This window comes from Chromohalobacter sp. 296-RDG, from assembly GCF_029889885.1.
In the GTDB taxonomy this organism is placed as follows: domain Bacteria; phylum Pseudomonadota; class Gammaproteobacteria; order Pseudomonadales; family Halomonadaceae; genus Chromohalobacter.
In genome coordinates, this window is the sequence record NZ_JARANY010000006.1 from 1 (window position 1) to 115,343 (window position 115,343).

The following is a 115,343-nucleotide window of genomic DNA, read 5'->3' on the forward strand; positions in this document are numbered from 1 at the left end:
AGGTTTTTCGAACCATGCTGGTACTCATTTGGTACTCGCAGTGCTTTCGATTCGGTACCTGGGAGGTTTACTTTGGCGACGATCAGGAAGCGCCGACGAAGGGAGAGCAGCGTCTCATATCTTGCTCAGGTCCGCATCGCTTGGGTCCGGATCGCCGACCTGACCAGCGAATAGCACATGGGTCCCGACATCTAATTGCCTTATTGACGTTTGCCTGCCTGCATGTCCGTTTTAATATCCATGGGGCCGCCGATTTCAGCTTGCTGAGTCTGCTTATCGTAGGCGCATAATATTTGTAAGCGCTTCTTGGTGCCGCGCTCATGTCCGGTCAGGCGGGCAAGGCCGAAGTGTTTGGAGCCAAAGGGATCCACTGCAATCGTTTCGACATTGAAGCTGTCAGCTGCGGCGGCACGACATGTTTTTTCGACGTTGGCACGGAAGTCGCTCCAAGCTTCTTCGCTGGAGGCTGAGGCCATTGTCGACAAAAGGGGAATACCCACAGTTATGATCGCTAAAGCTACACGGCCATATTTTGCATACTGCATGATGTTCTCCAATATATAGGGTGCTTATGATTTCATAGTCTCTACTGTCAGGCTAGGGCTTAGACTGTCGAGGATAGCGATGCGCTGCATGGGGGATCGACGGCGAGAGTCAAGGCGATGCCTGTTCTAGCCTTACTGGCGTATTGATACTTGAAGAGCAGGAGATCTTGTATTGATACTCTCTTACTTTCCGAGACATAACATTAAATTGGGGTTGTTTAATTCAGGTTATTTTGACTACTGAAATTCTTCTGCCATGGTGATTGTGTACGCCACGGAAGGGCGGAAAGCAAGGAAGCTAGGTAAAAAGGACACCTAGGTAAGCACGGAGGCACGGACAGGAAGTCCGTCATGACTGCAAGGAAATGCAGATTTGTACGGAAGCCCGGCCGGGATTGGTCGGGCTTTTTTGTATCAGGGCGATTGGTTGCGCTGATCTCTAAGCTCGCGTTGCGAGTCTTCCAAACGGCGCTGAGAGCGCTTGAGTTGACGCTCTTGCTGCTGGCGCTCGTCGAAACGCTCATCGCGGTGTTCGCTGCGGTTCAGCGACTGGCGACGTTCGATCGTGGTGGCGCGGTCGCTGCTGACGTCACGTTGCAGTTGATTGCGCTGTCGACTGTCGTTGAGCGAGTCGTGCTGGCCAGGGTCATCGGCCAGTACCGACCATGCCAGGGCGAACAGTGTCACCAGCAGAATGGCTTTTATCATGCGGCCTCCCGTTGATGAGGTATGCATTTAGTATGGACCAAGATGTGATCCATTAAATCTCTGAGACGGTCAGAAAAGTCTGCCGGGTGGCGTCAATCGCTGTCGTCACGTTGTTTCCAGCGAGCCTGAAGGCGCCCCGCGATATGAAAGGGGAAGGGCTGGTTTGGATCGACGGTAGTGTGGTGCGCAGGATCGGCGATGCGCAACGTCTCGGGTTCAGGCTGGCTCAGATGCTGGATCGTGAGTGCATGCCGCCAGTCGAGCAGGTAAAGCCCTTCCTGCCGGAATTGCGAGGTGGGAAGAATGGCAGCGATATCGCCTTCCTCGAGATAGGCGAATGTCTCGCCTGCGCCCGGCGTCACTAGGTAACATCCCCGAACGAGGGTATCGATGGCGGTGCCCGAGGTCGGGAGAGGGACCGCGAGCGTGTGAGCTTTCCACGGCACTGGAGGCATGGCATGTAGTGCCAATAGGGGGGCACTGCTGAGTGCGTCCTCGGTGATACGTTGAGAGGCCGTGGGTGTGGCGACGGCATTGCCATCTTCGAGTAGTCGTTCGAGTGAGCAATGCAGCGAGTTGGCCAGCGCGATGAGTCGCTCATGTCCGACCTGCTTGATGGTGCCGGATTCCCAATAGGAAATCGTGACGTCCGATACGCCGACACGTCTGGCCAAGGCGGCCTTGCTCAAGCCGGCGTATATCCTTAGCTGCTTGATTCGGGGTCCCAGTGCGTCCATGTAGACATCTCGCCATGAGGTTAACGCTTTAGCATATCCAGCCAATACCAAAGTATGTTTCGGGTTGGGGGTTATGACCAGAATGCAGTGCGCATGCCGGAGCCGTGTTGCAGCATGGGGAAGGATAGAATGAGGAAGAAAAGAGCGCCGGCCGTTCCGGAGAACAGCCTGGTGGCGCAAAGAAAAGCTCGTTTCACTGAAGATGCCACACGGCACAGGACAGCCGAAGCTGCCTGACGCCGTTAGCGTGCGCGTGGCACTTTCGCTGAGAAAAGACCACGCGTGTCGGGAGCGAAACATCGCCTGCCCGAGCGCTGCCATTATAGGCAGTCGGCCTTTGCGTAATAAGAGGGTACAATCGAAAACTAGTGTTTCTAAATTGGAAACTGGTAGTCGGGGTATCTTCAACATGACGACACTGGATGCATTGCGTGTCTTCGTCGAGGTCGTTCGTGCGGGCAGTTTTACCGCCGCGGCGCGGCGTCTGAGCATCTCCAAGTCGTTGGCTTCCAAGCGTGTGGCTGCACTCGAGGATGAGTTAAGCGTCAGTCTACTCAATCGCTCGACGCGTTCGCTGCGCCTTACGGAAGCTGGACAGATCTATTACGAGCATGGGTTGCGGGTCATCGAGGAGTTGCAGACGGCGGAGGCGCAGGTCCAGTCGGTGACGTCGCAACCTCGGGGGCAACTCAAGGTCAGTGCCCAGGTGAGCTTCGGCTTTATGTACCTGGCAGAGCCGACCACCGCCTTCATGCGCCGCTATCCCGAGATGTCGGTGGAAATCCTGCTCGAGGATCAGCGATTCGAGCCCATCGACGACTCGGTGGACCTGGCCATTCGCATGGGACCGATGCCGCCATCGAGCCTGGTGTCGCGCCCGCTGTGCAAAGTGGTCTATGGTCTGTACGCAGCGCCGGATTATCTGGCCCGTGTCGGACGTCCGCTGCATCCCAAGGACATCGCCGAGTTCGATACAGTGTTCTACGGCAATTACGACCTAGGTGCTCACTGGCGCTTTTCGCTCAATGGACAGCCGCTGGATATAGAGCCTAATTCGCGTCTGGTAATCAATAATCTGCTGGGGGTGGTCGAAGCGGCAAAGGCGGGGTTTGGCTTGGCCTATCTGCCTACATTCGCGGCGCGCGCGGCAGTGGAGGAGGGGCAGCTGACCCCACTCTTGCAGCCGTATTGGAATGAGCACGGCAGCATGTTGGTGTTGTTTCGTTCGCGCAAATACCTGCCTGACAAGACTCGCGCCTACCTGGATTTCATTACGGAGTGGTTTCGCGAGCACCTGGCCTTGTGAAGAAGACGTCGACGGTGCTGATGCCGGGGAGGTGCATGCGTATAATGTCCCCCATCGTCAGTCACCAATGATCGGGAACTTCATGACCGTACGTACACGTATTGCGCCGTCGCCGACCGGCGATCCCCATGTCGGCACGGCCTATATCGCGCTGTTCAACCTATGTTTCGCGCGTCAGCACGGCGGGCAGTTCATCCTCCGTATCGAGGATACGGACCGGATGCGTTCGACGGCCGAGTCGGAGCAGATGATCCTCGACTCTCTGCGCTGGCTGGGGCTCGAATGGGATGAAGGTCCGGATATCGGTGGCCCTCATGGCCCGTATCGGCAGAGCGAGCGTGTCGACATCTATACGCAATATGCGCAGCAGTTGCTCGACACCGGGCATGCGTTCAAGTGCTATCGGACCAGCGAGGAACTCGATGAGCTGCGTGAGACACGCAAGGCGGCGGGGCTGCACCTGGCGCTCAAGCCCGCCGACCTGGCGCTTAGCGATGGAGAAGTCGCGCGTCGCGAGCGCGAACAGTGGCCTTACGTGGTGCGCATGAAGGTACCCAGCGAGGGCAGTTGCATCGTCAGCGACATGCTGCGGGGTGAGATCGAAGTCGATTGGGCGCAGGTCGATGCCCAGATCCTGCTCAAGTCTGATGGCATGCCAACGTATCACCTTGCCAATGTCGTCGACGACCATCTGATGGGCATCACGCATGTCATGCGCGGTGAGGAGTGGATCAACTCGGCACCCAAGCACAAGCTGCTGTATGAGTACTTCGGTTGGTCGATGCCGACGCTGTGCCATATGCCATTGCTGCGCAACCCGGACAAGTCGAAGCTGTCCAAGCGCAAGAACCCGACCTCGATCAATTATTATCGGCACATGGGCTTTTTGCCGCAGGCGGTGACCAACTATTTGGGCCGCATGGGGTGGTCCATGCCCAACGACCGCGAGAAATTCACCCTCGAAGAGATGATGGCAAACTTCGATATCCAGCGCGTGTCGCTGGGGGGGCCGGTGTTCGATCTAGAGAAGCTCACTTGGCTTAATGGCGTCTATATCCGCGAGGATCTGGACGATGCTGCCTTGCTGCAGGCCCTGAGAGAGTGGGCCTTCAATGAAGAGTACGTCAGTCAAATTCTGCCGCAGGTACGTCCGCGAATCTCGACACTCTCCGATGTCATGCCGTTGGCCGGGCATTTCTTTTCGGGGGTGCCGCCGCTCGAGGCGTCCAGTTTCGAGGGCATTAAGCTCGAGAATGAGGACTTGCTCAAGTTACTGCAGTTTTTGACCTGGCGACTGGAAGGCGTTTCCAGTTGGCACAAGGAAGCCTTGCTCGACGAGGTCAAGTTCCTGGCCGAGGCGTTCAATATGAAGATGAAAGCGTTTCTGGCACCGGTCTTCATCGCCGTTACGGGGAGCGCGACTTCTACCTCGGTGCTGGATGCCATGGCGATTCTCGGTTCGGACATGACACGGGCACGCTTGCGCCATGCCATCGAGGTGCTGGGGGGTATCTCCAAGAAGCAGACCAAACGCTTCGAGAAGGAATATCGGGAGCTGTAAGCTCCCGGGCTTCGCCCTGAGCTGGAAGAGCGGCGCTGCGCGCCTGGAAGAAGGAAGGACGCTGCTATGCAGCTTGAAGAGGGAAGAAAACTCCAGATACTGTCTTCCTTCTTCCTTCTCAACAGCTATTGACGAATCTCGGCGTTATCAGTATTCTACGCACCGTCTTGAAGCGCGGGGCCTTAGCTCAGATGGGAGAGCGCAACACTGGCAGTGTTGAGGTCAGCGGTTCGATCCCGCTAGGCTCCACCAAGCATCAAGACAATGCGTCCCATTCGTCTAGTGGTCCAGGACACCGCCCTTTCACGGCGGTAACAGGGGTTCAAACCCCCTATGGGACGCCACCCTTGCCCACAGTAGTGGCGATATCAGAGACGCTGAAGCGTCTTTTTTTGTGTCTGCTTCTCGTTCGCCATTAGACGTTTTTATACGTTTTTCCCCTTGACACCTCCGGAATTTTGTCCACTGCCGTGTCGTAACCCTTTTCGTGTTGTGTATAACGCCGGATGAGGCCCCTCATGCTGCGCGCTATTGAAAAATATTCGATTTTTCAATCACTTATAGAAGGTTAAAAATTAACCGATTTGAGCGTAACCGCCTTGTCATGGTGTTCCTGGCGAACTACCGAAAGGTTTTGAACAGGTTTATCCACAGAAAGTGTGGAAAACGCCCAGCGGCGTCAGGGGCAGAAGAACAAGGCTGTGGGAGCGGGAGGTTTTAGGGGCGGGAAGACGCGGAGTCAAACGCAACGGACCGCCCTGAAGGCGGTCCGTGATGCTTGCGTGCAGTAACCTGTCCGGGAGTATTTCGGTTGGGTTGTGGCTAGCAAGTTACTTGGTTGGATAGTCCCGCTGGGAATGACCTATATAGAGCTGACGCGGGCGGCTGATGCGATAGCTGCCGCTGATCATCTCGTTCCAGTGAGACGTCCAGCCAATCGTACGGGCCATGGCGAAGATGACGGTAAACATGTTGGTCGGAATGCCGATCGCCTTGAGGATGATGCCCGAATAGAAGTCGACGTTTGGATAGAGCTTACGTTCGATGAAATAGCCGTCTTCCAATGCGATCTGCTCGAGCCGCTTGGCGATCTTGAGCTGCGGGTCGTCAGCCATGCCGAGTTCGCCCAGCACCTCGTCGCAGGTTTCCTTCATGACTTTGGCGCGCGGGTCGAAATTGCGATAGACGCGGTGGCCAAAGCCCATCAGCTTGAACGGATCATCCTTGTCCTTGGCGCGGTCGATGAAACGCTGGATGTTCTCCTCGGACTCATCACCGATCTCATCGAGCATGTTGAGCACGGCTTCGTTGGCACCACCGTGAGCCGGACCCCATAGTGCGGCGATGCCGGCACTGATGCAGGCGAAGGGGTTGGCGCCGGTCGAACCTGCTAGACGAACCGTCGAGGTGGAGGCGTTCTGTTCATGGTCGGCATGCAGCATGAAGATCCGGTCCATGGCCTTGGCGAAAACCGGGTTGACCACGTAGCTTTCACACGGGTTGCCGAACATCATGTAGAGGAAGTTCTCCGCGTAATCCAGGTCATTGCGCGGATAATTGAATGGCTGGCCTATGTTGTATTTGTGGCACATCGCGGCCAGGGTCGGCATCTTGGCGATCAGGCGAATCGCGCTGACGCGGCGCTCTTCTTCTTTGGTGATGTCCAGATTGTCGTGGTAGAAGGCGGCCAGGCCACCGACGACGCCGCACAGGATCGCCATCGGATGAGCGTCGCGACGGAAGCCCTTGAAGAAGTTGACGAGTTGTTCGTGGACCATGGTGTGATTTCTCACGGTGGCCGCGAAGTCGTCGTATTGTGCCTTGCTGGGGAGCTCTCCGAACAACAGTAGATAACAGAGTTCGACGTAATTGGAGTGCTCGGCGAGTTGGCCGATGGGGTAGCCGCGATGGAGAAGAACGCCTGCAGCACCATCGATGTAGGTGATGCCTGATTCGCAGGAGGCGGTGGCGACGAAGCCCGGGTCGTATGTGAACAGACCTTCACTGGTCAGGCCGCGGACGTCGATCACATCAGGCCCGACGGTGCCGGAGTAGACAGGGAACTCGATCGTCTTGTCCAACCCTTCTACCGTCAACTGCGCTTTCCTGTCAGCCATTATGGCCTCCTCTTTATACCTAAGTCTTTGTCTTGCTTGCCATGCCAGCGAAAATAATGCGCCTACTATAGAACCACGCGGTGGATTGTCAATTGGGCCTAGGGCGCCTGTGACCATGGCGCCGCCGCGCATGGTGTGTCCTGACGTGGCGATAGAAAGGGGGCGAGCAAGGTTTTCACCCGGAAGTGTTACCCTATTTGACGCGTCCATGCGGATGGCTGCAAGGGCTATCTCATTTGTCATGACATCCCCCGGTCCTTATAATCTTAACCCGCGCGACTGGCAGGAGCATGGCTTGGTCATGTAAGCCCTCGACCAAGGCCTCCCCCTCAAACCACCGCCCGCACCGGGTACAGCCCTAGCCGCTGGCGGGCCAAGAGAGTGTGATGAGCCGTGAATAGCAAAAGACCCGTAAACTTAGACCTGACGACTATAAAATTTCCACTTCCCGCATTGACCTCCATTGCCCACCGCATTACCGGTGTCATCCTCTTCGTGGGATTGATCTTCGGTTTCTGGGCCCTCGACGCGTCACTGTCGTCTCCCGAAGGATTCGAAGCAGTGCGTGACACCCTCGCCAACAACGTACTCGCCAAACTGATTGCTTGGGGATTGCTCTCGGCGCTGGGCTTCCACTTCGTGGCCGGCATCAAGCACCTGCTGATGGATGCAGGTATTGGCGTGGATCTCGAGGGCGGATATCGCAAGGCGCAGATCACGGTCGTGATCAGTGCCATCTTGGTGGTTCTGGCAGGAGTCTGGGTATGGTAACCAATATCACGAACCTCGGTCGTAGCGGCCTGTCCGATTGGCTGATCCAGCGAGTCTCGGCCATCATTCTGGCAGTCTATGCCGTATTCATGGTCCTGTATCTACTGTTCCATCCGGGGCTTGATTACGCCACGTGGAGCGGTCTCTTCTCGCAGACCTGGATGCGCATCTTTTCCCTGCTGGCCTTTATTTCCATCGCGGCGCACGCATGGGTCGGCTTGTGGACGGTGTCCACCGACTATCTCAAGCAGGCGGGTGCACGCTTTGCATTTCAAGCGGTCGTCATGCTGGCCATCTTTGTTTTTCTGGTGTGGGGCGTTCAAGTCCTTTGGGGAGCCTAATCCATGTCCAATATGCGTAGCCTGACATTCGACGCAATCATCATCGGTGGCGGTGGCTCTGGCCTGCGTACCGCGCTCGAGCTGGCCAAGTCCGGCAAGAAGACCGCGGTGCTTTCCAAGGTCTTTCCGACGCGCTCGCACACCGTCTCCGCCCAAGGCGGCATCACCTGCGCCATCGCCAGCGCCGATCCCAATGACGATTGGCGCTGGCACATGTACGACACCGTCAAGGGCGGTGACTATATCGCCGACCAGGATGCCACTGAGTACTTGTGTTCCGAAGGCCCCAAGGCGGTTTTCGAGCTAGAACACATGGGGTTGCCGTTCTCGCGTTTCGATAACGGCCGCATCTATCAGCGCCCCTTCGGCGGTCAGTCCAAAGACTTCGGCAAGGGCGGCCAGGCCGCGCGTACATGTGCCGCTGCCGACCGTACCGGCCATGCGCTGCTACATACGCTGTATCAGAACAACCTGAAAAATAACACCGTGTTTCTGAATGAATGGTATGCGGTGGACCTGGTGAAAAATGCCGATGGCGATGTAGTGGGCTGTATCGCCATGTGCATCGAAACCGGTGAACTCGTGCATATCAAGTCCAAGGCCACGGTGCTGGCGACCGGTGGCTCGGGCCGCATCTACGCGTCAACGACCAATGCGCTGACCAATACCGGCGATGGTATCGGCATGGCGCTTCGCGCTGGCTTCTCCATGCAGGATATGGAGATGTGGCAGTTCCACCCCACCGGTATTTACGGGGCCGGAGTCCTGGTCACCGAAGGCTGTCGTGGCGAGGGCGGCTATCTGATCAACAAGGATGGCGAGCGCTTCATGGAGCGCTACGCGCCGAACGCCAAGGATCTGGCCGGCCGCGATGTCGTGGCTCGCGCTATGGTCATGGAAATCCTTGAAGGGCGTGGTTGTGGCGAAAACGGTGACCACGTCATGCTCAAGCTCGATCACTTGGGTGAGGAGGTTCTGGGGAAGCGTCTGCCGGGTATCGTCGAGCTATCCAAGACCTTCGCCCATGTCGATCCCGCCACAGACCCGATTCCGGTCGTGCCGACGTGCCATTACATGATGGGTGGCGTGCCGACCAACGTCCACGGCCAGGCGATCATGCAGGACGCCGATGGCAACGATCAGATCGTCAACGGGCTGTTCGCCTGTGGCGAGGCGGCATGTGTGTCCGTGCACGGTGCCAACCGTCTGGGCGGCAATTCACTGCTAGACTTGGTGGTCTTCGGACGTGCCGCCGGCATGTTCATCGAAGAAGCGCTCAATGAAGGGGTCGATTACCTCGAGGCGGCTCAGTCCGATATCGACAGTGCCATGGCCCGCCTCAACCGTTGGGATGAATCGAGCGGTGGCGAGGCAATTCCTGAGCTGCGTGCAGAACTTCAGGAGGTCATGCAGAACGATTTCGGTGTTTTTCGCCAGGAAGACACCATGCAGGAGGGCGTCAAGAAACTGGCCGATCTCCGCGAGCGTATCGGTAATGCGCATCTGGCCGATAAATCCAATGCCTTCAACACCGCGCGTGTCGAAGCATTGGAGCTCGACAATCTGCTCGAGGTGGCGGAAGCCACGGCAATCTCCGCTTTGGACCGCAAGGAAAGCCGCGGCGCGCATTCGCGCTACGACTATCCGGATCGCGACGACGCCAATTGGCTCAAGCACTCCATGTACTTCCCGGTCGAGAAGCGGCTTGGGCAGCGTGACGTGAACTTTGCGCCGAAGACCGTCGAGACCTTCGAGCCGAAAATTCGCACCTACTAAGGGGTTGTCCAAGATGTCTATGCTTCAGATATCCATTTATCGCTACAACCCGGAAACCGACTCCGTGCCCTATATGCAGGAGTTCGAGCTGGACACGCAGGGCCGCGACATCATGGTTCTCAATGCACTTGAAATGATCAAGCAGCAGGATAGTTCCATGGCGTACCGGCGTAGCTGCCGCGAAGGGGTTTGCGGTTCCGATGGCATGAACATGAACGGCAAGAATGGCTTGGCTTGCGTCACGCCGTTGTCCGAGGTGATCAAGGACAACAAGCTGGTGCTGCGTCCACTGCCCGGTTTGCCGGTTATCCGTGATCTGGTGGTCGATATGGGGATGTTCTACAAGCAGTACGAGAGCATCCAGCCTTATCTGCAAAACGATACCGCTGCGCCGGCCACCGAGCGCTTGCAGTCACCGGAAGAGCGCGAAAAACTCGATGGGCTTTATGAGTGCATCCTGTGCGCCTGCTGCTCTACGGCTTGCCCCTCTTTCTGGTGGAATCCGGACAAGTTCGTGGGTCCAGCGGGCTTGCTACAGGCTTATCGCTTCCTTGCCGATTCGCGTGATACCGCAACGAGCGAGCGCCTGGCGCGGCTTGAGGATCCGTTTAGCCTGTTCCGGTGCCGTGGCATCATGAATTGCGTGGCGGTGTGTCCTAAAGGGCTCAATCCGACGCGTGCGATTGGCAAGATTCGTGAGATGTTACTGTCTAATGCCACTTAAATCGCGCCGCGTGGCTTGTTATCATTGGCAACAAGCTTCTTCCTGCGACATGCCGTCGCAGGAGGCCGGTCCAACGATCGCCGTTAGCCGGTGCCCTGCGCACCGGCTTTTGACGATAAGTGGACCCTAGCATCGCGTGTGACGCCAACCTGTTCCCGCAGGTCCCAAGTGACGCCGGCACGTCCGGGCGTGCCAGCGCCAAGAACACCCATCAGTGCATAGGGTGATTAAGAAATGCAAGAAGGCATAATGGAGTTGATGTGGCGCACTTCCCATGTCAGCGGCGGCAACGCCCACTACGTGGAAGCGCTCTACGAGCAATATCTCGTCGAGCCCTCTGAGGTTCCCGACGAATGGCGTAACTATTTCGATCAGTTACCTCGTCCGGAAGGCGCCCCCTCTCACGACGTTCCTCTCAGTCCGATTCGTGATCAGTTCTATCAGTTGGCGCAAAACCAGCGTGGCAAACCCGCCGCCGGTGTCGCCGACAGCAGCGAGAACAAGAAGCAGGTCAAGGTTCTCCAGCTGATCAACGCATACCGCTTTCGCGGCCATCAGCGTGCCGATATCGACCCGCTGGGGCTGCGCAGCCCGACGCCAATTCCTGATCTGGATCTTTCCTTCCATCAGCTGACCGACGCTGACATGGAGACGTCCTTCCAGACCGGCTCGCTGTTCCTGGGCAAGGATCAAGCCTCGCTCAAGGAAATCGTCGACGTCCTGGAGAAGACGTACTGCCGCAGCATTGGCTGCGAGTTCATGCATATCGTTGACACCGACGAAAAGCGTTGGCTGCAGCAACGCTTCGAATCGGTGCGTTCCAAGCCGGACTACAGCATCGATGTGCGCAAGCACATCCTCGAGCGTTTGACGGCTGCCGAGGGATTGGAAACTTATCTCGCGTCCAAGTACCCAGGCACCAAACGCTTCGGGCTGGAAGGCGGCGAGACGTTTATCCCGATGGTTGACGAAATCATCCAGCGCACTGGTAACTATGGCACCAAGGAAGTCGTTATCGGCATGGCGCACCGGGGTCGCCTCAACCTGCTGGTCAACTTGCTGGGCAAGAGTCCGTCGGAACTGATCGACGAGTTCGACGGCAAGAAAGTCATCCAGCAAGGCTCGGGGGATGTGAAGTACCACCAGGGCTTCAGTTCCAACGTCATGACCGAGGGTGGCGAGGTCCACTTGGCCTTGGCGTTCAACCCCTCGCATCTCGAGATCGTCACGCCGGTGGTCGAAGGGTCCGTGCGTGCCCGCCAGGACCGCCGCGAAGACGGCGAGGGTGCCAAGGTACTGCCGATCGTCGTTCATGGTGATGCCGCTCTCGCCGGCCAAGGCGTGGTCATGGAGACATTCCAGATGTCCCAGCTCCGTGGCTACAAGACCGGCGGTACCGTGCATATCGTCATTAACAACCAGGTCGGCTTCACCACATCACGAGCCGATGACGCACGTTCCACGGAATACTGCACCGATATCGCCAAGATGGTCCAGGCACCGATCTTCCACGTGAACGGCGACGATCCCGAGGCGGTGGTGCATGCCACCCAGGTGGCCGTCGATTATCGTTACCAGTTCAACAAGGACGTGGTGATCGATCTCGTCTGCTATCGCAAGCGCGGCCACAACGAAGCTGACGAGCCTTCCGGCACCCAGCCGCTGATGTACCAGAAGATCAAGTCGCACAAGAGTTCGCGTGAGCTTTATGTGGCGCGCTTGGTGCAAGAGGGCATGATCAGCGACGACGAAGCGGCCGCCATGGTTGAGAAGTATCGCGATGATCTTGTGGCAGGCAACCACGTTGCCAACGCGCTGGTCAAGGAGCCCAATACCGAGCTATTCGTCGACTGGACGCCTTATCTAGGGCACACGTGGACTGGTGATGCCGATACGTCGATCGACATGACGCGTATGCAGGCGCTTGCCGACAAAATGTGCGCAGTCCCCGAGGAAGTCGAGGTACAGCGCCAGGTGGCCAAGATCTACGAGGATCGCCGCAAGATGGCCGCTGGTGATCTGGCTATCAACTGGGGCTTCGGCGAGACGCTGGCGTATGCCACCTTGCTGGATGAAGGCCATCCGATACGTCTGACGGGCCAAGATACAGGACGCGGCACTTTCTCTCATCGTCATGCCGTCGTGCATAACCAGAAAGACGGTTCGACTTATGTGCCGCTGGAGTACATCAAGGAAGACCAGCCAAATTTCACCATCCGCGATTCTTTCCTTTCCGAGGAAGCGGCACTCGCGTTTGAGTACGGGTATTCCACGACCACACCCAAGGCCTTGATCATTTGGGAAGCCCAGTTCGGTGACTTCACCAATGGGGCACAGGTGGTGATCGACCAGTTCATTTCCTCCGGTGAGACCAAGTGGGGACGGCTTTGCGGGCTTACCATGCTGCTGCCGCACGGCTATGAAGGGCAGGGACCCGAGCACTCCTCGGCGCGTCTCGAGCGCTTCCTGCAACTGTGCGCCGAGCACAACATGCAGGTCTGCATGCCGACCACGCCGGCCCAGATATTCCACCTTCTGCGCCGACAGGTGATTCGTCCGCTGCGCAAGCCGCTGGTGATCATGTCACCGAAGAGCCTGCTGCGTCACAAGGAAGCAACCTCGACGCTGGAAGATCTGGCCAATGGCCGCTTCGAAATGGTGCTGCCGGATCAAGGCAAGCTCGACACGGAGAGTGTCAAGCGCGTGGTGTTGTGCTCGGGCAAGGTCTACTACGATCTGGTGAGCTATCGTGCCGAGAATGGCAACGACGATGTTGCGATCGTGCGTTTGGAACAGGTCTATCCTTTCCCCAAGGAAGAGCTGTACGAGGTCTTCAAGACCTATTCGAACCTCGAACAGGTCGTTTGGTGTCAGGAAGAACCGCTCAACCAGGGCGCCTGGTATCAAAGCCAGCATCATATGCGTCTGGTGGCCGATATGGTTCAAGAAGGCTTGGGGCGCGATCTGAAATTCGCAGGGCGTCCGGCATCCGCCGCACCGGCATCCGGCTACATGTCCGTCCATGTTGAACAGCAGCGTCAGCTGGTGGAAGACGCCATTACTGGCTGAGGCGTTCCATCGGGATCGAGAGAAAACACTAAGGAAACGACATGGCTACTGAGATCAAAGCGCCGAATTTCCCGGAATCCGTTGCCGAGGGCACCATCGCCACTTGGCACAAGAAGGTCGGTGATAGCGTTGAACGTGATGAGCTGATTGTCGAGATCGAGACGGACAAGGTCGTTCTCGAAGTCGTGGCACCGGACGCCGGTACCGTGACCGAAATCAAGGTAGAAGAAGGCGATACGTGCGATTCTGAGCAGGTGCTCGGAATGCTGGGCGCCGCGAGTGAAAGTGGCGGCGAAAAGCCTGCCGAGGACTCGAAAAAAGAGAAAAAAGAAGAGACCAGCGAGAAGCAGGACGCGGCAGCAGCCAAGTCCGATGATGCCAAGTCGACGGCGTCTGGCAACCAGTATGACGTCAAGGCGCCGAGCTTCCCGGAGTCCGTCCAGGAAGGGACCGTGGCCACCTGGCACAAGCAGGTCGGTGAAGCGGTGAAGCGTGACGATATCCTTGCGGACATCGAGACCGACAAGGTAGTGCTCGAAGTCGTCGCCCCGGCCAATGGCGCCCTCAGCGAGATCAAGGTGCAAGAAGGCGAGCAGGTCGAGTCCGAAGCGGTGCTCGCATTGTTCGCCGAAGGCGCCGGCGGTGATGCCGCGGGCGGTGAGGCTTCCGCATCTGGCGATACGGCGAGCGAGTCGAAAGACACCGGCAGTGATGAGAAGGTCGGTGACAAGATCCTTGCGCCGGCAGCACGCAAACTGGTCGCCGAGCATGACCTGGATGCCAGCAAGATCGAAGGCACCGGCAAGGGCGGTCGCATCCTCAAGGAAGATGTCCAGAAGGCCGTCAAGGACAGTTCCGCCAAGAAGAGCGCCAAACCCGAGGGCGGCAAACCCGAGGGCGGCGACGTCAAGGCTGCCGCAGCGCCGGCACCCGCCGTCGAGGGTGATCGTCCAGAGCAACGCGTGCCGATGAGCCGTTTGCGCCAGACCATCGCCAAGCGTCTGGTGCAGGCACAGCAGACCGCCGCCATGCTGACCACCTATAACGAGGTGGACATGAGTGCGGTGATGAATCTGCGCAGTCAGTACAAGGAAACCTTCCTCAAGGCGCACGATACCAAGCTCGGTTTCATGGGCTTCTTCGTCAAGGCGTGTACCGAGGCGCTCAAGCGTTTCCCCGACGTGAACGCGTCGATCGATGGCAGCGATATCGTCTATCACGGCTATCAGGACATCGGTGTCGCCGTGTCCACGCCGCGTGGCCTGGTCGTACCGGTGCTGCGTGATACCGACAGCATGAAACTTGCCGATGTCGAGAAGAGCATCGTCGACTTCGGCGAGCGCGGTCGTGACGGCAAGATCGGCATCGAAGACATGCAGGGTGGCACCTTTACCATCACCAACGGCGGTATCTTCGGGTCGCTGCTGTCGACACCGATCATCAATCCGCCGCAGACAGCGATTCTGGGTATGCACAAGATCCAGGAGCGTCCGATGGCCGTCGACGGCAAGGTCGAGATTCGTCCGATGATGTATCTCGCTATCTCCTATGACCACCGCATGATTGACGGCAAGGACGCGGTGCAATTCCTGGTCACGATCAAGGAACTGCTCGAAGATCCCGCACGTTTCTTGCTCGACGTGTGATGGCTGTCGCCGAACAATGCGTTGCGACTAATTAACTGAATTCGAACAGGATGATTTCATGGCCGATAAATTCGATGTGATCGTTATTGGTGCCGGGCCTGGCGGGTACGTGGCGGCCATTCGCGCTGCTCAAATGGGCTTGAAGACCGCGTGCGTCGAGAAGTGGGTCAACAAGGAAGGCAAGACCGTTCACGGCGGCACTTGCCTGAACGTGGGCTGCATTCCTTCCAAGGCTTTGCTGGAAACCTCTCACAAGTTTGTCGAAGCCCGCGATCATTACGCGGAGATCGGCATCGAGGTGGGCGAGCCGACCCCCAACATTGCCAAGATGCAGGAGTTCAAGGAAAGCGTCATCGCCAAGAACGTGGGCGGCATCAGCGCGCTGTTCAAGGCCAACGGCGTCACGGCGCTGGAAGGCGCCGGTAAGGTCGTCTCCGACAAGCAGGTCGAAGTCACCGGTCAAGATGGCGAGACGGCCACCTATGATGCCGAGAACATCGTGATTGCTTCCGGCTCTGTGCCGGTCGATATCCCGCCGACGCCTTTGACCGAGGGCTTGATCGTCGATTCCAGCGGTGCGCTCGAGTTCGACGAGGTGCCCAAGCGTCTCGGTGTGATCGGTGCCGGTGTCATCGGCCTCGAATTGGGCAGTGTCTGGAATCGCCTGGGCAGTGAAGTCACGGTCCTCGAGGCGATGGACGCCTTCCTGCCGATGGTCGACCAGGACATTGCCAAGGAAGGCCAGAAGCTGTTCAAGAAGCAGGGCATGGACATCAAGATGGGGGCTCGCGTGACGGGCTCCGAGATCAAGGACAAGGAAGTCGTGGTCAAGTATTCCGACGCTAACGGCGAGCAGGAGCAGACCTTCGACAAGCTGATCGTGTGTGTGGGACGTCGTCCCTACACCGAGGGCATTCTCAGCGATGATGTCGGTATCAAGCTCGACGAGCATGGTTTCGTGTTCGTCGATGATCAGTGCCGCACCAACGTACCGGGTGTCTACGCCGTCGGTGACGTGGTACGTGGTCCAATGCTGGCGCACAAGGGGTCCGAAGAGGGGGTGATGGTCGCCGATATCATCGCCGGGCACAAAGCCGAGATGAATTACGACGCTATCCCCAGCGTGATCTATACCGCCCCGGAAATCGCCTGGGTTGGCATGAGCGAGCAGGACGCGAAAGACGCCGGCATCGAGGTCAAGACGGGCTCCTTCCCGTTCTCGGCCAACGGACGCGCGCTGGCCAACAATGCGTCGGAAGGCATGGCCAAGGTCATTGCCGATGCCGAAACCGACCGCGTTCTGGGATTGCATATCATCAGTCAACATGCCGGGGAGCTCATCGCGCAAGGCGTCATCGCCATGGAATTCGGCTCCAGCGCTGAAGACCTGGCATTGACTTGCTACGCGCATCCGAGCACCTCGGAAGCCGTGCACGAAGCGGCGTTGGCGGTGGATGGCCACGCCATTCATATGGCCAACCGCAAGAAGCGCAAATAAGCGTTTCGACGAGCGTTTCAGTGTAGAGACGCGTCGCTCCCGCTTAGGCGGGAGCGAACAGGGGTAGCGGTGGCCTGAGGCTGTAAAAGCTCGAGGCCATCGCTACCATTCGAGTCACATGCAACCAATGGCATGACACGATGAACCTTCACGAGTATCAGAGCAAACAGTTGTTTGCCGATTATGGTCTACCGGTGTCCAAGGGTTTCGCCGTGGATACCCCCGAAGAAGCTGCCGATGCGTGCAAGAAGATTGGCGGTGATAAGTGGGTCGTCAAGGCCCAGGTTCACGCAGGTGGCCGTGGCAAGGCGGGCGGCGTCAAGCTGGTCGAAAGCGTCGAGGATGCCAAGGCGTTCGCTGAAAAATGGCTGGGCGAGAACCTGGTGACCTTCCAGACCGATGAGAAGGGCCAACCGGTCACCAAGATCCTGGTCGAAGACTGCACCGATATCGCCAACGAGCTTTATCTGGGCGCCGTCGTCGATCGCGGCACGCGGCGTATCGTTTTCATGGCCTCCACCGAAGGCGGCGTGGAAATCGAGAAGGTCGCCGAAGAAACGCCCGAGAAGATTCTCAAGGCCGAAGTCGATCCGCTGGTCGGTGCTCAGCCGTACCAGGCGCGTGAACTGGCGTTCGACCTGGGTCTGGAAGGCGCACAGATCAAGCAGTTCACCAAGATCTTCCTGGGCCTGGCCAAGCTGTTCGAAGAAAAAGACCTCGCGCTGCTCGAGATCAACCCGCTGGTGATCAACAACAGCGGCGACCTGCACTGCCTGGATGCCAAGATCGGCCTCGATGGCAATGCGCTGTATCGTCATCCCGATCTGCAAGCCATGCGCGACCCGTCTCAGGAAGACGAACGTGAGGCGCACGCTCAGGCGTGGGAACTCAACTACGTCGCTCTGGAAGGCAATATCGGTTGCATGGTCAATGGCGCCGGCCTGGCCATGGGGACCATGGACATTATCAAGCTCAACGGCGGGCAGCCGGCCAACTTCCTGGACGTTGGCGGTGGTGCCACCGAAGAGCGCGTGGGCGAAGCCTTCAAGATCATCCTCTCCGACGATTCCGTGAAAGCCGTTCTGGTCAATATCTTCGGCGGCATCGTGCGTTGCGACATGATCGCCGAGGGCATCATCGGTGCCGTCGAGCAGGTCGGTGTCAACGTGCCGGTCGTGGTGCGTCTCGAAGGCAACAACGCCGAGCTGGGTGCCGAGAAATTGGCCTCCAGCGGACTGAACATCATCGCTGCTACCAGCTTGACCGACGCGGCCCAGCAGGTCGTCAAAGCAGCGGAGGGCAAGTAATGAGTATCCTGATCGACAAAAGCACCAAGGTCATCTGCCAAGGCTTCACCGGTGGCCAGGGGACCTTCCACTCCGAGCAGGCGATTGCCTACGGCACTCAGATGGTGGGTGGCGTGACGCCAGGCAAGGGTGGCCAGACGCACCTCGGCCTGCCGGTGTTCAACACTGTCAAGGAAGCCGTCGACACGACCGGTGCCGAAGCCTCCGTGATCTACGTGCCCGCGCCGTTCTGCAAGGATTCCATCCTTGAGGCCGCCAATGCCGGCATCAAGCTGATCGTGTGCATCACCGAGGGAATTCCGACCCTCGATATGCTCGACGTCAAGGCCAAGTGCGACGAGTTGGGCGTGTGCCTGATCGGGCCGAACTGCCCGGGGGTGATCACGCCGGGCGAGACCAAGATCGGCATCATGCCGGGGCATATCCACAAGTCCGGCAAGGTCGGCATCGTATCGCGCTCCGGCACCTTGACCTACGAAGCCGTCAAGCAGACCACCGATCATGGATTCGGCCAGTCCACTTGCGTGGGCATCGGCGGCGACCCGATCCCGGGATCCACCTTCATCGACATGCTCGAGATGTTCGAGAAGGACCCGCAGACCGAAGCCATCGTGATGATCGGCGAGATCGGCGGCACGGCGGAAGAAGAAGCCGCAGCATACGTCAAGGAGCATGTCTCAAAGCCGGTGGTCTCCTATATCGCCGGTGTAACGGCGCCTCCGGGCAAGCGCATGGGCCACGCCGGTGCCATCATCGCTGGTGGCAAGGGTACGGCGGACGAGAAGTTCACCGCGCTCGAGTCTGCAGGCGTCAAGACCGTGCGTTCGCTCGCCGAGATCGGCGATGCGCTGAAGGCAGCGACGGGTTGGTAAGTCGCCTCTAGGCCCGGCGGGTCATGGGTCGCCGGCCAGTGAGCATGACGAAGGGCATCCCTACGGGGATGCCCTTCGTCGTTTCAAGTGCTTTATGCAAACGGCCTGCGCTCGCTGCCTTTCTTGAAAACGCGACCGTTCGTAAAAACGTGCAAGTGACTACCGACGCCGGGATAGCAGTTTGACGAAAGCACGTCCCGCCAACGCCAAGAAGACCGGCGCGCCAGCGATGAGGTAGAAGTAGTAGGTCACGAAGCGCCAGATGAGCACCGCTGCAGCGGCGCTTTGCTTGCCGATTAACGGCGCCAGCAAGGCAGTGGAGGTCAGTTCGGCACCGCCTGCGCCCCCAGGCAGAAAACTCAACTGTCCTGCCGCCATGGAGAGCATTTGTACCAGGAAGGTCCAAGCCCAATCGACATGGGCATCCAGGCCCTGCACGGCCAGATACAGGACGCTGTAACGCAGCATCCAGTGGGTGCAGCACAGGGCGAAGACCGACAACAAGGTCAGACGAGGCAGGCGTAGCGTCTCGATCAAGGCGTTACGGAAATGCAGCAGGCGGCGAGCGAACCCGAAGCGTGCCTTGCGGCGCACCTTGAACCGCTCGAGCCAGTTGCCGGTGACCTGGAGCAGGCGTCCATAGTGGCGTATGACCAGCCACAGCAGGATGAAGCCGCACACCAGCAGCAACGATGGCAAGCCCACCAGCCAGCCGAGGTTGAGATCGATGGCCTCGATGAGGACATAGAGCGCGACGCCTATCAGCGCGGAAAGAAAGAAGAGCAGGTCAGTCAACTGATCGACGGCGAAGATCGCCGAAGCCTGCGCGGGCCGAACGCCGCGTCGTGCCAGCAAGCCTAGGAGCGTCAGTAAGCCCCCGGTGCCGCCGGGGGTGGCGCAGATGGCAAACTCGGTAGACATCACGATGCCCACTGCGCGCGTCTGACCGAGGTGTCCGGCGCGTCCCGCCAGCAGCAAGCGAAGCCGCAAGGCATTGACGTTCCAGCAGATGACGATCAGCAGCAGCATAAACGCCAGTTGCTGCAAGGGAAATGAGGCGAGTTCACCGAAAAGTGCGCGCCCGCCGAATAACAGTGGGATACTGATGGCCGCCACCAACCCGATAAAAAGCAATATCACCAGGCGCTTCATGCGGCGTGCTGCTCCCTCCGGCGTTGCCCCGTCACCCAATCGTACTTGGTGATAGGGCGACGTCCTTCGTGGATCAGGCGCTCCAGAACCGCGAGCCAGTATGCCTGAACGCTGGCGTGGCGCATGTCCACGGGATGTAGTCCCAGGCGCAGCAGCGGTGCCTGGCGGCTACGCCAGCGCTGCGTTTCGCTGGCCAGGCGTGATAGGCCACGACGCCAGGCGCTACGGGCACTCCATACCAGCCCCGGCGCCTCGAGGCGCATGAAGCTGGGCAGCGTATACAGATGTTGCGGGTCGCTAGTGTAGCAAAAGTCGCGCTGGGCCAGTGCTCGCCGCGCCCCTTGGCTCATGAGCCAGGCTGGCGCCACGAAGCCGGTGAGTGGCCAGCCCTGTGATCGAAAGAGGTCGATGCCTTTGTCCAGGCGCTGTGCCGCCTCATCTTCGTCGAGAGCGTAGAACTCGCCTTCCCAGGTGTAAAAGCGCCGCATGAACCAGTCGCGAGGCGTGCGCGGCGCGGGCGCGTCGTCGCAATGATAATAACCGTGCAAGGCCAATTCATCGCCCATGGCTCGGCGGCGTTGCAAGTGCTCGAGGAAGACGCCGTCGCGGCGGCAGTCGCTGCGATGGTGAAAATCGGGCACCACCAGCCAGGTGATCGGGATCGGACCGTGTCGATGTGCCAGGGCGTCGACCTTGGCCAAGAAGTTGGTGTAGTCGGGCCAGGTTTCCGGCGCGACATCGTGCAGGACGAGGGAAAGGTGACGATCAGCCATGCTGAAGGCCCTCCGTGTTGACGCGTTGTCCGGTCAATTCACGATAATGCTTCATCAGGCTGGAGACCACGATATCCCAATCGTGATGGCGTTCGACATGCAGGCGGGCACGACGCCCTTGTTCCTCGGGCGCATTGGCGCAGAGTTCGCGCACGGCGCGTGCCATATCGTCCGCCGAGTGGGGTTCACAAAGCAGTCCGCAGCCCAGGGGCACATTCTCGGCTAGGGCGCCGGCGCGTGCCGCGACGACTGGAATGCCACTTGCCATGGCTTCCAGGGCGATCAGACCGAACGTTTCTTGAGTACCGGCATGCAGCAGCATGTCGCTGCTGGCCAACCACTCGGCGACATCGGCGGTGGCCGTGTAGCGGCCGATGACGCTGACGTTGTCAGGAACGCGTTGCGGCATCTGCGGCCCGATCAACAGCAGGTGGTAGCCTTTTCCGAGGCGCCGTGCGGTTTCCAACAGAACCGGCAGGTTCTTCTCGCGCGAACCGCGCCCTACGAAGATCAGCAGGCGCGTATTGTCGTCGAGGCCCAAGCGCTGGCGACAGGTATCTTGGCGGTGCTGGGGCGAGAAGGTCTGCAAGTCGACCCCCAACGATTGCAGGGCGACATTGTCGAGGCCAAGGCCATTAAGTCTATCGGCGATGACGCGACTCGGCGCGAGGACACGGTTGCAATGCCGGTAGAGGTTTTCGACATAGCGTTTGAGGGCAATGCGCGTCCAGTTCCCGAGACGGTTGCCGATCAGGCGAGGTAGGTCGGAGTGGTAAAATCCCACTATGGGGACGTCCAAGGTCCGGCCGGCATCAAGCGCGGCCCAAGCGGTGACGTAAGGATCGCCGGCCTCGATGAGGTCCGGCGCCATCTGAATCAGTTCGCGCCGCCAGCCTTCTCGCCTCAGGGGAAAGCGATACCCTTGGCTGAAGGGGAGCGGTGGCGCGGGAATTTCATGGATGGACTCACTGACTACATGGCGGGTACCGGGAATCACTAGGCTGGACGTCACGCCAGGCAGTGTCGCCAAGCGGTTGCGTTTGGCCTCGAGGTAGGTTCGCACTCCACCGCTGGCAGGTGCGTAAAACATCGTGATATCGGTGATATGCAAAGCGTGACTCCTTGAAACCTTCCCGGTTGGTTACGGAGTGACCGCTCGGGCCCTGACGGGCTTGTCGTAGGAATGTCACCGCGCTGTCATGAGATTACGCTGGCACATGCCATGCCTTGCGTCCACTTCTGGTGACGCAAGACATGGCCAGCTTCATGCGGCGGGACGTGCGACCAACGAGCGTGTCGCCTCGACGGCTTCGGCCAGTGCGACCTGAACGCTGTCGCCGAGCTTGTAGCGCGGCTGGCCCTCGATCTGGATACGGCCTTCCTTGTCGTCGATGGCGACCTTGTCGCGTTCACTGTGCATGAATGGTGCCGGAACGAACGCCGTGGCACCATTGGCGGAGAGCCGAACCCGCATGCCGCCACGGTTGATGGCGATGATCTCGGCGTCGAAAACTTCGCCTTTTTCGGCGGAGGGGCCGAGATAGCGCACGTAGAGCCAATCCTTGACGTCACGTTCCGCCATGCGATTCAGGCGCCGCCGCTCGGTGAGCTGCTCGGTCAATGCCTGGCTGGCCTCGGCGGGTGCGCTTTCGCCCTTGAGCACGCGCTTGATCAGGCGGTGATTGACCATGTCACCGTACTTGCGGATGGGCGATGTCCAGGTGGCGTATGCCGGCAGTCCCAACCCGAAGTGCGGGCCAGGCTGGGCGGACATGTTGGTATAGCCCTGGAAACGGCGCAGGCGTGCGTCGAGCCAGGCGTCCTCGCGTGCTTCCAGGGCGCGGCGCAGCTCGCGGTAGCGCGAGAGTTCCAGCAACTGTTCGCGTTCCACGTTGATGTCCTGGGTGGCCAGGAACTCGATCGCCTGATCGGCCTTTTCAGGTTCGAACGCCTGATGCACGTTGAAGATGCCATGGCCCACGTGCGAAGCCAGCAGATCGGCGCAGCAGGCGTTGGCTGCGATCATCGACTCCTCGATCATGCGCTGAGCGGTGCGACGTTCCTCGATACGCACCGCCAGCACGTTGCCCGCGTCATCGACGTCGAAGGCATAATCGGGACGGTCCTTGAACACCAGCGTGTGTTCCTCGCGCCATGCGTTGCGGGCCTCGGTCATCGCGGCCAAGGCCTTGAGCTGCGTGGCCATGGCCTCGTCGGCAGGGGCCCAATCGCCTTGGCCTTCCAGCCAGTCGGAGATCTGGTCATACACTAGACGCGCATGCGAACGGACATTGGCGGCAAAGAAGCGATAGTCGCCGAGAGTGCCGTCGCGCTGGATATCCAATGTGCAGACCAGGGTCGGGCGCTCCTCGCCTTCCTTCAGCGAACACAGCTCGTTGGCCAGTGTTTCCGGCAACATGGTGACGTTCTGGCCCGGCAGATACACCGTGAAGGCGCGGGTTTGCGCTTCCATGTCGACCGGGTCGCCCTCGCGGACGTATGCCGTGGGATCGGCGATCGCCACGCTGAGACGCCAGCCATCTTCGCGTGTCTCGATATGCAGAGCGTCGTCCATGTCGCGGGTCTTTTCACCGTCGATGGTGAAAAAGGGCGTCGCGGTCCAGTCCTCGCGCTCGAGACCTTCATCGTGCAGCGGCCACTGCTCGCCGAATTGCGGCGATGCTTGTTCCAGCGCGTGGCGCGCCAGGGTCACGCGCCACGGCACGGCGGGATTGTCGGCCTTGACCACGAGCTCGTCGACTTGGGCGAAGAACCCGCGGTCGTCGGGCTTGAGCGGGTGGCGCACCAAGTGTGCCACGACCCAGTCGCCGTCACCGAGCGTACTTTCGTCGAGCGAGTTCTTGAGGCGTGCGCGCAACTGGTTGCTGATCAACGGATGGTCGGGAACGACACTGAGGCGCCCATCGCGCTTGACCAGTCGCGCCACGAAACGCTCGAGTCCCGCTTCGAGGAGCGTATCGGGCTCGGCGGAGGTCTTGTCTCCCTCCTGCTTGACCAGCGCATCGACGCGGTCGCCATGCAGTACCTGCTTCATGGCGGGGGGCGGAACGAAATAGGAGGTGCCGTCCTCGGTTTCGATAAAGCCGAAACCGCGATCAGTGGCCTTGATCACCCCTTGAACACGCGGGGTGGTTTCACGAATCTGTTGCTTGAGCTGGGCAAGCGCGGAGTTGTTCTGCAGCATCGAGACACATTCGGTTGGGGGGAGTAAGTCGATACTATACGGGTTCGTGTATCCCTCGCCAACCAACGCCTGGCGGGGAAAAGCGGGGGATAAGCGCGATGTCCTGCCGAGCGCTGGATCAGCACAGCGCCTCATCAATCGCCGTATTGCCATCGAGCAGGGAAAACTCATGTTGGCGCAATTCTCGGTTGCGCATTACCTCGAGCAACGCATGCGCGACATTGGCACGTGAAATACGGTTGTCGTCGGCGTTGGCGATGTCGGTGGTGACGCGTTGCGTTGCGGTCTCATTGGTCAGTCGGCCCGGCTTGAGGATCACGTAAGGCACGCGCGACGCACGTAGATGCGCATCGGCGGCATGCTTGGCAGCCATGTAAGGGCGCAGCTTGGCCGGGGCCTCGAGCACCTTGTCGGCACGCATGGCGCTGAGCATGATGAAACGCCCGATCCCCAGCGATGCAGCCAGGTCGACCGCGCTCAGCGCGCCATTTAGATCGATCATCAGCGTCTTGTCGGGGCCGGTATGGGGTCCCGATCCCGCCGCGAACACCACCTGATCGCAGCCATAGAAAGCATGGCGGAAATTGCTTTCCAGATCGGCAAGCACCGTTTCGATGCCTCGCGCCTGGAACCACGCCTGCTGCGACGTATCGCGAATCATCGCTCGAATCGGCACGTCGGCCTCATGCGCGAGTTCACAGAACTGGCGGCCGATCTGGCCGTTGGCACCGATCACTAGCGTCTTCATGGGGCTCTCCTCAGTATTGTCGATGACTATTGTATGCGGCTCTCGGTGCCGGTAATCAAGCCCGAGCGATGCTGTCGTCGACCAGCCTTGCCCTCTATTGCTCCATTCTTTTCCCTCTCTTCTCTCTTCCTTCTTATCTCTTCCGCCTCCCTCTTCATATTCTTCTTAGGCATAGATACCACTATAAGACCAATTGGTATTTGACTGGTATTAAAGAGGCTCTATATTGGTTACTCAGAATCCGAAATGAGAGACCGTTTTCATGGACCCACGCTTTGTTGAGATGACGCTGGATCCCGACTTGGCGACGCCGCTTTATCATCAGCTGGCGCGGCAATTGGGCGATGCCATCGAGGCGGGGGCCTGGCAGGCCGGTGAGGCTTTACCCTCAGAGCGCGCATTGGCCGAAATGCTGGAGGTTTCGCGTATCACCGCGCGCAAGGCCTTGGAACGACTCGCCGAGCAGGGGCTGATTCGGCGCACGCACGGTTCAGGTACGTTCATCGCGCCACGCTTCAATCAGCCACTGACGCGTCTGACGAGTTTTTCCGAGTTGCTGACGCAGCGTGGCTTTACGCCCCGCTCGCGATGGCTATCCCGCCAGTTGGGTATGCCGAGTACCGAAGAGGCCTTGCGTCTCGGGCTGCATGGTGGCACTCAGGTGGCGCGCCTCAAGCGTCTGCGCCTGGCCGACGACGTGGTGATGGCGGTCGAGGAAAGCTGCTTGCCCGAATCGATACTGTCCGATCCGGAAGGCGTCGGGCAGTCGCTCTACGCGACGCTGGAAGCGCGCGGCAAGACGGTGGAGCGCGCCCTGCAACATTTGACGGCCGTCAATGCCGACGCCGAACTCGCCACCTTGGCCGAAGTGCCCGAAGGCCATGCACTGCTCAAGGTCACTCGCCTTGGCTACCTCACCGACGGCACACCGGCGGAACTCACCATCACTTACTGCCGCACCGACTATTACGACTTCATGGTCGAGCTTCATCGGGCTCGATAATGCGAACGCGCGGCTGCGGGCGCGTTAAATAAATAAGGTAAGCCAATGCATTACGGTAACATTCTGACCCCAGAGGGCTGGCGCCTCGGCGAGATCCACTGGCGCGACGGACGTATCGCACGCATTGACGGTGCGCCGGTCGATCCGGCCGACAACGATGCGCCCTATATAGTGCCCGGCTTTATCGACCTGCACGTGCATGGCGGTGGCGGCGCCGACACCATGGAAGGTAGCGAGGCCGTGGCCATCCTGGCACGTACGCATGCGCGCTTCGGCACCACTAGCCTGCTGGCGACGACCATGACCGATATCGATGCCACGGTGCGCAGAGTGCTCGGCGAGATCGGTACTTTGATGGAACAGTCACTCGGTGAGGGTGCTCGGGTACTCGGCGTGCATCTTGAAGGTCCGTATCTCAATCCTGGCAAGCTCGGTGCCCAGCCGCCTTACGCACGGCCGGGTGATATCGCCGAGGTTGACGCGCTGTGCGCGTTGGCGCCGATTCGGCTGGTGACCCTGGCACCGGAACTCTCCGGGCATTACGCCTTGATTCGGCATTTGAGCGAGCGCGGCGTGCGCGTGCAACTCGGTCATACCCTGGGCACCTACGAACAGGGCGTGGCAGCGATGGAGCATGGCGCCTGCGGGTTTACGCATCTCTACAATGCCATGACCGGCCTGCATCACCGCCACCCTGGCATGGCGGGCGCCGCCTTGGCGCATGCCGATTTCGCTGAGCTGATCCCCGACTTGTTGCACGTCCATCCCGGGGCGATTCGCGTCGCGCTGAGAAGCATTCCTCGCCTCTATGCGGTTACCGACTCGACCGCTGCCGCCGGCATGCCCGACGGTGAGTACCGGCTCGGCGAGCAGGCCGTGACTAAGTGTCTGGGCGGGGTGCGCCTCGCCGACGGCACGCTTGCCGGCAGCACCCTGACCATGGATCAGGCGCTGCGCAACTTGGTTGATATCGGCCTGTCGCTTGCCGAGGCCAGCGAACGCGTATCGCGCCATCCTGCCGATTTTCTTGGCCTGCATGATCGCGGCCGGCTGGCCGATGGTTGTCATGCCGACCTGGTCGTGCTCGACCGCGACCTGGGCGTCGACTGTGTCTATGTCGAGGGCCAGCACGTGGCCGGCGAGGATCCCGAAGACGCCCCAACGACGCGCCCAGGAGTTGAAACATGAGTTCGATGATGCTCAGCGAATCGCGCGATGCCCCTGAGCGTGTCGCCGCTCAATTGACCCACAACGCCCATCCGCTGATCGAACTCGGCGAGTGGCTGCGGCAATGCGATCCGCACGGTGTAGTCACCGTGGCGCGGGGTAGCTCCGACCATGCCGCCAGTTACTTCGCCTATCTATGCATGCAGAGCCGAGGGGTTCCGGTGGCTTCGTTGCCGCCATCGCTCACCACCTTGGCGCGGGCGCCGTGGAAGCTCGATGGCCAACTGGCGCTGGCGATCTCGCAGTCCGGCCAGAGCCCCGATTTGATCGAGACCCAAAAAGCGCTGGCCGCTGGCGGGGCGCAGACGCTGGCGCTGGTCAATACGCCGCGTTCGCCGCTGGGCGAAGTCAGCGATCGTGAGATTGCGCTGCATGCTGGTGAGGAGCGCAGCGTCGCCGCGACCAAGAGCTACCTGGCGACGCTATCCGCGTGTGCGCAATTGCTGGGTCACTGGCGTCAGGACCGCGCATTGCTCGCTGCTCTTGAAACGCTTCCCGAACGGTTGCGTGCCGCAGCAGCGCAAGATTGGTCACCAGCCATCGAGGCGCTGCGCGATGTCGACCAGTTGATGGTGGTCGGGCGCGGCGCCGGGTTGGCCGTCGCTCAGGAAGCGGCGCTCAAGTTCAAGGAAACCTGCGCCCTTCAGGCCGAACCGTTCAGCGGTGCCGAGGTCAAGCATGGCCCGATGGCGTTGATTGGCCCTGGTTATCCAGTGCTGGTGTTCGCCCCGCCAGGACCCGAGCAGGCTGGTCTGCTCGAACTCGCCGAATGGCTTGAAAGCGTCGGCGCACGAGTGCTGCTGGCCGCCGACGAAGGCGTCGCCCAGCGTGAACTGACACTCGTCGATGCCGGTCATGCGGCGCTGCAGCCGCTGTCGGTCATCCAGAGTTTCTACGTCATGGCCGCCCAACTGGCGGTGGCGCGTGGCAGCGACCCCGATCAACCACGTCATCTCAAGAAGGTGACCCGTACCCGCTGAGCGCTTTGCGATTCCTTTTCCATTAACAGCTTTCTCGACAACAGCTTTCTCCACAAAAACAACGCCGGAGGCAACATGGCTTCATCCTTAGACATCCAGGCACCGGTGGACGGCGTCCTCGTCACCCTCGATACGGTGCCCGACCCGGTCTTCGCCGAAGGCACACTCGGCGACGGCCTGGCCATCGATCCGCTGGGCGATACCTTGTGCGCGCCCTGCGACGGCGAGATCGTACACTGCGCACGTACCGCCCACGCGGTCACGCTGCGCAGTGCGGGCGGCGTCGAACTGCTCATTCATCTGGGGCTCGATACCGTCAATCTCGACGGCGCGGGGCTCGAACTGCTGGTCGAGGTAGGCCAGCGAGTCGAGGCCGGCGCGCCGTTGCTGCGTTTCGATGCTGACCGGATCGCCCAGCAGGCGATGAGCCTGATCACACCATTGATTATCGCCGAGCCGGCCGGTTGGCACCTGACACCTCCCGGCGCACAGCACAGCGACGAAGCGGTGCGCCAGGGCGAGGCGATCATGCGTCTTGAGGTGCCGACAGAGACGACCGGCGTGAATACACCCGCGGCATCGGGTCCTCAGGCCACCCGCGAGGTGACCATAGGCCTGGCGGCCGGTTTGCACGCGCGGCCTGCGGCCCGGTTGCGCGCTATCGCCCACGAACAGAATGTCGATCTCGAACTCGTCCACGACGAGACGCACGTCGATGCGCGGAGCCTGAGCCGGTTGATGAACATGGAATTGATGGATGGCGACCGTGTGACGCTGATCGCGCGTGGCGAACGCACCACGGCGGCGCTGGATGCCGCGGAACGTCTGCTGAGCGAAGCCGAGGCCGATGATCCCGCGCCCCGTGCTGCCGACGAGCCTGTTGCCGAGGTCGGAGCAGGGCAGTTGGCCGGGCTCGTCGCCAGCCAAGGGCTCGCGGTTGGGCCGCTGCATCATTATGTGGCGGCATTACCCACGGTACCGCAAGCCAGCGATGATCCGGCGCAAGAGCGAGCGGCGTTGGACGAGGCATTACAGAATGTCGGTCATTCGCTCAAGGCGGCGCTGGAGCAAGCCAAGCGCAGCGTACGACGCAGCGAGGCCGAGATCCTCGAGGCGCATCTGGCCTGGCTCGACGATCCGGCGCTGTATGATGCCGCCGAAGGCTACATCGACAACGGGCGCAGCGCCGGGCAGGCCTGGAGGGAGGCTCTCGATGACGAAGCGGCGCGCCTGCAGGCGACCGGCAATAAACTGCTGGCGGCGCGAGTTGCCGATCTGCGCGATCTACAGCGCCAAGTAATGGCGTGCTTGGGTTCGGCGCCGAGCGTCCCACAGGTGCCGGCCGACGCCATCGTCATCGCCGACGATCTGACGCCTTCGGAATTGACGGCCTTGGCCGCTCAGCGACCGGCGAGTATCTGTCTGGTGGCGGGTGGTACTACGTCGCACGTGGCGATTCTCGCCCGTGCCCGGGGCCTGCCGTGCCTGGTGGCGATGGGCACTGCTCTGGAATCGGCTGAAGGGGCAATGGCGATTCTCGATGCCGAACGCGGCCTGCTCGAACCGCAGCCAGATAGCGCGAGCCTGGAGGCCATGCGCGAGCGTATCTCTGAGCGCGAGCAAGCCCAAGACGTCGCCCGCGAGGCGGCAAAAGAGGCGGCGACGACCCGCGATGGTCGCACTATCGAGGTCTGCGCCAACGTCGCCAGTGGTGCCGAGGCGCTTATCGCCGCTGAGGAGGGCGCCGACGGTATCGGCCTGCTGCGCAGTGAATTCCTGTTCCTCGATCGTGATAGCGCGCCGAGCGTCGACGAACAGCGTGATGAATATCAGGCCGCGCTCGATGCGCTGGGCGGCAAGCCAGTGATCGTACGTACGCTGGATATCGGCGCCGACAAGCAACTCAGCTACCTACCGCTGCCCAGCGTGGCTAATCCGGCGCTAGGCGTGCGCGGCATTCGTTTGTGGGTTAGTCAGGCCGACCTGTTGGACAGCCAACTGCGTGCCTTGCTGGCGCTCGAACCACTCGAGTCGCTGCGCATCATGCTGCCGATGGTCAGCGGCGTCGGAGAGTTGCGGGCGTTGCGCCAACGGCTTGAAACGCTGGCCGAGGAACTGGGCGTGAGTCGACTGCCGCAGCTCGGAGTGATGATCGAGGTGCCGTCAGCCGCATTATGTGCGGCCAGCCTCGCCGCCGAAGCCGATTTCCTATCGATCGGCACCAACGACCTGACGCAATACACGCTGGCCATGGATCGCGAGGACCCGGACCTGGCGGCGCAGCTCGACGTGCTTCATCCGGCGGTACTGCGACTGATCAAGACGACTATCGAAGGCGCTGCCGGACGCTGTCCGGTGGGAGTGTGCGGCGCTGCTGCCGGCGATCCTATGGCATTGGCCGTGCTGGTGGCGCTGGGAATCGATGAACTCTCGGTGGAGCCAAGCCGCGTGCCGGCGGTCAAGGTTGCATTGCGCGACATCGACGCTGGTGCGCTCAACGAACAATTACTGGCATGGCTGGAACTGGACGATGGCACTGCGCTACGCGAGCGCGTCGAGGCGTGGCTGAATGCGCCGGTCGTGGCCTGACACCGCCGCCATTCATGTAACGACATTCTGAACAACGACGTTCTGGCCAACAACAAGAGTGGGAGAAACGATCATGCGACTCGATATCATGGGCGGCCTGCAGAAGCTGGGGCGCTCGCTCATGCTGCCCATCGCGGTACTACCGGTTGCCGGTCTCTTACTGCGCCTGGGGCAGCCGGATCTGCTCGACATCGCCTTTCTCGCCAATGCCGGGGATGCGATCTTCGCCAATCTGGCGTTGATCTTCGCCATCGGCCTGGCGGTGGGCTTCGCCAACGACAGCAATGGCGCTGCCGGGTTGGCGGGCGTCGTCGGTTACCTGGTGCTCGATGCGGTCCTGCATACGCTCAACGAAGACATCAACATGGGCGTGTTGTCGGGCATCATCATCGGTACCGTGGCAGGCCTGCTTTATAACCGTTTCAAGGACATCAAGCTTCCCGACTACTTGGCATTCTTCGGCGGGCGGCGCTTCATTCCGATCGTCACCGGGCTTGCTGCGGTCATCCTGGGGATGATTTTCGGGGTGATCTGGCCGACGGTGCAGACCGGCATCGATACCCTCGGCCAGTGGCTGATCGAGGCCGGCGACCTGGGCCTGTTCGTCTACGGTGTGCTCAACCGCTTGCTGATCGTCACTGGACTGCACCATGTCCTCAACAGCTTCGTGTGGTTCGTGTTCGGCAGCTTCGATGGCGCGACCGGCGACCTCAACCGCTTCTTCGCCGGCGACCCCAGCGCGGGCAGTTTCATGGCGGGCTTTTTCCCGGTGATGATGTTCGGTCTACCGGCGGCGGCGCTGGCGATGTATCACGCGGCGCCCAAAGGGCGGCGTGCCCAGGTCGGCGGTTTGTTGCTGTCGCTGGCGTTGACCGCGTTTCTGACCGGGGTGACCGAGCCGATCGAGTTTACCTTCATGTTCCTGGCGCCGTTTTTGTACGTGCTGCATGCGATGCTCACCGGGCTTTCGATGGTGCTCATGGAGTTGCTCAACGTTAAGCTGGGTTTCACCTTTTCGGCCGGTGCTTTCGACTATGCGCTTTCCTATGGGCTTTCGACCAACGGCTGGCTGATGGTCCCCGTAGGGCTTTGCTACTTCGCGTTGTATTACGGGGTTTTCCGCTGGGCGATTGCACGCTTCGATCTACCAACGCCGGGGCGCGAGTCGGAAACCGCAGGTGCCACCAGCGCCCCGGCCGATCTCGGGGAGCGAGGCCCAGCGTTCGTGCATGCACTAGGCGGAGCCGCCAACCTGACCAGCGTGGGTGCGTGCACCACCCGTTTGCGACTGGTGCTTGACGATGACAACGCCATCGACGAACCGGCACTCAAGCAGCTCGGCGCACGCGGCGTGCTGCACCTCCGTGGTGGCGGCTTGCAAGTGATCCTGGGGCCGATAGCCGATGGCGTCGCCGATGAGATTCGCGCTGCCATGGTTGCCGAAGGCGCCGCGCCCAGTGAAGCGCCAGTGGCCGGCGAGGGCAATGGCTCGGATGCAACCAGTGTGGCGCGGCTGAGTGCCGAACAGCTCGACCACTGGCTGGCCGCGCTCGGCGGACATGGCAACGTACAGGAAGCCACCGCCGTGGCCATGACCCGACTACGACTACGCCTCGCCGATGCTGCGAATCTCGACGAAGCCGCGCTCAAGACACTCGGCGCGCAAGGCATTCAACGCATCGACGGCGGCCTGGTTCACGTACTGCTCGGCGAACGCGCCCCCGGCGTCGCCGCCAGCCTCGGGGATCGCTGAATCACTACGACGCGAACGTTTATCATGCTTGGTTGGGCAGTATGGTCCGTAGTAAAAGAATTAAGGTTCCAGAGAATTGGCGTTTCAAGCCGCGACGCAGACAAGAGATGCCCAACGAAATGCTGTAGTTGACCGTCCCAAGCGGGGCGGCAACTAAGTTGTAGCACTAAGCCACAGGAGTAAGACATGCCGCAGGCGTTGATTCTTTCCATGGCAGCACACGTCGCCCTTTCTGCCTTCCTGTATGTGCTGCTGACGGCTGCACGGGCTCCCGCCGTTTGGGGGATTGGGCGCAGGTCAGACGGCACTAATCCATGGGCGGCTGTCGAGCCACGCATCAGTGCCAACTTGTCCAATCAATTCGAGTGGCCACTGGCGTTCCATGCCGCTTGCCTCATCTTGCTATATCTTCAGGTTAGCCCGGCCGCGTTTGCGCTTGCCTGGGTCTTCGTCGCGGGTCGTCTGCTGCATAGTGCAGTTCAAATTCTTACCCACAACGTCCGTCTCAGGGGAATCGTCTTCACCATCAACTTTCTGGCTGTGCTCGGCTTGTGGATCTTGGTGGTCATGGCCGCTGGCCGCTCGCCAGTGGCCTAATTTAGACGTCACAGCGTTTCTTCCAGAAGAGTGGTTAGTCGCTTGTGATGCAGGTCATCGGCGGCGGCATCGTAGGAGGGGGCGTCCTTGGCGGTGAAGCCGTGGGCGGCGTCTTTGTAGAGTTCGGTGGTGAAGTGCACGCCGGCGGCGGCTAACGCTTCGTCCATGCAGGCGATCTGCTCGGGGGGTAGCAGTTCATCCTTGTCGGCGTGACCGAAATAGACGCGCCCTTGGATATTGCCGACCACATGCCTGGGGCTGTTCGGGTCGTCTGCCTCCGCGAGCCGGGCTGAGTGGAATCCGGCTGCAGCCGCGACACGACCGGCGTGTTCGGCCGCCATGCGCAGTGCGAAGGCGCCGGTCATGCAATAGCCGATCACGCCTATCTTGCCGTCCGCGAACTCGGCCTCGTTGTCGATGCAGTCCAGTAGGGCGATGAAGTCGCGGGATTGTGCCTCGGGCGTGAGGTGGCCGGCATACTCGACCAGGGTTGGGCGTACATCCGGATCGCGGAAGGACTTGCCCTCCGGCACGAGAGACCCGCTCGCATCGCGGTAGTACACGTTGGGCATCAACACGGCATAGCCGTGATCGGCGATTCGCTGGGCTTTCTCGTGATAGCAGGGGCGCAGGCCACCGATATCGGTGAACAGCACCACGGCCGGTAGAGGGCCGTCGGCGTTCCCGGGTGTGAAGATATGCGCGTCGATGGTGCCGTCGGCGGCGGGGACTTCGATAGTACGAGACATGAATAAGCTCCGGGTTGTCGATGGAGAATGTATGCCACCAGAGGCGAGTGTGATGATCAATTGGGCGACTGTAACGAAATTCGGTATCCAAGGTGGAGAGGATACGCTGTTCTTCACCAAGTCTAATCCAGACGGGGAGTCATCATGACGCTACGCGCTGTTTTAAGCGGTTTTGCCGGAGGAGTGGGGCTGGCAATGGCGGTCGGTTGGAGCGGTGGCGCGGCGCTCGCCGCGTCGTTTCCGGATGAGAAGTCACTGGACGGGAGTGAGGTCGTCTTGCAAGGGGCAGGCACCGCCAGTTATATGCTCTGGGATGTATATGACGCGGCGCTTTACGCACCGGCGGACGCTAGCCAGGATGCCATCATCAACGCCGAGATGCCGATGAGTCTGCTCCTCGAGTATCGGCGTGATGTGGACGTTGCGGATATCCGTAAGGCGACCTGGGCCACTCTGGAGGAGCAGTTTCAGGATAGTGCCCTCGAGGCGCTTCGTCCCAAGGTCGAGGCGATCCAGAATGCCATGATCAGTGTCACTGACGGTGATCGCTATAGGCTTGACTGGAACCCGGACGTGCCACGACTGAGTCTGAGCCTGAACGGTGATACGCTCTTCGAGTCGGACGACGGCGAGCTGGCTCGGGCTTATTTCGGCATCTGGCTGGCCGAACCACCGCTTTCGGACGAGCTGCGCGCCGCGTTGCTTTCGCGAACGGACTGACGAATCGGGGGCCTGGAGCCTACCGGACACGTAGGCGCCCACGCCCATGACGCCGCAGCGCCGCGCAGAGCATCGTTATGTTTGGCTTCAGTTAGTGGCCTGAAATCTGCCAGACTAGTCTTCTATAGACACTGACTTCACAAAGAGTGAGCGCAATGAGCGAGAAGAAGCAACCCTGGAACCGGCCAATGCAGGAACAGCAGTTCAAGCTAATGCGCGAGATCCTCGATGCACCCAGCCCGGTGGGGCTGGAGGGCGCAATGACCTATGGCGTGCTCAAGCCGCAGTTCGAGTCGTTCGCGCCCAGCGATTGGCATCTGCACCAGTATCAGGGCCATGCCGGCGTGGTGCTGGATACCCATCCTGGTCGCGACGACATGTTCAAGGTGATGCTGATTGGGCATGCCGACAAGATTCGCATGCAGGTGCGCTCGATCGGCGACGACGGCAAGATCTGGATCAATAGCGATTCCTTCCTGCCCACCGTGCTGATCGGCCACGAGGTCAAGCTGTTCAGCGAGGATCCGGAAAGTCCCGGCAACTACCGGGTGATCCAGGGCGGTACGGTGGAGGCGCTGGGCGCCATCCATTTCGCCGACCCGGCGGTGCGCTCGGGCGAACGGGGCATCAAGAAGGAGCAGCTCTATCTGGATCTGCAGATCCACGGCGAGAACAAGAAGCAGCAGGTCTTGAATCTCGGCGTGCGCCCCGGCGACTCGATCATCATGGATCGCCCCATCCGTCCCGGCTTCAGCCCCGACACCTTCTATGGCGCCTACCTGGACAACGGCCTGGGCTGCTTTGTCACCAGCGAGGTCGCACGGCTGATCGCCGAGGCGGGCGGCACTCGGCAGGTGCGTGTGCTGTTCGCCATCGCCAGCTACGAGGAGATCGGCCGCTTAGGTAGCCGGGTGCTGGCCGGGGAGCTCGAGCCGGACGTGCTGATCGGCGTCGACGTCAATCACGACTATGTGGCGGCGCCCGGCATCGGCGACCGACGCATGCAGCCGTTGGAAATGGGCAAGGGCTTCACCATGGCGGTGGGCGCGATCGCCAGCGAGCAGCTCAATCGGATCATCGAGAGCACCGCCAAGCAGCACGACATTCCCATGCAGCGAGACATGGTCGGCGCCGACACCGGCACCGACGGTATGGCCGGGGTGCTGGCGGCGGTGGATTGCGCTGCCACCTCGATCGGTTTTCCGATCCGCAACATGCACACCATCTCCGAGACCGGCAATACTCAGGACGTGCTCGCGGCGATCCATGCGCTGACCTACACCATTCAAGCGCTAGATGCCCTCGACGATCCGCATCAGGAGTTCCGTAATAACCATCCGCGTCTCGACCGAGCCACGCCGCTGGAACACCAGGGCTCGGCGAAGCCTGATGAAGATGACGAGAATAGCGCTCTCTAGGCATGGAACTGTTCAGCATCTATCCGCCATGCGCAGCACGACGAAAATGTTGAACAGTTGGGCGACTCAAGGAAAAAGTACGTAATGATCGATCACACTGGCGTTGGAGTCGTCGATATCGCTCGTTCTGCTATGGGTCTGTCCTGCTGTGAGATGCACCTTGACCAACAGACATGGCGCTAACGCCAGTCCCCAACTCTAGACTGATATGCGGTAACCTTGGGAGGTCGCGAACCAACCGGGAAGCCGCATGCAGCCTCATCTGATTGTTACGGATCTGGATAACACCCTGCTCAATGCCGAGCACGATCTCGATGAGATGACCATCGAGACCTTTCAGGCACTGGCCGCCGAGGGCCATCATCTGGCACTAGCCTCGGGGCGTCACTTTCACGATATCACCGCGTTTCGCCGTCGATTGGGCGTGCCCGCCTATATTTTGAGTACCAACGGCGCGCATCTTTATGCACCCGACGATCGCCTGATCGCTGAGCAGTGGGTGCCGGCCGAATTGGTACGGACGTTGATAGCGATGCCGCGCGATGCCGATATCCGGCTCAATCTTTATACCGGCGACGAGTGGTTGATCGATGCGTCGGCCCCCGAGTTGAAGGCCTTGCATGCGCATACGGGTTTTCATTATCGAGTCGCCAATCTCGAGGCCCATGATGGCAATGGGGTGGGCAAGGTGTTGTGCATCGGCGACCCTACGGCGCTGGCGTCGTTGGAGCAGAGCATCAACGAAGCGCTAGGGACGCGGCTGCACATAACCTATTCGATGTCCCATTCACTAGAGATCATGGCGGAAGGCGTCAACAAGGGCGCCACGCTGGAGCGTCTTTTGACGCATCTCGAGCTACCTGCAGCGCGCTGCCTGGCGTTCGGCGATAACCTCAATGACGCCGAGATGCTGGCATTGGCTGGCCATGGCTTCATCGTGGAAAACGCTCACCCCGAATTGGTGCGGCGCGTGCCTGACGCCGCACGCATCGGCCACCACCATCCTTATGGCGTTGCCTGTCAGTTGCGAGAGTTCTTCGCGCTAACGTGATGCGTCGTCCTTTGTTTCCAACTGACGCAGGCGTTGCCAGAGTTCGCGGCGCAGATCGGCGAGATGTGGGGCTTCGCCCTCGTCGAAGGGGATCGGGCGTGTCATGCGCAGCGTGCGCAGACCGAGCCGCGCGGTGAGAAGACCAGCGCCGAGCCCTTGGCCGGCGCGGGTGGAAAGCTTGCCGGCCACGTTCATCGAGAGCAGGTCCATCCCGGCATCCGTGGCGATCTCGCTGGCGCCGGCGAAGGCCATGTTGTAGAGCACCGCGCGGAACAGGCGCAGGCGGCTGGCGTAGCCCAGTTCCAGACCGTAGAGCGCGGCAAGACGGTCGATCAGGCCGATATTACGCCACGCCATCAAGGCCATGTCGATAAAGGTGACCGGGCTGACGGCGACCATGACGGCCGTTTCGCCGGACATGCGCGCGATCAGTCGGCGTGCTTGACGGTCGCGCGGGGCTAGAAGGTGGTGCGCTAGCAGGGTACGTGTTTCCTGGGCGTCGTGGTGCGACTGATGCGCCGCTTGAAAAGCGCGCCAGTTGGGATCGTCGTCGCCTAGCTTCATCTGGCGTCGCAAGCGCTCGGCGAGTGTCTGCATGTCCTGGGGCGTGGCCTCTTCGGGGGCGTCGAGTTGGTCACGCAATTGGGTGTGCCGCTTCAGACGCCGCAGACGCCATAGCTCGCGCAAGAGCGCCACGCCACCCAAGCCCAGCGCCAATAGCCCCAGCGCGCTCCAGGCGCCTGCCAGCCAGTCTCCGCCCAGGGTGGCGGTATATAGATGACGCGCCACCTCCACACTGCCTAGCGCTATGGAACCGCCGAGCAGCGTCATCAGCCCCCAGCGGCGCTTGCGGGGTTTGCCCAGGCTGGCTTCGAGTGGTATGTCCGGCGCGCTGTCCTGGACTGCGAGCGGTTGAGAAACGCTGTCCGGGTGAAAGCGCTCCCCCGGTTCGGGGGCGGCGGTAAAGTGGGGTGGCGGCTCAGGGTCGACGCGAAAACGTTGTCCGGGGCGCGGCTCGCTCATTTCAATTTATCTCCAATCAGCCAGTCGAGCGCTGCATCCATGCGCACATGCGGCAATTCGGGTGTGTCGCGATGTGGGGGCCGAAACGCCGTGAAATCGAATCCCTGGCGGGCCCAGAAGTCGCGCTCAGGCAAGCGGGGCGGCACGTCGCCGGGGAACAGCAGTACGTCTTCGCCTTCCAGGGTGGTACCACGTAGAGCGGCGCGGCGTTGACCGTCATTATCCACTTCGCGTGGCTTGGTGGCACGCACCGCCGCCAAGGACAGCGCTTTCACCGGTACGTCGGCATAGCGCAGGTCCTTGAGCGGCTCGGCGAGCAGTGCTTCGAGCAGCGCGACGACGTTGGGATGCTGTTCGGGCGTCACGTGGTCGGCCTTGGTCGCGGCGATGGCAAGACGATCGATGCGCGGCGAGAACAGTCGGCTCATCAGGGTGCGCTTGCCGTAGTCGAAGCTCCGCATCAGGGTGCTCAGCGCCCGGGAGAGATCCTCGAAGCGCTCTGGGCCGGCGTTGAGCGCGCCCAGCACATCGACCAGCACGATCTGACGGTCGAAGTGTCGGAAATGCTCGCGGTAGAACGGTTTGACCACGTGACGGCGGTAATGGTCGAAGCGCCGCGCCAGCGTCTTGTAGACGCTCGTCTCGGGCAAAGCCTCAAGCTCGGCACGATTGGCTTCGCTCACGCCGGGAAGCGGGAAAAACTGCAGTACCGGCGCATCTTCCAGGTCGCCCGGGAGCAGAAAGCGGCCCGGCTGCAGGTCGGCGAAACCGGCCTCGCGAGAGGCGCGCAACGCGTCGGCGTAATGCGCGGCGATCTCGGCGAGTTGGCTTTCGTCGGCGTCGTCGTCCGGGGCCAGAGCCTCGACAGCACGCAGCCAGGTCGCGGCGAGGCGTTGGCGCTCACTGCCCATGGCGGCTTGCTGCGCCTCGCTCCAACTCAGGAAGTCGTGCTCGAGCAGGGGCAGGTCGAGCAGCCATTCACCGGGGTAGTCGATCAAGTCGAGGGTGAGCGTCGCCGTATCACCCAGCAGCCCCCGAGCGCGGCGCGTGCGATGCTTGATGGTCAGACGTAGTTCACTGATACCTCGGGTGGGCGCCGGCCAGTGCGGTGGTGTGCCGTCGAGGGAGGTCATGGCGGCGTCGTAAGGAAAGCGGGGCACGCCGAGATCAGGCTGAGCGACTCGCTGGGCGCCCAAGAGGCGCCCCTCGCGGGCGGCGCGCAGCAAATCGAGACGTGCTTCCAGTCCCGCATGGCGCAACTGATGCACCAGCGAAGTCAGAAAGGCGGTCTTGCCGGCTTGGGAAAGTCCGGTGACGGCGAGACGCAATTGGCGGTCGCGGCCCCGCTCGATGAAATTGTGCAGTTCCTGGCTCAGGTGACGTCGCATGACGGTATCCGACTGAAGTTCTGTCTCGAATGTGCGGGTGAATCGTGCCCAAGGCAAGAGGCGATAGTCTTCTCAAATGCTAACAATTGTCATTATTGATGCGAATGGTCGTTATCGTGACGCCAAGATGGCGCTCGAAGGCGCGAAGTGATTGGTTCCCTTCACATCGAATCGATAGGGGACTAAAATGGTCCTCAATAGATGAATCGTGGAGTGAAGGCATGTTGAAGCTTTCCAGGCTAACCGACTACGCCGCCGTGGTGATGGCGCAGATCGCGCGTTATCCGGAACAGGCACATGCCGCTACCGAATTGGCGGATGCGGTGCAGTTGCCACACCCCACCGTCAGTAAGACGTTGAAAATGTTGGTGAGAGCCGGGCTTTTGGAATCGCGGCGTGGTTCGTTGGGCGGTTATCGGTTGGCGCGACCGGCGACCTCGATCACCACTTCCGACATCATCGGCGCCATTGAAGGGCCGGTGGCGATGACTGAGTGCAGCCACGCCGATGGTGACTGCGATCTAGTCGATACCTGTGGCGTCGCCGATAACTGGCAGCGTGTCTCGCTGGCGATTCGTACCTTGCTCGACAGCGTGACTCTGGCGCATCTGGCCCAGGAATCGCCGCTGAAACTGCCCGTCCAATTGCCCATACAGAGCGTGACCTTGGCGAGTCGCGCCGAGGTTTGATCACACGATATCGGGGCCGTGGCGCTGGCCACGAGCCGAGAGCATACCGCTCGGGAGGAGAGACACCATGGCAAGTCAGGAAATGGAAGAGCTTGTCAGTCGCGAATATACTCAAGGATTCGTGACCGACATCGAAAGCGATACCGTACCGCCGGGGTTGGATGAAAACACCATCGCCTTCATCTCGAACAAGAAGGGCGAGCCCGAGTGGATGCTCGAATGGCGCCTGGAGGCTTATCGTCAATGGTTGCAAATGACTACGCCTTCCTGGGCGCATCTTGACTATCCGCCTATCGATTATCAGGCGATCTCCTATTACAGCGCGCCCAAAAAGCAGGAAGACAAGCCGCAGAGCCTCGACGAGGTCGATCCCAAGCTCCTGGAAACCTACGAGAAGTTGGGGATTCCGCTGCACGAGCGTGCGGCGCTGGCCGGGGTCGCGGTGGATGCGGTGTTCGACTCCGTTTCCGTGACGACCACCTTCAAGGAGAAGCTGGCGGAAGCGGGTGTCATCTTCTGCTCGATTTCCGAGGCGATTCGTGAATATCCCGAGCTGGTGCGCCAGTACCTGGGAAGCGTCGTGCCTCAGGGTGATAACTACTTCGCCGCGCTCAACTCGGCGGTGTTTACCGACGGTTCCTTCGTCTATGTGCCCGAAGGCGTCGAGTGCCCCATGGAGCTGTCCACCTATTTCCGCATCAACGCGGCGAATACCGGCCAGTTCGAGCGCACGCTGATCGTCTGCGACAAGCGCGCCCAGGTCTCCTATCTGGAAGGCTGCACGGCGCCGCAGCGTGACGAGAACCAGCTGCATGCGGCGGTGGTCGAGCTAGTGGCGCTGGAAGATGCCAACATCAAGTACTCGACGGTCCAGAACTGGTATCCCGGCGACGAGGACGGCAAGGGCGGCATCTACAACTTTGTCACCAAGCGCGGCGATTGCCGGGGCGACCGCTCCAAGATCAGTTGGACGCAGGTCGAGACCGGCTCGGCGATCACCTGGAAGTATCCGTCCTGCATGCTGCGTGGCAAGGATAGTGTTGGCGAGTTCTATTCCGTGGCGGTGACCAACGGCCGTCAGCAGGCCGATACCGGCACCAAGATGATTCATATCGGCGAAGGCACGCGCTCGACCATTATCTCCAAGGGTATCGCCGCCGGACGCAGCGATCAGGCGTATCGTGGCCTGGTCAAGGTCGGTCCGCGCGCCAAGAACGCGCGCAACTTCACGCAGTGCGATTCACTGTTGATCGGTGACCGCTGCGGCGCGCATACCTTCCCGTATCAAGAAATCGGCAACAACTCGGCGACCGTGGAGCATGAGGCGACCACCTCGAAGATCGGCGAGGATCAGTTGTTCTATTGCCAGGCGCGCGGCATTTCCGAAGAAGATGCCGTCAACATGATCGTCAACGGCTTCTGCAAGGACGTCTTCCAGGAGCTGCCGATGGAATTCGCAGTGGAAGCCGAGGCGCTTCTCAATGTGACGCTGGAAGGGGCAGTCGGGTAACGCGCCCGATATACCGTCAGACGCACAGACAAGGTCTCAACCCATGTATCGGAGTCGCCGGGCGACTCGAACGCAAGCAAGGTATCAAGATGCTCGAAGTCAAAGATCTGCACGTCACGGTGGAAGGTTCGGAAATCCTCAAGGGGCTGAACTTGACCGTCAATCCCGGCGAGGTTCATGCCTTGATGGGCCCCAACGGGGCGGGCAAGTCGACGCTGTCGGCAGTGGTCGCGGGCAAGGACGGTTACGAGGTGACCAGCGGCGAGGTGCTGTTCGAAGGCAAGAACCTGCTGGAAATGGAAATCGAAGAGCGTGCGCTGGCCGGCATTCTGCTGGGCTTCCAGTACCCCGTGGAAATTCCGGGCGTCAAGAATATCTACCTGCTCAAGGCGGCGCTCAACGCGCAGCGTGTCGCGCGTGGTGAAGAGGAAATTCCGGCGCCGGAATTCATGAAACTGGTTCGCGAGCAGTTGAGTTTCATGAAGATGGACGGCAGCTTCTTGCAGCGTGCAGTCAACGAGGGGTTCTCAGGCGGTGAGAAGAAGCGCAACGAGATCCTGCAGATGCTGGTATTGCAACCCAAGCTGGCGATGCTCGACGAGATCGACTCCGGGCTTGATATCGACGCCATGAAGGTGGTCGCCGAGGGTGTCAATTCGCTGCGCAGCGCGGACCGCGCGATCCTTATGGTGACGCATTATCAGCGTTTGCTCGAGCACATCGTGCCGGATCATGTCCATGTTCTGGTGGACGGCCGTATCGTCAAGTCCGGTGATAAGGATCTTGCTAACGAGCTTGAAGCACGCGGGTATGAATGGGTGCTGGAGGAGTCTGCAGCATGAGTGCAGCACACGCTTTTCTACAGCGGCTCGGCGAGCGAGTCGATGACGAGCCCACTTGGGTGGCGGCACGCCGCCAGGCCGGGGCAGAACGCTTCGAAGCCTTGGGATTTCCCACCAAGCGTGACGAGGCCTGGAAATATACCGATGTCAGACGCATCGCCGAGGGCGAATTTACGCTGGCCGATGACGCCGAACTCGACGAGGCGCGTTTCGCGGCACTCGACATGCCATTGGATGCCCATCGTCTGGTGTTTGTCGATGGCGTCTTTTCGGCGGCCTTATCCGACCTGACGGAGCTGCCCGAAGGTGTTTCCATCGAGCCCTTGACCACGGCGATGCGTACCAATCACGAGGCGATCGGCGGTGCCATCGGGCGCCTGGCGGGGGTCGACTTCTCGCCGTTCACCGCGCTCAACGTGGCGCTTTCCGAAGAAGGTGCGGTCGTGCGCATCGGTCAGGGCGTCGTCGTCGACAAACCGATCTATGTGGTCTTTGCCTCGCGCGCCAATGAATCGGCGCGGATGAGCCATCCTCGCGTGTTGGTAATGGCCGGAGCGCGTAGTCAGTCCACGGTGGTCGAGCATTACGCCGGCGAGGCGGGTGCGGCCAACTTCACCAACGTGGTCAGCGAAGTCATGCTCGAACGCGGCGCCATCGTCGATCACTACAAGTTGCAGGAAGCCTCGACCGAGGACCTGCACGTGGCGAGCATCCACGTCGAGCAGAGTCGCGATTCGCGCTTTACGTCGTTCAACTTGAACCTGGGCGGCGCGCTGGTGCGCACTGATTTGGTCACGGATCTCAACGCGCAAGGTGCAGAGACCAATTACAATGGCCTGTTCTTCGTTCAGGGCCGTCAACACGTCGACAATCACACCCTGGTCAGGCATAACGCGCCGAACACCTTCTCCGACGAGAACTACAAGGGCATTCTCAACGACCGTGCCCGGGGCGTGTTCAATGGCAAAGTGGTCGTCAAGCGTGATAGTCAACAGATCGAGGCGAATCAGAATAACGCCAACCTGCTTTTGTCCGATCGCGCCGAAATCGATACCAAGCCCGAACTGGAAATCTACGCCGACGACGTCAAGTGCTCGCACGGCGCGACGACCGGCCAGCTCGACGAGGAGGCCGTTTTTGCATTGCGTACGCGCGGCATCGACGAACAGATGGCGCGCGGTCTTCTGACGTTGGCGTTCGCTGGCGAGGTGATGGATCGGGTGCGCCTGCCGGTCATCGCCGAGCGTGTCGAGCGTGCGGTGGCAGGCAAATTGCCCGAGCGCTTCAATCTTGCGGATCTGGTAGAGGTTTCCGACGCGCTTGAGGAGGCCTGAGTCCATGAATGCCTTTGCCGAGACGATGCTGGATGTGGCGCGTGTGCGTAACGACTTCCCGGTCCTCGAACGGGAAGTCCACGGCAAGCCGTTGATCTATCTGGATAACGCGGCGACCAGTCAGACGCCGACGGCGGTCATCGATACGCTGGACGATTACTATCGGCGCTATAACGCCAACATCCATCGCGGGCTGCATACCCTGGCTGACGAGGCCACGGCAGCTTACGAGGGCACGCGCGAGAAAGTACGTGCCTGGCTGGGGGCGGCGTCGCATCGCGAGATCGTCTTCACGCGTGGCACCACCGAGGCGATTAATCTAGTCGCCAATAGCTGGGGGCGGGCCAACCTGCGCCCGGGTGACGAGATCATCGTCTCGTTGATGGAGCACCATTCGAATATCGTGCCTTGGCAAATGCTGGCCGAGGCGCTGGATGTCACGCTTCAGGTGATTCCGGTCGATGAGCGCGGTGTGCTCGACCAAGCGGCTTACCGAGACATGTTGGGCGAGCGTACGCGCCTGGTGTGCGTCAATCACGTCTCGAATGCGCTGGGCACCGTCAATCCGGTGGCGGAAATGGCGCGCGCAGCGCATGAGCATGGCGCATTGGTCCTGGTCGACGGTGCCCAGGCGGTGCCGCATCAGCGCGTGGATGTCCAGGCACTGGACGTCGATTTCTATGCGTTTTCGGGGCATAAGGCTTATGGTCCCACCGGCGTTGGCGCACTCTATGGCCGTGAGGCCTTGCTCGAGTCGATGCCGCCTTGGCAGGGCGGTGGCGAGATGATCAGTCGCGTGTCCTTCGAGAAGGGTACGGTGTACAGCGAAATTCCGCACAAGTTCGAAGCCGGCACACCGGCTATCGCGGAAGTGATCGCTCTGGGAGCGGCATTCGACTGGATAGCGGAGACCGGCATTGACCGGATGGCGGCGTGGGAGCATCACCTGCTCGAGCGTGCCACCGACAAGCTGAAGGAGGTCGATGGTCTGCGTATGATCGGCACGGCCCCGGACAAGGTGAGTGTGCTGTCGTTCGTGGTCGACGGAGCACATTCTCAAGATATCGGCCTGCTGATTGATCAACTTGGCGTGGCGATCCGTACCGGGCATCATTGCTCCCAGCCCGTACTCGCCAGCATGGGCCTCGACGCAACGTGTCGCGCCTCTGTGGCAGCTTACAATACGCCGGAAGAGGTCGATGCGTTCGTCGAAGCCTTACAGAAAGTCATCGCCATGGTGCGCTAACGGAGACGGCATGGATCAACTGCAAAGCCTCTACAAGGGGCAGGAAATGCCCTTGCAGCGCGATGTCGAGGCAATCTCGATTCCCTTTGGCAAAAGCGAGACCTTGACCGAGGACAGCATCGTCTCGGTGATGCAGGCCAAGGGCGGAACGGTCAGTGTCGGCTTCGAGGGACGCATGTTTCTGCTCGAGGGACATGACCTCGATGCCCTGGGGCTCGAGGCAGTATCGCGTGTGTCCCTGTCCGAGGGGGCCAGCGACGAGGAGCTCGAGGCCTTTATCTGGGCGCAGCTGCGGACCTGTTTCGACCCGGAGATTCCGGTCAATATCGTCGACCTGGGCCTGGTCTACGGATGCCGTATCGAGCATCTACTGAGTGGCGAGACCATGGTGACCATTCGCATGACCTTGACCGCGCCGGGATGTGGCATGGGCGAGGTGATCGCCGAAGATGCTCGACGCAAACTCCAGGGCGCGGTGCAAGTGTCCAAAGTGCATGTCGAGATCGTTTTCGATCCGCCCTGGAGCCGTGAGATGATGACAGAGGAGGCGAGGCTGGAACTGGGCATGTTCTAGGATGCGGCCTTCGTCGCTCTCTTTCTCATGGTGGGGCGTGACTGACGCCCCCTTATTCGTTGGAGATCCGCATGCCGCTAGAAAACGGTCGCCGGGGACTCATTCGGTGGGGATGGCGACTGCTCAAGTGGTGTCTTGTCGGCATGATCTTCATGTTCGCCGTGGTGGTGGCGCTCAACATCTGGGTGTTCGCCAAGACGGCTGGTCGTATTCATCACGATACGCTGGTGTGCGACGCCGAGCCGGTCGGGTTGGTCTTCGGTACCGCCGAGGGACTTCGTGGTGGCGGTCATAACCCCTATTTCGCCGCACGCATGGAAGCCGCAGCGCAATTGCTGCGCCTGGGGCGCGTCCAGCATCTTTTGCTGTCTGGTGACAATCGTACGCGCTATTACAACGAGCCCGTGTCGATGTGGCGCTCATTGCGTGCTCGTAACGTCGATAGTGACGATATGACGCTCGATTATGCCGGTTTCAGCACCTTCGACAGCGTGGTGCGGGCTCGTCGTGTCTTCGGGGCCGAGCACGTGCTGATGATCTCGCAGGCATGGCACTTGCCGCGTGCCTTGTTTATCGCTGATGCGGTCGGCTTGAAAGCGGAAGGGTGTGCCGTGCCGGATGGTCGAGTCGGGGGCGAGTGGCAGCTTTGGCTGCGCGAATGGCTAGCACGTGCAGCGACCGTCGGTGATATCTATCTGTGGGGAAGGGTACCTTACTTTCTCGGGCCGCCTGAAACGTTGCCTATCCGCAATAAAGAGAAGTGATAGTGCCCGAGATCGGCATCAGCGCTTGTGCTGTGCGTTGAGCTCGCGGATCAACGCCCGACAATTCTTCCAGCAGCGTTCCAGCACCGGTTCCAGCGGGTCCGGTAGCGGATGGGTGAACGCCGTGCCCAGGGCCTGCATCAAGACGCGCTCCTGCTCGAGAAGCTCGCCGATAAGCACTTGGCTGTCGTTACCCACGAAACTCTTGATACGGCTCCACAGCCAGAGGTAGTCATCGCGCTCCACGTCGGCATCACGCGGTAAAATATCGAGATGTTCCTTGGCAAGTTTCTGCAGCTCGCGCATGGCCTGGCCACGCTCTTCGTAATGCGGTTTCAGCCGATCACGCAGCGCGGGGCGCAGGCGCTCGAAATTGTCCTGGAAATAATCGAGACTGTCGGCCAGCGCTTCCAGCACGCTGTCCATCGCCACTTGGCGATTATCGAGAAACATGGGCGGTCACCTCCTCCGGTGACGCAAATTGTGCGGGTGGAAACAGCGTTTTGCTACCCCGGCGGCAAGAAAATTTCCCCGTGTGGCACCGCGCACGGGGCATGTCTCGCTCAGCCCTTGGGTTTGGGAGGGGCCTTGCGTGGGGTGACACCATTTTTCGCGATGTAGTCGATGATCTGCCCGGCAATATCCTTGCCTGTGGCGGTTTCGATACCTTGCAAGCCCGGCGAAGAATTGACCTCCATGATCACGGGGCCGTGGTTGGAGCGTAGTAGGTCCACACCGGCGACGCGCAGGCCCATCGCCTTGGCAGCGCGGATGGCGGTGGAACGCTCTTCCGGGGTAATGCGTATGACGCTGGCGGTGCCGCCACGGTGAAGGTTGGAACGAAACTCACCTTCGAGCGCCTGACGCTTCATGGCGGCAACCACCTTGTCGCCGATCACCAGGCAGCGCACATCGGCGCCCTTGGCCTCCTTGATATACTCCTGGACCATGATATTAGCTTTCATGCCCATGAAGGCCTGGATGACCGATTCGGCGGCCTGGTTGGTTTCCGCCAGGACCACGCCGATGCCCTGGGTACCCTCGAGCAACTTGATGACCAGTGGCGCGCCCTTGACCATGGTGATCAGATCCGGAATATCGTCCGGTGAATGGGCGAATCCGGTGACCGGCAGTCCTAGCCCCTTGCGTGACAGCAATTGCAGAGAGCGCAGCTTGTCGCGCGAGCGCGTGATCGATACTGAGTCGTTGAGCACATAGGTGCTCATCATCTCGAACTGGCGCAACACGGCGCAGCCGTAGAAGGTGACTGAAGCACCGATGCGCGGCACGATGGCGTCGAACGGCTCGATTTCCTCGCCCTTGTAGTGAATCGACGGCCGGTGTGAGGCGATGTTCATGTAGCAGCGCAGCGTGTCGACCACCCGGGCGGTGTGTCCGCGCGCCTCGGCAGCTTCGATCAGACGCCGCGTCGAGTACAGTCTGCGATTGCGTGAAAGAATGCCGATATGCATGGTCGTCTCCACTCGATAGCGATGCCGGCGGAATCAGGGCTCGCCGTGCAGGAAGGCCGCGCCGGACGCGACCAGAAGGCGGCGCAGCGCGCGCCGTCCAAGCAGCATGGGGTGGCGCATGCTACGCCGGTCGGTCAAGGTCAGTTCGATAGGATATTCGAGCCCCCCGAGTTGCATCTGCGTTCGGATGACATGGCGCCATTGCTCGAACCCGTTGGAATTCCTGATCTTGCGGCGGTCGTACAGGGGGAGTTCCAGCGTATGCGATGGAGCGTCGGGACCGCCGCCGCGCGTAATGAAACGCACCCAAAGATGCCCTTGCCGCTCGAACGTCTCGATGTCTTCGGCGTGCAGTGCCGAGGTGCGCGCCCCCGTATCGATTTTAGCGCACAGCGTCAGGCCCAGCTCCGGCAGGGTGACCATTTCGCGCCGGCCGATGACTGCCTTGGCTTGGTAGGGCAGTGCTTTCATGCATCAACGATCCAGTTCGGCCAGGCGTAGGCCGATAGGGGAATCGGCATTCGCTTGGCGCAGCGTCATTAATACCGGTAGGCGCAAACGTGGCACAAGCGCCAGGTCACGTACCAGTGCGGTGAAGTTCGCTTGTGGCGTTTCCGCTAGTCGTGTGAGAAACCGCGGCAAGCGTTGCTCATCCTCAAGATGCATCCAGCCACGCGCGGCCATGGCGGCGAGTATATCGGGCCCGCAGGCTGCTGGATCATCGAGCAGCGTATCGTACCAGGTACCGACTCGTGAATCGCGACTGCCGCCCAGGGCACGAATCACCGCGCACACGGTTTCGAGATCCCCTGAGTGCGCCGCTTGTTCGGCGCGCTCGCGAAGCGGCTCTACGCATGCCGAGCCCAAGTCTCGATGCTCCATACAGTAGCAAAGCGGTTGCAGGACCTCGACGGGTAGCGTGGGGATGCGTTCGGCCAGGCGAACTTCTTCCTCACGGTCGAGGCGGGCCACGAGATCGGCAATTCCTTGCAGGCCGAGCATTTGCCAGTCGACGCTGGTGTCGGCCTCGATCAGATAGGCGCGGACCAGGGCATGGTGCATGCTGGCCGGTAGGGCAAAGTCGCGGGCAGCTTGGGCATGCAACATGGCCTGTTGTATGAGCTCGGGAGTAAAGACCAAGGGATTGTCGCGCATCAAGTTGTCGATGTGCGGTGCGTCGTCGCGCCCGACACTTTCCACCGTACGCCCGAGGGTTTCGATGAGGCGTTCGAGGAAGGCGTCGCGTGGTCCGGGGACCAGCATGCCTTGTTCATCCAGGGGCAGGGCCAAGAACCAGATCAGGGGTTCGCTTGTGGCATCGCTGCCCAGGCGGAACGCGCATGCCAGGCGTGCTTGGCCGTTCCAGGGCAAGGGCCAGGGGGCGGCTCCGGCTTCGAACTCGGTGAGCCGTGAGAATTCGAAAGGTGCGATGCGGCGCCCCATGTCGAAAAGGCGTACGTCCGCACCGGTACGTTGGAAAAATTCACTGAGCGTGGTGATCGACTGCATGCTGCCTCCGGGATCGAGGCCAGCACTGTAGCGTTCAAGGATGGCGCTGACCAGCCCCAAGTTGGTCAAAAAATAAACGCTTGCTGCCAAGCGGCGTCATCCATGGCCCAACGAAGATTGTCCCGCGTTTATCCACAATCTCGTCCCAATGAACTGTGGGTAAACGGCCTTTTGGGGAGAAACCGTCTGCGCGGTGGTCAATTGCCTAGGGTGAGCGCGATAATGGGGTAGTGTTCCACCCTTTTCAGGAGACGAGATGACGGCTCATGACGCCTTGATGAAGGCATTGGAAAACTTGGTCGCGTCATTACGCAGTGTCGACATGTGGCGAGTGGAAGAGCCAACTGCCGCGGCTTTCGCCAGCCAGCAGCCATTTTGCATCGATACCATGGCGATGCCGCAGTGGTTGCGCTACGTCTTCGTGGCGCGTCTCGAAACGCTGGCCGAGACTGGGTCACCGTTGCCGGCGTCCTGCGATGTGGCACCTGCCGTGGATACTTGGCTCAAGGAGGCATCGCCCAGCGTGCGTCGCGTGATCACTGAAGCTGTGGCCGAGGTCGACCGGATCGTCACCGAGGCGTGAGGTGCATGGTCAGACATGAAAACGCCGGGCAAAGAGCCCGGCGTCTTATCAACGTATTGACGTGTACTGCTTAGAAGCGATAGCTAAGACCGCCACCCACTGTGACCGGATCCAGGTCGACAGAGCCTGCCGAGTTGCCATCGATATCGACGTCTGAATCCACATCGGTGTAGCTTGCGAAGCCATTGAAGGCCAGGTTCTCGGTCACGAACAGGTCGACACCCAGTTCACCGACGGCACCCCAGGAGTGGTCCATATCGGCGCTCTGGCCGTTGGCAAGGTTTTCGCTGGAAAACTTGGTGTAGTTGACGCCGGCACCGGCATAGGGCTGAACGCGCGAGTTAGTGCCACCCAGCGGATAGTATTGCAGCGTCAGATTGATCGGACGCTGCTCGAAGTCGCCATTGACCCCATTGGTCGAGAAATCGTGCTCGAACTTTTCGCTGGAGCTCAGAGCGACGCCCAGCTTGTCGTGGAAGAGGTAACCGACGCTACCCATGAAGCCATTTTCATCGTCGACATGGCTATCATCGATATCGCTTTTGGCGATATCGCCGCGCACGAAGAAGTCGCCTGCGTCATAGGCGAGAGCGGCTTGGGTACCGAAAGCGCAGGTGCTGGCCAGTACTACGGCAGAGAACAGTTTAGTCTTGGTCATGATCTAACTCCTTGGGTTCATCGCCATATCGAACGGCGTTTCCGAATCAACGCTTGTAGAATAGGAAACAGTGTTTCTTAAGTCAAGGAAAATTTTAAAACACTGTTTTTTTACGTCGAGAGAGTGTGATCTATCATGATGAGTGAGTTGAAGGGATGGATCTGACGACTGGTAGAGCACCGTCTCGTGTCGAGGGATGGCGACATTGAGTCTACGGTGGATCGTGGTGAGTTCAAAGTGGAGGTAACAATGAAACTATTATCGTCGACGGGAAAGGGAGTACAGGATGAAAGCCTCGGGGCTGATTGGCTGTTGTCCATCGTAGTGCCGGTCATGAACGAAGAGGACGCCATCCCGGGGTTTCTGCAAGCGGTTCGTGACGCTCTCGATGGCCATATTGCGCGCTGGGAAGTGCTTTTCATCGATGACGGATCGCAGGATGCGACCCTGAGCAGCTTGCGCCATGCGCATGAGCGAGACGCTCGCGTGCGCTATCTCTCGTTGACCCGTAACTTCGGCAAGGAGGCGGCGCTATCAGCGGGGCTCGCGCATGCTCGTGGCGATGCCATCGTGCCCATGGATGTCGACCTCCAGGATCCGCCAGAGGTGATCATCGAGTTCGTGCGCCTGTGGCGTGAGGAAGGTTATGACATGGTCTACGGTGTGCGCGGTACCCGTGAAGAGGACACTCATACCAAGCGTGCCACCGCCGGCTTGTTCTATCGTTTCTTCAACCGCATGGCGAACACGCCGATTCCGCATAATGCGGGGGATTTTCGGCTCATGGATCGGTGTGTAGTCGACGCCATCAACCGCTTGCCGGAACGCAGCCGGTTCATGAAGGGGTTATTCTCGTGGCCGGGGTATCGCACCACCGGGGTTTACTACGCACGCCCTTCCCGCGGGACGGGGCAGAGTAAATTCAACTACTGGAAACTGTGGAACTTCGCCCTGGACGGCGTGGTGAGTTTTTCCACCTGGCCGTTGCGGATCTGGTCCTACTTTGGGGCGGTGATCGCCTTGATTGCGTTTTTGTACATCGTGTTTCTGGTGGGGCGTGTGGTGCTATTTGGCAGTGATGTGCCCGGCTATGCGTCACTGATGACAGCAATCTTGTTTTTCGGCGGCATGCAATTGTTGTCGATAGGCGTGCTGGGGGAGTACGTGGGAAGGCTCTTCATCGAGGCCAAGCATCGACCGCTTTATCTAGTTGCCGAAGATAGTGAGACGCCGTACGCATCACGTCCTCGAAGTGGTCGCGAGTCATGAGTCGGCTCGTAGGGGAAGCGGGTACCGCTGCACGTTTCGGACTTGTTGGAGTAATGGCGACTGGCGCTCATCTTCTGGTGGCGGGGGTGCTGCTTGGCCTATGGCCGAATATGTCCGAATTCGTAGCGAATATCGTGGCGTTTCTAGTGGCTTTTCAGATATCGCTGATCGGGCATAGGCGTTTGACTTTCCGCCGTCGTGGCCGGGCAAGACGTTTCTTTCTGGTGGCGGCGTCGGGATTCATCCTCAACAATGGCGTGTTGGCCACCTTGTTGGCGGTGACCCCGCTACATGGCTTTATCGCGGTGGCGATTGCGACATTGACGGTGCCAGTGTTGACGTATTTGGCGTCACGCTTCTGGGCGTTCGGCGCGTCACGCTGATATCGCTACGCTAACGCCGATTATCGCATCTTTCTCGGCGCTCAGTACCACTGCGACTGGTCATGAAAAAGGCTCCCGCAGGAGCCCTTTGATTACTCTGAGTGGATTAGCGTGCTCTGTCAGCGGGAGACTTGCTTATATTCCCCGGCATCTTTAGTCACATTGCTCGCTACCAGAATCGCAATGAAGGAAGCGATGAAGCCTGGAATGATCTCGTATACACCGGGACCTCCCATGAACGCTGCGTTCCAGCCCAGTTCAATCCAGATCATGACGGTGACGGCACCCACGACCATGCCTGCGATGGCGCCAGCGCCGTTCGTGCGCGACCACATCAGCGACAGGATGATCAATGGGCCGAACGCTGCACCGAAGCCTGCCCAGGCATTACTGACCAGCCCCAGGACCTGAGAGTTCGGATCGGATGCAATGAAGGCTGCCACCAGGCCAACCAATACGACACTGATCCGGCCGATGCCGACGCTTTCCTTCTCCGTTGCCTCTTTACGCAGGAACAAGCGGTAGAAGTCTTCAGTCAGTGATGAAGACGCCACCAGAAGCTGGCTGGAAACGGTGCTCATGATCGCTGCAAGCAGTGCGGCATAGAGGAAGCCGGTGATCAGCGGATGGAACAGCAGGTCCGCCAGGATGATGAAGATCGTTTCCGGATCCTCGACCTCCATACCATTGCGGATTGCATAGGCTCGGCCGAATACACCCAGAGAGACCGCACCGATCAGGGAGATAAGCATCCAGCTCATACCGATGTTACGCGCAATAGGGACATCCTTCAGAGATCGAATGGCCATGAAGCGCACGATGATGTGTGGTTGCCCAAAGTAACCCAGTCCCCAGGCCACCGCAGACAGCCAACCGATAAAGGTCAGTCCATCCGTCCACGATAGGAGTGTGGGGTCGACGTCATTCAGGGTCTGAGTAGCTTGGGCGAAACCGCCGCCACCTTCGCCAAAGAGTACAACCATCGGCATGATCACCAGTGCCAGCATCATGATGCAGCCCTGCACGAAGTCCGTCATGCTCACGGCCAAAAAGCCGCCGACCACTGTATAAGCAAGTACCACGCCCAGTGTGATGATGACCCCCACCGCGTAATCGCTCATGCCTCCGATGTTGATAACGCCGGAAAACGCGCTTTCGAACAGTTTGCCGCCTGCCACCAGGCCTGAGGCCGTATACACCGCGAAGAAGACGACGATGACGATAGCGGATACCGTTCTCAGCGACATGGCTCGCGTCGGGAACCGATTGGCCAGGAAAGCGGGAATGGTGATCGCATTGCCATAGTGCACCGTCTGTTCACGAAGGCGAGGTGCGACCAGAAGCCAGTTGAAGAAGGCGCCCGCGAACAGGCCGATTCCAATCCAGGCAGAGCCCAGGCCGGAGGCAAACATTGCCCCGGGCAATCCCAGCAGCAACCAGCCACTCATATCCGAAGCGCCGGCCGACAGGGCCGCCACTTTGGGACTAAGCGTTCGCCCTCCCAACATGTAATCTTCGGATGTGGACGTCGATTTGCGCATGGCATAAAGACCGATACCGACCATGAGCGCAAAGTAAGCAAAGAGGCTTATCCAGACACCAATAGCCATAAAAACGTCTCCTGTTTTTAATTGTCTTAGTTATTGGGCCGGAGGTTGCTCCGGCAGGTTGTGGGTACGCATACGGGCCAGAACGCTGATGGCGAGCATCGTGAACAGGCAGAGCGCGAAGGTGGCGCCGATCGCGACGTTATTTCGATCATAAGGGAGTTCCCTTCGTTTATTGTTTGATGACGAGTAATGATCACTCGTCTCCCAGCGCGAGTAGCGACGCGTTACCGCCCAAGGCGGCGGTATTGATGGTACGGGTCTTCTCTGTGGCGAATCGCTGCAGATAATGCGGTCCACCTGCTTTGGGACCAGTGCCTGACAGGCCCTGGCCACCGAAAGGCTGAACGCCTACCACGGCGCCGATGATATTACGATTGACGTACACATTGCCCACTCGAATTTTCCGCGCTATTTCAGCGGCGAAGGATTCGTTGCGACTGTGAATGCCGAACGTCAGTCCATACCCTTTGGCGTTGATGGTATCGATGACCTGGTCGATCTCAGCGCTACGGTATCGGGCTATGTGTAATATCGGCCCGAATTGCTCGCTCTCCAGTGTGTCGATGCCTTCGATCTCGAACGCGGTCGGCGCAATGAAGTGGCCGTGTGCCGTGGTGTCTGCATCGGGAGTCGCCTCGGCCAACAGACGGCCTTCCTCCTTGAGGCGCACGATGTAATCGCTGAGCTGACGATGGGCGTCCTCGTCGATGACCGGGCCGACATCGGTACCCAGGTCGCGTGGATCGCCGATGTGCAACTCCGCCATGGCGCCCTTGAGTAGCGCGATGACGTGGTCGGCGACGTCTTCCTGGATATAGAGCACACGCAAGGCGCTGCAACGCTGGCCAGCGCTCTGGAAGGCCGAGGCCACCACGTCGGCGACGACCTGCTCGGGAAGCGCGGTGGAATCGACGATCATGGCGTTCAAGCCACCGGTTTCGGCGACCAGGGTCGGCAGCGCGGCACCTTCGCGGTCGGCGAGGGCACGGTTGATGGTTCGTGCGGTGTCCGTGCCACCGGTGAAGACGACGCCGGTGATGCGGGCGTCACCGGTCAGTACGCTGCCCACGGTGGGGCCGTCGCCGGGCAGCAATTGCACCACGTCGCGCGGCATGCCCGCCTCGTGGAGCAGTTCCACGACGCGGTGCGCGATCAGAGAGGTCTGCTCGGCCGGCTTGGCGAGCACCGGGTTGCCAGCGACGGCGGCGGCAACCATCTGGCCGCAGAAAATTGCCACCGGGAAATTCCACGGGCTGATGGCGGCGAATACGCCCTTGCCGGACAAGATCAGCTCGTTGGATTCACCGGTCGGGCCGGGCAGCGGGATCGGCGCGTCAAACATTTCGCGGGCCCGCATCGCATAGTAGCGGCAGAAGTCCACCGCTTCGCGAATCTCGTCGACGCCATCGGTGAGCAGCTTGCCGCCTTCGCGGGAGCACAGTGTCATCAGTTCGGCCAGATGCTCTTCCATCAAGTCGGCGAAGCGCTCGAGAGTCTGCGCACGCTCCTCGACCGGTGTATCGCACCAGCGAGGGAAGGCCGCCCAGGCGGCATCCACGGCGCGCTGGGCCTGTTCGCTCGTAGTCCATTGCACGCTGCCCACGCGCTGGCGGGTATCGTAAGGGCTGAGAACGTCATGCTGCTGCGCGGCCTCGTCTTCCACGTCGAAAGCCAGCAGCGGTTTGACGTGGTGTTCGCGCTCCATGAATGTCGCCATGCTGTCGATCAGCGGTTGGTATTGGCTGTTGATGTTCAAGTTGACGCCCTTGGAGTTCTTGCGTTTTTCCCCATAGATATCGCGTGGCAGCGGAATCCGTGGATTGGCATAAGTATCGTATTGCGCCAAGGTTTCTACCGGGTGCTCGCAGAGGCTTTCCACGGGCACGCCAGGATCGACCAACTGGTGCACGAAAGACGAATTGGCACCGTTTTCCAATAAGCGCCGCACGAGGTAGGGCAACAGGTCCTTATGCGCGCCTACCGGTGCGTAGATACGGCAGTAGGTGCCCTGTGGTGCGCGTTTGAGTGCGGCGTCATAGAGCGCTTCACCCATGCCATGCAGGCGCTGGAACTCGAAATGACGATCCCCCGCATTGGCGAGTTCCAGTATGGTGCTGATGGTGTGGGCGTTGTGTGTGGCGAACTGCGGGAAGATGCGTCCCCGAGTATTCTCGGAGAGCAGGAAATGCACGCAGGCCAGGTAGGTGACGTCGGTGCACGCCTTGCGCGTGAAGACAGGGTAGCCGTCGAGCCCTTGCTGTTGAGCCTCTTTGATTTCGGTATCCCAGTAGGCGCCCTTGACCAGACGTAGCGGAATTTCGTCGCCACACTGATCGGCGAGGCGATTGATGTAGTGCAGAACCGGCAAGACACGCTTGGAATAGGCCTGTACCACTAGCCCGAAGTGCCCCCAGCCGCGGCAGACATCGCTTTCGAACACGGCGCGGAAGACCTCCAGCGACAATTCCAGGCGGTCGGCTTCCTCGGCATCGATGGTGATGGCGACGTTGTTCTCGCGGGCTAGCGAGGCGAGCCGGCGGACACTGTCGGTAAGCTCTTCGAGGATCTGACGACGACGCCCGAATTCGTAACGCGGATGCAAGGCCGATAGCTTGATCGATACCGAGGGTGCTGGCGTCTTGGCGTCCAGCTTGCGGCTGGTAGCACCGACTCGTTCGATAGCCTGGGCGTAATCGTCGAAATAACGAACGGCGTCTGGCCGCGTGCGTGCGGCCTCGCCAAGCATGTCATATGAGTAGGTATAGCCCTTGTCGAACAGTGGCTGCGAGCGTTTCAGGGCCTCGTCGATGGTCCGCCCCAGCACGAACTGTTTGCCCATGATCTTCATCGCTTGATACATGGCGCGGCGAATTACCGGCTCGCCCATGCGGTTGACCATCTTGTTGATGAAGGTGGCGGGCTTGCCTTCGTGGGACTGGTCAAGCTGCAGAACGCGGCCGGTCATCAGCAATCCCCAGGTGGACGCGTTGACGAACCATGACTCGCTCTGGCCGACGTGCGCCTTCCAGTCGGCAGGCCCCAGCTTGTCTTCGATCAGGGCGTCGGCGGTGGCCTTGTCGGGAATTCGCAGCATGGCCTCGGCCAGACACATCAACATCAGGCCTTCATGGGTATCGAGACTGTATTCCTGCAGCAGTTCGTCGATGGAGTCGACCGCCGTATCCATCTCGCGGACTTCGCGCACCAGCTCGGCGGTTTGCGTGGCAATGCGCTTGAAGTCTTGCTCTTCGGTACGCAAGAACGCGACCAATTCGGCGACATAGGCATCTTCCTCGACGCTATAATAATCGCTGACGCGCGCGAACAGCGTGTCGAGATCGTCGTTCCAGGTGGCGGTTTCCAGCATGGTATTGGCATCTTGCATGTCATGACTCCGTGATGATCGGCGACGTAATAATGAAGGTGGGCGTGCGGAGTCGGCGCCGGTATCGGCGTCCTGATTATGTTGTATAGCGTCGACTTTAGAATGGGGCAGCGTGCTCGGTCTTGCCAATTTCCCGGATATTTGTGTCAAAAAACACGGCAGAAGAAGAAGTGGGCTTGAATTTTAGACCTTAGTCTATAATGGATGACGTGGTCATGACGGAGGCGTTGGCACTTCGGCGCCATTGCGAGGGAGACTGGCCATGATGGCGTCGAAAGGCATGCGACAAGGCGCTTTGATTGGCGAATCCCGTGCGTGCCGCGATTTCGCTGAGCGGTGCGCCGGCGGTTCGCAGTAAGGTGCTCGCGCGTTCGAGGCGGCGACGCAACAAGTATTGGTAAGGCGTCAGCCCCGTATGGCGCCGAAAGCGCTCGCCGAAGTGTGTCTCGCTCAGGCAGGCCAGGCGCGCCAGATCCTTGACCGTCACGCGCTCGGCGAGGTGGAGGTCGATGTAGCGATCGATGGTATCGAGATCCAGCGCGCGCCCATTATCGAGCATCGTCGGTGCGGCCAGGCGGGCATGCAGACAGCTCAAGAAGGTGGTAGCAAGCAATTCGCCGTCGGCATGGCGCGGCTGCGACATTTCCTGCACCACGAAGTTGAGATAATTGCGCAGGGGATCGTCGAGCGTGAAATAGCGTGGCGCATCGAACAGGCTGGCCAGTTCGCGATGGCTTCCGGTCAGCGAGGGCGAGTCATCCGGGAGGTCGAGGATCAACTGGCGGTTGTCACCGATACCTTCGTAATAGTGCACATGATTGATCGGGACGATGCAGCCCGACAAGGGGGCGATGGAACCGCCCAGTCCTTCGATCTCGAATTCGGCATGGCCGGCCAGGCCGATAACGATCTGATGGAAGGCATGGCCGTGATGTTTGACGGTGTTGTCGAGCGGCGTCAGACGAATGCTGCTGCTCATGGCGACTCTCCTGAGCTTCGCAGTGAGCTTACCATACACGCCCATGGCGCGTGAGGCGCAATTCTCAGGCCTCTAGTTCAGGCTTCTGCAGTGCCAGGCGCGCGCGCAAATGGTCGCGTATTGCCTCGAGTTCGTCGCGCCCGGCACGCGATAGCAGGCAGCCTCCCCGTGCGACTTGCCAGGGTCTACCGTGCTCCTCCATCACATGCTGCGCGCGGCGGCGAATGCTTTCGAGATAGGCATCGTGGCGAATCGGGTAATCGACCAGTGTATGCCACTCGGCCACACTGACGCGTTTGTCCAGCGTTTTGTCGAACAGCGTCAGCAGGTGCGCGGGCTCGGTCCGATAGCGGGGCGTACGGCTGAGCATCAGCATCGCCACGGTACCGACCAGGATCGTCAGGCAGACGGCGAAAACCAGTAAAAAAAGTAGCATGATGCGTTGAGGGGCCGAAACAAATGCGAAACCTTGATTCTAGCATGTGATCGCGGCACGACGCAGTGACGCGGCGACGGATGGCGTGTTCTGTCGTGCCATCCGTCGGTTGGTTACTTAACCAGGCCTAGTGTCTCCGATAGTTCACGGATGTCGTTGACCTGTTGCTCGACGAAACGCTGCATCTCTTCTCCGGACTTGTGAAAAGGCAACAGACCGTTGGCCTCCATGATGTCCTTCCACTGCGATGAGCCATAAAGTGTATCAAGCGTGTCCGTCCAGTCTGCATAGGCCTTGTCGGAGGCTCCACCGGGAATGTAGAACCCCCGCCAGTTGGGTGCGACAACATCGATGCCTTGCTCGCGCGCGGTGGGGACATCGCTTAACTCACCGGGGAGGCGTTCTTCCGAGAAGACGGCTAGCAACCGCAGGTCGCCGTTTTCGACGAAGCTCATGGCCTCGGAAACATCACCGGTGAAGGCGTCGATGTGGCCACCCAGCAATTGTGTGATAGCGACAGAGCCGGAATCGAAAGCCAGATACTTGATCTCGCGAAGGTTGCTGACGCCGGCTTTGCGTGCAGCCATTAACACCTTGAGATGGTCGAACCCACCCGTGATATCACCTCCCGAGAAGCTGACGCTATGTGGATCTTCTTCAAGTGCCTCGAGCAGATCGGTCAAGTCGTCATAGGGCGAATCGCTGGGGACAGCGATGATGCCGTAGTCAGCGCCAAGCGCGCTGACCCATCGCACTTGGTCGAGAGTGCCACCCGAATAGCGGTTCTGAGCCAGACGCGTGGTGGTGGCGGTGGAGGCTGCGACGATGAGGTTATCGTCGTTATTGCGCTTGGCACGCACATGGCTGAAACCCACACCGCCGCTGGCGCCGGGGATATTGATGGTTTGCATGCCGGTGGGAATCAAGTCGAGTTCTTGCAAGGCACGCGCCGTCGTACGGCAGGTAAAGTCCCAGCCACCGCCGGGCTTGGCGGGGGCAATACAATCGGTCTTGCCTTGAGGCGCGGCGTGAGTATCGAATGAGGCCAGCGCCAGGCTGCAAAGCATTGCCCCCAGCCATAAACGTGTTTCGCGTGAAAAAGTCGTCATGGTGTTTTCTTCTAAGTCGTGAGTGTCCAGCAGCGTGATTCTGCCTAAAAGTGCGCACACTCGCGAGTCGACCATCGGTGGGGGAAACAATGACACGAAAAAGGAAAGCGGGCTGGAATGAAATCGCAGAAAGGAGTGGAGCGGGCAACGAGGCGCGACCGGGTGGCGTTCCACCGGGCTGGCGCACCAGCTCGCGACCCTGAGGTCTGCCTGAACTTACGAAGAAGGAGTGGAGCGGGCAACGAGGCGCGACCGGGCTGGCGCACCAGCTCGCGACCCTGAGGCCTGCCTGAACTTACGAAGAAGGAGTGGAGCGGGCAACGAGGCTCGAACTCGCGACCCTCAGCGTGGGAAGCTGATGCTCTACCAACTGAGCTATGCCCGCTCGACGCAGGGATGTTAATCAAGCGAGCCAGGCTTGGCAAGCCTGACCATGGCAGCGCTCGATAAAAAAATGCGCGAGGCGAGGGAACTTTTGCTCGCAATATGGTCTGAGTTAAAGCAAGAAACGTGATTCCAGGCAGTCGCTAGGAAATGCGTTTTGAGCTTACTGTTCTCGATTGACCGCCGTGCCCTTTGTACGGCGGTTTTTTATGCGTTGGCGTCGGCCTTAGCAGCGGTTGCGCATTACCAACAGGGCGCCTAAAACCTCGCGACGGGTTACCAGGCCGATGACGTGTCCGTCATCGACGACGGGATATACCTTGGGGCGTTCGCCGCGCATGGACTCGGCCAGGTCGACGATGCTCTTGTCAGGCGTTACGGTCAGCACGACTTCGCGCATCAGTTCGCCGACCAAGGATGGCTGGCCGCAGTGATAGGCGCTATCGAGCAACTGGCCCAGCACATCCTGTTCCGAGATGAAGCCGATCAGGTGGTCTTGCGCATCGACGACTGGCGCACCGGGCAATCGGTGGCGAGCCAGACCGTCAGCGAGGACCGAGATCGAAGTGTTGGCGGTGACTCGGTAGCCATCGCCGATCATGATATCGCCGACTACGGTGGGGGATGAGCGCGTCATGGAAGGCCTCCTTAGCGTCGACGGGCAGGACCGGATAATAGCCCTGAGCCCTGTAGTCGAGAATAGCTCATTCTCACGGTGTCATTGCAGCGCGTGGAGATTGTGTAAACGATAAAGTGGCGGCGACTTGAAAGTCGGCCTCATGCCTTCAGTAAGATAGATAAGCTATAGTGACATCGTGAGAAAGTGACGCTGCGCGGAAGTAGCGCAAACCATTGGTACGAGACGTGATAGACAGGTTTCGGCTCTTCGGGAGGCAACATGAACGCACGCGATTACTTGGCCAAGCAGGGAATCGGCCTCGACAAGGAAGAGGACAAGCCCACCACCCTCGAGGAACAGGCTTGGGCAAGAGCCCGGGGCGCGGCAAGCCACCGCCCGCGCAGTGGTACTCCGCATGATTGGGAAGACTGGGAGCGTCACCATGACACGCTGGCCTCCGGCGCCGATGAGGTGCGCCAGAAAATCGATCCCGATGCACATTCGCATGCGCCGGGTGTCGAATATTGTGATCCTCGCGGAAAGCAATAGCCAGGCTATCTAGGCATCATGCCCTTGCGTATCATGCTAGGCGGTGAATACCACCAGTGTGGCGACCCACGCTACCTTGAAAGACTCTGAAAGGACGCATTCACAAGGAGAGGATGTATGGACATTATCCGCATAATTCTGGCTATTTTGCTGCCGCCCCTGGGGGTTTTCCTACAGGTCGGCTTCGGCCTGCATTTCTGGCTCAATATTCTGCTGACGTTGTTGGGGTATATTCCCGGCATCGTCCACGCTGTCTGGATCATCGCCACGCGCTGACAGGTGTGGCGCCGTCGAGATGGCGCCCATGCCTTATGGTCATCCTGAGCAACGAGCCCGCCTAGGCGGGCTCGTCTCGTTTGGGTAGTGCCTAGTATGAGGTGGCTGGTTAAAAGATATGGTAAAACTCAAACTATCGTTGACGTCGTTCTTGAGGATTCCATGCTGCGCAAGATTGCTCTGGCATTGTGCCTGGTCGTGATAAGCCCCGTGGCACTAGGGGTAAGCGTGGGCGCGCCGCAGGTCACCTCGTATCTCAATCAGCCCTTGCGCGCCGAACTGGCGCTGTCCGGTGTCGGCGATATCGATCCCCAGCGACTCAAGGTGCGTCTGGCGGATGACGGTGCCTTCGAAGCGGCGGGGATGGACGAGAGGGCACTAGAAATGCCGCTGAATGTCGCGCTATCGCGCGATACCACGCCGCCACGCATCACGATCAGCAGTCAGGCGTCGGTGGGGCGCGCCTATCTCGAATTATTGCTGGAGGTGTCATGGCCGCAAGGGCGTATCCAGCAGCCGGTGACATTGTTGCTCGATCCGCCTGGCTACGCCTTGTCGAGTTCTCCCGGTGCGTCGCAGACAACGCAGGATGATGCCTCGACATGGCAAGCCAATGCTTCGATGTCTTCTCGTGCGAACTCTCAGCCCCAGTCCGAGGCGCCACAGGGCGTTGTCGGGACGGGTCCCGAGGGGGCCGAGGCTTCACGTCCTGCATCGTCGGGCGCCACTTCATCGAGTCAGCGTACAGGAGAAGCCGATTCGCGGCGTGCGGCCGAGCTGGAGGCGGCACTGCAAGCGCTGCGCGTACGCGTAGCCTACGTCGAGCGGGAGCGTGATGCGCTGGCCGAGCGCCTTGAAGCACTCTCGATGCTACCGCCGGTCGATGTCACCGGCGTGGCAGCGTTGCTGGCACAGACGGCGTTCGATACCTCATCGGCGCCGTCCGTCGAGCAGGCAGCATCCATCAGCGACGAAACGCCTCCGAATGCTGCCCAGCGTGATGAAGCGTCGTCATCCTGGTTGGGGCCATTGCAGGCGGGGCTACTGATCGTACTGGCGGCATTGCTGGCGCTCTGGGGATGGCAGCGTTGGCGTACCGGCCGCGAAGCGACCTACCAGGATATGACGGCGCGGTTGGGGACGACGCAGTCCGCCGCCAAGACGCGCCCGATCTTGAGCGACGATGATGTACCCGAGACGGCCACCATCGACGAGGCCGACATTTATATCGCCTATGGTCGTTATACCCAGGCGCGCGAATGGCTGCAGGCGCGTCTGGCGGTACAGGAAAATGCCGAGTTACGTCTCAAATTGCTGTCGGTGTTGGGCGAGCTGGGTGAGCTCAATGTATTGGAGCGGGAGGCTGAGTGCTTTGCGTCGTCGGTCAGTGATGAAACGCATCGCGAGGTCGAGGCCTTGGTGACGCATTATCGTCAAGTCGTCGCCACGCAAGCCGCGAGTGTGTCGCATGAGTCGGTGGCGTCTTCCCCCGAGATGGATCCACTATTCGCAGGCGCCTCGGTGCCTGCCGACAGCGCCAAGTCCGAGACGCCCCATGATGAAACGGATGAGGAGGCGGTAACGCCTGCCGTACGCCCCGACGAGGAGGCCGCGCCGCTCGACTTCAACCCGCCCGAGGTTCCCGACGCGCCTGCACGACTGGATTATCAGTTGCCCGAGGTAGAGCCCTCCGCGGGGGCCGAGTCGCACGATGATTCAAGCGAGTCACCACATGATGTTGCGCATTGGGAGGTCGAGGAAGTGGCGTTCGAACCCTCGCATCTGGATAATGGGCGCGTCGATGGGGCGCCAAGACGCTGAAGTCAAGCTTCATGCCCAGCCTCCACTTGACATGCCCAAGACTCAACGTGACGGATATCGATGGCCTTCTTCGAATTCCAGGATGACTGCCAGCCGCTGGAAGGACGCATTGCACTCGGTGTCGAGTACGATGGCAGTGCGTACTGTGGCTGGCAGCGCCTCACACAAGCGCCTTCGGTGCAGGCAGCGCTGGAAGCGGCGCTTTCGAAGATTGCCAATACGCCGGTGCAAGCGCTGTGTAGCGGGCGCACCGATACTGGTGTGCATGCCACGCGCCAGGTGGTGCACTTCGATGCACCGGTGGCTCGTACGCAAAAAGCCTGGCTGTTCGGCACCAATGCCAAATTGCCGCGGGATATTGCGGTGCGCTGGGTGGTGCCGGTCGCCGATGATTTTCATGCGCGACTCTCGGCCTTGGCGCGGCGCTATCGTTACGTGATCTTCAATCAGCCATCGCGGCCGGTGCTCGAACGCGCCAATGTGACCTGGTGCCGTGAGCCGCTGGACGCCGAGCGCATGCATGCCGCCGCCCAAGCGTTGATCGGCGAGCACGATTTTTCGAGTTTCCGCGCCGCGGGTTGCCAGTCGAAAAGCGCCCATCGCCATGTGCATTTCATCGAGGTACGACGCTATGGACAGATGGTCGTCCTCGACATTCAGGCCAACGCGTTCTTGCATCACATGATCCGCAATATCGCCGGCGCGCTGATGGCCGTCGGACGCGGCGATCATCCGACGAACTATCCTGGCGAGCTGTTGGCGCTGCGTGATCGAACGCAGGGCAATGTCACGGCGCCGGGCTGCGGACTGCACTTCGTCGATGTGTACTACGATGAGCGCTTCGAATTGCCACAAGAGCCACTTGGCCCGAACATGCTGGCGTTCGTCGGGGAGTGGAGTGGCGAGCGCACGCTGCCGGATAGTGAGTGGGCGCGTGCGCGTCGCCAGCGCCGCGTCTATCCACCGCGTCGGGAGATGTCGTCATGAAGGCGCCGATGCAACGAACGCGTGTCAAGATCTGCGGCCTGACGCGTGAGGACGATATCCAGGCGGCAGTGGCGGCGGGTGCCGATGCGCTGGGCTTCGTGATGTGGCCTGGCAGTGCGCGGGCTATCGACGAAGCGCGCCTGGCGCAGCTATCGGCGTGCGTGCCGCCCTTCGTGACACGCGTAGGGTTGTTCGTCGACCAGCCGCCGGACGAGATTCGGCGTTGCGCGCGGCATCTTGATTTGGTGCAGTTGCATGGTGACGAGACCGCCGAGGCGTGTGCGCATCTGGATATCCCTTGGATCAAGGCCTTGCGCATGCGCGACGGACTCGACTTGCACGCCGAGGCGGCGCGCTATGCCGGCGCGCGCGGCCTGCTGCTGGATGCTTACCGTCCCGGCATGCCGGGAGGAACGGGCGAGACCTTTGACTGGTCGCGAATCCCCGCAAACCTGGCAAAACCTGTTATTCTCGCAGGAGGCTTGACGGCAACCAATGTTGCCGAAGCCATTCAGCGAGTGTGGCCCTACGCCGTCGATGTCTCGGGAGGCGTCGAGGCGGTCAAGGGCATCAAGGACTCCGCGCGCATCCGGGCATTTCTGTCCCAAGTGTCCCATACCCAAGCCCCATAGAGGTGTCATTCGTGACCAAGTTCAGCGACCTGACCCGACTGCCGGACGCCCAAGGCCATTTTGGCCCTTACGGTGGCCGGTTCGTCTCGGAGACTCTGAGCTTCGCCCTGGAAGAGTTGGAGAAGGTTTACATGAGCCTTCGTGACGATGCCGATTTCCAGGCCGATTTCGACCGTGATCTGGCCCATTACGTGGGCCGCCCGTCTCCGCTGTACCACGCTGAACGATGGTCCGAAAAGCTTGGTGGTGCGCAGATCTGGCTCAAGCGCGAAGATCTCAATCACACCGGCGCCCATAAGGTGAACAACACCATTGGCCAGGCGCTGCTCGCCAAGAAAAGCGGCAAGCCGCGTGTCATCGCCGAGACCGGTGCTGGTCAGCATGGCGTGGCCACCGCCACCGTGGCGGCACGACTAGGCCTCAAGTGCGAGATCTACATGGGGGCCGAGGACGTCGAGCGTCAGAAGCTCAACGTTTATCGCATGCGCCTTCTGGGGGCCGAGGTGCACCCGGTCGAGTCCGGGTCGCGAACCCTCAAGGACGCCATGAACGAGGCGCTGCGCGACTGGGTGACCAATGTCGACGATACCTTCTATATCATCGGCACCGTGGCGGGGCCGCATCCCTATCCCGCTATGGTGCGCGATTTCACCGCAGTGATCGGTCGCGAGGCGCGCAAGCAGAGCTTGGCACAAATTGGTCGCCTGCCCGATGCCCTGGTGGCCTGCGTAGGGGGCGGCTCCAATGCCATCGGCCTTTTCTATCCGTTCCTCGAGGACGAAGAAGTGGCCATGGTGGGCGTCGAGGCCGGTGGCGACGGTGTCGAAACTGGGCGTCACGCCGCACCGTTGACTGGCAATGCCCCCAGCGGTGTGCTGCATGGCAATCGGACCTATCTGATGTCCGACGCGAGTGGCCAAGTATCGGAGACGCACTCGATTTCCGCCGGTCTCGACTATCCTGGAGTCGGCCCCGAGCACGCACTGTGGAAGGATGTGGGGCGCGTCAGCTACGTGGCCGCCAACGACGATGCAGTGCTCGAGGCGTTTCGCGAGTTGACCTGCATCGAGGGCATCATGCCCGCGTTGGAATCGGCTCATGCGCTGGCCCATGCCAAGGTGATGGCGGCCTCCATGCGCCCCGATCAGCACATCGTCGTCAATCTTTCCGGGCGTGGTGACAAGGATATTCACACGGTGGCCAAGCTCGACGGTCTGGAATTTTGAGCATGACTATGAATCGTATCGATCAACGTTTTGCGGCGCTCAAGACTCAGTCGCGCCGCGCCTTGATTCCGTATATCACCGCCGGTGACCCCGCGCCGCAGTATACCGTTGGCTTCATGCACGCCTGCGTCGAGGCGGGCGCCGATGTGCTGGAATTGGGCGTGCCATTTTCCGATCCCATGGCCGATGGCCCGGTGATCCAGAAAGCTTGCGCGCGCGCGCTCAAGCATGGGACGCGTCTGGCCGATGTGCTCGACATGGTTGCGTCGTTTCGCGAGACCGACCAGGTGACCCCGGTAGTGTTGATGGGATATCTCAATCCCATCGAGCGCATGGGCTACGAGGCGTTCGTACAGCGTGCGCGTGAGGTGGGCGTCGACGGCGTGCTGATGGTCGACATGCCGCCTGAGGAAGCCACGGCGATAGCGCCGCTGTTCACCGAGCACGGTTTGCAGTCGATCTTCCTGCTGGCCCCTACCACTTCGTCCTCCCGGGCCGCTACAATATGTGCGCACGGCGAAGGTTATTTGTACTATGTATCACTCAAGGGTGTGACTGGCGCCGCATCGCTGGATGTCGAGGCCGTGGCGCGACAGTTGGCGCCACTACGCGAGATGACCGATTTGCCGTTATGTGTCGGCTTCGGCATTCGCGATGGCGAGACCGCTGCGGCGGTCGGCCAGGTAGCCGATGGTGTCATCGTCGGTAGTGCACTGGTGTCGCGTATCGCCGAAAATGCGGAACGTCCCGAGGTCATACCGGCGGCGCTCAAGGCTGTGCTTGGCGACATGCGTGATGCGCTGGATCGCTGAGATGGTCATGCGGGCCCCTATTATTCGCTGTATTGGGCCACGGATGTGGCTCGATGCGTCAGACAAGCAACACGGAAGCGTCTCGGAACCATGAGCTGGCTAGACAAAATTGTGCCGTCGATGAGCCGTACCCAGCGAACCGATCGCCGGAAAAGCGTGCCGGATGGCCTGTGGCGTAAGTGCCCCAATTGCGAGGCGGTGCTCTATCTTCCCGAGTTGGAGCGCCATCAAAGCGTGTGCCCCAAGTGCGATCACCATCTGCGCCTGACGGCACGCAAACGACTCAACTGGTTTCTGGATACGGAAGGTCGCGAGGAGATCGCCACCGACCTGCAACCCAGCGATCGACTCAAGTTCCGCGACTCCAAAAAGTACAAGGATCGTTTGGCGGCGGCCCAGAAAGCTACCGACGAAAACGATGCCTTGATTGCCATGCGCGGTAAGCTCGATGGCTTACCGGTGGTTGCGGTGGCGTTTGAATTCAGCTTCATGGGTGGTTCCATGGGGGCCGTGGTAGGCGAGAAGTTCGTGCGTGCCGCGACCCAGGCGCTGGAAGAAGGCGTACCGCTGGTCTGCTTCGCCGCATCTGGCGGTGCCCGCATGCAGGAGGCGCTTTTCTCGTTGATGCAGATGGCCAAGACATCTGCAGTCTTGGAAAAGCTCAAGCAGGCGGGCGTGCCCTACATGTCGGTGTTGACCGACCCTGTCTTCGGCGGAGTGTCCGCGTCACTGGCGATGCTGGGTGATCTCAATATCGCCGAGCCCAATGCCTTGATCGGGTTCGCTGGGCCGCGTGTCATTGAGCAGACCGTGCGCGAGCAATTGCCGGAAGGCTTCCAGCGCAGCGAATTCCTGCTCGAGCACGGCACCGTGGACATGATCGTGCATCGTCATGATATGCGTGAGCAGTTGGGCGGCGTCATGCGTAAGCTGACGCATCAGCCGCGTCTCGGCCAGGATAATCAGGCCGACGAAACGCCGACCCAGAGCACATTGGACGAGTTCTCCCAGGCCGATCACTGAATGTCTGACACGACCACTCTGGAGGCTTGGCTGGTGCATCTAGAGCGCCAGCACCCCGTGTCCATTGATCTAGGGCTCGAGCGGGTCAACACGGTCGCCGTTCGCCTGGGGCTTACGACCACCGCATTGGCGGGGCGCGTCATTACCGTGGCCGGCACCAACGGCAAGGGCTCGACTGTTGCCATGCTTGATGCGCTGGCACGTGAAAATGGCTGGCGCTGCGCCGCTTATACATCACCGCATCTAAAGCGCTACAACGAACGCCTGTGCTTCGATGGCCAAGAGGTCGATGATGTCATCTTGGTCGAGGCCTTCGAGGCCGTCGAAGCGGCGCGCTTTGTGAGTGAAGAGATCAGCCTCACCTACTTCGAAGTCAGCACTTTGGCCGCCTTGTGGTTGATTATGCACCAGCAACCCGATGTCGCGTTGCTCGAAGTGGGACTGGGTGGTCGGTTGGACGCGGTCAACGTCATCGATCCGGACGTGGCTGTGGTGACCACCGTGGCTCAAGATCACGCCGCCTTTCTTGGCACTCATCTCGAAACCATCGGCCAGGAAAAAGCCGGCATCATGCGTCCGGGTCGCCCGGCGGTACTGGGTAGTACCGCCCTGCCGGCGAGTGTGCGCCAGCATGCCGAGAGCCTGGCGGCGCCGGTATTCGCGCTGGGCGAGCGATTCGACTGGCAAGCCACAACCGATGGCTGGCAGTGGCAGGGTGAAACCGCCACCGGTGAGGCCCTGGCTCTGCGTGCGCTCCCCGATCCGAACCTGCCGTTGGACAATGCCGCGACGGCATTGCAGGCACTGACGCTGGCCGGCATTTCCCTCGAGAGATCGGCATGCCAGCGAGCTTTTGGCCGAGCCGTACTGCCTGGGCGGCTGCAATGGCAGGGCCCCTGGTGTCTGGATGTCGGCCATAATCCGCATGCCGCTGCCTATGTCGCTACTTCCTTGGCGCAGCGTCCGCTGCGCGGGCGGCGCTTTTGTCTGCTGGGAATGTTGGCCGACAAGGATGCCAAGGGTGTGATCGAGGCGCTGGCGCCTCAGATCGATGCCTGGGTGCCGGTATCGTTGAGTGGTGATCGCGCGCGCGAAGCCGAGCAGCTGGCCGCCTGCCTGGAGACGTGCGGCGCTCAGGTATTGCATTGTGCCGCGTCACCGGATGCTGGCGTACGTTGGTTGCACACCAATATGAATAATGGCGACGAAGTGCTTGTTTGCGGCTCGTTCTGGACCGTCGCCGAGGCTTTGACCACCCTTGAATCACTCGGGGTCGTGGCGAGCCCAAGGAGTGTGTCATGAAATATGGAATGCGTGAGCGCATCAGTGGCGCGATCATCCTCGTCGCGTTGGCAGTGATTTTCCTGCCTATGCTGCTCGATGAGCCGACTCCGCGAAGCGAGCGTCCCGAACCGGTACTAACCATCGAGCAGCCGATTCCCGTGGATCAGCGCGATGTCGACTCTCCTGAGCCGCCCGTCAATCTCGAGGAAGACGCGGACAGTGACAGGGTCGTCGAGCCGGCGACCGGGTCCCAGCTCGGTCAATCCGACGCCGATGCTTCTTCGCCAACCGCGTCTTCGCCGTCAGCGGCGTCCAATGACGGCGCAGCATCCGGTGAGACGGGGTCTGGGAGCGATGACCCCATTGCCGCCATTGCCGAACAGTCTGCATCGTCGCAAGCGCAAGGGGATACCGGTGGGTCGCCATCGACGTCCGAGGTGCAAGAAGGCTGGGCGGTCCAGGTCGGTAGCTTCGGGGAACCGGACAATGCCACACGGCTCGTCGAAAAGCTCACGTCACAAGGGTTCGATGCCTATCAACGTCCGCGGGACAATGATTTGACGACGGTCTACGTCGGTCCGTTTGGAACCTCTGATGCAGGTGAGCGCGTACGCACCGAACTCAAGGAAGACGCCAATATCCAAGGGCTCTTGATTCGCGTGCGGGAGGAGTAATGACGCTGACCTGGCTCGACTGGGCCTTTCTGGCGGTATTGACCGTCTCCATGCTGGCCGGTTTCATGCGCGGCCTGGTGCGCGAAGCATTGGGGCTAGCGGCTTGGGTGGCAGCATTACTGGGCGCGCGGATGTTCGCCCCGGCAGTAGCCGAGATGATGGCGCCCTATATCGATCATCCCGAGATTCGCCTGGTGCTGGGCTTCGTGCTGGTCATTTTCGTTATCGTCATGCTGTGCGGATTCTTGATCCGTATGATCAACGCCGCTATCGAATGGGTCGGCATGGGGTTTTTCAACCGTGTCGCCGGTGCGACGTTCGGTGCTGCGCGAGGCGCCTTGATCCTGGTGCTGGCGACGGTCATCTTGACGTTGACGCCCTTGTCGGGGATCGCCGCATGGCAGGATGCGCAACTGCGTCCTGCCTTCGAGCAATTGCGCGACTGGTCGGTGGACCGTCTGGAGGCGTGGGAAATCGACACCTCGGGTGCCGAACGTGCCTTGCGTGACACGGGGCGCGAGGCGGCCGGCCAAGTATTGGAAACGTCGCCCGAGGCACCTGCATCGAACGCGTCATCTGAAACGCAGGCGCCCTGAAGGCGCCTTGATACATGACAGGCTTCAACCGCGAACGGCGTTCTTACATGCCGTTCGCTACTCTCATGGCAAGCGAGGAAAGGCACAATGTGCGGTATCGTGGGCCTCATGGCCAATCAGGCGGTCAATCAGTCGCTGTATGACGCGCTGACAGTGCTCCAACACCGTGGCCAGGATGCCGCCGGGATGATGACATGGCATGAGGGGCGCTTTCTGCTGCGCAAGAGCAATGGCCTGGTGCGTGATGTGTTCCATACGCGCCACATGACGCGCCTGCGCGGTAATATGGGCATTGGGCATATTCGTTACCCGACTGCCGGCTCGTCGAGCGAAGCGGAGTCGCAGCCATTTTATGTCAACTCGCCCTATGGCATTTCGCTGGCGCATAATGGCAATCTGACCAATTCCGAACAGCTCAAACGTGAGCTTTTCTTTTCCGATCTGCGCCACATCAATACCAGCTCCGACTCTGAAGTCCTGCTCAACGTGTTCGCGCACGAGCTGGGCAAGCAAGGGCACGATCTCTCCCCAGATGACATTTTCGATGCCGTACGTCGCGTTCATCGTCGCTGTCAGGGCGCTTATGCGGCGGTTGCGTTCATCAATGGCTTTGGCATGGTGGCGTTTCGTGATCCTCACGGGATTCGGCCGGTGGTCTACGGTACCCGCGACACGGAAGAAGGGCAGGAGGTGATGATTGCCTCTGAGTCGGTGGCGCTGGATGTCGGTGGCTTCGAGCTGTGTCGCGATCTGGCACCGGGCGAGGCGATCTTCATCGAAACCGAGGGCAATCGAGTGCACACCCAGCAGTGTGCTGACCGCCCACAGCTGACGCCGTGTATCTTTGAACATGTCTATCTGGCGCGCCCCGACTCGATCCTCGATGGCGCCTATGTCTATGGCACGCGCATGGAAATGGGGCGCAAGCTGGGCGATCGCATCCAGCGTGACTGGCCGGAACATGACATCGACGTAGTGATTCCGATCCCCGATACCTCGCGAACCTCGGCGCTGGAAATGGCGCAGCATCTGGGCGTGACGTACCGCGAAGGCTTCATGAAGAATCGCTATATCGGGCGGACCTTTATCATGCCGGGGCAGACGCAGCGCAAGAAATCGGTGCGTCAGAAGCTCAATGCCATCGACGTCGAGTTCGCCGGCAAGAACGTGCTACTGGTCGACGATTCCATCGTGCGCGGTACCACGTGTAAACAGATCATCCAGATGGCCCGTGAGGCAGGAGCGCGCAAGGTCTATTTCGCCTCCGCCGCGCCGCCGGTGCGTTATCCCAATGTTTACGGCATCGACATGCCGGTGGCATCGGAATTGATCGCACATGGCCGCAGTGAAGAGGAAGTCGGGGAGCTGATTGGCGCCGATCGTATCGTCTATCAGAAACTCGAGGACCTCAAGGCGGCATGTCGCGACGTCAATCCTTCGCTCGAGGAGTTCGATTGCTCGGTGTTCGATGGCGAGTACGTGACCGGCGATATCGATGCCGCCTATCTGGCCGATCTCGAGGCCGCGCGTAGCGACATGGCCAAACATCAGGACAATACGGTGCATGCCGTGGTCGACCTGCATAACGATGTCGAAGAAGACTGAGGAGGTGGGACATGCATGAGGATCATGACGACGCCTTCGCGCTCGACACGCTGGCGATCCGTGCCGGCCACGACCGCACGCACGAGCAGGAACATGGCGAGCCGATCTTCCCCACGTCGAGCTTCGTCTACGGCAGCGCCGCCGAGGCGGCGCGCAAGTTCTCCGGCGAAGAACCGGGCAACATCTATTCGCGTTTCACCAACCCCACGGTGCACACCTTCGAGAAACGCCTGGCGGCGCTTGAAGGCGGTGAGCGTTGCGTGGCGACCAGTTCCGGCATGGCGGCGATTCTCGCCACGGCGCTGGCGTTCTTGCAGGCCGGTGATGAAATCGTCGCCTCGCGTTCATTGTTTGGTTCCACGGTCAGCCTGTTCGACAAGTATCTCGGCAAGCTGGGGATCGTGACCCGCTACGTGGAACTGGGCGACCTGGATGCCTGGCAGGCCGCGATTACGCCGCAGACGCGCTTATTGTTCGCCGAGACGCCTTCCAATCCGCTGTCCGAGGTGGTGGATATCGCCGCATTGGCTGACTTGGCGCATCGCCATGACGCCTGGCTCGCCATCGACAACTGCTTTTTGACCCCGGTGTTGCAGCGTCCGCTCGACCTGGGTGCCGATCTGGTGATCCACTCGGCGACCAAGTACCTGGATGGTCAAGGGCGGGCCATCGGTGGTGCCGTGGTGGGGCCCGAGGAAATGCTCAAGGAATTGGTGGGCGTCGTGCGCACCTGTGGCCCGTGCATGAGTCCTTTCAATGCGTGGATCTTCCTCAAGGGGCTGGAAACGCTGGGGCTGCGCATGAAGGCGCATTGTGAGAATACTCTGGCCCTGGCGGAGTGGCTGGAGGTGCAGCCGGAAATTGCCCGCGTGCATTACAGCGGTCTGGAAAGTCACCCGCAGCATGCGCTGGCCAAGCAGCAGCAACGCGGCTTCGGCGCCGTGCTGGGCGTTGAGGTGAAAGGCGGTCGCGACGGTGCCTGGGCACTCATCGATCATTCTCGCCTGATGTCGATCACCGGCAACCTGGGTGATGTGAAAACGACCGTCACGCATCCGGCGACGACGACCCACGCACGCTTGGGCGATGAGCAGAAGGTCGCTGCGGGGATTAGTGAAGGTTTGGTGCGCATCGCCGTGGGCCTGGAAGCGCTGGATGATCTCAAGCGCGATATCCGCCGCGGACTCGATACGCTTGGCTGAGCTGCATCCAGGTTTGTCGATTCACTAGGTAACGTCGTATGCATGACGCCTCGCCCCTTTTGGGGGCGAGGCGTTCTTCATGAGGCGTTCTTCATGGAGAGCGGTCGAGTTCCAGGCTATCGACGATGTGTCGGTAGCTATCGAACCGTGAAGCGAGAATATCGCCGCGTTCCACGGCTTCACGCAAGGCACATCCCGGCTCCTGGCGATGATGACAATCGCGGAAACGGCAGTGGCCCAGGTAGGGCTGAAATTCGATGAACCCGCGTTCCACGTCGCGCTCGTCAAGATGGCTGAGTCCGAATTCGCGAATGCCCGGCGAGTCGATCAGTTCGCCGCCCGCCGGTAGATGATAGAGCGTGGCCGTGGTCGTGGTGTGTGTGCCCTTGCGTGAATCTACCGAGAGTGCACCGACGCGCAGTTGCCTATCGGGCAGCAGGCGGTCGATCAAGGATGACTTGCCAACCCCGCTCTGGCCCACGAACACTGAGGTACGTTCGGTGAGACAGGCATGCAGGGTCTCGAGACCGTCCTCGCACTGCGTGGAGGCGCTGACCACGCGATATCCTAGCCCGCGATAGCGTGCCAGCAACGTGCGCAATTCACCGCCCTCGTCGGGCAGCAGATCGGTCTTGTTGAGCACCAGCACCGGGGCAATACTAGTGGCCTCGGCGGCGACGAGATAGCGATCGATGAGATTGGGGTGGGGAGCGGGCTCCACGGCGAAGACGATCAGGATCTGCGCGATATTGGCGGCCACGGGCTTGAGCTGGCCACGCGCGTCGGGACGCTCGAGCACGCTATGACGCGGCTGGCGCGCCACGACCACGCCACTGCCGTCGCTCGCTGTACGCCATACCACGTTATCGCCGGTGACCAGGCCCTCGAGGTTGGCGCGCAGATGGCAACGGTGACGCTGAAGACCGCCGTGTTCGTCCTCGGCCTCCACTTCCAGCGTGCGTCCGAAATGTGCGGTGACACGTCCCAAGAGCTCAGGGCCATAATCGCCGGCCTCGAGTGCGGTGTCGTCGCGCTGGGTTCGGCGTTGGGCACGCTCGGCGCGCTGGGCTTGAATCTTTTCGACCCGCCAACGTTGCTGGCGGCTGAGTTTGCGTTTGCTCATGCGCTCTCGGGACAGGGTACAATGGCAGTCATTATAGCGTTCATAGCGCCATGCTGTCCCTAGGCCTGGGCTTAGGCAATGGCGCCCCGATGGAGACCCCTATGGCAAGTGACACACCGCAAGCTCCGCGTAACGACCTGCTGATCTGGATCGACCTGGAAATGACCGGGCTCGACCCTGCTCGTGAGCGCATCATCGAGGTGGCAACTTTGATCACCGATAGCGATCTGAACCTGATTGCCGAAGGGCCGGTGCTCGCGGTGCATCAGCCGGACAATCTGCTCGACGCGATGGACGAGTGGAATACACGCACGCATGGCGACTCGGGGCTGACGCAACGCGTCCGCGAGAGTCGCATCGATACCGCCGAGGCCGAGCGCCAGACGCTGGCGTTTCTCAAGGCGTATGTGACGCCCAACAGCTCACCCATGTGCGGTAACAGCGTGCACCAGGATCGTCGTTTCATGCGGCGGGAAATGCCCGAACTGGCCGAGTTCTTCCACTACCGCAATCTCGATGTGTCGACGCTCAAGGAACTGGCCAAACGCTGGAACCCGCAGGCCCTGGCAGGCTTCGAGAAGCGCAATACGCACCAGGCGCTGGATGACATCCGCGAATCGCTGGCCGAGCTGGCGCATTATCGCAAGACATTTCTGCGCGTCTGAGCAGGCTGCTAGCTAGACCTCGACCTGACTGACGATCAATTGCTCGCGCTTTTGGCGCTGCTGCTCGAGTCCCCAGCGCACGTGTTCGCGGACCAGATCGGAAGGGTAGGCCAGGCGCGCACGCAAGGCGCCCTCGACGCGCTCGCTCCAGGGTGCGTTGCCCAGACCGACGGCCAGATTGCGCAGCCAGCGCTCATAGCCGATGCGACGAATCGCGCTACCTTCGGTGCGCATCAGGAACTCTTCCTCGCTCCAGGCGAAGAGTCGGATCAGTGAGGCGCGGTCGAGGTCATGGCGTGGCGCGAAGTCTTCTTCCTGCGAGGCGCGCGTGAAACTTGTAAAGGGACACACCAGTTGGCAGTCGTCGCAGCCGTAGACTCGGTTGCCCATCGCTTTGCGGTATTCTTCGGGAATCGAACCGGCGAGCTCGATGGTTAGATACGAGATGCAGCGCCGCGAGTCGATGACCTTGTCGTCGACAATGGCGCCTGTCGGACAAGCCGTCTGACAGCGTGAGCACTTCCCGCAATGCTCGCTCTCGAAGGGAGCGTCCATCGGTAGCGGCAGGTCGGTGTATAGCTCGCCGAGAAAGAACAGTGAACCGGCCTGGGGGTTGAGCAGCATGGCATTCTTGCCGAACCAGCCGAGGCCGGCTTTCTGCGCCAGGGCACGTTCCATGACCGGGGCCGAATCGACGAAGGCCCGGTAGCCGTACGCGCCGGCTTCGTCCTCTATGTATTTGGCCAGGGTGGCTAGACGCTTACGAATCAGCTTGTGGTAATCGCGTCCCAGCGCATAGCGTGAAACATAGGCGCGCTCGGGTTGTCCGAGCACCTTGGTGGTTTCCACCTCGGGGGGCAGGTAGTCCATGCGCACGCTGATGACGCGCATGGTGCCGGGTATGAGTTCTTCAGGCCGCGTGCGCTTGTGGCCGTGTTTGGCCATGAAGTGCATTTCGCCGTGGTAGCCGGCCGCGAGCCAACGCTCGAGATAGCGCTCATGCGCCTCGAGGTCGGTGTCGGTGATGCCGACCTGCTGGAAGCCGAGTTCGCGTCCCCACGTATGGATGCGGTCGGCCAGCGCGGCGTAATCGATGGGCGAAGATGAGGACATGACGAGACCCTCGTGAAGCGAGGGCGCCACCCTAGCGCAATCGTTACGTGGAATAAATGCTTGTCGTCGGCGAGCAGGAGACAGGAGAGAGTCATGATAACGACATGCAGAGCGCCGCATCCCTTGTATGGTGCCGATCAGGTTCAGGCGCTGGATCGGCGCCTCATGGCCGAGGGGGTGGCTGGGTTCGAATTGATGCAGTGCGCCGCGCAGGCAGCCTATGCTGCCCTGCGCTCGCGCTGGCCGGAAGCGCATCGTTTGAGCATCTTGTGTGGCAGTGGCAATAACGCCGGCGATGGCTATGTGATGGCGGCGCTGGCGGCGGGCGACGGCCTCGACGTGCAGCTCATCGCCTTGCGCGATTCCGCGACGCTGAGCGGCGACGCGGCGCGTGCTTACGAAATGGCCTGGCAGGCGGGGCTGGATGTCATCGAATGGCGGCCCGAGACGGTGATCAACGGCGATGTTGTGATCGACGCGCTATTGGGAACCGGCGCGACCGGTGAGGTACGCGAACCGCTGCGTAGTGCCATCGAGACGCTCAATGCATCGCCACGTCCGGTACTAGCGGTGGATGTGCCTTCGGGGCTATCGGCACAGACCGGGAGTATCGGTGGTGTGGCGGTAAAAGCCAGTCTGACCGTCACCTTCATCGCCGATAAATTTGGCTTGCATACTGGCGCTAGCGCGGATCATGTCGGCGAGCTGCATGTCGAGACGCTTGGAATAACGCCTCAAGGACATGATGATCTCGTGCCACTGGGCGAGCTACAGGCGGCCGACATGCTGCAACAGGCTTTCCCGCCTCGGCCACGAGGTAGCCACAAGGGCGACTTGGGGCATGTGCTGATGATCGGCGGTAGCGCCGGTTTTGGGGGCGCGGCGTTGATGGCCAGCGAGGCCGCGCTGCGTAGCGGGGCGGGAAAGGTCAGTTTGGCGACCGATACCTCGCATGTTGCGGCAAGCCTGGTGCGCAGCCCGGAGGTCATGGCGCGTGGCGTGGAAAAGGCCGAAGATATCCGCGAGCTGCTCGACCAAGCCAATGCCTTGGTGGTCGGACCGGGTCTCGGGCGTCAGGCTTGGGGGCACGCACTGTGGCAAGCGGCGCTCGCCGCAGGCGTACCCAGCGTGCTCGACGCTGATGCACTCAACTGGTTGGCCGAAGAAGCGACCAAACGCCGAGATGACTGGGTACTGACCCCGCATCCCGGTGAAGCCGCACGTTTGCTGGGAGTGTCCGGCGCCGAGATTCAGGCCGACCGGCGTGCGGCGGCATTGGCGTTGCATGAGCGCTATGGCGGGAGTGTGGTGCTCAAGGGGGCGGGTACCCTGGTCGCCGACGCGAACGGCATCGCCGTGTGTCCGTACGGTAATCCCGGGATGGCGAGTGGCGGAATGGGCGATGTGCTCGCCGGGATCGTCGGGGCGTTGTTGGCACAGGGCCATACATCGGGCGAAGCGGCGCGGCATGGTGTTCTGCTGCATGCCCTGGCCGCTGATGCGGCGGCGCAAGATGGGGGCGAGCGTGGTCTGGTTGCCACGGATCTGGCATCCTATGTGCGCGCGATTGCCAATCCACGCCCCTTTGATGCCCAGCGATAACGCGAGATACCACGATAGATGCAACGCTTTCTGCCCAACGAAACAGCTCATGTCGCTTTCGGTGAAGCGCTAGGGCATGCCCTGAATGGTCACGGCCAAGTACACCTCGAGGGTGAGCTGGGTGCCGGCAAGACGACGCTGACGCGCGGCATCTTGCGTGCTTATGGCCACGAGGGGGCCGTCAAGAGCCCCACTTATACATTGGTAGAGCCATACATGCTGGACGGGCGTTGTCTCTATCATTTCGATCTCTACCGATTGGGCGATCCCGAAGAGCTCGAATTCATGGGCGCACGCGATATGCTTGGTGAGGACGGCTTGAGCCTCATCGAATGGCCTTCCCGAGGCGCTGGATGGCTGCCTCGGGCCGATCTCGTGGTACGCCTGGCCCTGGAAGGCGAAGGCCGCCACGTCACGCTCGAAGGGCTTACCTCGCATGGCCAGGCCGTCACCGCCGCACTAAACGCCACTCGTCAGGACAAGGAAGACGACGCTTGATGCCGTTTTATGAAAAGCCCTGGCAGACGCGATGCCATGTGAATGCCGCCCGGCATCTCATCAGCCTTGTCGTGCTGATGATGCTCGCGATATGGCATGTGGTGCCTGCGCAGGCCGCCGACGTCGACAATATCCGTCTCTGGGCGGCGCCCGATCATGTGCGCGTGGTCTTCGATTTGTCTGACGAAGTGGAAAGCTCCGTGTTCAAGCTCGACGGTCCACGCCGACTGGTCGTTGATTTGAAAGATACGCAACTGGCCTTCGACCCGGACGATGTCGATCCGGGAGACAGTGCGATAGATGCGTTGCGCACCGGGAGGCGCAATGGCGATGACCTGCGTGTGGTCTTCGATCTCAATCGGAAGATAGAGCCCCACCACTTCTTGTTGCCGCCCACCGATCAGTATGGCTATCGCCTCGTGGTCGATCTCGACTACCCGGGCGAGGGCGCGCTGGACGAGCCCGTCGATCCCATTGCGGCCATGATCCGCGACCAGGAGATGGATGCCGAGCGAGAGCTGAGGCAGGCCGAGGCCGAAGGGAGGTCGCCGAGCGCGGCGTTGGCCAAGCGCGACAGCCAGGCGAAACCTCATCCCAAGCGCGATATCATCGTGGCCGTTGATCCCGGTCACGGGGGCGAAGACCCGGGCGCGACCGGGCCGAGCGGCACACGCGAGAAGGATGTCGTATTGGCCATTGCACGCAAGGTCAAGGCACACTTTGATGCCACGCCAGGCTTCAAGGCCTTCTTGACACGCGACAGCGATTACTATGTGGGCCTTCGCAAGAGGACGTTGCTGGCACGCGAGCAGAAAGCCGATTTCTTCGTCTCGGTGCACGCTGATGCCGTCAAGAGCCGAGGGCCCACTGGCAGCTCCGTCTATGCGTTGTCCAAGAATGGGGCTACCTCGGAGAGTGCGCGGTGGCTGGCCGAGACAGAAAACCGTTCCGACCTGATTGGCGGTGTCGATGGTAATCTCGATCTATCTGACAAGGACGAGGTGCTGCGCGGTGTATTGCTCGACTTGACCATGACCGCGACGATGAATGACTCACTAAGTGTCGGCGGACAGGTGCTCGATAAACTGGGGCGTATCAATCATCTGCATCGCTCGCAAGTCGAGCAGGCGGGCTTCGTGGTGCTAAAATCACCTGATATCCCGTCATTGCTGGTCGAAACCGGGTTTATCTCCAATCCAAGCGAAGAAAAGAAGCTGCGCTCGTCGGCGTTTCAAGAGCAGGTTGCGGATGCCATCGGCGATGGCATCATCGCGCATTTTCGCCACCATCCACCGCCCAGCAGCCTGTTGGCCTGGCAGCGTGACCAAGGGCGTGGCGGTGGGCCCGGCGAATATCGCGTGCAAAAGGGCGATACCTTGTCTCAGGTGGCGGCACGTCATGATGTGACGATGTTGGCTCTCAAGCGGGCCAATGATCTTAGCGGCGATATCCTGCGCGTGGGTCAAGTGTTGAAGATACCTCATTCGTGAGCGTGGACATGACGTGCCTCCTATGCGCGAGGCATAATGGTGATTATGACTGAATCCCGACGCATTCATATCCTTGACCCCCGGCTCTCCAACCAGATTGCGGCCGGCGAGGTCGTCGAGCGACCGGCTTCGGTATTGAAAGAGCTGGCCGAGAACGCCATCGATGCCGGCAGCCAGCGCATCGAAATTGATCTCGAGGCCGGCGGCGCTCGCTTGATTCGGGTGCGTGACGATGGGCGGGGCATCGCCGAGGAAGATCTACCGCTGGCGCTGTCGCGGCATGCCACCAGCAAAATCGCCTCACTGGACGATCTCGAAGGCGTGGATAGCCTCGGCTTTCGCGGCGAGGCACTGGCCTCGATCAGCTCGGTCTCGCGGCTCGAGTTGGTGTCCAATACGCAGGATGAGACGAGCGAGGGTTGGCGCGTGGTCGCCGAAGGTCGCCAGATGGAGCCCCGGGTAAGTCCTGCGCCACATCCGCGTGGTAGCTCGGTCGTGGTGCGCGACCTGTTCTTCAACACCCCTGCGCGCCGCAAGTTTCTGCGTACCGAGAAGACAGAGTTCGGCCATGTCGAAGAGACGTTTCGGCGGCTGGTGCTATCACGCTACGATATCGCCTGGGTGCTGCGCCACAATCAGAAGGTCGTGCATCAGTTGCGAGCGGGCGATGAGCCGGCGGCGATGGAGAAGCGCGTCGGGGCGTTACTGGGTCGCAATTTCCTCGAGAATGCTTTGCATGTGGATATCGAGGCGACTGGTTTGCGCCTGTGGGGCTGGGTCGGGCTGCCGACGCATTCCCGGGCGCAGGCGGACCAGCAGTACTTCTTCGTCAATGGCCGCGTGGTGCGTGATCGTCTGGTCGCTCATGCCGTGCGTCAGGCCTATCGCGATGTGCTGTTTCACGGTCGTCACCCGGTTTTCGTGCTCTATCTGGAGCTCGATCCGCACGTGGTCGATGTCAACGTGCATCCCACCAAGCATGAAGTCCGCTTTCGTGATGGGCGCTTGGTGCACGATTTCCTGTTTTCGAGCCTGCACCGTGCGCTGGCCGATGTTCGTCCCAACGAGGCCGCCTCGCCAGACGCGACTACTTCGCCAGGCGCGGTCACCGCGAGCGCTGGAGCCGAAGCGCCGGCATCGGGAGCATCGGCGGCTGCGGTCGACGAGCAGCCGCGCTGGCAACAGCAGGGCATGGCGCTCGGCGCCGATCAGGAACGTCCCGCGGCCCATCGCGTGCGCGAGTTCATGGCCGGTTACCAGGCACTGCATCCCGAGCATGAAGAACAGCTGCTGACGCCGCAGTCGCAGCGCACCGAGCCCGAGGTGCCGGCGACACATGAGCCCGACGTCCAGGCGCGGGTGATGCCCGAGGCCGATGCGACCCAAGCACCGCCATTGGGGTATGCGGTGGCGCAGTTGCATGGTGTCTATATCCTCTCGCAGACTGCACGTGGACTGGTCGTGGTCGACATGCATGCCGCGCACGAGCGCATTACCTACGAGCGCATGAAGCAACAAGTGCATGGTGATGGGCAGGCCCTGGGGCAGTTGCAGACACAGCCGCTGCTGGTGCCGATATCGCTGGCGGTCAGCACGCGCGAGGTGGAAACCGCCGAGCGCGAGCATGAGACGTTCGAGCGCCTGGGCGTGGAGCTGGACGTCGCCGGCCCGGAAACACTCCTCGTGCGCCGGGTGCCTGTGCTGCTCGACGATGCCGATGTCGAATCGCTGATTCATGGCATGCTGGGTGATCTTGAGCGTTTCGGGCAGTCGGACAGAGTCGAAGCGCATATCAATGAATTGCTTGCTAGCATGTCTTGCCATGGCAGCGTGCGGGCCAATCGCCGGCTGACAGTGCCCGAGATGAATGCCTTGCTACGCGACATGGAACGTACTGAGCGTAGCGGGCAGTGCAATCATGGGCGACCGACCTGGACCGAGATGTCGATGCACGAGCTCGATAAGCTCTTCCTTCGTGGCCAGTAAGTGGTCATTGACCGTTTTCAGGATTTTCGATGAACGATACGCGGCCACTGGCCATCCTCTTGATGGGCCCGACGGCGGCCGGCAAGACCGATTCGGCCATCGCCTTGCGCGAGCGCCTGGGTGGCGAACTGATCAGTGTCGACTCGGCGATGATCTATCGCGGCATGGACATCGGTACCGCGAAACCTTCGGCGGAGGAGTTGGAGCGTGCACCGCATCGTCTGATCGACATTCGCGATCCCGCCGACACGTACTCCGCCGCTGAATTCCGCGAGGACGCCTTGGCTGAAATGCGCGACATCTCGTCGCAGGGGCGTATACCCATCCTCGTGGGTGGCACCATGATGTACATCAAGCGTTTGATCGATGGCGTAGCGGAACTGCCTGCTCGCGACGTTGCGTTGCGTGATGAGCTGGCCCTGCGTGCCGAGCGCGAAGGGCTGGAGGTGCTGCATGCAGAGCTCGCGCAGGTCGACCCGATTGCCGCAAGCGCTATCCACCCGCACAACCGGCAGCGCCTGTTGCGGGCGCTAGAGGTATATCGCCTCACCGGTCGGGCACTAGGCGAACTCTGGGCCGAGCAGCCCCGTGAAACCTTTCCCTGGCGTCTCGTGTCCATAGCGCTGGCGCCTACCGAACGCCGGGTGCTGCATGAACGTATCGCGCAGCGCTTCGAAGGCATGTTGGCGGGAGGTTTCCGCGAGGAAGTCGCCGCTCTCAGGGCGCGTGGCGATTTGCATCGCGGGTTCCCCGCAATTCGCTGTGTCGGCTACCGTCAGATGTGGGAGCATCTGGATGGTGAGACCGATGAGATCACGATGCGCGAACGAGGCATGGCAGCGACGCGGCAACTCGCCAAGCGCCAGTTGACCTGGCTGCGCAATTGGCAGGGCGTGCGGTGGGTCGATAGCGAGTCAAGCGATATTCACGAGCAGGTATTGAAAATCGTGCGCGGAAGCGGCACTTAGCGTAAGATGACCGGTCACGACAACGCCTGGCGAGTAGCGCCGCGAACGGCGGTGGCAACGCGAATGGCGGCTGTGACCCTTCGAAAACGACCATAAACCACAGCGAGAAGTTAGGGAGAGCAAAATGTCCAAAGGACAGTCCCTTCAAGATCCGTACTTGAACATTCTGCGCAAGGAGCGCATTCCGGTCTCCATCTTTTTGGTGAACGGTATTAAATTGCAGGGGCAGGTCGAGTCTTTCGATCAATTCGTCATCCTGCTGCGCAATACCGTCAGCCAGATGGTGTACAAGCACGCCATTTCCACTGTCGTGCCATCCCGCAGCGTGCGTCTTCCCGTCCAGGATCCGAATGCTCCGGCGGAAGAAGACGTTTGATCGAGAGGCGCTGATTGTTTTTCGAACGTCCCGACGCCGGTGAAACGGCGGTTCTCGTCCATGTGGATTTCCACGACGAACAGGAGCGTGAAGACCCGGGAGAATTCCTGGAGCTGGTGCGTTCCTCGGGTGTGACACCGGCGACCCTCATCGAGGGTAGCCGGCGTCGCCCCGATCCCAAGACATTTATCGGCAGCGGCAAGCTGGAGGAGATTCGCGAGATACGCGAACTGCACGGCGCCGAAGTCGTCATGTTCAACCATGCCTTGTCGCCTTCGCAGGAGCGCAATCTGGAGCGCGCCCTGAAAAGTCGCGTGCTGGATCGCATAGGTTTGATTCTGGATATATTCGCGCAACGCGCGCGTACGCATGAAGGTAAGCTTCAGGTCGAGTTGGCACAGCTGGAGTACATGTCGACGCGCCTGGTGCGTGGCTGGACCCACCTGGAGCGCCAGAGGGGCGGGATCGGATTGCGCGGCCCGGGGGAAACGCAGCTCGAGACCGACCGCCGCTTGTTGGGTGGGCGTATCAAGGCGATTCACAAGCGGTTGGAGAAAGTTCGCACACAGCGCGATCAGAATCGCCGTGCGCGGGCGCGTGCTGAGATCCCCAGCGTTTCCCTGGTGGGTTATACCAATGCCGGCAAGTCGACGCTTTTCAATGGCTTGACCCAGTCAGATGTGTACGCCGCCGACCAGCTTTTCGCCACGCTCGACCCGACGCTGCGTCGTATCGATGTAGAAGATGTCGGGCCGGTGGTCATGGCTGATACCGTGGGTTTCATCCGCCATCTGCCGCACAAGCTTGTGGAGGCATTCCGTGCCACCTTGCAAGAAGCGACAGAAGCCTCGTTGTTGGTACATATCATCGATGCGGCTGATCCGGATCGCGATTTCAACGCGGCGCAGGTCGATGAAGTGCTCGAAGAAATCGGGGCCTCCGAGGTGCCGCAGCTGCTGGTCATGAACAAGATCGACATATTGGACAGCGCCCCACGTCTTGAGCGTGACGGACACGGGCGTCCGCAGATCGTGTGGCTATCGGCGCGTGATGCACGTGGCTTTGAGTTGCTGCATCAAGCACTCGGCGAGCTGCTGGCTGGAGAGCTACTCGAGACGAGTCTGACGCTGGAGCCCGATCAGGGAAGATTGCGGGCATCGCTGCATGCGTTGAATGCCGTGCAGCAAGAACAATTTGACGAGCAGGGCCGAATCCTGCTGGATATCCGTCTGCCCAGACGCGATTTCTTTCAGTTGATGGCCCGTCTCGGCGAGAAGGCAGCACATTATTTGCCGCCGGGAGTCCTCGATCGCCCGGAATGGGAGCGCCATTGACAGTGCCCGTCACTGGTGTCCCTGGCGAGATGCATCGCAATCAATGCAGTGGAGAAAACGTATGGCTTGGAACGAGCCTGGTGGTGGAAATCAGCAGGACCCGTGGAGCGGCGGCGGTGGCCGTCGCGGCAGCGGTAACGGTGGGGGCAATGGTGGTAACAACCAAGGTCCACCGGATCTCGACGAGGTGCTGAAGAAGTTTCAGGACAAGCTTAGGCGCTTGATGGGTAAGCGCGGCAAGCGTGGCAGCGATGGCAACAACGGTGGATCGGGCGGCAAGGGGAATCCCTTCATACTGCCGGGTGTGCTGGTGATCATCGTATTGGTCATCTGGGCCGGGTCCGGCTTCTATGTGATCGATCAGTCTGAACGCGGTGTGGTGCTGCGCTTCGGCAAGTATCACGATACGGTGAATCCCGGTCTGCACTGGAGCCCGACTTTCGTCGATCAAGTGACGAGGGTGAACGTTACTGAGGTGCGTTCGTTCCGGCAGGATGCCTCGATGCTGACGAGCGACACCAATATCGTGACGGTGCGTCTCTCCGCTCAGTATCAGGTCGCCAATCCTCGCGATTATGTTCTGAACGTGCGTGATCCCGAACAGAGTCTGCACAACGCGCTCGACTCTACGTTGCGTCATGTCGTGGGTGCGAGTGGCATGCAGAACGTATTGACCAGTACCACTGAGGTCAAAGAAGTCAAACAGATTGATGAAGACGGTCAGGTGCCGGATATGCCGGAAACCGTGGAGGATCCCAGCGAATTGCCGGTGGTCACCATGACGCCGCCGGTCCCGGATTCGTTGCTCAGTGGTCGTGAGGAGCTTGGTCCCGAGGTTGCCAAGCGGCTTCAGGAATCGCTGGATGCCTATGGGCTAGGGTTACGTTTGCAGACCGTCAACTTGGAAAGCACTCAGGCACCGGAGCAGGTTCAAGATGCCGTGGATGACGTGATTCGCTCACGAGAAGATCGCCAGCGCTTGATCAACGAAGCTCGGGCCTACGAGAACGCTCTGCAGCCCCGCACCGAAGGGGAAGCGCAGCGCTTTATCGAGGAAGCCACTGGTTATCGTAATACCGTGGTATCGGATGCCGAAGGTGAGACCAGCCGCTTCCTGGCCGTATTGGGCGAATACCAGCAGGCGCCGGACGTGACACGTCAACGTCTCTACCTGGATACGGTGAGCGAGGTGTTGGGTAACAACCGCAAGGCATTGATCGATGTTGGTTCTCAGAACAACTCGATGATTTATCTACCGCTCGATCAGCTGGGTAAGCCTCGCGCCGACGGTAGTGGTAGCGGTAGCGACGCTGACTCGCCAGATATACGTGAACTTGAGTCGGTCTCCCAGCAGGTTCAAAACGAACCACTTTCTGGTAGCGACAATAGCAGTGGTCAGCGCCAGTCGAGCGGAATTTCGCGGGAGGGTCGTTAATCATGGTCAACAATCGTGCCTTGGGTATCGTCGCATTGCTGGCCGTAGGAGCCTGGATCGCCAGTTCCAGCCTGTATGTGGTGACGGAGAAACAGCGTGCCATCAAGTTACGCTTCGGTGAGGTAGTACAGGCCGATATCGAACCTGGCCTGCATGTGAAGTGGCCGGTGCTCAACACCGTGCGCTTCTTCGATGCGCGCGTGCAGATGCTGGAAAGCACCGAAAGTCGCTTCCTGACAGCACGTCGCAATGCCTTGATCGTCGACTCCTACGTCAAGTGGCAGGTCGTCGATCCCAGCCTGTATTATCAGTCCACACGAGGTGAGGTATCGCGTGCCGAGGACCTCATTGCACCGCGCGTCGATGAAAGCTTGCGCAATGCCTTCGGTAGCCGCGAAGTGGACAAGATCATCAGCGAAGAACGCAACGAGATGCTCGAAGAGCCTCAGCAGAAGTTGGATAAACGACTGCGCGAGGAAGTGGGTATCTCGATATTGGATGTTCGCCTCAAGCGTGTCGAATTGCCTCAGGAAGTGCAGCAGGCAGTTTTCCAACGCATGCGCACCGAGCGTAATGCCGAAGCGCGTCAGTATCGTGCCCAGGGGCAGGAGCAGGCTGAGCGTATTCGCGCCCGCGCCGATCGTGAGCGTAAGGTGACGCTAGCTAACGCTCGCCAGAAGGCCGAGACACTGCGTGGTGAAGGCGATGCCAAGGCGGCAGAGATCTACGCCAATGCTTATCAGCAGGATGAAGACTTCTTTGAATTCTATCGTTCCCTGCAGGCGTATCGGAACAGCTTCGACAAGGGCGACGATATGTTGTTGTTGAGTCCGGATAGCGAGTTCTTCCGTTATTTCCGGTCGCCGAACGGCGAGGCGAGTAGCAACGGCGAATAAGTCACGATCTGGCCTCCGGGGGAACTGCTGTTCGGGGTACATCCGTCCGGGGTACATCCGTCCGGGGTACATCCGGAGGCCAAACGTGATAGACTCTTGACACCGGGCGTTGCCCGGTTTTTTTGTGGCCTGTCAGCGGATATGGATGCCTCTACGGCAATTCGCGACGGGTTCGGTATGCGACTCCGACATGACGTGTCAGCGTTCGTGTCGTCTCGCCCTCAGCCGACGATGCCAATACGCCACTCATTTCTGGCAGGACCGAAAAATGACCATCGCTGACCGCTGGCTGCTTCCCGACGGCATGGATGAAGTACTTCCGCCTCAGGCGACGCGCATGGAACAACTGCGTCGTGCGTTGCTCGATCTCTATGATCGCTGGGGCTATGACCTGGTGATTCCTCCGACGGTCGAGTTTCTCGATTCGCTTTTGACTGGCACGGGGACCGATCTCGATCTGCAGACGTTCAAGCTGACCGACCAGCTCTCCGGACGGATGATGGGCGCCAGCGCGGATGTGACGCCGCAGGTGGCGCGTATGGATGCGCATTCATTGAAGCGCAATGGGCCGGCACGACTTTGCTATTGCTCGACCGTGTTGCGTGCCAAGGCCGATCAACACCAGGGAGGGCGCAGCCCGACTCAGGTGGGGGTGGAGCTTTTCGGCCATGCGGGGTTGGATGCAGATATTGAGGTCTTGCGGCTGGCGCTCACGGGGCTGGAAGTCGCTGGGGCGGGCGAGACTCACCTGGCGCTCAGCCATATCGGTATCTATCGTGCCTTGGTGCACGCGTCGGCATTGAATGCGGAAAGCGAGTATGCGCTTTTCGAAGCCATCGAGCGCAAGGCCTTCAACGACGTCGATGCCTTGGTCGCGCGGGATGTGCGTGACCCCGCGCTGGCCGAGATGCTGCAAACATTGCCGCGTCTTTACGGGGGCCAGGAAATGCTTGACCAGGCCCGCGAGGTCTTTGCGGGGGCACCTCCTGCAGTCGCGGCGGCACTGGATGAGCTTCAGGCGTTGTGCCGTGCTGTCACGGACAATCATCTACAGGCCGAGGTGTATATCGACCTGGCCGAGTTACGCGGGTATCAATACCACACGGGGATGGTGTTTGCGGCTTATGTGCCGGGTTACGGTCAGGCCTTGGCCAAGGGTGGTCGCTACGACGACACAGGACGCGCCTTCGGTCGGGCGCGCCCGGCGACGGGGTTTTCCATGGATCTCAAGCTGTTGGCCTCGCTCACCGAGAGCGGCCCGCGCGGTGATGCCATCTGGGCGCCTGCCGATGATCGTGCCACGCTCACCCAGGCTGTTGCGCATCTGCGTGCCGCTGGTGAGCGCGTCATTCAGGCATTGCCAGGGCAGCGTGTGGGGCCTCGTGAACAGCGTTGTGATCGGCAGCTAGTGGAAACCAACGGCGAATGGCGGGTCGAACCGCTCGCGTAAATCGGCGGATCCTTTGATCGAGAGACGAAAGCAATGGGCAAGAACGTAGTCGTATTGGGCACCCAGTGGGGTGACGAAGGCAAGGGCAAGGTTGTCGACCTGTTGACGGAATCCGCCGCCACGGTGGTCCGCTTTCAGGGAGGACACAATGCCGGCCATACGCTTGTGATCGATGGCGAGAAAACCGTCCTGCACCTGATCCCCTCCGGGGTGTTGCGTGCCGATAAAACCTGTGTGATCGGCAATGGGGTAGTGCTTTCGCCGGAAGCGCTGATGGAAGAAATCCGCGAGCTGGAAGCCAAGGGCGTTCCGGCGCGTGAGCGCCTGCGTCTGTCGCCAGCCTGCCCGCTGATTCTGCCGTATCACGTGCGTCTCGATCAGGCGCGCGAAAAAGCGCGTGGTGTTGCCAAGATCGGCACGACCGGCCGAGGAATCGGGCCGGCCTACGAGGACAAGGTCGCGCGGCGTGGGCTGCGTCTCGGCGATATCCTGCACCGCGAGCGTTTCGCGTCGAAGCTGGGTGAGGTGCTCGACTACCACAATTTTGTGTTGACGCAGTATCACAACGAGCCACCGGTGGACTTTCAGCAGGTACTCGACCAGGCAATGGCAATGGCCGAGGAACTGCGCCCGATGGTCTGCGATACCGTGTCGCTGGTACATCGGATGCGTAAGGACGGCGACAATATCCTGTTCGAAGGGGCACAGGGGTCGTTGCTGGATATCGACCACGGCACTTACCCGTATGTGACCAGCTCCAATACCACGGCAGGCGGTACGGCGACGGGCTCGGGCGTAGGACCGCTATATCTTGATTACGTGCTGGGGATTACCAAGGCCTACACCACGCGTGTCGGGTCGGGGCCGTTTCCCACCGAGATCTTCGACGAATTCGGCCGCCACTTGGCGGAGAAAGGTCATGAGTTCGGTGCCACGACGGGCCGCGCGCGACGCTGTGGCTGGTTCGATGCCGTAGCGCTACGCCACGCGGTACAGATCAATTCGGTCTCCGGGCTCTGTCTGACCAAGCTAGATGTGCTCGATGGCCTGGAAAACATTCGGGTTTGCGTGGGGTATCGCAGCAAGGATGGCGCCACTATCGATAACCCCGTCGACTCCGAAGGCTATGAGGTCATCGAACCGCTTTATCAGGACCTACCCGGCTGGAGTGAGTCGACGTTGGGGATCAAGCGCATCGAGGACCTGCCCAATAATGCACGCGCTTATATCAGCTTTCTCGAGGAACAGACGGGAGTGCCGATCGATATCATTTCGACGGGGCCTGATCGCAACGAGACCATCGTGCTGCGCAACCCGTTCTCTGACTAGACCTGGGGCGTTGGTCAGCCTCATGTGAGTGGCGCTCGATCGGCTTCAATACCGATCGGGCGTTTTCATGACGGCGCTACGTTTTGGAGGATGCTGTTGTCCCTCGGCCATGAAAAGGCCCGCGCTCATCAACGGCGCGGGCCTTTTGCGTCATGCGTGATGCCGGATCGTCTAGCCGGCAAATGCAGCATAGATGGCAATGACGCACAGGACGAGCACCAAGCCGACGGGCCAGGCGCCTTTCCAGGGCGTCAGATCGACTTCACCCGCATCCTGGTGCACCCACTTGGTTTCGCGTGGGCAGACCTTGCCGATGATCAGCATGATGGCGATCAGCAGCACGAAGACGCCTGCGACGAAATGGTACTGACTCGTGACGTCGAGAATCTTGTTGAAGGGCGGTATGAAATACCCTGCGGCTATCAACAAGCAGCCTGCGACCAAGACTATCTTGGCGGCAATCGCGGGAACGCGCTTGGTGAGCAGCCCCACTAGGACCACGGCCAGGATGGGAATGAAGTAAATGGCGTTCATCGTCTGCAAGTAGCCGAACAGGCTTTCCTGACCCGCGAGAAGCGGCGCGATGACCATGGCGGCAATGGCCATGATCCAGCCGAAGATCTTACCTGATTTAACCACCTGCGCTTCCGTTGCATCTTTCTTGATGACGCCTTTGTAGATGCCCAGGCTAAACAGCGTCGTGGTGCTGTTGAGCGCCGAGTTGAACGACGACAAGATGGCGCCGACCATCACGGCAGCGAAAAAGCCGGTCAGGTAAGGAGGCAGGACGTCGAATACCAGGTGGCCGTAGGCTTCATCGGCCTTGACGCCCTGGTCGGCATACATGTGGTACGCGATGATGCCCGGAAGTACGAGGTACAGAGGTCCGAGGAGCTTGAAGAAACCGGTCAACAGAACGCCTTTCTGGCCTTCGGCAAGGGTCTTGGCACCGAAGGTGCGCTGAATGATCTGCTGGTTGGTGGTCCAGTAGAACAGGTTGATCAGGAAGACGCCGGTGAAAAGCGTGGCGAACGGTACGGCCTGATCCTCGCGCCCCATCGAATTGAACATTTCGGGGTGTTGTTCGTTGAGGATATCCCAGCCGGCCAGGATGCCTCCGCCATCGCTGACGGCATTGAGCGCGAAGAACACGATCAAGAGGCCGCCGATGAGAAGCCCGACCCCATTGAGTGTATCGGAGACGGCCACCGTCCGCAGCCCCCCGAAGAGCGCATACACGGCGCCGATCAGGCCCACGATCCATACGGTCGCCCACAGCAGGAAGCTGCTCGATTCGATGCCTGTCAGGCCCGGGAGGTCGAGCATACCTTGCAAGCCGATCGCCCCTGAGTACAGCACGATAGGAAGCAGGATCACCGCATAGGCGATCAGGAAGATGATGTTACAGATCAACTGCGTGCCGTGATCGAAGCGGATCTCCAGCAATTGCGGCACCGTTGCGATCCCGCTACGCAGGAAGCGGGGCAGAAAGAAGAGTGCCAGCAGCACCAGGGCAACGACCGCAACGACCTCCCATGCCATGACACTCAGGCCATCGGTGAAGGCGGAGCCGTTGAGCCCCACCATTTGTTCGGTGGAGAGGTTGGTCATCAACAGTGAGCCGGCGATCAGCGGAAAGGTCAGGCTACGGCCGGCCAAGAAATAGCCGCGGGTGCTGCGTAGGTCGTCTCGGCGCGTGATCAGCCAGGTGATCAGTGCGACGAGTCCCGTGAAGAACAAAAACGAGATCAGCGTCAGGGCATGCATGGAATGGGCATCCTTGGACTTTCATGGATCATGGCCGTGTCGATTGAAGGCCGTCGACATGCACTTGGCATATCGTCAGTCTTCACGCGCACGGGCGCGTCGATAACATTACATCGTGAGGACGAATTTTAGCCGGCGAACAGTAAACTACCATCCTCCATTTGTCTGACATTGCTCAAGCAATGTCTGTGTAATTCGACTCATGAGTCGCGAGTCTCCTGGCGACAGGCTCCGTCCAGGGACACGAAGATTGCGTCTTGCCATTGGTACAGCGTGTACCAGCCACGTTCGAGAAGAGGCTCGAGGGCGGTGCAGTGGTTGGCGAAAGCGTCGCGCAGCGCCTGATCGCCATTGAACTCGTAACGTTGGGGTAAGCCCAGGCGGTAGAGGTTTTGATACCCCCACCAGTAGTCATTGTCGAGATAGCTCCCCATGAGCTTCTTGAGTACGGGGAATGCATGCACGGTGTTGTCGGCGCTGTTACTGAGCGGGAGAGTGCCGAAGACGACGAGGGGACCTTTCGCCTCGAGTCGTCGCAGGTCGTCGACCAGCTGGCGCGACACGCTTTCCTCGAACGCTTGCTGGCTGCCCTGAGCATTGCCATAGGCATAGGCGATTACCGTGGCGCCTCCCAGCACGAGAATGAGGATTGACACGCCTAAGCGGCGCCATCCGTAGTGCTCACAAGTAGCCACTGCACAGAACAGTGAGCCGGCGCACAAGGCGCCGAACCCGATGAAGGTGCGCGGACGCCAGAGAGGGTCTTCCAGCGCCGCCATGATACCCAGCGCGCCAAGCGGTAGCAGCAGCAAGATGACCAACATAAGCAAGAGCCGCCATGGACATGCAAGGGGGCGCTTGGCCTGTGCAGGACGGAGGGTGCCCAGGATCAGACCGGTCAGTGCGATCAGGGCCGTGGCTGATAGGCCCCATCCAGGCGCGCCAGCGAGTGTCCTGGCCGCATAGCGCCAGAAGGTCAGGGTGTTGTCCAAGATATGCATGGGCAATGTCGCTGGAGCGGCTATCTGGCTATGTGACAGGCTATAACCGCCAGCCAGCCACCAACCCGAGATTATCTTGTACCCTAGGAGCGTGACAGCGCCAGCGGCTAGTACGCCGGCATGGCGTCGCCATTGCAGCGTGCCATGAGTGGCCAGGTGGAGCAGCATATGAAACGCGAGTAATACGAAGTAAACGCTCACGGCCGCCTGGTAGAAGCATAGACTGGTGAATAAGCCGATGACTGATAGCATGATGCCCTTGCCTGGTGACGCTTTTAGGCCGACAGCGAGGGCTAGACCGGCGCAACTGACGGCAAGCGCCATGGGCAAAGCATCGAACTGATAGGAAAGGTTCTGCAAGAAGAAGGGTTGCAGCACCAACAGCATCATCGCAAGCCAGGCATGGCCGTCGCTAAATTCTACAAAGGCCTGACGTAGCGCAACGAGCATGGTCGCGACGCTGGCCAATCCCAGCCATAAAGGAAGTGGAGCCAGCTCGACGACACGCGAGCCCTGATTGAGCGCGAGCATGACGACATCGGCAAGAGGGCGCGCATTCGAGGTCCAGCCAGGTTCGCCATGCATGCTGCGCCAGATATCGTCGCGATAGAGGCGATCGGCGGCCACGATCGGATAAGTGGCCAGCACAAGACCAATGAAGGCTCCCATCCATTGCCAGCAATCGGGTCTCGACGTGCGTGAGGGAGTCGGAATTGACGGTAACGGCATCAGGTTCCCTTCGTTGGTGTGGAGAAAGCGTGGATGAACGCAATGTGACGACAACGCGGCTGGTGGGCTCCCTTCATGCCCTGCGTGATGCTAAGCTCTTGTATCGGGAGCATGGAGGTCTTCTCGTCTCATCAATCTGCGTCGCCTCTGAAACTTTCATCTGTGTTGGGTGTATTGCATACACTCTAGTGTGTTCAGCCGAAGAATGTGACGTAAAGGGGTGACTTGCCCCTGAAATGCCGCAAGGGAGTAGTAATGTGAGTGTACCGAATCGACATTTTTTGACGGCAATGTCCTCGCGTCGTTGTAAGCGCCCTCTCGCGGGCATGCTGGGCGTATGGTTAGCCTTCGCGGCGCAGGCGTGTTTTGCCTTTGGCTTCGAGGATGTGGTCAAGAAGGCCGAGCAACTTTCCGAGCAAGGGTACCAGTCACCGGGAACAAGCTTGCCGGAATCGCTGAGCAACCTGGAGTACTCGGACTACGCCAAGATTCACACCAAAGATGGTCACGCGCTGTGGGAAGACGACGACCTCCCCTTCAATCTTGCTTTCTTTCATGAGGGGATGCACTACGACACTTCCGTAAAGATACATACCGTGGTGGATGGTGAAGTGGAAGATATTTCCTTCAATCCTGACGACTTCGCTTACGGTGATCTGGATATTCCCGAGGAAGATCTCGAGGACCTCGGGTTTGCGGGATTCAAGGTTAACAATGCGCTCAATGACGCCGATCGCATGAATGAAGTCATGGCGTTTCAGGGGGCGAGTTATTTCCGAACCTTGGGGCGTGATCAGACCTATGGTGCTTCCGGTCGTGGTCTGGCGATCGACACGGCGTTACCCAGTGGTGAGGAATTTCCGGCGTTTCGTGAGTTCTGGGTCGTCAAGCCAAGCAACGATAGCCAGTATCTGACGATATTCGCATTGCTTGATTCGCCGAGCCTTGCCGGCGCTTATCGTTTCGTACTCCGCCCCGGGGAAGACACCGTCGTCGATGTGACATCGCAGCTTTTCATGCGTAACGCCGTGGAAAAACTGGGGGTCGCGCCTCTGACGAGTATGTACTTGTATGGCCCGGGACAGCCCACCGATTCACTCAATTATCGGCCGGCGATTCACGATTCCAATGGCCTGCTGGTGCATGATTCGGGTGGTGGCACCGACGCGAGCAAGGAAGAGTGGACCTGGCGCCCGCTCGCCAATCCCGACAAGTTGATGGTCGATGAGCAAGATGTCGATTCCCTCAAGGGTTTTGGACTGCTGCAGCGCAGTCACGACTTTCATGATTATGAAGATCTCAAAGATCGCTATGATCGTCGTCCAAGTGTGTGGATCGAGCCTCAAGGCGACTGGGGCAAGGGCCAGATCGAATTGATCCAGATACCCACGCCAGACGAGACCAACGATAATATCGTCACCTTGTGGAAGCCTGACGAAGCGCCGCAAGCGGGCGATGAACTCGACTTCAATTATCGCATGTACTGGACGACGCACGAGGCCAAGTTCCATAGCCCCGACTTATCTTGGGCTGACCAGACGCGTCGCTCGCAAGGCGAAGTACGTAAAGACAATTTGGTGCGTGAGACCGATGGTTCGCTAGCGTTCATCGTCGATTTCAAGGGGCCGGGGCTGGAATCGATCAAGGACGGTGCCAGCATGCAAGTCGATGCCTCCGTCGGAGACAACGGCGAACTGATCGAAAGCCGTGTCGTTCCCAATGAGGCCGAAAGTGGTTGGCGGATGTTCGTGCGCGTCAAGCGTAGCGATGACAGTCAACCCCTGGATATTCGTGCCTACCTGAAGGATGGGGATAAGCGGCTTTCGGAAACCTGGTATTACCGGCTCCCTGCTAATGGTTGATACACAAGTTGATACAGTGACTGGCGATTATCTCGAGTGCTTGGCACAGGAAACGGACTCCCGAGGCGCGCGCCGTGAGCTACTCGCTAGTCGCCTCGATGAACAAGGTCTGGAAGCCTTGCACTCGAGCCTCGGGGAACGCGAGGTCTCGGAGTATGACCCGGCGGCGATCTCGGTGGGCGCGCGCTTATCGCTGGCGTATAGCGCCCGTCCGCTGGCGCCGCCCACCGTGCTGACGACTGACGCGCAAGGCATCACGCGGCTTTGTACCACGCCGCCGATAACGCGCACGCCCCTTGCGCCGGAGTCATGGGCGACCAATCCATTCGTTCGCTATGCGCAACGCCTGCGGAAGTGGATCGATCGTGGCTTTCGGCGCCGGCATAAGGCCAAATCGGACGCTGCCTCGACACCGCGTTGGCAGAAAGTCGGCATGCTGCGACGCAGGATCTTGTTGATCCTGGTCGTGGGGCAAAGCCTGGTGGCGGCGGAATACATGCGCTCGGTGTTGCCCTATCAAGGCAAGCAGGCACTTGAAGTCGCCATTTTGGCGCTTTTCGTGCTGTTGTTTTGTTGGGTCTCGGCGGGATTCTGGACGGCCCTCATGGGGTTCTTCCAGCTTTTGCGCGGCCGCGATCGCTACGCGATCGATGCCCGTGACGTGCAGGAAGATGCGCCGATCGACGAAACGGCGCGCACGGCGCTGGTGGTGCCCATCTGCAATGAGGATGTGGCGCGGGTTTTTGCCGGTGTGCGGGCCACGCTCGAGTCGCTGCGCGATAGCGGCCAGGAACGCCACTTTGACCTGTTTATTCTGAGCGATACCTTCGATCCCGAACTGGCGATCGCAGAGACGCATGCCTGGCTGGCGTTGTGTCGTGAGCTGGATGCCTTCGACCGAGTCTTCTATCGACGCCGCCAGCGCCGCATGAAGCGCAAGAGCGGCAATATCGACGACTTCTGCCGCCGTTGGGGTGCCAATTACCGCTACATGGTGGTGTTGGATGCTGACAGCGTCATGAGTGGTGCTTGCTTGACGCGTCTGGTGCGGTTGATGGAAGCGCATCCCAAGGCAGGGATTATCCAGTCCGCGCCGCGTGCCTCCGGCCGTTTGAATCTCTATGCACGCATGCAGCAGTTCGCGACGCGTGTCTATGGACCGCTATTCACGGCGGGGTTGCATTTCTGGCAATTGGGCGAATCGCATTACTGGGGGCATAACGCGATCCTTCGCCTGGCTCCCTTCATGCGTCACTGCATGCTGGCGCCGCTGCCGGGAAAGGGGTCGCTTTCCGGGGAAATTCTGTCTCACGATTTCGTCGAAGCGGCGTTGATGCGCCGAGCGGAATGGGGGGTGTGGATTGCCTACAACCTGGATGGCAGTTACGAGGAAATGCCGCCCAACCTCCTCGACGAGCTCAATCGCGATCGTCGTTGGTGTCACGGTAACTTGATGAACTTTCGCCTGTTTCTGGCTAAAGGCATTCATCCCGTGCACCGTGCGGTCTTCCTAACCGGAGTGATGTCGTACATATCGGCGCCTCTGTGGTGCTTGTTCCTGATCTTGTCGACTGCCTTGCTGGCGGTGCATACGTTGAGTACGCCACAGTATTTCCCTGAGCCGGGCATGATGTTCCCTGTCTGGCCGCAATGGAATCCTACCATGGCGGTGGGCTTGTTCTCGGCCACGGCAACGTTGTTGTTCCTGCCCAAGGTTCTCAGCGTGATCCTGGTCATTGCGCAAGGGTCCAAGGAGTTCGGTGGCAGCTTGCGGCTATGTGCGGGCATGGTCTTGGAATCGCTGTTCTCCATGCTGATGGCGCCGGTGCGAATGCTCTTCCATACACGCTTCGTACTGACAGCGCTTCTGGGGCGCGCCATACAGTGGCGCTCTCCGTCGCGTGACAACAGCGATACGCCGTGGGGTGATGCTGTACGTCACCATGGCGTCCAGACGCTCATCGGGGCAGTGTGGGCCGTGGGCGTGTATTACATGGAGCCGACCTTTCTCTGGTGGCTGGCGCCCATCGTGGGTGCCTTGATGGTGTCGATCCCGGTTTCGGTGTTTTCCAGCCGCGTGTCGCTGGGGCGCTGGTGTCAGCATGCTCGCCTGTTTCGTATTCCCGAGGAGACGCATCCCCCGCGTGTGCTGCGGCGCATGGTGCGTCATCTGAAGCGCATGCGCGCCCAGCAGGCGGCGGCGCCGACCTTCGTGCAGGTGGTCGTCGATCCCATGGCCAATGCGCTAGGGTGTGCACTGGCCACGAGCCGACATGGCGCATCGGCGCTTCTGCGGCGGCGTCGAGAAGAACGGGTCAGGGCGGTCGTCACCGAAAATCCCATCAAGGTGAAGCCGGCGACCCAGTTGAACTTTCTCGATGATCCCGTGCTGCTGTCGATGCTGCATCACTGGGCATGGACATCGCCCGACGCACACCCGGACTGGCGCGAACTCGGTACGCCGACGCCTGTCTCATGGCGGGTGCCGGGATGAGACGAGGGACTACGCAGGTATCGTCGCCGGTCTAACTGCTATGCTGGAAACGGTATCTGTGAGTCGTCTTTCGTGTCGCGTCGCATTCAAGGAGAGAAGGAGATAAAGGAATGAGCATCATCTTGTGGTTGATCATCGGGGGTCTGGCTGGCTGGATTGCAGGCAAGATCATGCGCGGTGGCGGCTTCGGTATCCTCGGCAATATCGGTGTCGGCATTGTGGGCGCGGTGATCGGCGGTTTCCTCTTCAGTCTACTGGGACTTGCGCAGACCAATATCATCGGCTCGTTGATCATGGCCGTGATTGGTGCCGTGGTACTGCTGTGGGTCGTGGCCAAGCTTCGGAAATCCTAGCGCGTCGTGGATTACCGACGCCCTGAAAAGTGTCCGTTGAATATGGAAAACGAATGATTCCTTGCCCCGGCCCTTTGAGAGGTCGGGGCTTTTCGTGGGTATCGTGCCTTCGGGACTGCTGTGAGATGCGCGCTTATGGACAAGACACAACAGACGGGCCAGAAGGAACGTTTTATCGGCCTGGAGTGGTTACGCTTCGTGCTCGGGCTTTATATCGTGATCTTCCACACTCTGCATACTTACCCGTCGATCAGTGCCTGGTCGCATTACGTGACGGATATAGGCTTCTTCTCGACGAGTACGTTCTTCGTGTTGTCGGGCTTCTTGCTGACCCATGTGTACCTCGATGAGCGTCGCCAACTACGTGAGCCAGCGCGCAGCTTTTGGATCAAACGCTTCTCGAACTTGTATCCGATACATATCGGATCATTGGTGCTGGCGGTCAGCATGTCGGCCTTGATTGGATATTTGGCGATTTCACCGGAAGACGCCGGGATGTCGTGGCGTTTCGTTATCTACGACGTCAACAATGACCTTGGACAGGTGACCCCGGAGGCCCTGGAACATTTCATGGGCAACGGAGAGCTTGCGCTCAACCTAGTGCTCAATGTCGGGCTACTGCATGCCTGGAATCCTTATTACCTGACCTTCAATCCTCCGTCCTGGTCGATTTCGGCGCTGATGGGCTTTTATCTGGTCTTCCCGTGGATAGCGCCGCGCTTGTTTCGGCTCCGCCGCGTGGGACGGGCTTTGATCTTGAACAATCTGCTATACCTGATTCCCCCGTTGGTGGTCATCGCCGTGACCGACTTCGGTATGCCCGAAACGGGAATCATGCACCGCAATCCGCTGATTCGTTTGCCTGAGTTCGTGGCAGGGATACTACTGTGTGTATGGTATACCCGCTACCGCGCGGCAGGTGGCTGGCTGAGCGGCAGGCAGCGCCTGATGCTGGCGGCATTCGTGGCGAGTTGTGTCGTAGTGGCGGTCTGGTTGCTGGGCCAGGGGCATGCCTGGTATTACCTGCTGCATAATGGCTTGTTGCTACCCGCGCAGTTGGCATTGATTCTGCTGGCCACGCAATGGCGTATGCCTGAGAGTCGCCGTGTGCGTCGCTTGGCGAGCCGGCTGGGTGGGGCGTCGTTGCCGATGTTTGCGCTGCACGTCCCGCTGTTCGTGATCTTTACACGAATCGAGCGAGTGATTGCCGGCGAGCCGGCACTCTGCGTGAATGGATTTCGTGCCTGTTTCGATGCCGCCGGTGACAGCTCACTGGTGTTCTATCCGCTGTTTCTCTTGCTGACGGTGCTGTTCTGCGTGATGTTTCAGGAGCAGTTTGTGTTGCGCGTTCGCAATGCAATGCAGCGTTGGTTGCTGCCGAGGCTGGTTTCGCCGCCGTCGCATACCGAGAAAGTGGCGCGCTGACGTTGCTGCTTGGCTCGAATACACTGGCCTTAACGACGAAGGGGCGCCATCGGTATGGCGCCCCTTCGTATCATGCTGGCACGCGCGAGTCGTTTACGCGTGGCTCAGTTCCTTTAGGCAGGCTTCGATGATGTCCAGGCCTTCCTGGAGTACATCGTCCTCGATGGTGACCGGCATCAAGAAGCGTAGGGTGTTGCCGTAGAGACCGCAGGACAGCAGAATCAGTCCTTTCTCGCGCGCCTTCTTGCAGAGTGCCCCGGTCAGCTCCGCATCCGGCGTGTGATTGGCCTTGTCGGCGACCACGTCGAAGGCGGCCATGGCCCCCAGGTGGCGGACATTGTCGACGCAGGCGAAGTCCTGTTGCCATTTGGCGAAGCGCTCACCCAGCTTGTCGCCCAGCGCCTGGCTCTTCTCGAGGATTTTCTCTTCCTCGAAGACTTCCAGTACCGCAAGGGTCGCGGCGCAGGAGACCGGGCTGCCGGTGTAGGTGCCGCCCAGCGAATTGCCGCCGGAGGCGTCCATGGCCTTGTCGGTGCCGACCACGGCGGAGATTGGCATGCCGTCGGCCATGCTCTTGGCCATGGTGATGATGTCGGGCTCGACGCCGCTGTGTTCGATGGCGAACAGCTTGCCGGTGCGTCCAAAGCCGGACTGTACCTCGTCGACTATCAGCAGAATACCGTGCTCGTCGCAGATCTCGCGGACTGCCTCGAGGAAGCTGGGCGAGGCTGCGTAGAAGCCGCCTTCACCGAGTACCGGCTCGAGCACGATGGCGGCAGTATCGCGGGGATTGGCATCGGTCTTGAGCGTCATCTTCAGGCCATTTAGCGCGTCTTCCTCGCTCACCCCGTGATAGGGCACCGGGTAGGGCGCACGGAAGACGTTACCCGGCATGCTACCGAAGTCGGTGGCGTAGGGTGCGACCTTGCCGTTCATGGCCATGGTCATGAAGGTCCGGCCATGATAGCCGCCGGTGAAGCAGATGACGTTGTCGCGTCCTGTCGCCGCGCGGGCCACCTTGACGGCGTTTTCCAGCGCCTCGGCGCCGGAATTGGCGAGCATGACCTTGCCGTGGCCGCGTACCGGGGTGAGCTGGCTGAGCTTCTCGGCGACCTTCACGTAGCCTTCATAGGGCATCACCGTCTGGCAGGTGTGCATCACCTTGTCGAGTTGGTCCTTGACCGCCTGCACCACCTTGGGATGACGGTGGCCGACGTTGAGCACGCCGATACCGCCGGCGAAGTCGATGATGCGATTGCCGTCGGCATCCCAGATCAAAGCGTTCTCGGCACGTTCGGCAAACTGGGTCGCCGGGCTCGCGGCGCCGCTGGCGACGTAACGTGTCTTGAGTTCATTGAGCTGTGCGTTGTTCATGCTTGCCTCCTTGTCAAAGTCCGCCCATGCAGACGTATTTTAGCTCGGTATATTCCTCGAGACCGTGGTGAGAGCCTTCGCGTCCCAGCCCGGACTCCTTGATGCCGCCGAAAGGCGCCAGCTCGGTCGATAGAAGCCCTTCGTTGATGGCAACCATGCCGTATTCGAGGCCCTCCATCACTTGCCATATACGCCGATAGTCGCGCGCATAGACGTAGGCGGCAAGGCCGAATTCGGTGGCGTTGGCCATGGCGATGGCTTGTGCCTCGTCGGTGAAACGAAAGACCGGCGCCACGGGGCCGAATGTCTCTTCGCGGGCGACATGCATGTCGTCGGTAACGTCGGCGAGCAGGGTCGGTTGGAAGAACGTACCGCCCAACGCGTGCGGTTTGCCGCCACATACCAAGCGTGCGCCCTTGGAGCGGGCATCGGCAATGTGTGCCTCGACCTTTTCGAGTGCGCTGGCGTTGATCAGGGGCCCTAGCGTTACATCTTCGTCGAGTCCGTTGCCGACCTGAAGCGCCTCGATACGCGCGGCAAACTTGGCGATGAACTCATCGTACACGCCATCCTGCACCAGAAAACGGTTGGTGCACACACAGGTCTGCCCGGAATTGCGGAATTTAGAGGCGATGGCGCCCTCCACGGCGGCATCCAGGTCGGCATCGTCGAAAACCACGAAGGGCGCATTGCCGCCCAGTTCCATGGAGGCTTTCTTGACCGTCTCCGCGCACTGCGTCAGCAAGCGCTTGCCGACCGCTGTCGAGCCCGTGAACGAGACCTTGCGCACGCGCGGATCGGTGGTTAGTACCTCGCCTATCTCGGCAGGTTTCTCGGCGGTAAGCACGTTGACGACGCCGGCGGGGAGCCCGGCATCCTCGGCGAGCTTGGCCAACGCCAGGGCGGTCAGCGGTGTGGCTTCTGCGGGCTTGATCACCACCGGGCAGCCGGCCGCCAAGGCCGGGGCACATTTACGGGTGATCATTGCCAGCGGGAAGTTCCAAGGCGTAATGGCGGCGACCACGCCGATTGGCTCGCGCATGACGAGAATGCGCTTGTCAGCGCCGTGGCTGGGCAAGGTCTCGCCCGCGATGCGCTTGGCTTCCTCGGCGTAGTATTCGATGAAGCTCGCCCCGTAGGCGACCTCGCCCCGCGATTCGGCGAGCGGCTTGCCTTGTTCCAGGGTCATGAGTTGCGCCAGTGCCTCGCGATGGGCCATGACACGCTCGAACCAGGCGCGCAACAAGGAGGCGCGCTCCTTGGCGGGGCGTCGCCGCCATTGCGGCCACGCGGCTTCGGCGGCGGCGATGGCATCGTGTGCCTCGCCGGCGCCCAGGTCGGGGACCTGCGCCAGGCATTCGCCCGTGGCCGGGTCGGTGACCGCGAAACGGTGCTCGCTATCGCGCCATTCGCCGCCGATGTAGGCGCGGTCGATCAGGATATTGGGTGTTGGCTGACTCATGGAAGCCTCCGGGTGAAGCGTGATTCAACGCCTATTGTTTGACGGTGTGTGCATTATTTAAAACACCTGACCCAGGTGGCGTCCAGCGATTTTTCGTATCTTGCCTGGGCAGGTTATCGCGCCTTGCGTATCGGCGACACCAGCCTCTTTCCGGTACACTATGGCGCCGTTGTATGAATGCCGAGTTCATGAGTGAGGTGCGTCTTGATCGATCCTCTTAACGCCTGGTGGGCACAGCAGTTGGTGCTGTGCGGCTGGGCGTTTGATCCCGAACCGTTGAGTGTGCCGCCCGAGACGGCGCAGGCACGCCTGGCGTTGTTGGACGTGCGCGAACGGGGAGAGCTTGGCTGGCGCTTGGCCGAAGCGTGCATGCCGGGGCAGGGCGAGGCCTTGCGCCAGCTACAGGCATTTGAACTGCTGGCGTTGTCGGGCGCTGCCGGCTGGCTGGACGCTCCCCGGGCTCACGCCTGGGCGGAGTGGATTGCCGCCGACATCCAGGCGCATCATGCCTCGCTGGACGCATGGCTGTCGGCGTTGCGTCACGAGCGAGGACAAATCGACTGGACCCACGACGATGACGGCTTTCTCGAGGCCTGCGAAGCCCTGTCGCAACTCGAGCGCGAAGCGGCTGGCGTCACTTGGGAGGCACTCGCCGAGTGGCTATCCGATCGGCCTCGCCAGCTACCGTGGCCGATCGATCAAAATAGTGGCGTATGGCGTCTGCGTGCGGTCTTCGCCCCCGTGCTGGACGCGACGTGCGATGCGCGCTTGGACTGGCCGGAGGTAGAGCGTTGGTTGGCCGATGTCTGGCGCATTGACGGGCGCGATGAATTGATTCGCATGCTGCTGTGGCTGGGCGGGCAAGGGCATCGTTATACATGGGATCTCGATGCCGCGCGTTTGACCCCCCAGGGTGGAAGTACTCGACGTCAGTGGTGGGAATCGCTCGGTGAGGCGAGTGACTATGGCCATGTGATGCTGACATTCCTCGACAGCGGAGAGCCCCTGGAATGGGCGGCGTGGGATTGGCTGCGGTTGGCGGATCTCGCCTATGCGGGCTGGAATGCGGGCTGGCTCGACGCGCAGGAAGCCGAAGCATTTGCCGCACACGCGGGCGATTTGCTGATGCGCCGGTATCGTGACTGGACGAGCGTGGCCAAGGCGTACCAGCGCGGGCGTAGCCTTTTCGAGGGGACCGATCGGCGTGCGGATTTCGCGCGTGACTGGGACGTCTTGTTGCGTTCACGGTCGAGCCCCTGGCAGGTGACGCTCGAGGCGCTGCTGGATGACGCCCAGCGCGAGGCTTCGCGGCAGGCGATACGCGGTTGGCGCGCGCCGGCGTGGCACTGGGTCCTGGCGTTGGCGGCGATGCGTGAACCCGATCTGTTGTATCGGCAGGGCATCGATCGCGCCCCAGATGCGCAGCAGCGCGACGAGGCGCGTCGTTATCTGCGTGACACGCTGGGTCTCGAACCTGCCATGGGCACGGCCGGTCTGGCCAGCCTGTGGCTGCCCGGGCAGGTGCATCATCTCAATCAACTGGCTGCCGATGCTGCCCACGGTGCATTGCCTGCGGCGACAACGCCCTTTGGGCACGCGATGTCGGAGGCCGTGCGGCTACGCAATGGCCTCAAGCACTGCACCCGTCATGCGGCGACGATTTTCATGGCGGAAAAATACGCCTTCTATCTGATGATGTGTGCCGACAGCGGTGATTACGACCGCCGCGAGCTCGAGACGTTGGCAGAGTCACTGCGCGGCGTGTTGAGCCGCTTTTATAATGGACCCAAGGCGCTGATCGAGGCGTGGGCGGCATGGGAGGCGGCGTTGCCCGAGGCGGAAGATCCGCCCCTGGTGGCGGAAATCCGTTGGCATCGCGATGACGCCGGAAGCCCCTTGCATTGGCTCGATTGGCACCATGCTACCTGGCTTGAGCCCGGCGAGCGCTTGTCGTTGCCACGCTTCACGGCTCTGGCATTGGTCGGGCCTCTCAATGCCCCTGTCTGGAGTGCTCCGGGCCCTGAAGTTGGCAGCGAGCGAGAGGCGCTGCGCGAATGGCTTGATAGTCACTATGGGTTGTTGTCGGCGGAGGCACTCAAGGAGTTCCTGAATTTCTTGATCGAGGCGGGAGATCGTCAGGAATATCAGATCAACTATGCGCCTTACACGCTCAATGCCGCGCGCTTGCGTGAGGAGGTCGCGATCATCGAGTCCGGCGAGTGCAGCGAGGATGATCGCAATCATCTACTGCGTCTGCGCCGCGTCGAGAGCAACGCCTCGGGATGCAACGAGTACGACATGGCCGCCTGGGATGTGGCGCAGGCCGTCGATCTCGCCATTGCCGGGCGACAGATGGACTGGCTGTCGGCGGTGGAGTTCGACACCCTGGTGGAGCGTGCCGCTCATTTGGCGCAATCGCACTATGCGAGTTGGTACGATTATGCCCGTGGGCTTTACGCGGGGTTTTCCTTCTTCATGGGCGAGACCGATGAGCGTGAGGCGTTCCTGCAGGGATTCGGCGAGGCACTGACCGCTTGGTTGACGGCCGCACCGCCGCTGGCCGGTAGCTGGGCGAGTCTTGATTTTCCGGGCTCAACCGCACGTCACTGGGCGCCTCTGCATATCGATACCTTGCCGGGCGATGCGCGGACGTTGCACTGATCGGGCAGGGCGTCGGGATGAAACATTTCGTATCCCGCTTTCGAGAGCTCTCGTCAAAAGGCGGGAGTTTCTCTATCATCGTATCGGTCTTGATGCCCTCCAGCGGGCACACGGCATGTTAACGAGTCGAGTCTAGGCCGCTCTGGCGGTGGCACCTGCGATGCGCGCCACCACCACAGCGACCCCCTCGCCAGGTAGTGCCTAGCAAGGTAGGGCGTCGTCTTGCATTCATGCAAGCGCCCCGAGGCATCCGCGAGGTTGAATACGTGTGATGAGGTCGCTTGGATGCTTCGAACCATGGCATTGGGATGGGTATTGGCTGCTCTGTTGGGTGGCTGTGCCACGCAAAGCCCGCAACATACCGCTCCACAATCGTCTTCCCTGTCCGCGGCCGCCAAGGCCGGTGAAGGCGCGCTCTCCGACGCGGGTCGTGAGTCTCCGTTGGCTACTTTTCGCGCCAGCGACGTTCAGCGGGCGCTGGTATCACCGGCGCGTATTCGTGAGGCACTACTATCCGAGCACCAGCGCTGGGTGGGGACACCGTATCGTCTCGGTGGGACCACGCAACGCGGCATCGATTGCTCGGCGTTGATGCAGCATGTCTACAGCGATGCGTTCCATCTCTCCCTACCGCGTACCACCGAGCAACAAATGCAAGAGGGGCGTCGGGTGCCGCGCAGCGATCTTGAAGCCGGCGACTTGGTCTTCTTCCATTCCCCCGGCCCGTACAACCATGTCGGCGTCTATGTCGACGACGGTTATTTTCTGCATGCTTCGACGTCACAGGGCGTCAAGTTGTCACGCCTCGACAATGTCTACTGGAATCGCCACTACTGGCAGTCACGGCGGCCCATGGACAGAACGCAGTTGGCGGCGCGTCTCGATCGCCAGCCCCACGAAGGATGAGCGGCTCGCAGGTGTCGGCATGCCAGGTCGAGAGGTTTCTCGTGTCTCGTTCGTATAATGTTGCGTCCGGCGAAATCATGATGCATTCATGGAGGACGTCATGATCGAACCGCGTACCCGTGCCTGGTGGCGCGCAACCCTGGCATTGTGCCTGGGCTCCTTCACCGTCTTCATCAACTTGTATGTCGCCCAGCCGCTGCTGCCGGCCATTCGCGAGAGTTTCGAGGTCTCGACGCTGGCGGCGGGCAGTGCGATTTCGGTCAGCATGTTGACGCTGGCATTGTCGCTGCTGTTCTACGGACCGCTTTCCGATGCCATCGGCCGAACCGCCATCATGCGTGTCACGCTGGTACTCGCCAGCGTTTGTACCTTGGTCATGGCATTTGCTCCCAACTTCGCGAGTCTACTGGCCCTGCGTGCTTTGCAAGGGTTCTTGCTGGGCGGTTTGCCTGCAGTGGCAATCGCTTGGATGGGTGATGAGTTCAACAAGCCGGCGCTGTTGCTGGCCGTCGGGCTCTATATCAGCGGTAACACGCTGGGGGGGATCGGTGGACGCGTCATCGGCGGTACGGTCGCTGAACATTGGGGATGGCATAGTAGCTTCGTGGCGATCGCGTGTCTGAGCCTGGCATGCACCTGGATATTCTGGCGCGCCTTGCCGCCTGCCCGACAGTTCCGCCCTTCGCCGTTGCGCGTGGGACAGGCCGCGCGGGATATGCAGGGGCATTTGCGCGATCCCCGGTTGATTGCCGCCTATCTTATCGGCGGGTTCAACTTTTTCATCTTCATCAATCAATACAGCTATGTGACGTTTCGGCTCAGCGAGGCGCCGTTTTCTCTCACCTCGCAATGGTTGGGCCTGATATTCCTGACCTATCTCGGTGGTACCGTGGGCTCGGCGCTGTCCGGGCGTATCGCGCAGCGCTTGTCGCAGCCGACATGCATGATGCTGGGTATCGGCATCCTGATGAGCGGCTCGCTACTTACGTTGATGCCTTCCTTGATCACGATCATCGCTGGTCTGACGATCAATGCCGTGGGATTCTTCCTGGCGCATTCGATGGCCTCGAGCTGGGTGGGGCGGCACGCACAGCGCGCGCGGGGCAGTGCGTCGTCGCTGTATCTGGTGTTCTACTATCTGGGCGCCAGCCTCGGTGGCTTCTATCTGGAGCCGTTCTGGGCGCGCTGGCAATGGAGCGGCGTGATCGCTGCCTCGCTGCTGGTGTTGCTGGGAACCTTCAGCGTGGCAGCTTGGTTGTGGCGTCGTGAGCGGTGGATGGTTGATATGCCAGAGGCGACCTGAGCGCGTACTTTCAAGGCTTGCCGGCGTCATCGCCCCACACGGTTTCGAGGCGGTCGTCACGGCCGCAACCGGCACGGTAGAAGCGGTAGCGCACGGGGTTTTTCTTGTAGAAATTTTGATGGTATTCCTCGGCGTCCCAGAAGGGGGCTTTCGCCTCGATGCGCGTCTTGACGTCGCGCTCGAAGCGCGTTTCAACGGCTTCCTTGGAGGCTTCGGCGAGGCGTCGCTGACGCTGGTCGAGGGGAAAGATGGCGCTACGGTATTGGCTACCGACATCGCAGAATTGGCGTCCCTCGGCGAAGGGATCGATATTGTGCCAGAACACGTCGAGCAGCGTGTCGTAGTCGACGACCTCGTCATCGTAGACGACCTTGACCGCCTCGGCATGGCCGGTATTGCCGCTGCTGACTTGTTCGTAGGTGGGGCGCTCGCTATCACCGCCGATGTAGCCGGAGGTTGTCGAGACGACGCCCTCGAGTTTGTCGTAAGGCGGCTCCATGCACCAGAAACAGCCACCGGCGAAGATGGCTTCGCGCTGCGCGGCATGGGCCTGGGAAATGGGAACGAATGCGAGCGTTGCGAGTAGTGCGAACGCGATCACTGGAAAGCGCATCGGGCGACTCCTGATTATCGGGTTATCATGTCATGCTGATGTGATTGATATACCGCAAGTCTACTTGAAAAATAGCGGGAGCCCACATGTTGGATAAATGGACGAACGCCTGGGTTGCGCCGGTACTTACGCGCTGCGCCGTTGGCTTGGGACGTCGCGGTGTGACGCCGACTCAACTGACGGTGGGCGGTTTTGCAATCGGCATGCTGGCGTTGCCGTTATTGGCCTATCAATCTTATGGCCTGGCCCTGGTGGCGACTGTCCTCAACCGCGTATGTGATGGTCTGGACGGCGCCTTGGCGCGTCACCTGCAATGTCAAAGCGATGCCGGCGGATTTCTCGATATTGTCCTGGACTTCGTCTTCTATGCCGCCGTGGTAGTGGGATTCGCTCTGGCCGATCCGGGGCAAAATGCCTTGCCCGCCGCCTTTTTGCTCTTCGCGTTTATGGGGACCGGTGCGTCGTTTCTGGCCTTTGCGATTGCCGCGACACGCCATGGTTTGGAGCGGCCGCATTTTGAGCACAAAGCGTTTTACTACTTGGAGGGCTTGACCGAGGGTACCGAGACGATCATGGCCTTCGTCGTGTTCTGCTTGTGGCCGGCGTATTTCCCTTGGTGGGCGATCTTCTTCGCGTTGGTGTGTCTGCTCACGACAGCGATGCGTGTCGTGGGAGGCTATCGTGCCTTGGCCAAGGCTGAAGGAGCATCCGCAGGATGGTTCGAGAAAGGTACGGGGGCATCAAAAAGCGAACCACGGTAGGCAGGACGTAGACATGAAACGGGCGGCCCGCAGGCCGCCCGTTTTCACGTCAGGTGTTGCGAAGGAGCGTCTTAGTGCTCCTGTTCTTGCTCGCCTTCACCGTGCACGTGACCGTGTTCGGCTTCTTCCGCAGTCGCTTCACGCACTTCAGCGATCCCGACATCGAAATTCAGAGTCTGACCGGCCAACGGATGGTTGCCATCGACGGTGACAGTGTCGCCTTCGACTTGGGTGACCGTGACCATGAGCGGTCCACCTTGGGTCTGCGCTTGGAACTGCATGCCCGGTTGAATGTCATCGACACCCTGGAAGGCATCGCGCGGCACTTCTTGCATCAGGCCGGGCTGAGTTTCACCGTAGCCTTCTGCCGGCTCGACGGTGACTTTGAGGTTCTCGCCGCTCTGACGGCCTTCCAGTTCCTTTTCCAGCCCTGGAATGATGTTGCCCGCGCCGTGCAGGTAAGTCAGAGGATCGCGGCCTTCCGAGCTGTCCAGCACTTCACCCTCGTTATTGGTGAGGGTGTAGTGGAAGGAAACCACGGAATTCTGGGCAATCTGCATGTTGAAGACCTTTCTGGGTGTATGTCGCCATCCATGGTAACGCGCTCACCCAAGTGTGTCAGGGGCCTCTCGGGGTTTTCATATCCCTTTTGAGTTGCATGATGACACTTCAAGGTGCATCGGGAACGAATTTGTCGCCGAACGGTCTCTTGAGCAGCGTCCTGCGTCAGGGCGTCGCGCCGGTTGCGCGGTGCTGGGGGTGACGGTACCCTGCCGAGCTTGGTGCAATTGAAAGATTACCGACGTTGCCTATCAGGAGGCCAACATGACCGTAACGCTGATCTGGCTGATCGCTTTCGCCGTGATTCTTTTCCTGGCGCTGCGCGCGTGGGACGGTTCTCTCGGAAAGATGATCATGCGCCGCATTCCGGCGGCGTTGCAGCTGGGCGGTGACGATCGTTGGGTGTGGAGTATTGCCTTGGCCGTGTTGGGCGCCACTTTCATCGTCAACCCGATCTCGATGTTACTGACGTTGATTATCCTGGCGCTGTTTTACTGGATCGCCAAGCGCGTGGGGTGCTGGTTGATGCGCCGCGTCAAATTACACTGACGAAAAGCTGTTTTAGCTCGAGCAATGCCCCGCTGATGCGGGGCATTGTCGTTGAGGGCGTCACAGCCACAGCGAAAGTGTCAATGAGCCAAATTGGTCATTTTCGTCTTGGGCTTTGAACTCATCGGTTCGCCAGACGCTGGTGTAGGTGAGCTGCCAGCTGTCCCACGTCAAGGCGATACCGGCCAGCGCGTCGCCGACCCACTGACGGCTATCCACTGAATGGCTGTCCTCGAAGGTATTGCCATCCAGCAGCAGGTTATGAGCCATGAAGCGGCCCTCGAGGCTCGCGAACGCATACCAGCCGAACCCCTGATCGGGTTCGAAGTAGTTGCGCCCGCTTTGAGCGGGGGCGACGGCAGGCATACCGGTGCTATTGTGTAGATCATCGCCAATACGCAGGCCCACGCCACCTGCGGCATACGTATACAGGTTGCCGAGGGCAAAGCCGGCATTGGGGCCGTATTCCATGTCCAGATTGCCGAACGAGTCTTGCAGCCACCAACTGCGCTTGTAGGTCAGGTTGAGCACCGGTTCGTTATGAAGCTGGTGCGACCAGCCTTTGGGTTCGTCGCTACCGATCAGGTGATGAAAGTTCTTCTGGATGGCTTTTCCTCCCGATGCAGGCCCCACGATGCCGGCGTCGAAGTGGAGATCGTCCGCCTGGCGCCAGCCGCTGTACTGGCGGTCATCGAAGAGTGATACGCCAGCATAGAGCAGGCCCGCATAAGGTCGGTCGTTTTCGATGAGGTCCGAGCGGTCGATATCGTTGGGCGTGTAGATCTGCTGACCGGCACGATAAGCCACACCGTCGAGCTCTGCGCCTGACCAGCCGGGTACGGCGTCGGCGAGACGTCGCGTCCAGTGCGCTGCGTCGGGCGTGAATGACCAGTTTACTTCCAATCCATTGGTGTAATGTCCGTCTTCGCCGCTGGCGAAAAGATCATTCTCGCTCTTGATCGTCAGCATTCCGTCGGCCAGCACGGGACTTGAGAAGATCGCAAAGGCGAGGGTCGAAGCGAGGCAACCGAGCGTGCGTCCTGTGTTCATGAGGCTAGTTTCCCACATCCGTAGCGTATCACGCTACATACGATAGCGTATGTAAACAGGTTCGGACAGGAAAAATTAGCGTGCTTTCGATGGCTCATGCCATTACTGGCGGCATGAGCCTTGCGATCTCGACTCAGTAAGGCGCGACACTCAGATTGGCTCCACTGCCGACCATGCGCACTTGTTGTCCGACTTGCCAGTTGCGGTCAGCTTTCTGAACCACGACGACAGAATCGCCGCTATCGCGCCGGATTTCTATCTCCCAGGCCTGGGTACGATTGGCGGAATCTTCGACCTTGCTGCCGGCGACGCTACCGCCGATGGCGCCGACCGCCGCAGCGATGGTGCTTCCGGAGCCCCCGCCGACCTGGTTCCCGAGCAAGCCACCCAGTACGGCACCGCCTAGGCCACCCAAAACGCCTTCGTTCTGATCGCCAGCTTGAATCTGCACCGGACGCACTGACGTGATAGTGCCGTAAGTCACCGACTGCGCGGTTTCGGCTTGCCCGCTGCGATAGACATCGCCGGAATAAGGCGAGGTGTTGGCACAGCCGACGAGGGCCAATGACCCGATGAGTGCTAAAGGAAGTAGTACTTTCATGCGACCTCCGTTGCTTGTCATGCTGTTTTAAAACAGCGTTCCCAAACTATTCTAGCGCGTTGTGAAGATGCCGGCCAGTGCTGGCGACGAAGACGTGTCGCTGCGCTGCGTTAATCGTCTGGCTGCCGATAATGGTAGACGAGTCGCTCATCCTTGCGCGGTCCCGCGATATGCCATTCGAGTTGAAAGCCGTAAGGCTCGAAGGTAAGTCGAGCCTGGTAGGTATCGGCACCGCAGAGATGTGGTGACTTGCTGGTCAATGTGGTCGCCGAGTCGGCGACGAGATCGAATAGCCAGACCGCCGCGTCGGGGCCTCGGCGCTCGTGATAGAGCGCGATATGCTCAGGATGAAGGTCCCAGCGATAGACATTACGAAACGCTACTTTACGGGATTGGCCTTGAGGCAGGAAATGGCCTTGTTCGATGAAGCGCACCCAGTCGGTGTGTGTGTCGGGCGCCACTATTCCTTCACCTTGGCCGGACCAGGCCACCTCGGAGGTATGTCCTGAGTGAGACGTGAAACTCAGTCGGTGAATACTAGGCAAAAGGCGTGCCAGGCGTATAATGGCAGTCAACTTTTTAGATCCTCAGGTTAACTGTAAATGGGATATTTGATTGGCGTTACGACGCTCTGGGCATTTTCCTTCAGCCTGATCGGCGTCTACCTCTCCAGCCAGGTCGATAGTTATTTCGCGGTGCTGACCCGTATTGGGTTGGCGGCGCTGATCTTTCTGATCTGGCTACGTCCGCGACGTTTGCCGCTCGGGCACGCACTGGGATTGATGGCCATTGGCGCTGTACAGCTGGGGGCGATGTATATCGGTTTCTATCAGTCGTTTGCGTTGTTGAGCGTACCGGAAGTCTTACTGTTCACGATCTTCACACCACTCTACATCACCTTGATCGACGACATATTAAAGGGACACTTCACGCCATTCTATCTGCTCACCGCTGCGCTTGCCGTGCTCGGGGCGGCGGTTATCCGTTACGCCGACATCAGCGACGCCTATTGGGCCGGCTTCTTGGTGGTACAGAGTTCGAATCTATGCTTCGCCGTTGGGCAGGTCGCTTACCGTCATTTAGCGCCGCGCTTGCCTCAGGAGATAGCGCATCGCCATGTCTTCGGCTGGTTCTACCTGGGCGCGTTGTGCGTGGCGCTACCGGCGTTCTGGCTGTTCGGCGATGTCACAGCGTTGCCGACGACCTCGCTGCAGTGGGGCATTCTGGTATGGCTGGGTGTCGTCGCGTCGGGGCTTGGTTATTTCCTCTGGAACAAGGGGGCTTGTCGAGTCGATGCTGGAACGCTGGCGATCATGAACAATGCTCTGGTGCCCGCCGGGTTGATGGTCAATCTGCTGATCTGGAACCGCGACGCTGACGTACCGCGTCTGGTGTTGGGCGCGGGAATATTGCTGGCCTCGTTGCTGATCAATACCTGGTGGCGCCGGCGCCATCAGGCATCGCTCGGTATTGCGTGATAGCGTTGCGGCCGCCTGTTGGGCCAGGCGGCTCTAAACCCGGAGCACGTTTCGTGTTTTCATGGTGATGACGCCTTTCGTTCAGGATATCTTCATGAAACATTCTCTGTTATCGCGTTACGGTTTTTTCGCGGTGTGCTGTGTGATCACGCTGGTGACGACGCTCATGGCCATACAGTGGCATGGCGGATGGCTGGTGCCGCTGGTGAGTGGCGCGCTGGTGCTCGTGGGTATTGCCGATCTCTCGCAGCGCGGATATGCGGTACGTCGCAATTACCCCGTCATTGGCAACTTGCGTTATGTCTTTCAGGCATTACGCCCGGAGCTGCGTCAGTATCTCTTCGAGGCCGATACCGAGCAGTTGCCGTTTTCCCATGTGCAGCGTGGCCTAGTCTACCAGCGAGCGCGTCAGCATAACGATGCCAAGCCCTTCGGCACACTGCGCGATGTCTATGCCAATGCCTATGAGTACATCGGCCATTCGATGGAAACGGCGCCTGTGGCGGAGCCGGACGATTTCCGTCTGACCATCGGGAATGGCCAGTGCGCCCAACCTTATGAGATTTCGCTATTCAATATCTCGGCGATGAGCTTTGGTGCGCTGAGCGCCAATGCAATTCGTGCCCTCAACAAGGGCGCTTGGCTTGGACGCTTTGCACATGACACCGGGGAAGGGGGCATCAGTCCGTACCATCGCGAGCATGGCGGTGATCTGATCTGGGAGCTAGGTAGCGGTTATTTCGGCTGCCGTACGCCGGAAGGCGAGTTCGACCCCAAGCGCTTCGCCGAGCAGGCCAGTGATGCGCAGGTCAAGATGATCGAGATCAAGCTCAGCCAGGGCGCCAAGCCCGGTCACGGTGGGCTGCTTCCGGCGGGCAAGATTACCCCGGAAATCGCCCAGACGCGGGAGATCCCCCAAGGCGAAGATTGTCTATCGCCGGCCAGCCATCCAGCATTCTCGACGCCGCTCGAGATGCTCGACTTCATTGCACAATTGCGTGAGCTGTCTGGTGGCAAGCCGGTGGGCTTCAAGCTGTGTCTCGGCCAGCCCTGGCAATTCATGGCCATCGTCAAGGCGATGCTCGAAACCGAGGTCGTGCCCGATTTCATCGTCGTCGATGGCAGTGAAGGGGGGACGGGCGCGGCCCCGGTGGAGTTTTCCGATCATCTGGGCGCGCCGCTGCGTGAAGGGCTCTTGTTCGTGCATAACACGCTGGTCGGCGTGGGACTGCGTGAGAAGATTTGCCTCGGAGCGAGCGGCAAGGTCATCAGTGCTTTCGATATCGCTCGGGTCATGGCCATGGGGGCCGATTGGGTCAATGCCGCACGCGGCTACATGTTTGCGCTGGGCTGCATACAATCGCAAAGTTGCCACACCAACCGCTGCCCGACGGGCGTGGCCACTCAGGATCCGCTACGTCAGAAGTCGTTGGTGGTCGGCGACAAGGCCGAGCAGGTGTATCACTTCCATCACAATACCCTGCATGCTATGGCGGAGATGATCGCGGCGGCGGGGCTGACGCGCCCCTGGCAGATCACCCCGGACCACCTCGTGCACCGGGTCTCGGAAAACGAAGTGAAGCTATTCTCTCATCTACATCCGTTTCTGGAGCCGGGCGAGTTGTTGAGCGATCCCAGTCAGCGCCCGTTCTATGGTCGTATCTGGCGCATGGCGCAGGCCAAGAGCTTCGCCCCCATGCAGTTGGCTGATGCGCCGAGTGGGGCGACGGCCGCGTAGAGGGCCTTTCAGCCGTCATGACGGTGCTGGTGCGGCTCGGGGGCGGTCTTGCCATGGGCGAAGGCGGTCAGGATCGTGCATTGCGTGGCCGCGTGCGGACCGCCGCAGCAGGCATCGGTCAGGTGGGCCAGCGCCTGGCGCATGTGATGCAGCTCCGCCAGGCGCGCATCGATGGCGGCAAGTTTGTCCTCGGCGACGCGCTTGACCTCCTCGCAAGTGTGCGCATCGGCGTCGACCTGCAGCGAGAGCAACTCGCGAATGTCGGCCAGGGTGAAGCCCAGGCGTTTGGCGCGCAGGATGAAATGCAGGCGCTCGAGGTTGTCCGCAGCGTAGTAGCGATAGCCGTTGTCGCCGCGTTGGGCATCCGGGAGCAATCCTTCCTTCTCGTAATAGCGCAGCGTGTCGACGCTGACGCCGCTACGCTCGGCCAGTTCTCCGATCCTCAACATGGTGGGACTTCCTCCCTGGGGTGGGGGTAATGGGTGGCAGTGGCAGGCGACGTGGCCAGTCATCGGGCACGATGAAAAAACGTCTCTGGGTGCCGTCGGGCGCTTGCAGATGATATTGCCGTGGCGTGCCGGTGTCCGTGAAGTGCGCCTCGAGCTCGGCTTCCAGTCTCTCCAACGTGCGATATGTCTCGCCTCCGGGTAGTGCGAGCCAATGCGGCTTGTGAAGCGGGGCGCCCATGGTTCCTGTCGGCAAGTGGTCACGCAGTATCGGCCAGTCTTGCCATGTCAGCCAATCGCCATGAGCGGCGGTGATACGTGCCGGATGCGGCGCCGCTAGCGTGACGGACCAAGGGTAAAACAGCATCCCGAGCATGGCTGCACGCTGTTGAAGTAAGCTTGGGTCGATGCCTAGCGAGTTCAAGCGTGCCATCGAGCGCGGGTGATGGGCCAGGGGCAACTGGTGATGCCGGGTATGGTAATGCTTGCGTGCCAATGAGTCGGCGCAGCCGGGGCCGATCCAGCGTGCCGGATGGCGTTCGTCGCCG

General features: G+C 60.4%; 102 protein-coding genes and 3 tRNA genes (1 of these 105 running past the window's edge). 68 read left to right on the top strand and 37 right to left on the bottom strand.

The window, feature by feature from the left end:
* Window positions 1-200 precede the first annotated feature (200 nt).
* From OP495_RS04000 to OP495_RS18790, 3 genes are all read right to left on the bottom strand, one after another.
* The gene (locus tag OP495_RS04000) at window positions 201-545 is read right to left on the bottom strand and encodes a hypothetical protein (protein ID WP_280561656.1); all 345 of its coding nucleotides are present in this window, start codon (window positions 543-545) and stop codon (window positions 201-203) included.
* A gap of 414 nt (window positions 546-959) precedes the next feature.
* Window positions 960-1,253: a hypothetical protein gene (locus OP495_RS04005; RefSeq protein WP_280567419.1), complete on the bottom strand. Its 294-nt coding sequence runs from the start codon at window positions 1,251-1,253 to the stop codon at window positions 960-962.
* Window positions 1,254-1,345: 92 nt separating this feature from the next.
* Entirely contained in the window at window positions 1,346-2,482 is a 1,137-nt protein-coding gene (locus OP495_RS18790; RefSeq protein ID WP_348521293.1) for a helix-turn-helix transcriptional regulator, read from the bottom strand.
* On the opposite strand from OP495_RS18790, the gene OP495_RS04015 reads away from it, so the two are divergent.
* From OP495_RS04015 to OP495_RS04030, 4 genes are all read left to right on the top strand, one after another.
* Entirely contained in the window at window positions 2,400-3,296 is an 897-nt protein-coding gene (locus OP495_RS04015) for a LysR family transcriptional regulator (RefSeq protein ID WP_280561651.1), read from the top strand. The two genes, OP495_RS18790 and OP495_RS04015, sit on opposite strands and share 83 nt — an antisense overlap.
* Before the next feature lie 82 nt (window positions 3,297-3,378).
* Complete coding sequence (gene gltX, locus OP495_RS04020; protein ID WP_280561650.1) at window positions 3,379-4,857, top strand: glutamate--tRNA ligase; 1,479 nt, start codon at window positions 3,379-3,381, stop codon at window positions 4,855-4,857.
* 176 nt (window positions 4,858-5,033) lie between these two features.
* Window positions 5,034-5,109 (top strand) — tRNA-Ala (locus OP495_RS04025).
* A 16-nt stretch (window positions 5,110-5,125) separates the two neighbouring features.
* Window positions 5,126-5,201, top strand: a tRNA-Glu gene (locus tag OP495_RS04030).
* A 486-nt stretch (window positions 5,202-5,687) separates the two neighbouring features.
* Here the strand turns inward: OP495_RS04030 and gltA are convergent.
* Window positions 5,688-6,974: a citrate synthase gene (gltA, locus tag OP495_RS04035; protein WP_280567506.1), complete on the bottom strand. Its 1,287-nt coding sequence runs from the start codon at window positions 6,972-6,974 to the stop codon at window positions 5,688-5,690.
* A 393-nt stretch (window positions 6,975-7,367) separates the two neighbouring features.
* Here gltA and sdhC point away from each other — a divergent pair, with 393 nt between their 5' ends.
* The 9 genes from sdhC to sucD all read left to right on the top strand — a co-directional run bounded on the left by sdhC (window position 7,368) and on the right by sucD (window position 18,978).
* Window positions 7,368-7,745: a succinate dehydrogenase, cytochrome b556 subunit gene (sdhC, locus tag OP495_RS04040; protein ID WP_075369620.1), complete on the top strand. Its 378-nt coding sequence runs from the start codon at window positions 7,368-7,370 to the stop codon at window positions 7,743-7,745.
* Entirely contained in the window at window positions 7,739-8,086 is a 348-nt protein-coding gene (sdhD, locus tag OP495_RS04045; protein WP_040244087.1) for a succinate dehydrogenase, hydrophobic membrane anchor protein, read from the top strand. Before sdhC ends, sdhD begins: the two co-directional genes overlap by 7 nt.
* Before the next feature lie 3 nt (window positions 8,087-8,089).
* Window positions 8,090-9,862, top strand: a complete 1,773-nt coding sequence (sdhA, locus tag OP495_RS04050) for a succinate dehydrogenase flavoprotein subunit (protein WP_280561646.1) — start codon at window positions 8,090-8,092, stop codon at window positions 9,860-9,862.
* Between the two features lie 19 nt (window positions 9,863-9,881).
* Window positions 9,882-10,586, top strand: a complete 705-nt coding sequence (locus OP495_RS04055; protein ID WP_348521295.1) for a succinate dehydrogenase iron-sulfur subunit — start codon at window positions 9,882-9,884, stop codon at window positions 10,584-10,586.
* A gap of 234 nt (window positions 10,587-10,820) precedes the next feature.
* Window positions 10,821-13,655 (top strand): 2-oxoglutarate dehydrogenase E1 component, encoded by a 2,835-nt coding sequence (locus OP495_RS04060; protein ID WP_280561642.1) that lies wholly within the window; start codon window positions 10,821-10,823, stop codon window positions 13,653-13,655.
* Between the two features lie 41 nt (window positions 13,656-13,696).
* Window positions 13,697-15,301 carry a 2-oxoglutarate dehydrogenase complex dihydrolipoyllysine-residue succinyltransferase gene (gene odhB / locus OP495_RS04065; protein ID WP_280567423.1) on the top strand — a complete coding sequence of 535 codons (1,605 nt, stop codon included), beginning with the start codon at window positions 13,697-13,699 and terminating at the stop codon, window positions 15,299-15,301.
* Between the two features lie 58 nt (window positions 15,302-15,359).
* Window positions 15,360-16,799 (top strand): dihydrolipoyl dehydrogenase, encoded by a 1,440-nt coding sequence (gene lpdA, locus OP495_RS04070; RefSeq protein ID WP_280561638.1) that lies wholly within the window; start codon window positions 15,360-15,362, stop codon window positions 16,797-16,799.
* A 140-nt stretch (window positions 16,800-16,939) separates the two neighbouring features.
* Complete coding sequence (gene sucC, locus OP495_RS04075) at window positions 16,940-18,106, top strand: ADP-forming succinate--CoA ligase subunit beta (RefSeq protein ID WP_280561636.1); 1,167 nt, start codon at window positions 16,940-16,942, stop codon at window positions 18,104-18,106.
* Entirely contained in the window at window positions 18,106-18,978 is an 873-nt protein-coding gene (sucD, locus tag OP495_RS04080) for a succinate--CoA ligase subunit alpha (protein WP_280561635.1), read from the top strand. Before sucC ends, sucD begins: the two co-directional genes overlap by 1 nt.
* 159 nt (window positions 18,979-19,137) lie before the next feature.
* On the opposite strand, the gene OP495_RS04085 is transcribed toward sucD, so the two are convergent.
* The 5 genes from OP495_RS04085 to OP495_RS04105 form a co-directional block, all read right to left on the bottom strand.
* Entirely contained in the window at window positions 19,138-20,130 is a 993-nt protein-coding gene (locus OP495_RS04085; protein ID WP_280561634.1) for a lysylphosphatidylglycerol synthase transmembrane domain-containing protein, read from the bottom strand.
* The gene (locus tag OP495_RS04090) at window positions 20,127-20,903 is read right to left on the bottom strand and encodes a polysaccharide deacetylase family protein (RefSeq protein ID WP_280567425.1); all 777 of its coding nucleotides are present in this window, start codon (window positions 20,901-20,903) and stop codon (window positions 20,127-20,129) included. The genes OP495_RS04085 and OP495_RS04090 overlap by 4 nt, the downstream gene beginning before the upstream one ends.
* Window positions 20,896-22,014: a glycosyltransferase family 1 protein gene (locus OP495_RS04095; RefSeq protein ID WP_280567427.1), complete on the bottom strand. Its 1,119-nt coding sequence runs from the start codon at window positions 22,012-22,014 to the stop codon at window positions 20,896-20,898. Before OP495_RS04095 ends, OP495_RS04090 begins: the two co-directional genes overlap by 8 nt.
* A 153-nt stretch (window positions 22,015-22,167) precedes the next feature.
* Window positions 22,168-24,108: an exoribonuclease II gene (locus OP495_RS04100; RefSeq protein WP_280567430.1), complete on the bottom strand. Its 1,941-nt coding sequence runs from the start codon at window positions 24,106-24,108 to the stop codon at window positions 22,168-22,170.
* Window positions 24,109-24,226: 118 nt separating this feature from the next.
* A complete protein-coding gene (locus OP495_RS04105; RefSeq protein ID WP_280561627.1) occupies window positions 24,227-24,856 on the bottom strand; it encodes an SDR family oxidoreductase in 630 nt (209 codons plus the stop codon).
* A 262-nt stretch (window positions 24,857-25,118) separates the two neighbouring features.
* Between OP495_RS04105 and OP495_RS04110 the strand changes: the two genes are divergently transcribed.
* From OP495_RS04110 to OP495_RS04135, 6 genes are all read left to right on the top strand, one after another.
* A complete protein-coding gene (locus tag OP495_RS04110; protein ID WP_280567433.1) occupies window positions 25,119-25,859 on the top strand; it encodes a GntR family transcriptional regulator in 741 nt (246 codons plus the stop codon).
* Window positions 25,860-25,904: 45 nt separating this feature from the next.
* A complete protein-coding gene (nagA, locus tag OP495_RS04115) occupies window positions 25,905-27,047 on the top strand; it encodes an N-acetylglucosamine-6-phosphate deacetylase (protein ID WP_280567435.1) in 1,143 nt (380 codons plus the stop codon).
* Entirely contained in the window at window positions 27,044-28,066 is a 1,023-nt protein-coding gene (locus tag OP495_RS04120; protein ID WP_280561624.1) for an SIS domain-containing protein, read from the top strand. Before nagA ends, OP495_RS04120 begins: the two co-directional genes overlap by 4 nt.
* Window positions 28,067-28,141: 75 nt before the next feature.
* Entirely contained in the window at window positions 28,142-30,655 is a 2,514-nt protein-coding gene (gene ptsP, locus OP495_RS04125; RefSeq protein ID WP_280567436.1) for a phosphoenolpyruvate--protein phosphotransferase, read from the top strand.
* Between the two features lie 73 nt (window positions 30,656-30,728).
* Window positions 30,729-32,408 carry an N-acetylglucosamine-specific PTS transporter subunit IIBC gene (gene nagE, locus OP495_RS04130; RefSeq protein ID WP_280567437.1) on the top strand — a complete coding sequence of 560 codons (1,680 nt, stop codon included), beginning with the start codon at window positions 30,729-30,731 and terminating at the stop codon, window positions 32,406-32,408.
* 186 nt (window positions 32,409-32,594) lie between these two features.
* Complete coding sequence (locus OP495_RS04135; protein ID WP_280567439.1) at window positions 32,595-33,005, top strand: MAPEG family protein; 411 nt, start codon at window positions 32,595-32,597, stop codon at window positions 33,003-33,005.
* Window positions 33,006-33,013: 8 nt separating this feature from the next.
* On the opposite strand, the gene OP495_RS04140 is transcribed toward OP495_RS04135, so the two are convergent.
* Window positions 33,014-33,754 (bottom strand): dienelactone hydrolase family protein, encoded by a 741-nt coding sequence (locus tag OP495_RS04140; RefSeq protein WP_280567442.1) that lies wholly within the window; start codon window positions 33,752-33,754, stop codon window positions 33,014-33,016.
* A gap of 144 nt (window positions 33,755-33,898) precedes the next feature.
* Between OP495_RS04140 and OP495_RS04145 the strand changes: the two genes are divergently transcribed.
* From OP495_RS04145 to OP495_RS04155, 3 genes are all read left to right on the top strand, one after another.
* On the top strand, window positions 33,899-34,474 hold the full coding sequence (locus tag OP495_RS04145) for a chalcone isomerase family protein (RefSeq protein WP_280561618.1): 576 nt from the start codon (window positions 33,899-33,901) through the stop codon (window positions 34,472-34,474).
* A gap of 155 nt (window positions 34,475-34,629) precedes the next feature.
* Window positions 34,630-35,892, top strand: coding sequence for a M20/M25/M40 family metallo-hydrolase (locus OP495_RS04150; protein WP_280567445.1), 1,263 nt, complete (start codon window positions 34,630-34,632; stop codon window positions 35,890-35,892).
* Window positions 35,893-36,142: 250 nt separating this feature from the next.
* The gene (locus OP495_RS04155) at window positions 36,143-36,943 is read left to right on the top strand and encodes a Cof-type HAD-IIB family hydrolase (protein ID WP_280567448.1); all 801 of its coding nucleotides are present in this window, start codon (window positions 36,143-36,145) and stop codon (window positions 36,941-36,943) included.
* Here the strand turns inward: OP495_RS04155 and OP495_RS04160 are convergent.
* Both OP495_RS04160 and OP495_RS04165 read right to left on the bottom strand, forming a co-directional pair.
* Window positions 36,935-37,966, bottom strand: a complete 1,032-nt coding sequence (locus OP495_RS04160) for a TIGR01620 family protein (RefSeq protein ID WP_280567450.1) — start codon at window positions 37,964-37,966, stop codon at window positions 36,935-36,937. The two genes, OP495_RS04155 and OP495_RS04160, sit on opposite strands and share 9 nt — an antisense overlap.
* On the bottom strand, window positions 37,963-39,354 hold the full coding sequence (locus tag OP495_RS04165) for a YcjX family protein (protein WP_280567452.1): 1,392 nt from the start codon (window positions 39,352-39,354) through the stop codon (window positions 37,963-37,965). The genes OP495_RS04160 and OP495_RS04165 overlap by 4 nt, the downstream gene beginning before the upstream one ends.
* 221 nt (window positions 39,355-39,575) lie before the next feature.
* Between OP495_RS04165 and OP495_RS04170 the strand changes: the two genes are divergently transcribed.
* The 7 genes from OP495_RS04170 (at window position 39,576) to OP495_RS04200 (ending at window position 46,313) form a co-directional block, all read left to right on the top strand.
* On the top strand, window positions 39,576-40,043 hold the full coding sequence (locus OP495_RS04170; protein ID WP_280561613.1) for an SUF system Fe-S cluster assembly regulator: 468 nt from the start codon (window positions 39,576-39,578) through the stop codon (window positions 40,041-40,043).
* Between the two features lie 67 nt (window positions 40,044-40,110).
* On the top strand, window positions 40,111-41,553 hold the full coding sequence (gene sufB, locus OP495_RS04175; protein ID WP_280561612.1) for a Fe-S cluster assembly protein SufB: 1,443 nt from the start codon (window positions 40,111-40,113) through the stop codon (window positions 41,551-41,553).
* Window positions 41,554-41,642: 89 nt separating this feature from the next.
* Entirely contained in the window at window positions 41,643-42,395 is a 753-nt protein-coding gene (gene sufC / locus OP495_RS04180) for a Fe-S cluster assembly ATPase SufC (RefSeq protein ID WP_280561610.1), read from the top strand.
* Complete coding sequence (gene sufD, locus OP495_RS04185; RefSeq protein ID WP_280561609.1) at window positions 42,392-43,729, top strand: Fe-S cluster assembly protein SufD; 1,338 nt, start codon at window positions 42,392-42,394, stop codon at window positions 43,727-43,729. The genes sufC and sufD overlap by 4 nt, the downstream gene beginning before the upstream one ends.
* 4 nt (window positions 43,730-43,733) lie before the next feature.
* On the top strand, window positions 43,734-44,975 hold the full coding sequence (locus tag OP495_RS04190) for a cysteine desulfurase (protein ID WP_280561607.1): 1,242 nt from the start codon (window positions 43,734-43,736) through the stop codon (window positions 44,973-44,975).
* A 10-nt stretch (window positions 44,976-44,985) separates the two neighbouring features.
* On the top strand, window positions 44,986-45,549 hold the full coding sequence (gene sufT / locus OP495_RS04195) for a putative Fe-S cluster assembly protein SufT (RefSeq protein ID WP_280561605.1): 564 nt from the start codon (window positions 44,986-44,988) through the stop codon (window positions 45,547-45,549).
* Between the two features lie 71 nt (window positions 45,550-45,620).
* Entirely contained in the window at window positions 45,621-46,313 is a 693-nt protein-coding gene (locus OP495_RS04200; RefSeq protein WP_280567455.1) for an ElyC/SanA/YdcF family protein, read from the top strand.
* An 18-nt stretch (window positions 46,314-46,331) separates the two neighbouring features.
* On the opposite strand, the gene OP495_RS04205 is transcribed toward OP495_RS04200, so the two are convergent.
* The 4 genes from OP495_RS04205 to OP495_RS04220 form a co-directional block, all read right to left on the bottom strand.
* Entirely contained in the window at window positions 46,332-46,766 is a 435-nt protein-coding gene (locus tag OP495_RS04205) for a hypothetical protein (protein WP_280561603.1), read from the bottom strand.
* A gap of 110 nt (window positions 46,767-46,876) precedes the next feature.
* Window positions 46,877-47,785 carry a 30S ribosomal protein S6--L-glutamate ligase gene (rimK, locus tag OP495_RS04210; protein ID WP_040244030.1) on the bottom strand — a complete coding sequence of 303 codons (909 nt, stop codon included), beginning with the start codon at window positions 47,783-47,785 and terminating at the stop codon, window positions 46,877-46,879.
* A gap of 33 nt (window positions 47,786-47,818) precedes the next feature.
* Window positions 47,819-48,256: a RimK/LysX family protein gene (locus tag OP495_RS04215; RefSeq protein ID WP_280567458.1), complete on the bottom strand. Its 438-nt coding sequence runs from the start codon at window positions 48,254-48,256 to the stop codon at window positions 47,819-47,821.
* A 3-nt stretch (window positions 48,257-48,259) separates the two neighbouring features.
* Window positions 48,260-49,294, bottom strand: coding sequence for a DUF3549 family protein (locus OP495_RS04220; protein WP_280567508.1), 1,035 nt, complete (start codon window positions 49,292-49,294; stop codon window positions 48,260-48,262).
* A 256-nt stretch (window positions 49,295-49,550) separates the two neighbouring features.
* On the opposite strand from OP495_RS04220, the gene OP495_RS04225 reads away from it, so the two are divergent.
* Window positions 49,551-49,877, top strand: coding sequence for a YqcC family protein (locus OP495_RS04225; RefSeq protein WP_280561599.1), 327 nt, complete (start codon window positions 49,551-49,553; stop codon window positions 49,875-49,877).
* 70 nt (window positions 49,878-49,947) lie between these two features.
* Here OP495_RS04225 and OP495_RS04230 read toward each other — a convergent pair whose 3' ends face one another.
* Window positions 49,948-50,535: an OmpW family outer membrane protein gene (locus tag OP495_RS04230; RefSeq protein WP_280567460.1), complete on the bottom strand. Its 588-nt coding sequence runs from the start codon at window positions 50,533-50,535 to the stop codon at window positions 49,948-49,950.
* A 249-nt stretch (window positions 50,536-50,784) separates the two neighbouring features.
* On the opposite strand from OP495_RS04230, the gene OP495_RS04235 reads away from it, so the two are divergent.
* Together OP495_RS04235 and OP495_RS04240 are read left to right on the top strand one after the other, a co-directional pair.
* Window positions 50,785-51,804, top strand: coding sequence for a glycosyltransferase family 2 protein (locus OP495_RS04235; protein WP_280567462.1), 1,020 nt, complete (start codon window positions 50,785-50,787; stop codon window positions 51,802-51,804).
* The gene (locus OP495_RS04240) at window positions 51,801-52,187 is read left to right on the top strand and encodes a GtrA family protein (RefSeq protein WP_280567464.1); all 387 of its coding nucleotides are present in this window, start codon (window positions 51,801-51,803) and stop codon (window positions 52,185-52,187) included. The genes OP495_RS04235 and OP495_RS04240 overlap by 4 nt, the downstream gene beginning before the upstream one ends.
* A 119-nt stretch (window positions 52,188-52,306) precedes the next feature.
* On the opposite strand, the gene putP is transcribed toward OP495_RS04240, so the two are convergent.
* The 7 genes from putP to OP495_RS04275 form a co-directional block, all read right to left on the bottom strand.
* On the bottom strand, window positions 52,307-53,797 hold the full coding sequence (gene putP, locus OP495_RS04245) for a sodium/proline symporter PutP (RefSeq protein ID WP_280567466.1): 1,491 nt from the start codon (window positions 53,795-53,797) through the stop codon (window positions 52,307-52,309).
* A 193-nt stretch (window positions 53,798-53,990) separates the two neighbouring features.
* A complete protein-coding gene (putA, locus tag OP495_RS04250) occupies window positions 53,991-57,182 on the bottom strand; it encodes a bifunctional proline dehydrogenase/L-glutamate gamma-semialdehyde dehydrogenase PutA (protein WP_280567467.1) in 3,192 nt (1,063 codons plus the stop codon).
* Window positions 57,183-57,372: 190 nt separating this feature from the next.
* Window positions 57,373-58,161, bottom strand: coding sequence for an AraC family transcriptional regulator (locus tag OP495_RS04255; RefSeq protein WP_280561587.1), 789 nt, complete (start codon window positions 58,159-58,161; stop codon window positions 57,373-57,375).
* A gap of 64 nt (window positions 58,162-58,225) precedes the next feature.
* Window positions 58,226-58,597, bottom strand: a complete 372-nt coding sequence (locus tag OP495_RS04260) for a hypothetical protein (protein ID WP_280561586.1) — start codon at window positions 58,595-58,597, stop codon at window positions 58,226-58,228.
* Window positions 58,598-58,710: 113 nt separating this feature from the next.
* Window positions 58,711-59,706, bottom strand: a complete 996-nt coding sequence (locus OP495_RS04265; RefSeq protein ID WP_280567468.1) for a tripartite tricarboxylate transporter substrate-binding protein — start codon at window positions 59,704-59,706, stop codon at window positions 58,711-58,713.
* Window positions 59,707-60,015: 309 nt separating this feature from the next.
* A tRNA-Gly gene (locus tag OP495_RS04270) sits at window positions 60,016-60,091 on the bottom strand.
* Between the two features lie 225 nt (window positions 60,092-60,316).
* Window positions 60,317-60,727 (bottom strand): CBS domain-containing protein, encoded by a 411-nt coding sequence (locus tag OP495_RS04275; RefSeq protein ID WP_280561583.1) that lies wholly within the window; start codon window positions 60,725-60,727, stop codon window positions 60,317-60,319.
* 261 nt (window positions 60,728-60,988) lie between these two features.
* Between OP495_RS04275 and OP495_RS04280 the strand changes: the two genes are divergently transcribed.
* From OP495_RS04280 to OP495_RS04340, 13 genes are all read left to right on the top strand, one after another.
* Complete coding sequence (locus tag OP495_RS04280) at window positions 60,989-61,258, top strand: hypothetical protein (protein ID WP_075367796.1); 270 nt, start codon at window positions 60,989-60,991, stop codon at window positions 61,256-61,258.
* A gap of 117 nt (window positions 61,259-61,375) precedes the next feature.
* Complete coding sequence (locus tag OP495_RS04285) at window positions 61,376-61,534, top strand: YqaE/Pmp3 family membrane protein (RefSeq protein ID WP_280561582.1); 159 nt, start codon at window positions 61,376-61,378, stop codon at window positions 61,532-61,534.
* A 162-nt stretch (window positions 61,535-61,696) separates the two neighbouring features.
* Window positions 61,697-63,355 (top strand): hypothetical protein, encoded by a 1,659-nt coding sequence (locus OP495_RS04290; RefSeq protein ID WP_280561581.1) that lies wholly within the window; start codon window positions 61,697-61,699, stop codon window positions 63,353-63,355.
* A 60-nt stretch (window positions 63,356-63,415) separates the two neighbouring features.
* Window positions 63,416-64,342 (top strand): tRNA pseudouridine(38-40) synthase TruA, encoded by a 927-nt coding sequence (gene truA, locus OP495_RS04295; RefSeq protein WP_280561579.1) that lies wholly within the window; start codon window positions 63,416-63,418, stop codon window positions 64,340-64,342.
* Complete coding sequence (locus OP495_RS04300) at window positions 64,339-64,974, top strand: phosphoribosylanthranilate isomerase (RefSeq protein WP_280561576.1); 636 nt, start codon at window positions 64,339-64,341, stop codon at window positions 64,972-64,974. Before truA ends, OP495_RS04300 begins: the two co-directional genes overlap by 4 nt.
* Before the next feature lie 11 nt (window positions 64,975-64,985).
* A complete protein-coding gene (gene trpB, locus OP495_RS04305) occupies window positions 64,986-66,200 on the top strand; it encodes a tryptophan synthase subunit beta (RefSeq protein WP_280567470.1) in 1,215 nt (404 codons plus the stop codon).
* 8 nt (window positions 66,201-66,208) lie between these two features.
* Window positions 66,209-67,012 (top strand): tryptophan synthase subunit alpha, encoded by an 804-nt coding sequence (gene trpA / locus OP495_RS04310; RefSeq protein ID WP_280561897.1) that lies wholly within the window; start codon window positions 66,209-66,211, stop codon window positions 67,010-67,012.
* Between the two features lie 90 nt (window positions 67,013-67,102).
* Entirely contained in the window at window positions 67,103-68,035 is a 933-nt protein-coding gene (gene accD / locus OP495_RS04315) for an acetyl-CoA carboxylase, carboxyltransferase subunit beta (protein WP_280561573.1), read from the top strand.
* A complete protein-coding gene (folC, locus tag OP495_RS04320) occupies window positions 68,036-69,337 on the top strand; it encodes a bifunctional tetrahydrofolate synthase/dihydrofolate synthase (protein WP_280561570.1) in 1,302 nt (433 codons plus the stop codon).
* On the top strand, window positions 69,334-69,993 hold the full coding sequence (locus OP495_RS04325; RefSeq protein ID WP_280561569.1) for an SPOR domain-containing protein: 660 nt from the start codon (window positions 69,334-69,336) through the stop codon (window positions 69,991-69,993). The genes folC and OP495_RS04325 overlap by 4 nt, the downstream gene beginning before the upstream one ends.
* Window positions 69,993-70,589, top strand: a complete 597-nt coding sequence (locus OP495_RS04330) for a CvpA family protein (RefSeq protein WP_280561567.1) — start codon at window positions 69,993-69,995, stop codon at window positions 70,587-70,589. The genes OP495_RS04325 and OP495_RS04330 overlap by 1 nt, the downstream gene beginning before the upstream one ends.
* 87 nt (window positions 70,590-70,676) lie before the next feature.
* The gene (gene purF, locus OP495_RS04335; protein WP_280561565.1) at window positions 70,677-72,194 is read left to right on the top strand and encodes an amidophosphoribosyltransferase; all 1,518 of its coding nucleotides are present in this window, start codon (window positions 70,677-70,679) and stop codon (window positions 72,192-72,194) included.
* 11 nt (window positions 72,195-72,205) lie between these two features.
* On the top strand, window positions 72,206-73,396 hold the full coding sequence (locus tag OP495_RS04340) for an O-succinylhomoserine sulfhydrylase (protein ID WP_280567472.1): 1,191 nt from the start codon (window positions 72,206-72,208) through the stop codon (window positions 73,394-73,396).
* Window positions 73,397-73,487: 91 nt separating this feature from the next.
* On the opposite strand, the gene rsgA is transcribed toward OP495_RS04340, so the two are convergent.
* Complete coding sequence (rsgA, locus tag OP495_RS04345) at window positions 73,488-74,519, bottom strand: small ribosomal subunit biogenesis GTPase RsgA (RefSeq protein WP_280567474.1); 1,032 nt, start codon at window positions 74,517-74,519, stop codon at window positions 73,488-73,490.
* 101 nt (window positions 74,520-74,620) lie between these two features.
* Between rsgA and orn the strand changes: the two genes are divergently transcribed.
* A complete protein-coding gene (gene orn / locus OP495_RS04350; protein WP_280567475.1) occupies window positions 74,621-75,184 on the top strand; it encodes an oligoribonuclease in 564 nt (187 codons plus the stop codon).
* A 12-nt stretch (window positions 75,185-75,196) separates the two neighbouring features.
* Here orn and queG read toward each other — a convergent pair whose 3' ends face one another.
* Window positions 75,197-76,297, bottom strand: coding sequence for a tRNA epoxyqueuosine(34) reductase QueG (queG, locus tag OP495_RS04355; RefSeq protein ID WP_280567477.1), 1,101 nt, complete (start codon window positions 76,295-76,297; stop codon window positions 75,197-75,199).
* A 93-nt stretch (window positions 76,298-76,390) separates the two neighbouring features.
* Here queG and OP495_RS04360 point away from each other — a divergent pair, with 93 nt between their 5' ends.
* The 11 genes from OP495_RS04360 to OP495_RS04410 all read left to right on the top strand — a co-directional run bounded on the left by OP495_RS04360 (window position 76,391) and on the right by OP495_RS04410 (window position 89,661).
* Window positions 76,391-77,899 (top strand): NAD(P)H-hydrate dehydratase, encoded by a 1,509-nt coding sequence (locus OP495_RS04360; RefSeq protein ID WP_280567480.1) that lies wholly within the window; start codon window positions 76,391-76,393, stop codon window positions 77,897-77,899.
* Between the two features lie 18 nt (window positions 77,900-77,917).
* Window positions 77,918-78,397 carry a tRNA (adenosine(37)-N6)-threonylcarbamoyltransferase complex ATPase subunit type 1 TsaE gene (gene tsaE / locus OP495_RS04365; RefSeq protein ID WP_280567483.1) on the top strand — a complete coding sequence of 160 codons (480 nt, stop codon included), beginning with the start codon at window positions 77,918-77,920 and terminating at the stop codon, window positions 78,395-78,397.
* A 77-nt stretch (window positions 78,398-78,474) separates the two neighbouring features.
* Window positions 78,475-79,887, top strand: a complete 1,413-nt coding sequence (locus tag OP495_RS04370; protein WP_280567510.1) for an N-acetylmuramoyl-L-alanine amidase — start codon at window positions 78,475-78,477, stop codon at window positions 79,885-79,887.
* 45 nt (window positions 79,888-79,932) lie between these two features.
* A complete protein-coding gene (gene mutL / locus OP495_RS04375) occupies window positions 79,933-81,873 on the top strand; it encodes a DNA mismatch repair endonuclease MutL (RefSeq protein ID WP_280567511.1) in 1,941 nt (646 codons plus the stop codon).
* A gap of 29 nt (window positions 81,874-81,902) precedes the next feature.
* Entirely contained in the window at window positions 81,903-82,841 is a 939-nt protein-coding gene (gene miaA / locus OP495_RS04380) for a tRNA (adenosine(37)-N6)-dimethylallyltransferase MiaA (protein ID WP_280567486.1), read from the top strand.
* Window positions 82,842-82,965: 124 nt separating this feature from the next.
* On the top strand, window positions 82,966-83,217 hold the full coding sequence (gene hfq, locus OP495_RS04385; RefSeq protein WP_280561557.1) for an RNA chaperone Hfq: 252 nt from the start codon (window positions 82,966-82,968) through the stop codon (window positions 83,215-83,217).
* 14 nt (window positions 83,218-83,231) lie between these two features.
* On the top strand, window positions 83,232-84,551 hold the full coding sequence (hflX, locus tag OP495_RS04390) for a ribosome rescue GTPase HflX (protein ID WP_280561556.1): 1,320 nt from the start codon (window positions 83,232-83,234) through the stop codon (window positions 84,549-84,551).
* A gap of 61 nt (window positions 84,552-84,612) precedes the next feature.
* A complete protein-coding gene (gene hflK / locus OP495_RS04395) occupies window positions 84,613-85,986 on the top strand; it encodes an FtsH protease activity modulator HflK (RefSeq protein WP_280567489.1) in 1,374 nt (457 codons plus the stop codon).
* Window positions 85,987-85,988: 2 nt separating this feature from the next.
* On the top strand, window positions 85,989-86,882 hold the full coding sequence (gene hflC / locus OP495_RS04400; RefSeq protein ID WP_280567492.1) for a protease modulator HflC: 894 nt from the start codon (window positions 85,989-85,991) through the stop codon (window positions 86,880-86,882).
* Window positions 86,883-87,150: 268 nt separating this feature from the next.
* Window positions 87,151-88,332 (top strand): ATP phosphoribosyltransferase regulatory subunit, encoded by a 1,182-nt coding sequence (locus OP495_RS04405; protein ID WP_280567494.1) that lies wholly within the window; start codon window positions 87,151-87,153, stop codon window positions 88,330-88,332.
* Between the two features lie 33 nt (window positions 88,333-88,365).
* A complete protein-coding gene (locus tag OP495_RS04410; RefSeq protein ID WP_280561550.1) occupies window positions 88,366-89,661 on the top strand; it encodes an adenylosuccinate synthase in 1,296 nt (431 codons plus the stop codon).
* A 171-nt stretch (window positions 89,662-89,832) separates the two neighbouring features.
* On the opposite strand, the gene OP495_RS04415 is transcribed toward OP495_RS04410, so the two are convergent.
* Both OP495_RS04415 and OP495_RS04420 read right to left on the bottom strand, forming a co-directional pair.
* Complete coding sequence (locus OP495_RS04415; RefSeq protein ID WP_280561549.1) at window positions 89,833-91,428, bottom strand: solute:sodium symporter family transporter; 1,596 nt, start codon at window positions 91,426-91,428, stop codon at window positions 89,833-89,835.
* Between the two features lie 200 nt (window positions 91,429-91,628).
* Window positions 91,629-93,158: a glucosyltransferase domain-containing protein gene (locus tag OP495_RS04420; protein WP_280561548.1), complete on the bottom strand. Its 1,530-nt coding sequence runs from the start codon at window positions 93,156-93,158 to the stop codon at window positions 91,629-91,631.
* 257 nt (window positions 93,159-93,415) lie between these two features.
* On the opposite strand from OP495_RS04420, the gene OP495_RS04425 reads away from it, so the two are divergent.
* From OP495_RS04425 to OP495_RS04440, 4 genes are all read left to right on the top strand, one after another.
* On the top strand, window positions 93,416-95,020 hold the full coding sequence (locus OP495_RS04425; RefSeq protein ID WP_280561547.1) for a glucan biosynthesis protein G: 1,605 nt from the start codon (window positions 93,416-93,418) through the stop codon (window positions 95,018-95,020).
* Window positions 95,013-97,514: a glucans biosynthesis glucosyltransferase MdoH gene (gene mdoH, locus OP495_RS04430; RefSeq protein WP_280561546.1), complete on the top strand. Its 2,502-nt coding sequence runs from the start codon at window positions 95,013-95,015 to the stop codon at window positions 97,512-97,514. Before OP495_RS04425 ends, mdoH begins: the two co-directional genes overlap by 8 nt.
* 110 nt (window positions 97,515-97,624) lie before the next feature.
* Window positions 97,625-97,867 (top strand): GlsB/YeaQ/YmgE family stress response membrane protein, encoded by a 243-nt coding sequence (locus OP495_RS04435; RefSeq protein WP_280561545.1) that lies wholly within the window; start codon window positions 97,625-97,627, stop codon window positions 97,865-97,867.
* A gap of 135 nt (window positions 97,868-98,002) precedes the next feature.
* Window positions 98,003-99,292, top strand: a complete 1,290-nt coding sequence (locus tag OP495_RS04440; RefSeq protein ID WP_280561544.1) for an acyltransferase — start codon at window positions 98,003-98,005, stop codon at window positions 99,290-99,292.
* Between the two features lie 93 nt (window positions 99,293-99,385).
* On the opposite strand, the gene gabT is transcribed toward OP495_RS04440, so the two are convergent.
* Together gabT and OP495_RS04450 are read right to left on the bottom strand one after the other, a co-directional pair.
* On the bottom strand, window positions 99,386-100,666 hold the full coding sequence (gene gabT, locus OP495_RS04445) for a 4-aminobutyrate--2-oxoglutarate transaminase (protein ID WP_280561542.1): 1,281 nt from the start codon (window positions 100,664-100,666) through the stop codon (window positions 99,386-99,388).
* Between the two features lie 13 nt (window positions 100,667-100,679).
* On the bottom strand, window positions 100,680-102,128 hold the full coding sequence (locus OP495_RS04450; RefSeq protein WP_280561541.1) for an NAD-dependent succinate-semialdehyde dehydrogenase: 1,449 nt from the start codon (window positions 102,126-102,128) through the stop codon (window positions 100,680-100,682).
* Between the two features lie 204 nt (window positions 102,129-102,332).
* Here OP495_RS04450 and OP495_RS04455 point away from each other — a divergent pair, with 204 nt between their 5' ends.
* The 3 genes from OP495_RS04455 (at window position 102,333) to OP495_RS04465 (ending at window position 106,998) form a co-directional block, all read left to right on the top strand.
* The gene (locus OP495_RS04455) at window positions 102,333-104,789 is read left to right on the top strand and encodes a YbeU/YbeR family protein (RefSeq protein ID WP_280561540.1); all 2,457 of its coding nucleotides are present in this window, start codon (window positions 102,333-102,335) and stop codon (window positions 104,787-104,789) included.
* 285 nt (window positions 104,790-105,074) lie between these two features.
* The gene (locus OP495_RS04460; RefSeq protein WP_280561538.1) at window positions 105,075-105,695 is read left to right on the top strand and encodes an NlpC/P60 family protein; all 621 of its coding nucleotides are present in this window, start codon (window positions 105,075-105,077) and stop codon (window positions 105,693-105,695) included.
* A 100-nt stretch (window positions 105,696-105,795) separates the two neighbouring features.
* Window positions 105,796-106,998: an MFS transporter gene (locus OP495_RS04465; protein WP_280561537.1), complete on the top strand. Its 1,203-nt coding sequence runs from the start codon at window positions 105,796-105,798 to the stop codon at window positions 106,996-106,998.
* Window positions 106,999-107,008: 10 nt separating this feature from the next.
* Here OP495_RS04465 and msrA read toward each other — a convergent pair whose 3' ends face one another.
* Complete coding sequence (gene msrA, locus OP495_RS04470; RefSeq protein ID WP_280567497.1) at window positions 107,009-107,611, bottom strand: peptide-methionine (S)-S-oxide reductase MsrA; 603 nt, start codon at window positions 107,609-107,611, stop codon at window positions 107,009-107,011.
* Window positions 107,612-107,697: 86 nt separating this feature from the next.
* Between msrA and OP495_RS04475 the strand changes: the two genes are divergently transcribed.
* Window positions 107,698-108,372: a CDP-alcohol phosphatidyltransferase family protein gene (locus OP495_RS04475; protein WP_280567500.1), complete on the top strand. Its 675-nt coding sequence runs from the start codon at window positions 107,698-107,700 to the stop codon at window positions 108,370-108,372.
* Between the two features lie 71 nt (window positions 108,373-108,443).
* Here the strand turns inward: OP495_RS04475 and OP495_RS04480 are convergent, their stop codons facing one another.
* Window positions 108,444-108,932: a peptidylprolyl isomerase gene (locus tag OP495_RS04480; protein WP_280561534.1), complete on the bottom strand. Its 489-nt coding sequence runs from the start codon at window positions 108,930-108,932 to the stop codon at window positions 108,444-108,446.
* A 265-nt stretch (window positions 108,933-109,197) separates the two neighbouring features.
* On the opposite strand from OP495_RS04480, the gene OP495_RS04485 reads away from it, so the two are divergent.
* Window positions 109,198-109,482 (top strand): hypothetical protein, encoded by a 285-nt coding sequence (locus tag OP495_RS04485; RefSeq protein WP_247619819.1) that lies wholly within the window; start codon window positions 109,198-109,200, stop codon window positions 109,480-109,482.
* A gap of 60 nt (window positions 109,483-109,542) precedes the next feature.
* On the opposite strand, the gene OP495_RS04490 is transcribed toward OP495_RS04485, so the two are convergent.
* The 3 genes from OP495_RS04490 to OP495_RS04500 all read right to left on the bottom strand — a co-directional run bounded on the left by OP495_RS04490 (window position 109,543) and on the right by OP495_RS04500 (window position 111,624).
* A complete protein-coding gene (locus OP495_RS04490; RefSeq protein WP_280567503.1) occupies window positions 109,543-110,532 on the bottom strand; it encodes a lipid A deacylase LpxR family protein in 990 nt (329 codons plus the stop codon).
* 133 nt (window positions 110,533-110,665) lie between these two features.
* On the bottom strand, window positions 110,666-111,133 hold the full coding sequence (locus OP495_RS04495) for a glycine zipper 2TM domain-containing protein (protein ID WP_280561532.1): 468 nt from the start codon (window positions 111,131-111,133) through the stop codon (window positions 110,666-110,668).
* A 110-nt stretch (window positions 111,134-111,243) separates the two neighbouring features.
* Window positions 111,244-111,624: a DUF6314 family protein gene (locus tag OP495_RS04500; protein ID WP_280561887.1), complete on the bottom strand. Its 381-nt coding sequence runs from the start codon at window positions 111,622-111,624 to the stop codon at window positions 111,244-111,246.
* A gap of 111 nt (window positions 111,625-111,735) precedes the next feature.
* Between OP495_RS04500 and OP495_RS04505 the strand changes: the two genes are divergently transcribed.
* Window positions 111,736-112,611 carry a carboxylate/amino acid/amine transporter gene (locus tag OP495_RS04505; protein WP_280561531.1) on the top strand — a complete coding sequence of 292 codons (876 nt, stop codon included), beginning with the start codon at window positions 111,736-111,738 and terminating at the stop codon, window positions 112,609-112,611.
* Between the two features lie 94 nt (window positions 112,612-112,705).
* Window positions 112,706-114,349, top strand: a complete 1,644-nt coding sequence (locus OP495_RS04510) for an FMN-binding glutamate synthase family protein (RefSeq protein ID WP_280567505.1) — start codon at window positions 112,706-112,708, stop codon at window positions 114,347-114,349.
* 8 nt (window positions 114,350-114,357) lie between these two features.
* On the opposite strand, the gene zntR is transcribed toward OP495_RS04510, so the two are convergent.
* Both zntR and OP495_RS04520 read right to left on the bottom strand, forming a co-directional pair.
* A complete protein-coding gene (zntR, locus tag OP495_RS04515) occupies window positions 114,358-114,798 on the bottom strand; it encodes a Zn(2+)-responsive transcriptional regulator (protein WP_280561529.1) in 441 nt (146 codons plus the stop codon).
* Window positions 114,767-115,343: part of a DUF1853 family protein coding region (locus tag OP495_RS04520; RefSeq protein WP_348521294.1), annotated on the bottom strand (this coding region is incomplete at its 5' end). The annotated region continues 380 nt past the right edge of the window; the window shows 577 of its 957 annotated nt. The genes OP495_RS04520 and zntR, both read right to left, overlap by 32 nt.

Coding starts and splice junctions, on each gene's coding strand:
- gltA (WP_280567506.1), bottom strand. CDS start 6,974: ATGGCTGACAGGAAAGCGCAGTTGACGGTAGAAGGGTTGGACAAGACG.
- OP495_RS04405 (WP_280567494.1), top strand. CDS start 87,151: ATGACCATCGCTGACCGCTGGCTGCTTCCCGACGGCATGGATGAAGTA.
- OP495_RS04140 (WP_280567442.1), bottom strand. CDS start 33,754: ATGTCTCGTACTATCGAAGTCCCCGCCGCCGACGGCACCATCGACGCG.
- OP495_RS04100 (WP_280567430.1), bottom strand. CDS start 24,108: ATGCTGCAGAACAACTCCGCGCTTGCCCAGCTCAAGCAACAGATTCGT.
- OP495_RS04495 (WP_280561532.1), bottom strand. CDS start 111,133: ATGAAAGTACTACTTCCTTTAGCACTCATCGGGTCATTGGCCCTCGTC.
- OP495_RS04510 (WP_280567505.1), top strand. CDS start 112,706: ATGAAACATTCTCTGTTATCGCGTTACGGTTTTTTCGCGGTGTGCTGT.
- miaA (WP_280567486.1), top strand. CDS start 81,903: ATGAACGATACGCGGCCACTGGCCATCCTCTTGATGGGCCCGACGGCG.
- hflC (WP_280567492.1), top strand. CDS start 85,989: ATGGTCAACAATCGTGCCTTGGGTATCGTCGCATTGCTGGCCGTAGGA.
- OP495_RS04005 (WP_280567419.1), bottom strand. CDS start 1,253: ATGATAAAAGCCATTCTGCTGGTGACACTGTTCGCCCTGGCATGGTCG.
- sucC (WP_280561636.1), top strand. CDS start 16,940: ATGAACCTTCACGAGTATCAGAGCAAACAGTTGTTTGCCGATTATGGT.
- sufT (WP_280561605.1), top strand. CDS start 44,986: ATGGATCAACTGCAAAGCCTCTACAAGGGGCAGGAAATGCCCTTGCAG.
- OP495_RS04300 (WP_280561576.1), top strand. CDS start 64,339: ATGAAGGCGCCGATGCAACGAACGCGTGTCAAGATCTGCGGCCTGACG.
- OP495_RS04200 (WP_280567455.1), top strand. CDS start 45,621: ATGCCGCTAGAAAACGGTCGCCGGGGACTCATTCGGTGGGGATGGCGA.
- OP495_RS04275 (WP_280561583.1), bottom strand. CDS start 60,727: ATGACGCGCTCATCCCCCACCGTAGTCGGCGATATCATGATCGGCGAT.
- OP495_RS04120 (WP_280561624.1), top strand. CDS start 27,044: ATGAGTTCGATGATGCTCAGCGAATCGCGCGATGCCCCTGAGCGTGTC.
- folC (WP_280561570.1), top strand. CDS start 68,036: ATGTCTGACACGACCACTCTGGAGGCTTGGCTGGTGCATCTAGAGCGC.
- sdhA (WP_280561646.1), top strand. CDS start 8,090: ATGTCCAATATGCGTAGCCTGACATTCGACGCAATCATCATCGGTGGC.
- OP495_RS04235 (WP_280567462.1), top strand. CDS start 50,785: ATGAAACTATTATCGTCGACGGGAAAGGGAGTACAGGATGAAAGCCTC.
- nagA (WP_280567435.1), top strand. CDS start 25,905: ATGCATTACGGTAACATTCTGACCCCAGAGGGCTGGCGCCTCGGCGAG.
- OP495_RS04225 (WP_280561599.1), top strand. CDS start 49,551: ATGACGGCTCATGACGCCTTGATGAAGGCATTGGAAAACTTGGTCGCG.
- OP495_RS04480 (WP_280561534.1), bottom strand. CDS start 108,932: ATGCAGATTGCCCAGAATTCCGTGGTTTCCTTCCACTACACCCTCACC.
- OP495_RS04190 (WP_280561607.1), top strand. CDS start 43,734: ATGAATGCCTTTGCCGAGACGATGCTGGATGTGGCGCGTGTGCGTAAC.
- sdhD (WP_040244087.1), top strand. CDS start 7,739: ATGGTAACCAATATCACGAACCTCGGTCGTAGCGGCCTGTCCGATTGG.
- OP495_RS04170 (WP_280561613.1), top strand. CDS start 39,576: ATGTTGAAGCTTTCCAGGCTAACCGACTACGCCGCCGTGGTGATGGCG.
- mdoH (WP_280561546.1), top strand. CDS start 95,013: ATGGTTGATACACAAGTTGATACAGTGACTGGCGATTATCTCGAGTGC.
- OP495_RS04285 (WP_280561582.1), top strand. CDS start 61,376: ATGGACATTATCCGCATAATTCTGGCTATTTTGCTGCCGCCCCTGGGG.
- nagE (WP_280567437.1), top strand. CDS start 30,729: ATGCGACTCGATATCATGGGCGGCCTGCAGAAGCTGGGGCGCTCGCTC.
- ptsP (WP_280567436.1), top strand. CDS start 28,142: ATGGCTTCATCCTTAGACATCCAGGCACCGGTGGACGGCGTCCTCGTC.
- OP495_RS04420 (WP_280561548.1), bottom strand. CDS start 93,158: ATGCCGTTACCGTCAATTCCGACTCCCTCACGCACGTCGAGACCCGAT.
- sufD (WP_280561609.1), top strand. CDS start 42,392: ATGAGTGCAGCACACGCTTTTCTACAGCGGCTCGGCGAGCGAGTCGAT.
- OP495_RS04505 (WP_280561531.1), top strand. CDS start 111,736: ATGGGATATTTGATTGGCGTTACGACGCTCTGGGCATTTTCCTTCAGC.
- zntR (WP_280561529.1), bottom strand. CDS start 114,798: ATGTTGAGGATCGGAGAACTGGCCGAGCGTAGCGGCGTCAGCGTCGAC.
- OP495_RS04460 (WP_280561538.1), top strand. CDS start 105,075: ATGCTTCGAACCATGGCATTGGGATGGGTATTGGCTGCTCTGTTGGGT.
- orn (WP_280567475.1), top strand. CDS start 74,621: ATGGCAAGTGACACACCGCAAGCTCCGCGTAACGACCTGCTGATCTGG.
- accD (WP_280561573.1), top strand. CDS start 67,103: ATGAGCTGGCTAGACAAAATTGTGCCGTCGATGAGCCGTACCCAGCGA.
- OP495_RS18790 (WP_348521293.1), bottom strand. CDS start 2,482: ATGCTCAGACGCCGCGCCGCGGCGGTAAAACTGCCCGCACGAACGACC.
- OP495_RS04290 (WP_280561581.1), top strand. CDS start 61,697: ATGCTGCGCAAGATTGCTCTGGCATTGTGCCTGGTCGTGATAAGCCCC.
- rimK (WP_040244030.1), bottom strand. CDS start 47,785: ATGCATATCGGCATTCTTTCACGCAATCGCAGACTGTACTCGACGCGG.
- sufB (WP_280561612.1), top strand. CDS start 40,111: ATGGCAAGTCAGGAAATGGAAGAGCTTGTCAGTCGCGAATATACTCAA.
- gabT (WP_280561542.1), bottom strand. CDS start 100,666: ATGAACAACGCACAGCTCAATGAACTCAAGACACGTTACGTCGCCAGC.
- OP495_RS04465 (WP_280561537.1), top strand. CDS start 105,796: ATGATCGAACCGCGTACCCGTGCCTGGTGGCGCGCAACCCTGGCATTG.
- putP (WP_280567466.1), bottom strand. CDS start 53,797: ATGGCTATTGGTGTCTGGATAAGCCTCTTTGCTTACTTTGCGCTCATG.
- OP495_RS04490 (WP_280567503.1), bottom strand. CDS start 110,532: ATGAACACAGGACGCACGCTCGGTTGCCTCGCTTCGACCCTCGCCTTT.
- msrA (WP_280567497.1), bottom strand. CDS start 107,611: ATGCGCTTTCCAGTGATCGCGTTCGCACTACTCGCAACGCTCGCATTC.
- OP495_RS04160 (WP_280567450.1), bottom strand. CDS start 37,966: ATGAGCGAGCCGCGCCCCGGACAACGTTTTCGCGTCGACCCTGAGCCG.
- sufC (WP_280561610.1), top strand. CDS start 41,643: ATGCTCGAAGTCAAAGATCTGCACGTCACGGTGGAAGGTTCGGAAATC.
- OP495_RS04255 (WP_280561587.1), bottom strand. CDS start 58,161: ATGAGCAGCAGCATTCGTCTGACGCCGCTCGACAACACCGTCAAACAT.
- mutL (WP_280567511.1), top strand. CDS start 79,933: ATGACTGAATCCCGACGCATTCATATCCTTGACCCCCGGCTCTCCAAC.
- sucD (WP_280561635.1), top strand. CDS start 18,106: ATGAGTATCCTGATCGACAAAAGCACCAAGGTCATCTGCCAAGGCTTC.
- OP495_RS04165 (WP_280567452.1), bottom strand. CDS start 39,354: ATGCGACGTCACCTGAGCCAGGAACTGCACAATTTCATCGAGCGGGGC.
- hfq (WP_280561557.1), top strand. CDS start 82,966: ATGTCCAAAGGACAGTCCCTTCAAGATCCGTACTTGAACATTCTGCGC.
- OP495_RS04135 (WP_280567439.1), top strand. CDS start 32,595: ATGCCGCAGGCGTTGATTCTTTCCATGGCAGCACACGTCGCCCTTTCT.
- OP495_RS04485 (WP_247619819.1), top strand. CDS start 109,198: ATGACCGTAACGCTGATCTGGCTGATCGCTTTCGCCGTGATTCTTTTC.
- putA (WP_280567467.1), bottom strand. CDS start 57,182: ATGCAAGATGCCAATACCATGCTGGAAACCGCCACCTGGAACGACGAT.
- OP495_RS04340 (WP_280567472.1), top strand. CDS start 72,206: ATGCATGAGGATCATGACGACGCCTTCGCGCTCGACACGCTGGCGATC.
- OP495_RS04000 (WP_280561656.1), bottom strand. CDS start 545: ATGCAGTATGCAAAATATGGCCGTGTAGCTTTAGCGATCATAACTGTG.
- OP495_RS04370 (WP_280567510.1), top strand. CDS start 78,475: ATGATGCTCGCGATATGGCATGTGGTGCCTGCGCAGGCCGCCGACGTC.
- OP495_RS04110 (WP_280567433.1), top strand. CDS start 25,119: ATGGACCCACGCTTTGTTGAGATGACGCTGGATCCCGACTTGGCGACG.
- OP495_RS04325 (WP_280561569.1), top strand. CDS start 69,334: ATGAAATATGGAATGCGTGAGCGCATCAGTGGCGCGATCATCCTCGTC.
- gltX (WP_280561650.1), top strand. CDS start 3,379: ATGACCGTACGTACACGTATTGCGCCGTCGCCGACCGGCGATCCCCAT.
- odhB (WP_280567423.1), top strand. CDS start 13,697: ATGGCTACTGAGATCAAAGCGCCGAATTTCCCGGAATCCGTTGCCGAG.
- OP495_RS04015 (WP_280561651.1), top strand. CDS start 2,400: ATGACGACACTGGATGCATTGCGTGTCTTCGTCGAGGTCGTTCGTGCG.
- hflK (WP_280567489.1), top strand. CDS start 84,613: ATGGCTTGGAACGAGCCTGGTGGTGGAAATCAGCAGGACCCGTGGAGC.
- OP495_RS04055 (WP_348521295.1), top strand. CDS start 9,882: ATGCTTCAGATATCCATTTATCGCTACAACCCGGAAACCGACTCCGTG.
- OP495_RS04360 (WP_280567480.1), top strand. CDS start 76,391: ATGATAACGACATGCAGAGCGCCGCATCCCTTGTATGGTGCCGATCAG.
- trpA (WP_280561897.1), top strand. CDS start 66,209: ATGAATCGTATCGATCAACGTTTTGCGGCGCTCAAGACTCAGTCGCGC.
- purF (WP_280561565.1), top strand. CDS start 70,677: ATGTGCGGTATCGTGGGCCTCATGGCCAATCAGGCGGTCAATCAGTCG.
- OP495_RS04330 (WP_280561567.1), top strand. CDS start 69,993: ATGACGCTGACCTGGCTCGACTGGGCCTTTCTGGCGGTATTGACCGTC.
- OP495_RS04205 (WP_280561603.1), bottom strand. CDS start 46,766: ATGTTTCTCGATAATCGCCAAGTGGCGATGGACAGCGTGCTGGAAGCG.
- queG (WP_280567477.1), bottom strand. CDS start 76,297: ATGTCCTCATCTTCGCCCATCGATTACGCCGCGCTGGCCGACCGCATC.
- OP495_RS04450 (WP_280561541.1), bottom strand. CDS start 102,128: ATGAGTCAGCCAACACCCAATATCCTGATCGACCGCGCCTACATCGGC.
- OP495_RS04475 (WP_280567500.1), top strand. CDS start 107,698: ATGTTGGATAAATGGACGAACGCCTGGGTTGCGCCGGTACTTACGCGC.
- OP495_RS04230 (WP_280567460.1), bottom strand. CDS start 50,535: ATGACCAAGACTAAACTGTTCTCTGCCGTAGTACTGGCCAGCACCTGC.
- OP495_RS04060 (WP_280561642.1), top strand. CDS start 10,821: ATGCAAGAAGGCATAATGGAGTTGATGTGGCGCACTTCCCATGTCAGC.
- OP495_RS04155 (WP_280567448.1), top strand. CDS start 36,143: ATGCAGCCTCATCTGATTGTTACGGATCTGGATAACACCCTGCTCAAT.
- rsgA (WP_280567474.1), bottom strand. CDS start 74,519: ATGAGCAAACGCAAACTCAGCCGCCAGCAACGTTGGCGGGTCGAAAAG.
- OP495_RS04090 (WP_280567425.1), bottom strand. CDS start 20,903: ATGGCTGATCGTCACCTTTCCCTCGTCCTGCACGATGTCGCGCCGGAA.
- OP495_RS04435 (WP_280561545.1), top strand. CDS start 97,625: ATGAGCATCATCTTGTGGTTGATCATCGGGGGTCTGGCTGGCTGGATT.
- OP495_RS04260 (WP_280561586.1), bottom strand. CDS start 58,597: ATGCTACTTTTTTTACTGGTTTTCGCCGTCTGCCTGACGATCCTGGTC.
- lpdA (WP_280561638.1), top strand. CDS start 15,360: ATGGCCGATAAATTCGATGTGATCGTTATTGGTGCCGGGCCTGGCGGG.
- OP495_RS04265 (WP_280567468.1), bottom strand. CDS start 59,706: ATGACGACTTTTTCACGCGAAACACGTTTATGGCTGGGGGCAATGCTT.
- OP495_RS04440 (WP_280561544.1), top strand. CDS start 98,003: ATGGACAAGACACAACAGACGGGCCAGAAGGAACGTTTTATCGGCCTG.
- OP495_RS04105 (WP_280561627.1), bottom strand. CDS start 24,856: ATGAAGACGCTAGTGATCGGTGCCAACGGCCAGATCGGCCGCCAGTTC.
- OP495_RS04215 (WP_280567458.1), bottom strand. CDS start 48,256: ATGAAAGCACTGCCCTACCAAGCCAAGGCAGTCATCGGCCGGCGCGAA.
- OP495_RS04280 (WP_075367796.1), top strand. CDS start 60,989: ATGAACGCACGCGATTACTTGGCCAAGCAGGGAATCGGCCTCGACAAG.
- truA (WP_280561579.1), top strand. CDS start 63,416: ATGGCCTTCTTCGAATTCCAGGATGACTGCCAGCCGCTGGAAGGACGC.
- OP495_RS04145 (WP_280561618.1), top strand. CDS start 33,899: ATGACGCTACGCGCTGTTTTAAGCGGTTTTGCCGGAGGAGTGGGGCTG.
- OP495_RS04410 (WP_280561550.1), top strand. CDS start 88,366: ATGGGCAAGAACGTAGTCGTATTGGGCACCCAGTGGGGTGACGAAGGC.
- OP495_RS04150 (WP_280567445.1), top strand. CDS start 34,630: ATGAGCGAGAAGAAGCAACCCTGGAACCGGCCAATGCAGGAACAGCAG.
- OP495_RS04220 (WP_280567508.1), bottom strand. CDS start 49,294: ATGCAGTCGATCACCACGCTCAGTGAATTTTTCCAACGTACCGGTGCG.
- OP495_RS04415 (WP_280561549.1), bottom strand. CDS start 91,428: ATGCATGCCCTGACGCTGATCTCGTTTTTGTTCTTCACGGGACTCGTC.
- OP495_RS04085 (WP_280561634.1), bottom strand. CDS start 20,130: ATGAAGCGCCTGGTGATATTGCTTTTTATCGGGTTGGTGGCGGCCATC.
- OP495_RS04240 (WP_280567464.1), top strand. CDS start 51,801: ATGAGTCGGCTCGTAGGGGAAGCGGGTACCGCTGCACGTTTCGGACTT.
- tsaE (WP_280567483.1), top strand. CDS start 77,918: ATGCAACGCTTTCTGCCCAACGAAACAGCTCATGTCGCTTTCGGTGAA.